The organism is Sphingomonas sp. LHG3443-2, from assembly GCF_049896405.1.
Taxonomy (GTDB): domain Bacteria; phylum Pseudomonadota; class Alphaproteobacteria; order Sphingomonadales; family Sphingomonadaceae; genus Sphingomicrobium.
In genome coordinates this window covers 822501-933477 of sequence record NZ_JAFCUG010000001.1, presented here as the reverse complement: position 1 = coordinate 933477, position 110977 = coordinate 822501, and the positions used below count along the sequence as shown (strand labels likewise).

109 protein-coding genes, 2 tRNA genes, 2 rRNA genes and 3 pseudogenes (2 of these 116 only partly in view) are annotated in these 110977 nt (G+C 66.8%); 50 read left to right on the top strand and 66 right to left on the bottom strand.

The window, feature by feature from the left end:
- Positions 1 to 8: the 3' end of a DUF2585 family protein gene (locus tag ACP69Z_RS04635; protein WP_426266363.1), read on the top strand. 553 nt of this gene lie to the left of the window's left edge; 8 of the gene's 561 nt are visible here — the last part of the coding sequence; its start codon lies off the left edge, out of view; the stop codon is at positions 6 to 8.
- A 22-nt stretch (positions 9 to 30) separates the two neighbouring features.
- Here the strand turns inward: ACP69Z_RS04635 and ACP69Z_RS04630 are convergent, their stop codons facing one another.
- The gene (locus tag ACP69Z_RS04630; RefSeq protein WP_426266362.1) at positions 31 to 531 is read right to left on the bottom strand and encodes a DUF4142 domain-containing protein; all 501 of its coding nucleotides are present in this window, start codon (positions 529 to 531) and stop codon (positions 31 to 33) included.
- 125 nt (positions 532 to 656) lie between these two features.
- On the opposite strand from ACP69Z_RS04630, the gene ACP69Z_RS04625 reads away from it, so the two are divergent.
- Positions 657 to 1166: an acyloxyacyl hydrolase gene (locus ACP69Z_RS04625; protein WP_426266361.1), complete on the top strand. Its 510-nt coding sequence runs from the start codon at positions 657 to 659 to the stop codon at positions 1164 to 1166.
- On the opposite strand, the gene ACP69Z_RS04620 is transcribed toward ACP69Z_RS04625, so the two are convergent.
- Both ACP69Z_RS04620 and ACP69Z_RS04615 read right to left on the bottom strand, forming a co-directional pair.
- Positions 1163 to 1492 carry a fluoride efflux transporter FluC gene (locus tag ACP69Z_RS04620; RefSeq protein ID WP_426268046.1) on the bottom strand — a complete coding sequence of 110 codons (330 nt, stop codon included), beginning with the start codon at positions 1490 to 1492 and terminating at the stop codon, positions 1163 to 1165. The two genes, ACP69Z_RS04625 and ACP69Z_RS04620, sit on opposite strands and share 4 nt — an antisense overlap.
- A gap of 8 nt (positions 1493 to 1500) precedes the next feature.
- Positions 1501 to 2472 (bottom strand): DUF808 domain-containing protein, encoded by a 972-nt coding sequence (locus tag ACP69Z_RS04615; RefSeq protein ID WP_426266360.1) that lies wholly within the window; start codon positions 2470 to 2472, stop codon positions 1501 to 1503.
- A 29-nt stretch (positions 2473 to 2501) separates the two neighbouring features.
- Between ACP69Z_RS04615 and serS the strand changes: the two genes are divergently transcribed.
- Both serS and ACP69Z_RS04605 read left to right on the top strand, forming a co-directional pair.
- Positions 2502 to 3788: a serine--tRNA ligase gene (serS, locus tag ACP69Z_RS04610; RefSeq protein ID WP_426266359.1), complete on the top strand. Its 1287-nt coding sequence runs from the start codon at positions 2502 to 2504 to the stop codon at positions 3786 to 3788.
- Positions 3779 to 4483: an alpha/beta fold hydrolase gene (locus ACP69Z_RS04605; RefSeq protein WP_426266358.1), complete on the top strand. Its 705-nt coding sequence runs from the start codon at positions 3779 to 3781 to the stop codon at positions 4481 to 4483. Before serS ends, ACP69Z_RS04605 begins: the two co-directional genes overlap by 10 nt.
- On the opposite strand, the gene ACP69Z_RS04600 is transcribed toward ACP69Z_RS04605, so the two are convergent.
- Together ACP69Z_RS04600 and ACP69Z_RS04595 are read right to left on the bottom strand one after the other, a co-directional pair.
- Positions 4480 to 4914, bottom strand: a complete 435-nt coding sequence (locus tag ACP69Z_RS04600) for a hotdog fold thioesterase (RefSeq protein ID WP_426266357.1) — start codon at positions 4912 to 4914, stop codon at positions 4480 to 4482. The genes ACP69Z_RS04605 and ACP69Z_RS04600 overlap by 4 nt on opposite strands.
- Before the next feature lie 40 nt (positions 4915 to 4954).
- Positions 4955 to 5713 (bottom strand): phenylalanine 4-monooxygenase, encoded by a 759-nt coding sequence (locus tag ACP69Z_RS04595; RefSeq protein WP_426266356.1) that lies wholly within the window; start codon positions 5711 to 5713, stop codon positions 4955 to 4957.
- A gap of 227 nt (positions 5714 to 5940) precedes the next feature.
- On the opposite strand from ACP69Z_RS04595, the gene ACP69Z_RS04590 reads away from it, so the two are divergent.
- Together ACP69Z_RS04590 and ACP69Z_RS04585 are read left to right on the top strand one after the other, a co-directional pair.
- Positions 5941 to 6270, top strand: a complete 330-nt coding sequence (locus ACP69Z_RS04590) for a DOPA 4,5-dioxygenase family protein (RefSeq protein WP_426266355.1) — start codon at positions 5941 to 5943, stop codon at positions 6268 to 6270.
- 14 nt (positions 6271 to 6284) lie between these two features.
- Positions 6285 to 6437, top strand: coding sequence for a hypothetical protein (locus ACP69Z_RS04585; RefSeq protein ID WP_426266354.1), 153 nt, complete (start codon positions 6285 to 6287; stop codon positions 6435 to 6437).
- On the opposite strand, the gene ACP69Z_RS04580 is transcribed toward ACP69Z_RS04585, so the two are convergent.
- Together ACP69Z_RS04580 and ACP69Z_RS04575 are read right to left on the bottom strand one after the other, a co-directional pair.
- Positions 6431 to 7960 (bottom strand): tryptophan halogenase family protein, encoded by a 1530-nt coding sequence (locus tag ACP69Z_RS04580; protein WP_426266353.1) that lies wholly within the window; start codon positions 7958 to 7960, stop codon positions 6431 to 6433. The two genes, ACP69Z_RS04585 and ACP69Z_RS04580, sit on opposite strands and share 7 nt — an antisense overlap.
- Positions 7957 to 8205: a 4a-hydroxytetrahydrobiopterin dehydratase gene (locus ACP69Z_RS04575; protein ID WP_426266352.1), complete on the bottom strand. Its 249-nt coding sequence runs from the start codon at positions 8203 to 8205 to the stop codon at positions 7957 to 7959. The genes ACP69Z_RS04580 and ACP69Z_RS04575 overlap by 4 nt, the downstream gene beginning before the upstream one ends.
- 66 nt (positions 8206 to 8271) lie before the next feature.
- Here ACP69Z_RS04575 and hppD point away from each other — a divergent pair, with 66 nt between their 5' ends.
- The 3 genes from hppD to paaD are packed head-to-tail and all read left to right on the top strand — an operon-like array spanning position 8272 to position 10987.
- A complete protein-coding gene (gene hppD / locus ACP69Z_RS04570) occupies positions 8272 to 9357 on the top strand; it encodes a 4-hydroxyphenylpyruvate dioxygenase (RefSeq protein WP_426266351.1) in 1086 nt (361 codons plus the stop codon).
- Entirely contained in the window at positions 9354 to 10556 is a 1203-nt protein-coding gene (gene pcaF, locus ACP69Z_RS04565; protein WP_426266350.1) for a 3-oxoadipyl-CoA thiolase, read from the top strand. Before hppD ends, pcaF begins: the two co-directional genes overlap by 4 nt.
- Positions 10556 to 10987, top strand: coding sequence for a 1,2-phenylacetyl-CoA epoxidase subunit PaaD (gene paaD / locus ACP69Z_RS04560; RefSeq protein ID WP_426266349.1), 432 nt, complete (start codon positions 10556 to 10558; stop codon positions 10985 to 10987). The genes pcaF and paaD overlap by 1 nt, the downstream gene beginning before the upstream one ends.
- Positions 10988 to 10990: 3 nt before the next feature.
- Here the strand turns inward: paaD and ACP69Z_RS04555 are convergent, their stop codons facing one another.
- From ACP69Z_RS04555 to trpD, 8 genes are read right to left on the bottom strand one after another with little or no spacing between them, the layout of a single operon-like run.
- The gene (locus tag ACP69Z_RS04555; protein ID WP_426266348.1) at positions 10991 to 11902 is read right to left on the bottom strand and encodes a chorismate synthase; all 912 of its coding nucleotides are present in this window, start codon (positions 11900 to 11902) and stop codon (positions 10991 to 10993) included.
- The gene (gene aroA / locus ACP69Z_RS04550) at positions 11899 to 13182 is read right to left on the bottom strand and encodes a 3-phosphoshikimate 1-carboxyvinyltransferase (protein ID WP_426268045.1); all 1284 of its coding nucleotides are present in this window, start codon (positions 13180 to 13182) and stop codon (positions 11899 to 11901) included. The genes ACP69Z_RS04555 and aroA overlap by 4 nt, the downstream gene beginning before the upstream one ends.
- A gap of 2 nt (positions 13183 to 13184) precedes the next feature.
- Positions 13185 to 14273: a 3-deoxy-7-phosphoheptulonate synthase gene (locus tag ACP69Z_RS04545; RefSeq protein ID WP_426266347.1), complete on the bottom strand. Its 1089-nt coding sequence runs from the start codon at positions 14271 to 14273 to the stop codon at positions 13185 to 13187.
- A gap of 1 nt (position 14274) precedes the next feature.
- Positions 14275 to 15150, bottom strand: a complete 876-nt coding sequence (locus tag ACP69Z_RS04540; RefSeq protein ID WP_426266346.1) for an SDR family NAD(P)-dependent oxidoreductase — start codon at positions 15148 to 15150, stop codon at positions 14275 to 14277.
- Positions 15151 to 15163: 13 nt separating this feature from the next.
- Positions 15164 to 15955 (bottom strand): tryptophan synthase subunit alpha, encoded by a 792-nt coding sequence (gene trpA, locus ACP69Z_RS04535; protein WP_426266345.1) that lies wholly within the window; start codon positions 15953 to 15955, stop codon positions 15164 to 15166.
- Entirely contained in the window at positions 15952 to 17136 is a 1185-nt protein-coding gene (trpB, locus tag ACP69Z_RS04530) for a tryptophan synthase subunit beta (protein WP_426266344.1), read from the bottom strand. The genes trpA and trpB overlap by 4 nt, the downstream gene beginning before the upstream one ends.
- Positions 17126 to 18472, bottom strand: a complete 1347-nt coding sequence (gene trpCF / locus ACP69Z_RS04525; RefSeq protein ID WP_426266343.1) for a bifunctional indole-3-glycerol-phosphate synthase TrpC/phosphoribosylanthranilate isomerase TrpF — start codon at positions 18470 to 18472, stop codon at positions 17126 to 17128. Before trpCF ends, trpB begins: the two co-directional genes overlap by 11 nt.
- Positions 18465 to 19535, bottom strand: a complete 1071-nt coding sequence (gene trpD, locus ACP69Z_RS04520) for an anthranilate phosphoribosyltransferase (RefSeq protein ID WP_426266342.1) — start codon at positions 19533 to 19535, stop codon at positions 18465 to 18467. The genes trpCF and trpD overlap by 8 nt, the downstream gene beginning before the upstream one ends.
- 216 nt (positions 19536 to 19751) lie before the next feature.
- Between trpD and ACP69Z_RS04515 the strand changes: the two genes are divergently transcribed.
- Entirely contained in the window at positions 19752 to 20747 is a 996-nt protein-coding gene (locus ACP69Z_RS04515) for a 2-dehydropantoate 2-reductase (RefSeq protein WP_426266341.1), read from the top strand.
- A 56-nt stretch (positions 20748 to 20803) separates the two neighbouring features.
- A complete protein-coding gene (locus ACP69Z_RS04510; RefSeq protein WP_426266340.1) occupies positions 20804 to 23134 on the top strand; it encodes a putative bifunctional diguanylate cyclase/phosphodiesterase in 2331 nt (776 codons plus the stop codon).
- 102 nt (positions 23135 to 23236) lie between these two features.
- Here ACP69Z_RS04510 and ACP69Z_RS04505 read toward each other — a convergent pair whose 3' ends face one another.
- Genes ACP69Z_RS04505 through ACP69Z_RS04495 form a run of 3 tightly spaced genes read right to left on the bottom strand, consistent with a single transcriptional unit; the run spans position 23237 to position 27625 of the window.
- On the bottom strand, positions 23237 to 25570 hold the full coding sequence (locus ACP69Z_RS04505; protein ID WP_426266339.1) for a PAS domain-containing protein: 2334 nt from the start codon (positions 25568 to 25570) through the stop codon (positions 23237 to 23239).
- 50 nt (positions 25571 to 25620) lie between these two features.
- Positions 25621 to 26427, bottom strand: a complete 807-nt coding sequence (locus ACP69Z_RS04500) for a LytR/AlgR family response regulator transcription factor (protein ID WP_426266338.1) — start codon at positions 26425 to 26427, stop codon at positions 25621 to 25623.
- A 34-nt stretch (positions 26428 to 26461) separates the two neighbouring features.
- Complete coding sequence (locus tag ACP69Z_RS04495; protein ID WP_426266337.1) at positions 26462 to 27625, bottom strand: sensor histidine kinase; 1164 nt, start codon at positions 27623 to 27625, stop codon at positions 26462 to 26464.
- 120 nt (positions 27626 to 27745) lie between these two features.
- On the opposite strand from ACP69Z_RS04495, the gene ACP69Z_RS04490 reads away from it, so the two are divergent.
- A complete protein-coding gene (locus ACP69Z_RS04490; protein WP_426266336.1) occupies positions 27746 to 29635 on the top strand; it encodes a M1 family metallopeptidase in 1890 nt (629 codons plus the stop codon).
- Here the strand turns inward: ACP69Z_RS04490 and ACP69Z_RS04485 are convergent.
- The 5 genes from ACP69Z_RS04485 to ACP69Z_RS04465 all read right to left on the bottom strand — a co-directional run bounded on the left by ACP69Z_RS04485 (position 29632) and on the right by ACP69Z_RS04465 (position 35225).
- Positions 29632 to 31731, bottom strand: a complete 2100-nt coding sequence (locus ACP69Z_RS04485) for a TonB-dependent receptor plug domain-containing protein (RefSeq protein WP_426266335.1) — start codon at positions 31729 to 31731, stop codon at positions 29632 to 29634. The genes ACP69Z_RS04490 and ACP69Z_RS04485 overlap by 4 nt on opposite strands.
- Positions 31732 to 31836: 105 nt before the next feature.
- Positions 31837 to 32694, bottom strand: a complete 858-nt coding sequence (locus tag ACP69Z_RS04480) for a hypothetical protein (protein WP_426266334.1) — start codon at positions 32692 to 32694, stop codon at positions 31837 to 31839.
- A 101-nt stretch (positions 32695 to 32795) separates the two neighbouring features.
- A complete protein-coding gene (locus ACP69Z_RS04475; protein WP_426266333.1) occupies positions 32796 to 34625 on the bottom strand; it encodes a M56 family metallopeptidase in 1830 nt (609 codons plus the stop codon).
- A 4-nt stretch (positions 34626 to 34629) separates the two neighbouring features.
- Positions 34630 to 35007 carry a BlaI/MecI/CopY family transcriptional regulator gene (locus ACP69Z_RS04470; protein WP_426266332.1) on the bottom strand — a complete coding sequence of 126 codons (378 nt, stop codon included), beginning with the start codon at positions 35005 to 35007 and terminating at the stop codon, positions 34630 to 34632.
- 127 nt (positions 35008 to 35134) lie between these two features.
- Positions 35135 to 35225: transfer RNA gene (locus ACP69Z_RS04465), tRNA-Ser, on the bottom strand.
- 98 nt (positions 35226 to 35323) lie between these two features.
- Here ACP69Z_RS04465 and ACP69Z_RS04460 point away from each other — a divergent pair.
- The 3 genes from ACP69Z_RS04460 to ACP69Z_RS04450 are packed head-to-tail and all read left to right on the top strand — an operon-like array spanning position 35324 to position 36914.
- Positions 35324 to 35722: a metallopeptidase family protein gene (locus ACP69Z_RS04460; RefSeq protein ID WP_426266331.1), complete on the top strand. Its 399-nt coding sequence runs from the start codon at positions 35324 to 35326 to the stop codon at positions 35720 to 35722.
- Positions 35719 to 36279 carry a heme ABC exporter ATP-binding protein CcmA gene (gene ccmA, locus ACP69Z_RS04455; RefSeq protein ID WP_426266330.1) on the top strand — a complete coding sequence of 187 codons (561 nt, stop codon included), beginning with the start codon at positions 35719 to 35721 and terminating at the stop codon, positions 36277 to 36279. Before ACP69Z_RS04460 ends, ccmA begins: the two co-directional genes overlap by 4 nt.
- A complete protein-coding gene (locus ACP69Z_RS04450) occupies positions 36276 to 36914 on the top strand; it encodes a heme exporter protein CcmB (RefSeq protein WP_426266329.1) in 639 nt (212 codons plus the stop codon). Before ccmA ends, ACP69Z_RS04450 begins: the two co-directional genes overlap by 4 nt.
- On the opposite strand, the gene ACP69Z_RS04445 is transcribed toward ACP69Z_RS04450, so the two are convergent.
- The 8 genes from ACP69Z_RS04445 to ACP69Z_RS04410 are packed head-to-tail and all read right to left on the bottom strand — an operon-like array spanning position 36911 to position 42389.
- Positions 36911 to 37774, bottom strand: coding sequence for a class I SAM-dependent methyltransferase (locus tag ACP69Z_RS04445; protein WP_426266328.1), 864 nt, complete (start codon positions 37772 to 37774; stop codon positions 36911 to 36913). The genes ACP69Z_RS04450 and ACP69Z_RS04445 overlap by 4 nt on opposite strands.
- Complete coding sequence (locus tag ACP69Z_RS04440; RefSeq protein ID WP_426266327.1) at positions 37771 to 38985, bottom strand: M16 family metallopeptidase; 1215 nt, start codon at positions 38983 to 38985, stop codon at positions 37771 to 37773. The genes ACP69Z_RS04445 and ACP69Z_RS04440 overlap by 4 nt, the downstream gene beginning before the upstream one ends.
- Positions 38982 to 39569, bottom strand: a complete 588-nt coding sequence (locus ACP69Z_RS04435; protein WP_426266326.1) for an SURF1 family protein — start codon at positions 39567 to 39569, stop codon at positions 38982 to 38984. Before ACP69Z_RS04435 ends, ACP69Z_RS04440 begins: the two co-directional genes overlap by 4 nt.
- Positions 39566 to 39922, bottom strand: a complete 357-nt coding sequence (locus ACP69Z_RS04430; protein ID WP_426266325.1) for a DUF983 domain-containing protein — start codon at positions 39920 to 39922, stop codon at positions 39566 to 39568. Before ACP69Z_RS04430 ends, ACP69Z_RS04435 begins: the two co-directional genes overlap by 4 nt.
- Positions 39922 to 40752 carry a cytochrome c oxidase subunit 3 gene (locus ACP69Z_RS04425; RefSeq protein WP_426266324.1) on the bottom strand — a complete coding sequence of 277 codons (831 nt, stop codon included), beginning with the start codon at positions 40750 to 40752 and terminating at the stop codon, positions 39922 to 39924. The genes ACP69Z_RS04430 and ACP69Z_RS04425 overlap by 1 nt, the downstream gene beginning before the upstream one ends.
- A 43-nt stretch (positions 40753 to 40795) precedes the next feature.
- Positions 40796 to 41368 (bottom strand): cytochrome c oxidase assembly protein, encoded by a 573-nt coding sequence (locus ACP69Z_RS04420; protein WP_426266323.1) that lies wholly within the window; start codon positions 41366 to 41368, stop codon positions 40796 to 40798.
- The gene (locus ACP69Z_RS04415) at positions 41365 to 41493 is read right to left on the bottom strand and encodes a hypothetical protein (RefSeq protein ID WP_426266322.1); all 129 of its coding nucleotides are present in this window, start codon (positions 41491 to 41493) and stop codon (positions 41365 to 41367) included. The genes ACP69Z_RS04420 and ACP69Z_RS04415 overlap by 4 nt, the downstream gene beginning before the upstream one ends.
- Positions 41490 to 42389, bottom strand: a complete 900-nt coding sequence (locus ACP69Z_RS04410) for a heme o synthase (RefSeq protein WP_426266321.1) — start codon at positions 42387 to 42389, stop codon at positions 41490 to 41492. Before ACP69Z_RS04410 ends, ACP69Z_RS04415 begins: the two co-directional genes overlap by 4 nt.
- Before the next feature lie 94 nt (positions 42390 to 42483).
- Between ACP69Z_RS04410 and ACP69Z_RS04405 the strand changes: the two genes are divergently transcribed.
- Positions 42484 to 43092, top strand: coding sequence for a peptidylprolyl isomerase (locus ACP69Z_RS04405; RefSeq protein WP_426266320.1), 609 nt, complete (start codon positions 42484 to 42486; stop codon positions 43090 to 43092).
- On the opposite strand, the gene ACP69Z_RS04400 is transcribed toward ACP69Z_RS04405, so the two are convergent.
- Positions 43089 to 43568, bottom strand: a complete 480-nt coding sequence (locus tag ACP69Z_RS04400; protein ID WP_426266319.1) for a J domain-containing protein — start codon at positions 43566 to 43568, stop codon at positions 43089 to 43091. The genes ACP69Z_RS04405 and ACP69Z_RS04400 overlap by 4 nt on opposite strands.
- A 127-nt stretch (positions 43569 to 43695) precedes the next feature.
- Between ACP69Z_RS04400 and ACP69Z_RS04395 the strand changes: the two genes are divergently transcribed.
- On the top strand, positions 43696 to 44160 hold the full coding sequence (locus tag ACP69Z_RS04395; protein ID WP_426266318.1) for a DUF4126 domain-containing protein: 465 nt from the start codon (positions 43696 to 43698) through the stop codon (positions 44158 to 44160).
- 70 nt (positions 44161 to 44230) lie between these two features.
- On the opposite strand, the gene ctaD is transcribed toward ACP69Z_RS04395, so the two are convergent.
- Together ctaD and coxB are read right to left on the bottom strand one after the other, a co-directional pair.
- Positions 44231 to 45913, bottom strand: coding sequence for a cytochrome c oxidase subunit I (gene ctaD, locus ACP69Z_RS04390; protein ID WP_426266317.1), 1683 nt, complete (start codon positions 45911 to 45913; stop codon positions 44231 to 44233).
- Positions 45914 to 45932: 19 nt separating this feature from the next.
- Complete coding sequence (gene coxB / locus ACP69Z_RS04385) at positions 45933 to 47153, bottom strand: cytochrome c oxidase subunit II (RefSeq protein WP_426266316.1); 1221 nt, start codon at positions 47151 to 47153, stop codon at positions 45933 to 45935.
- Positions 47154 to 47319: 166 nt separating this feature from the next.
- On the opposite strand from coxB, the gene pyrE reads away from it, so the two are divergent.
- From pyrE to ACP69Z_RS04360, 5 genes are all read left to right on the top strand, one after another.
- Complete coding sequence (gene pyrE / locus ACP69Z_RS04380; protein WP_426266315.1) at positions 47320 to 47901, top strand: orotate phosphoribosyltransferase; 582 nt, start codon at positions 47320 to 47322, stop codon at positions 47899 to 47901.
- A 151-nt stretch (positions 47902 to 48052) separates the two neighbouring features.
- Positions 48053 to 48781: a pyridoxine 5'-phosphate synthase gene (locus ACP69Z_RS04375; RefSeq protein WP_426266314.1), complete on the top strand. Its 729-nt coding sequence runs from the start codon at positions 48053 to 48055 to the stop codon at positions 48779 to 48781.
- A complete protein-coding gene (gene acpS, locus ACP69Z_RS04370; RefSeq protein WP_426266313.1) occupies positions 48778 to 49188 on the top strand; it encodes a holo-ACP synthase in 411 nt (136 codons plus the stop codon). Before ACP69Z_RS04375 ends, acpS begins: the two co-directional genes overlap by 4 nt.
- Entirely contained in the window at positions 49189 to 50064 is an 876-nt protein-coding gene (lepB, locus tag ACP69Z_RS04365) for a signal peptidase I (RefSeq protein WP_426266312.1), read from the top strand.
- Between the two features lie 4 nt (positions 50065 to 50068).
- Entirely contained in the window at positions 50069 to 51250 is a 1182-nt protein-coding gene (locus tag ACP69Z_RS04360) for an AI-2E family transporter (RefSeq protein ID WP_426266311.1), read from the top strand.
- A 52-nt stretch (positions 51251 to 51302) separates the two neighbouring features.
- On the opposite strand, the pseudogene ACP69Z_RS04355 reads toward ACP69Z_RS04360, so the two are convergent.
- Together ACP69Z_RS04355 and rpsU are read right to left on the bottom strand one after the other, a co-directional pair.
- Positions 51303 to 51557 (bottom strand): annotated as a pseudogene (locus ACP69Z_RS04355) (FKBP-type peptidyl-prolyl cis-trans isomerase); the annotation flags it as partial.
- A gap of 212 nt (positions 51558 to 51769) precedes the next feature.
- Positions 51770 to 51976: a 30S ribosomal protein S21 gene (gene rpsU / locus ACP69Z_RS04350; RefSeq protein WP_029941857.1), complete on the bottom strand. Its 207-nt coding sequence runs from the start codon at positions 51974 to 51976 to the stop codon at positions 51770 to 51772.
- 302 nt (positions 51977 to 52278) lie between these two features.
- Between rpsU and ACP69Z_RS04345 the strand changes: the two genes are divergently transcribed.
- Complete coding sequence (locus ACP69Z_RS04345) at positions 52279 to 52989, top strand: murein L,D-transpeptidase catalytic domain family protein (RefSeq protein ID WP_426266310.1); 711 nt, start codon at positions 52279 to 52281, stop codon at positions 52987 to 52989.
- 86 nt (positions 52990 to 53075) lie between these two features.
- Here the strand turns inward: ACP69Z_RS04345 and ACP69Z_RS04340 are convergent, their stop codons facing one another.
- Positions 53076 to 54428, bottom strand: a complete 1353-nt coding sequence (locus ACP69Z_RS04340) for a L,D-transpeptidase family protein (protein ID WP_426266309.1) — start codon at positions 54426 to 54428, stop codon at positions 53076 to 53078.
- Between the two features lie 233 nt (positions 54429 to 54661).
- On the opposite strand from ACP69Z_RS04340, the gene ACP69Z_RS04335 reads away from it, so the two are divergent.
- The gene (locus tag ACP69Z_RS04335; protein WP_426266308.1) at positions 54662 to 54976 is read left to right on the top strand and encodes a PilZ domain-containing protein; all 315 of its coding nucleotides are present in this window, start codon (positions 54662 to 54664) and stop codon (positions 54974 to 54976) included.
- A 6-nt stretch (positions 54977 to 54982) separates the two neighbouring features.
- Here ACP69Z_RS04335 and ACP69Z_RS04330 read toward each other — a convergent pair whose 3' ends face one another.
- Positions 54983 to 55627 carry an arylesterase gene (locus ACP69Z_RS04330; protein ID WP_426266307.1) on the bottom strand — a complete coding sequence of 215 codons (645 nt, stop codon included), beginning with the start codon at positions 55625 to 55627 and terminating at the stop codon, positions 54983 to 54985.
- A 54-nt stretch (positions 55628 to 55681) separates the two neighbouring features.
- Between ACP69Z_RS04330 and ACP69Z_RS04325 the strand changes: the two genes are divergently transcribed.
- From ACP69Z_RS04325 to ACP69Z_RS04315, 3 genes are all read left to right on the top strand, one after another.
- Positions 55682 to 56353: an ABC transporter ATP-binding protein gene (locus ACP69Z_RS04325; RefSeq protein ID WP_426266306.1), complete on the top strand. Its 672-nt coding sequence runs from the start codon at positions 55682 to 55684 to the stop codon at positions 56351 to 56353.
- Positions 56350 to 58827: an ABC transporter permease gene (locus ACP69Z_RS04320; protein WP_426266305.1), complete on the top strand. Its 2478-nt coding sequence runs from the start codon at positions 56350 to 56352 to the stop codon at positions 58825 to 58827. Before ACP69Z_RS04325 ends, ACP69Z_RS04320 begins: the two co-directional genes overlap by 4 nt.
- 79 nt (positions 58828 to 58906) lie before the next feature.
- Positions 58907 to 59167 (top strand): hypothetical protein, encoded by a 261-nt coding sequence (locus ACP69Z_RS04315; RefSeq protein ID WP_344708799.1) that lies wholly within the window; start codon positions 58907 to 58909, stop codon positions 59165 to 59167.
- Between the two features lie 65 nt (positions 59168 to 59232).
- On the opposite strand, the gene ACP69Z_RS04310 is transcribed toward ACP69Z_RS04315, so the two are convergent.
- Complete coding sequence (locus tag ACP69Z_RS04310; protein WP_426266304.1) at positions 59233 to 60126, bottom strand: peptidylprolyl isomerase; 894 nt, start codon at positions 60124 to 60126, stop codon at positions 59233 to 59235.
- Between the two features lie 47 nt (positions 60127 to 60173).
- Here ACP69Z_RS04310 and purT point away from each other — a divergent pair, with 47 nt between their 5' ends.
- Positions 60174 to 61352, top strand: a complete 1179-nt coding sequence (gene purT, locus ACP69Z_RS04305) for a formate-dependent phosphoribosylglycinamide formyltransferase (RefSeq protein WP_426266303.1) — start codon at positions 60174 to 60176, stop codon at positions 61350 to 61352.
- A gap of 2 nt (positions 61353 to 61354) precedes the next feature.
- Positions 61355 to 61762, top strand: coding sequence for a hypothetical protein (locus ACP69Z_RS04300; RefSeq protein ID WP_426266302.1), 408 nt, complete (start codon positions 61355 to 61357; stop codon positions 61760 to 61762).
- A 15-nt stretch (positions 61763 to 61777) separates the two neighbouring features.
- Here the strand turns inward: ACP69Z_RS04300 and ACP69Z_RS04295 are convergent, their stop codons facing one another.
- From ACP69Z_RS04295 to ACP69Z_RS04250, 10 genes are all read right to left on the bottom strand, one after another.
- Positions 61778 to 62062: a hypothetical protein gene (locus ACP69Z_RS04295; RefSeq protein ID WP_426266301.1), complete on the bottom strand. Its 285-nt coding sequence runs from the start codon at positions 62060 to 62062 to the stop codon at positions 61778 to 61780.
- Between the two features lie 115 nt (positions 62063 to 62177).
- On the bottom strand, positions 62178 to 62303 hold the full coding sequence (gene ykgO, locus ACP69Z_RS04290; protein WP_003046794.1) for a type B 50S ribosomal protein L36: 126 nt from the start codon (positions 62301 to 62303) through the stop codon (positions 62178 to 62180).
- A 106-nt stretch (positions 62304 to 62409) separates the two neighbouring features.
- Positions 62410 to 64038: a M28 family peptidase gene (locus ACP69Z_RS04285; RefSeq protein WP_426266300.1), complete on the bottom strand. Its 1629-nt coding sequence runs from the start codon at positions 64036 to 64038 to the stop codon at positions 62410 to 62412.
- Between the two features lie 11 nt (positions 64039 to 64049).
- Complete coding sequence (gene galE, locus ACP69Z_RS04280; RefSeq protein WP_426266299.1) at positions 64050 to 65039, bottom strand: UDP-glucose 4-epimerase GalE; 990 nt, start codon at positions 65037 to 65039, stop codon at positions 64050 to 64052.
- A gap of 43 nt (positions 65040 to 65082) precedes the next feature.
- Positions 65083 to 65481: a DUF2147 domain-containing protein gene (locus tag ACP69Z_RS04275; protein WP_426266298.1), complete on the bottom strand. Its 399-nt coding sequence runs from the start codon at positions 65479 to 65481 to the stop codon at positions 65083 to 65085.
- A 188-nt stretch (positions 65482 to 65669) separates the two neighbouring features.
- On the bottom strand, positions 65670 to 69053 hold the full coding sequence (locus ACP69Z_RS04270; protein WP_426266297.1) for an error-prone DNA polymerase: 3384 nt from the start codon (positions 69051 to 69053) through the stop codon (positions 65670 to 65672).
- A 15-nt stretch (positions 69054 to 69068) separates the two neighbouring features.
- Positions 69069 to 70601, bottom strand: a complete 1533-nt coding sequence (locus tag ACP69Z_RS04265; protein WP_426266296.1) for a DNA polymerase Y family protein — start codon at positions 70599 to 70601, stop codon at positions 69069 to 69071.
- The gene (locus tag ACP69Z_RS04260; protein ID WP_426266295.1) at positions 70525 to 71241 is read right to left on the bottom strand and encodes an ImuA family protein; all 717 of its coding nucleotides are present in this window, start codon (positions 71239 to 71241) and stop codon (positions 70525 to 70527) included. The genes ACP69Z_RS04265 and ACP69Z_RS04260 overlap by 77 nt, the downstream gene beginning before the upstream one ends.
- Before the next feature lie 88 nt (positions 71242 to 71329).
- On the bottom strand, positions 71330 to 72721 hold the full coding sequence (fumC, locus tag ACP69Z_RS04255) for a class II fumarate hydratase (RefSeq protein ID WP_426266294.1): 1392 nt from the start codon (positions 72719 to 72721) through the stop codon (positions 71330 to 71332).
- A gap of 99 nt (positions 72722 to 72820) precedes the next feature.
- On the bottom strand, positions 72821 to 73306 hold the full coding sequence (locus tag ACP69Z_RS04250; protein WP_426266293.1) for an SspB family protein: 486 nt from the start codon (positions 73304 to 73306) through the stop codon (positions 72821 to 72823).
- 53 nt (positions 73307 to 73359) lie between these two features.
- Here ACP69Z_RS04250 and ACP69Z_RS04245 point away from each other — a divergent pair, with 53 nt between their 5' ends.
- Both ACP69Z_RS04245 and ACP69Z_RS04240 read left to right on the top strand, forming a co-directional pair.
- Positions 73360 to 73737: an HIT domain-containing protein gene (locus ACP69Z_RS04245; RefSeq protein WP_426266292.1), complete on the top strand. Its 378-nt coding sequence runs from the start codon at positions 73360 to 73362 to the stop codon at positions 73735 to 73737.
- Between the two features lie 127 nt (positions 73738 to 73864).
- On the top strand, positions 73865 to 75409 hold the full coding sequence (locus ACP69Z_RS04240; protein ID WP_426266291.1) for an amino acid permease: 1545 nt from the start codon (positions 73865 to 73867) through the stop codon (positions 75407 to 75409).
- Positions 75410 to 75487: 78 nt separating this feature from the next.
- Here the strand turns inward: ACP69Z_RS04240 and ACP69Z_RS04235 are convergent, their stop codons facing one another.
- A complete protein-coding gene (locus tag ACP69Z_RS04235; protein WP_426266290.1) occupies positions 75488 to 76480 on the bottom strand; it encodes an adenosine kinase in 993 nt (330 codons plus the stop codon).
- A gap of 203 nt (positions 76481 to 76683) precedes the next feature.
- On the opposite strand from ACP69Z_RS04235, the gene ACP69Z_RS04230 reads away from it, so the two are divergent.
- The gene (locus ACP69Z_RS04230; protein ID WP_426266289.1) at positions 76684 to 76953 is read left to right on the top strand and encodes a hypothetical protein; all 270 of its coding nucleotides are present in this window, start codon (positions 76684 to 76686) and stop codon (positions 76951 to 76953) included.
- Here ACP69Z_RS04230 and queG read toward each other — a convergent pair.
- Positions 76943 to 77992: a tRNA epoxyqueuosine(34) reductase QueG gene (gene queG, locus ACP69Z_RS04225; protein ID WP_426266288.1), complete on the bottom strand. Its 1050-nt coding sequence runs from the start codon at positions 77990 to 77992 to the stop codon at positions 76943 to 76945. The two genes, ACP69Z_RS04230 and queG, sit on opposite strands and share 11 nt — an antisense overlap.
- A 37-nt stretch (positions 77993 to 78029) precedes the next feature.
- Between queG and ACP69Z_RS04220 the strand changes: the two genes are divergently transcribed.
- Both ACP69Z_RS04220 and ACP69Z_RS04215 read left to right on the top strand, forming a co-directional pair.
- On the top strand, positions 78030 to 78974 hold the full coding sequence (locus tag ACP69Z_RS04220; RefSeq protein ID WP_426268044.1) for an ABC transporter ATP-binding protein: 945 nt from the start codon (positions 78030 to 78032) through the stop codon (positions 78972 to 78974).
- The gene (locus ACP69Z_RS04215) at positions 78971 to 80176 is read left to right on the top strand and encodes an ABC transporter permease (RefSeq protein WP_426266287.1); all 1206 of its coding nucleotides are present in this window, start codon (positions 78971 to 78973) and stop codon (positions 80174 to 80176) included. The genes ACP69Z_RS04220 and ACP69Z_RS04215 overlap by 4 nt, the downstream gene beginning before the upstream one ends.
- Here ACP69Z_RS04215 and ACP69Z_RS04210 read toward each other — a convergent pair.
- Positions 80173 to 80754: a GGDEF domain-containing protein gene (locus tag ACP69Z_RS04210; RefSeq protein ID WP_426266286.1), complete on the bottom strand. Its 582-nt coding sequence runs from the start codon at positions 80752 to 80754 to the stop codon at positions 80173 to 80175. The two genes, ACP69Z_RS04215 and ACP69Z_RS04210, sit on opposite strands and share 4 nt — an antisense overlap.
- 124 nt (positions 80755 to 80878) lie before the next feature.
- Here ACP69Z_RS04210 and purE point away from each other — a divergent pair, with 124 nt between their 5' ends.
- Together purE and ACP69Z_RS04200 are read left to right on the top strand one after the other, a co-directional pair.
- Positions 80879 to 81352, top strand: coding sequence for a 5-(carboxyamino)imidazole ribonucleotide mutase (gene purE, locus ACP69Z_RS04205; RefSeq protein ID WP_426268043.1), 474 nt, complete (start codon positions 80879 to 80881; stop codon positions 81350 to 81352).
- Entirely contained in the window at positions 81349 to 82404 is a 1056-nt protein-coding gene (locus ACP69Z_RS04200; protein ID WP_426266285.1) for a 5-(carboxyamino)imidazole ribonucleotide synthase, read from the top strand. Before purE ends, ACP69Z_RS04200 begins: the two co-directional genes overlap by 4 nt.
- A 61-nt stretch (positions 82405 to 82465) precedes the next feature.
- Here the strand turns inward: ACP69Z_RS04200 and ACP69Z_RS04195 are convergent, their stop codons facing one another.
- On the bottom strand, positions 82466 to 85267 hold the full coding sequence (locus tag ACP69Z_RS04195; protein WP_426266284.1) for a M16 family metallopeptidase: 2802 nt from the start codon (positions 85265 to 85267) through the stop codon (positions 82466 to 82468).
- Positions 85268 to 85471: 204 nt separating this feature from the next.
- Here ACP69Z_RS04195 and lepA point away from each other — a divergent pair, with 204 nt between their 5' ends.
- The 6 genes from lepA to ACP69Z_RS04165 all read left to right on the top strand — a co-directional run bounded on the left by lepA (position 85472) and on the right by ACP69Z_RS04165 (position 92033).
- Entirely contained in the window at positions 85472 to 87295 is a 1824-nt protein-coding gene (lepA, locus tag ACP69Z_RS04190) for a translation elongation factor 4 (protein ID WP_426268042.1), read from the top strand.
- 67 nt (positions 87296 to 87362) lie between these two features.
- The gene (locus tag ACP69Z_RS04185) at positions 87363 to 87938 is read left to right on the top strand and encodes a sigma-70 family RNA polymerase sigma factor (RefSeq protein WP_426266283.1); all 576 of its coding nucleotides are present in this window, start codon (positions 87363 to 87365) and stop codon (positions 87936 to 87938) included.
- A complete protein-coding gene (locus ACP69Z_RS04180; protein WP_426266282.1) occupies positions 87935 to 88633 on the top strand; it encodes an anti-sigma factor in 699 nt (232 codons plus the stop codon). The genes ACP69Z_RS04185 and ACP69Z_RS04180 overlap by 4 nt, the downstream gene beginning before the upstream one ends.
- Before the next feature lie 323 nt (positions 88634 to 88956).
- A complete protein-coding gene (locus ACP69Z_RS04175) occupies positions 88957 to 89901 on the top strand; it encodes a ferritin-like domain-containing protein (RefSeq protein WP_426266281.1) in 945 nt (314 codons plus the stop codon).
- 38 nt (positions 89902 to 89939) lie between these two features.
- Positions 89940 to 90959 (top strand): ferritin-like domain-containing protein, encoded by a 1020-nt coding sequence (locus ACP69Z_RS04170; protein ID WP_426266280.1) that lies wholly within the window; start codon positions 89940 to 89942, stop codon positions 90957 to 90959.
- A 63-nt stretch (positions 90960 to 91022) separates the two neighbouring features.
- Positions 91023 to 92033 carry an outer membrane protein gene (locus tag ACP69Z_RS04165; protein WP_426266279.1) on the top strand — a complete coding sequence of 337 codons (1011 nt, stop codon included), beginning with the start codon at positions 91023 to 91025 and terminating at the stop codon, positions 92031 to 92033.
- A gap of 96 nt (positions 92034 to 92129) precedes the next feature.
- On the opposite strand, the gene gpmA is transcribed toward ACP69Z_RS04165, so the two are convergent.
- From gpmA to hutH, 3 genes are read right to left on the bottom strand one after another with little or no spacing between them, the layout of a single operon-like run.
- Positions 92130 to 92819 (bottom strand): 2,3-diphosphoglycerate-dependent phosphoglycerate mutase, encoded by a 690-nt coding sequence (gpmA, locus tag ACP69Z_RS04160; RefSeq protein ID WP_426266278.1) that lies wholly within the window; start codon positions 92817 to 92819, stop codon positions 92130 to 92132.
- A gap of 4 nt (positions 92820 to 92823) precedes the next feature.
- The gene (locus tag ACP69Z_RS04155) at positions 92824 to 93951 is read right to left on the bottom strand and encodes a M14 family metallopeptidase (protein ID WP_426266277.1); all 1128 of its coding nucleotides are present in this window, start codon (positions 93949 to 93951) and stop codon (positions 92824 to 92826) included.
- A 26-nt stretch (positions 93952 to 93977) separates the two neighbouring features.
- Positions 93978 to 95492, bottom strand: a complete 1515-nt coding sequence (gene hutH, locus ACP69Z_RS04150) for a histidine ammonia-lyase (protein ID WP_426266276.1) — start codon at positions 95490 to 95492, stop codon at positions 93978 to 93980.
- Between the two features lie 189 nt (positions 95493 to 95681).
- On the opposite strand from hutH, the gene ACP69Z_RS04145 reads away from it, so the two are divergent.
- Positions 95682 to 95984 carry a DUF5076 domain-containing protein gene (locus ACP69Z_RS04145; RefSeq protein ID WP_426266275.1) on the top strand — a complete coding sequence of 101 codons (303 nt, stop codon included), beginning with the start codon at positions 95682 to 95684 and terminating at the stop codon, positions 95982 to 95984.
- A gap of 257 nt (positions 95985 to 96241) precedes the next feature.
- Here ACP69Z_RS04145 and hutU read toward each other — a convergent pair whose 3' ends face one another.
- Both hutU and hutI read right to left on the bottom strand, forming a co-directional pair.
- Entirely contained in the window at positions 96242 to 97897 is a 1656-nt protein-coding gene (hutU, locus tag ACP69Z_RS04140; protein WP_426268041.1) for a urocanate hydratase, read from the bottom strand.
- Positions 97897 to 99099: an imidazolonepropionase gene (hutI, locus tag ACP69Z_RS04135; protein WP_426266274.1), complete on the bottom strand. Its 1203-nt coding sequence runs from the start codon at positions 99097 to 99099 to the stop codon at positions 97897 to 97899. Before hutI ends, hutU begins: the two co-directional genes overlap by 1 nt.
- Here hutI and ACP69Z_RS04130 point away from each other — a divergent pair.
- Positions 99098 to 100036, top strand: coding sequence for an arginase family protein (locus ACP69Z_RS04130; RefSeq protein WP_426266273.1), 939 nt, complete (start codon positions 99098 to 99100; stop codon positions 100034 to 100036). The two genes, hutI and ACP69Z_RS04130, sit on opposite strands and share 2 nt — an antisense overlap.
- On the opposite strand, the gene ACP69Z_RS04125 is transcribed toward ACP69Z_RS04130, so the two are convergent.
- From ACP69Z_RS04125 to xth, 3 genes are all read right to left on the bottom strand, one after another.
- Positions 100033 to 101541 (bottom strand): response regulator, encoded by a 1509-nt coding sequence (locus ACP69Z_RS04125; RefSeq protein WP_426266272.1) that lies wholly within the window; start codon positions 101539 to 101541, stop codon positions 100033 to 100035. The two genes, ACP69Z_RS04130 and ACP69Z_RS04125, sit on opposite strands and share 4 nt — an antisense overlap.
- A 136-nt stretch (positions 101542 to 101677) precedes the next feature.
- Positions 101678 to 102694, bottom strand: coding sequence for an ATP-dependent DNA ligase (locus ACP69Z_RS04120; protein WP_426266271.1), 1017 nt, complete (start codon positions 102692 to 102694; stop codon positions 101678 to 101680).
- On the bottom strand, positions 102691 to 103461 hold the full coding sequence (xth, locus tag ACP69Z_RS04115) for an exodeoxyribonuclease III (protein ID WP_426268040.1): 771 nt from the start codon (positions 103459 to 103461) through the stop codon (positions 102691 to 102693). The genes ACP69Z_RS04120 and xth overlap by 4 nt, the downstream gene beginning before the upstream one ends.
- Before the next feature lie 19 nt (positions 103462 to 103480).
- Here xth and ACP69Z_RS04110 point away from each other — a divergent pair.
- The 3 genes and pseudogenes from ACP69Z_RS04110 to ACP69Z_RS04100 form a co-directional block, all read left to right on the top strand.
- Positions 103481 to 103828: pseudogene (locus ACP69Z_RS04110) on the top strand (hypothetical protein); the annotation flags it as partial.
- 52 nt (positions 103829 to 103880) lie between these two features.
- Positions 103881 to 104249 (top strand): hypothetical protein, encoded by a 369-nt coding sequence (locus ACP69Z_RS04105; protein WP_426266270.1) that lies wholly within the window; start codon positions 103881 to 103883, stop codon positions 104247 to 104249.
- A gap of 118 nt (positions 104250 to 104367) precedes the next feature.
- A complete protein-coding gene (locus ACP69Z_RS04100) occupies positions 104368 to 105546 on the top strand; it encodes an SbcC/MukB-like Walker B domain-containing protein (RefSeq protein WP_426266269.1) in 1179 nt (392 codons plus the stop codon).
- A 27-nt stretch (positions 105547 to 105573) separates the two neighbouring features.
- On the opposite strand, the gene ACP69Z_RS04095 is transcribed toward ACP69Z_RS04100, so the two are convergent.
- The gene (locus ACP69Z_RS04095; RefSeq protein ID WP_426266268.1) at positions 105574 to 106461 is read right to left on the bottom strand and encodes a hypothetical protein; all 888 of its coding nucleotides are present in this window, start codon (positions 106459 to 106461) and stop codon (positions 105574 to 105576) included.
- A gap of 256 nt (positions 106462 to 106717) precedes the next feature.
- Here ACP69Z_RS04095 and ACP69Z_RS04090 point away from each other — a divergent pair, with 256 nt between their 5' ends.
- From ACP69Z_RS04090 to ACP69Z_RS04080, 3 genes and pseudogenes are all read left to right on the top strand, one after another.
- Positions 106718 to 106903: a hypothetical protein gene (locus tag ACP69Z_RS04090; protein ID WP_426266267.1), complete on the top strand. Its 186-nt coding sequence runs from the start codon at positions 106718 to 106720 to the stop codon at positions 106901 to 106903.
- A gap of 897 nt (positions 106904 to 107800) precedes the next feature.
- Positions 107801 to 108649, top strand: coding sequence for a recombinase family protein (locus ACP69Z_RS04085; protein ID WP_426266266.1), 849 nt, complete (start codon positions 107801 to 107803; stop codon positions 108647 to 108649).
- Positions 108538 to 108930: pseudogene (locus tag ACP69Z_RS04080) on the top strand (recombinase zinc beta ribbon domain-containing protein); the annotation flags it as partial. The gene ACP69Z_RS04085 and the pseudogene ACP69Z_RS04080, both read left to right, overlap by 112 nt.
- A 21-nt stretch (positions 108931 to 108951) precedes the next feature.
- On the opposite strand, the gene ACP69Z_RS04075 reads toward ACP69Z_RS04080, so the two are convergent.
- From ACP69Z_RS04075 to ACP69Z_RS04060, 4 genes are all read right to left on the bottom strand, one after another.
- Positions 108952 to 109383, bottom strand: coding sequence for a hypothetical protein (locus ACP69Z_RS04075; protein WP_426266265.1), 432 nt, complete (start codon positions 109381 to 109383; stop codon positions 108952 to 108954).
- 118 nt (positions 109384 to 109501) lie between these two features.
- Positions 109502 to 109578 (bottom strand) — tRNA-Met (locus ACP69Z_RS04070).
- A 242-nt stretch (positions 109579 to 109820) separates the two neighbouring features.
- Positions 109821 to 109935, bottom strand: a 5S ribosomal RNA gene (gene rrf, locus ACP69Z_RS04065).
- A 116-nt stretch (positions 109936 to 110051) separates the two neighbouring features.
- A 23S ribosomal RNA gene (locus ACP69Z_RS04060) occupies positions 110052 to 110977 on the bottom strand (it continues 1867 nt past the right edge of the window).

Below are 110977 nucleotides of genomic sequence, written 5' to 3'. Positions count from 1 at the left end.
GAGCCTGACGCCCCCGCCGCCTCGCACGCCTTACATGCGGGTCAGGTGGTCGAGGTGTCCGCGCACCACCGGCACCGCGGCAGCCGCAACTCCGCGAAGCTGCGGCACGTCGCCGTTGCGGGCGTAATTCTCATGCAAGGCCAGGGCCTGGCGATGGCTGGTGAGCTGCTGGGCGCGATAGGTGGCATCGAAGTTGGACGAACGCGACAGCTCGTTCAGCATCTGCGCGTGCATGGGCACCATCTGGGCGGGCACGCCAAGCCCGGCGCTGGTTGCCGCGGCCTTGAGCTGCGCAGTGGTGTTGGTGTGATCGCGAATCATCATCTCCGCATGCATTCGCAGCATCGGCACCTGGGTCCGCTGCAATGCCATCCGGCTGCTTTCGATCTCGTACATGTCCGAGGATGCGGCCATGGCGACGAACGCCGGCGCGGCGCGCGGGCTCATGGCCATGCCGGGCGCGGTGGCGCAGCCGGACAGGCTCAGACCGCCAAGAGAAGCAACAAGAGCAAGGGAAGCAAGGCGACGCATGAGAGCACTCCATGATCGGTTGGGGGTGACAGCAACCCTCAAGCCGCGACCGGCGTTGAAGTTCCGTTCATCGCGCGCTCAAGTGCTTGGCGCCTACGGGCTTTCTAATCTATGTTGGAGCGATAATGAGAATCGCTGTCCTGCTCGCTGCCCTTCTCGCCGTGCCGGGCGTGGCCTCGGCGGCCGAGGTGTTCGCCGGCCTTCACGCGCATGGCGTCAAGACGCCGCTCAGCCTTAATTCGGATCGCGAAGGCGGGGCTGATGTCAGCGTGGGGCTGCGCGGCGTCGGGATCGGCGGCACCCTGTTCCAGCCTTATGTATTCGGCCAGATCAACACGGACGGCGGCACGAACTTCCTTGCCGCCGGGCTGTCGGCCAGGTTCGGCCGCGGCGTCTATGTCCGGCCAGGCGTCGGGCTCGCCATTCATGATGGTTCGGCGTCCAAGGTCGATCTTCCCGACCGCCTCGCGCTCGGCAGCCGCGTGCTGTTCGCGCCCGAGCTTGCCGTGGGCGCGCAGGTCACCGACCGCATCGGGGTGGAAGCGAGCTGGGTCCACTTCAGCCACGCACAGCTGGCGGGCAAGCAGAACCCCGGCATCGACAACGTCGGCGTTCGCCTGAATGTTCGGCTCTAGTGCGCGATCGTCAGGCCAACTGCCAGGCCAGCCACTGATCCGGCGATCGTCAGCCCGGCATAGGTGAGCGCCGTGCCTGGTGCGCGGGTCCACAGCATCACCGTATCCAGCGCAAACGCGCTCATGGTGGTGAAGCCGCCAAGCAGCCCGACGCCGAGCAACAGCCGCGCCTGCTCCGAGCCGCCGCTTCGGCCAAGCCAGCCGGCGAGCAGCCCCATGGCGAGACAGCCGACGATGTTGACCGCAAGGATCCCCCACGGGCTCGTCACCAGCCCGCCAAGGCACCAGCGCAGCAGCGCGCCGCTGCCGCCGCCGACGAAAACCAGCAGCCCGCTCAGGGTGCCCCGGCCTCGGCGCTCGCCGCCTTGCGGCTGGGCAGCAGGTGGAGGACGCCGACGATCACCGCGCCGACGATGATCCCGACGATCGCGCCGAACAGCGCGTTCAGGATCCACGCCCAGGCGGCCTCCCAGAACCCAAGCGCCGCCGCGCCCTTGTTGGCCAGCTCATGCGTGAAGTGCGGCAGCGCCTCGCCGATGTGCAGCACTTCCATGCCGTGGAGCAGGATCTGCCCGCCGACCCACAGCATCGCGGCGGTGCCGATCACCGACAGCGCGGCGAGGAGCTTGGGCACGCCCCGCACCAAGCCGCGCCCGAACGCGGCGATCGCCCCGCCCTTGGAGGCGAGGTGCAGGCCGATGTCATCGAGTTTCACGATCAGCCCGACCGTCCCATAGACCGCCACGGTGATCGCAATCCCGACCACCGCGAGCACCGCGGCTTCGAGCCACAAGGCGGTCAATTCCAGCGCCGCCAGCGCGATGACCATGATCTCGGCCGACAGGATGAAGTCGGTGCGGATCGCACCCGCCACCTGCCGTTGTTCCAGCTCAGCGGGGTCGTCGCAGGCGAGCAGTTCCTCTGTATCGTGATGATCGCCGGCGACCTTTTCCCACAATTTCTCCGCACCTTCGAAGCAGAGATAAGCGCCGCCGCACATCAGCAGCGGAGTGATGAGGTCGAACCCGATCCGCTGCCCCAGCCACGACAGAAACAGCGCGACCGGCAGGATGATCAGCAACTTGTTCTTGAGGCTTCCAAGCGCGATCTTGCCGATGATCGGCAGCTCGCGCTCCGGCGCCAGACCGGTGACATAGCGCGGGGTGACCGCCGTATCGTCGATGACGACACCCGCCGCCTTGGACCCGGCCTTGCCGACCGCCGCTCCGATATCGTCCATGCTCGCCGCGGCAAGCTTGGTGAGGGTGGCGACGTCGTCGAGGAGCGCGATAAGACCTGAAGGCATGGGCGCTCGCTTAGGCGAACTTGCACGCCGTGCGCAATTCGCGCATCCGCGCCGACATGCTGGACCTCGCCTTTCTCCGCCAGAACCGTGATCTCGTCGCCCGCGCGGCAAGCCAGAAGAATGTCGCGCTCGACCTCGACGCCATTCTTGCGCTCGAAAGCGAGGTGCGGGCCAACAAGACCGAGGTCGACCGCCTGCGCGCCGAACGCAATGCCATCTCGGCCGGCTTCAAGACCGCTTCGCCCGAGGAAAGGGCCGAGCTAGGCCGCCGCGCCAAGGAGGCGGGCGCCCGCGCGTCCGAACTCGAAGCCGGTATCGCCGAAAAGGAGACGGAGCTTCGCGACTCGCTCCTCCGCCTCCCGAACATTCCGTGGGACGGCGCCCCGATCGGCCCCGACGAGAACAGCAATGTCGTGATCCGCACCGAAGGCGCGGTGCCCGAGTTCGGCTTCACCCCGCGCGACCATGTCGAATTGTGCGAGATGAACGACTGGGCCGACCTCGGCCGCATCGTCCAGGTCTCGGGCAGCCGCCAATATTGCCTCAAGGGACGCCTTGCCCTGCTTGAGACCGTGCTGATGAGCTGGGCGCTGACCAAGATCGCCGGCGCGGGCTTCACTCCGATCACCGTGCCTGCGCTGGTCCGCGAGGAAGCCTTCGTCCGCCAGGGCCAGTTCCCTGGCCACAAGGAAGAAACCTACCAGCTTCGAAATGACGACCTGTGGCTGGCCGGCACCGCCGAGGTCGCGCTGACTTCGCTCCATTCAGGCGAGATCCTTGATCTCGGCAAGGGCCCCGTCCTCTACGCCGGCTACTCGCCCTGCTTCCGCCGCGAAGCTGGCAGCGCCGGGCGCGACGTCCGCGGCCTGCTGCGCGTGCATCAGTTCGCCAAGGTCGAGCAGTTCGTGATCTGCGAGGCCGATGAAGCCGTCTCGGCGGAATGGCACGCCAAGCTGCTTGGGCTCGCCGAAGAGCTGCTGACCGACCTGGAGATCCCCTATCAGGTGATCGAGACCTCGACCGGCGACATGGGCCTCGGCAAATTCCGGATGAATGACATCGAGAGCTGGGTGCCTTCGCTCGGCAAATATCGCGAGACGCACAGCTGCTCGACCCTGCACGATTGGCAGGCCCGCCGGGCCAACCTTCGCTACCGCGATGCGGACGGCAAGGTGCGTTACGCCCACACCCTCAACAACACCGCGCTGGCGAGCCCCCGCATCCTCGTGCCGCTGCTGGAGAACCATCAGACCGAAGACGGCCGCGTCCGCCTGCCAAAGGCGCTACAGGGACTGATGGGCGGCGAGTGGCTCTGAGCCGCGACGACACCAGGGCCCCGCCGGGCTGTCGCCGCCTCACCGAGGCGCTGAGCCTCGCCCCGCGCGTCCTCAACAGCTTCGGCCACCTTGGACCGCGCGGGCCGGTCGACGGTCCGCCGGCATTGGTCATCCCCGGCTTCGTCGCCACCGACCGAACGACCATGGAGCTTCGCCGCGCCTTTGCCGCCGCGGGCTGGCGCACGCACCCGTGGTCAATGGGCCTCAATCGCGGAGCGCGGGCGGATACGCTGGAGCGGCTCGAACGGCGGCTGCTCGAGATCGGAGGCGGCGCACCTGTGCTGGTGATCGGCTGGAGCCTCGGCGGCCTGTTCGCCCGCGAACTCGCCCGCCACCGTCCAGACCTCGTCTCCGCCGTCGTGACGCTCGGCTCGCCCTTCTCCGGCGACGTGCGCGGCAACAACGTCTGGCGCTTCTACGAATGGGTCGCAGGCCACCCCGTCGATAACCCGCCTGTCCCGCGGATCTCCGACAAACCGCCGGTGCCGACGCTTGCCTTCTGGTCGCGCCGCGACGGCATCGTCGCCCCGGCCTGCGCGCGCGGCGAGCCGAGTGAGAGCGACCAGCAAATCGAACTCACCTGCAATCACATGGCCTTCGGCGTTTCGCGCGCCACCACTCGCGAGGTGGTGCGCCAAACCAGCCGCTTCCTCGCCGAGCGGGGTGTCGCCTAGGCCTGCTGGACCGGGATCACCGCCAGCGTGATCCGCGACAGGCAGACGAGCTTGCCGCGCTCGTCGGTGATCCGGATCGTCCATACCTGCGTGGTACGTCCGATCGCCTCGGCAATGGCGCGCGCGGTGACGATCCCGTCACGCACCGGGCGAATGTGATTGGCGTTGATCTCTAGGCCCACCACCACCTTCTCGGCCGGATCCACCGTCAATGCGCCGGCAACGCTCGCCACCGTCTCGGCCAGCGCCACGCTCGCCCCGCCGTGGAGCCGCCCGAACGGCTGATGCGTCCGCCGGTCGACCGGCATGGTCGCTTCCAGCCAATTGTCGCCCCGCGCCGTGATCCGGATGCCGAGATGCCCCGGCATGCTGTTGTCGCCAAAGCTGGTGGCGGCGTCGAAGTCGATCTCGGGATGGTGCCAGATGCTCATGCGCGGCAGGCTAAGCAGAACCGCCGCCGCCGCGCCAGCCTCACGGCAATGGCCCTTCCAGCGCCGCCACGACCGCATCCATCCCGTCGGCGACGAGGTAGAGCGGCTGCATCGCATCATGCCGGTAAGGCGTCGCGGCCGCCGCCTCCGGGCTGAAGCGCCGCCTCTCGATTGTCGGGTCATCGAGGCTCTTCAGCGCTTCGCCAAAGCTCGACGCCAGCCCAGCGCCAAGGATGCGCACCGCGCCGTCCTCGCGCACCAGCCCGAACTCGATCGTATGCCAGTAGAGACGCGCCACCTTGTCACCCTCACCGACCGCGATCGCCTCCACACCGGTCTCGCCGAAGCGCTGCATGGCATCGGCCACCGCCTGGTCGGCCAGCATCGGCACGTGCCCGAACAAGTCGTGGAAGCAGTCGGGCTCCTCCAGGTAATCGAGTTCGGCCCGCGTCCGGATGAAATTACCGATCGGAAACACCCGCGCCGCCAGCATGGCAAAGAAGGCCTCGTCCGGCACCAGCCCCGCTACCGCCACACATCGCCAGCCCGTCAGCGGATGCAGCTTGGCATTCAAACGCCCAAGCTCCGGAATGCCGCCCTCGCCTAGGCCGACCTGACCAAGCCCCTCCTTGAAGCGGCGCACGATCCGCCCCGTCAGCAGCTTGGTCTGGCGGGCATAGAGGATGTCCCACGTCTCGTGATCCTCCGCGCTGAAGCGACTCCACCCCTGGTCCACCACATAAGCCTGCCAGCCCGGCAGCTGCGGATCGGCTTCGGCATGGTGGAAGGTCTTGAACATGGGTCTGGTCCTTGTGAAACGAACACGAAAAACCCCGCCGGGCAGTGGCCTGGCGGGGTGGCGAGTAACCGGTCTTCAAAAGACGCGCGTCAGCCGATCCCCACCTCGTGGAGGTAATAATAAGCGGCGATGGCGACGTGCGCGGTCATGGCTCCTTCCTATCCGCAAACCCGACTGAATGGAAGCTGGCCCTTTTGCTCGGGCACCAGCATACCCATGTCTCTCGCATGACGACGCCGCGCGACTTTCACGTGCACCTTTACTTCGATGCCGCCGAGGTCGACCTTGCCCGCGCCGTCGTGGCCGACGTGGCGGAGCGGTTCGGCGCGGCGGTCGGCCACTTCCACACTGGCCCGGTCGGCCCCCACCCGCGCGGCTCGGTCCAACTGACGGTCGCGCCCGACCGCTTCGGCGAAGTCGCCTGCTGGCTGCCGCTGCATCGTCGCGACCTTACCGTTTTCGCGCATCCCTCCACGGGCGACGATCGTTCGGACCACACGGAGCACGTGATCTGGTTCGGCCCAAGCGAGCCGCTCGCCACCGCCATGTTCGACTGAAAGGACCCAAGAGAATGACCGACGAAGGCAAGCGCATCGCCAAATATGCTGCCGTGGGCGCCATTATCGCGATCCCGGTGCCGATCGTCGGCCCGATCATCGGCGGCATCGTCGGCGCGGTGCTTGGCGCCAACAAGAACAAGAAGCTCCACGGCCGCCCTTACTGAGGCGTCCCCCTTCTCGCGTCGCAGTTTGCACGGAGAAACTCGCCGTGGGTCGGCATGTGCCCCGCGAAATGCGCGTAACTTCGGTGCATCTGCGCTAGCACATCGTCGACCCAGTCGGCCGGCGGGGTTGCAGCAATCGGCTCGCTCGCCGCTGGCGTGATGCCTTGCCCCAGCAGCACCGCGACCCAGCTCGCCGTCCCGAACAGCTCCCGCCCCCCGCGGAACAGCCGCCCTTTGGCGTTCCATAGCGCGAGCTTGCCCGCGAGGCTGTCCGGCACGGCCATGTCGCGGCAAGACTTCCAGAAATCGGAATCGTCCCGCCGCGACGCCTTGTAGTGGAGGATGATGAAGTCGCGGACGTCCTCGAACACGTCCTGCATCTGGCGGTTGTATTCGTCCCGCTCGACCGGATCGAACCGCCGGTCCGGGAACAGCGCCAGCAGCTTCTGAATGCCGCTCTGAATGAGGTGGATGCTGGTCGATTCCAGCGGTTCCAGGAACCCGCTCGACAGCCCCAGCGCCACCACATTCCCGCTCCACGCCAGCTTGCGCCGTCCGGTCGTGAACGAAAGCTGGCGCGGCTCCGCCAGCGCTTCCCCGTCGAGGTTCGCCAACAGCAGCGCCGCCGCTTCGTCCGCGCTCATGCGCGCCGAGGAATAGACGATCCCGTTGCCGATCCGGTGCTGCAAGGGGATGCGCCACTGCCATCCCGCCCCGCGCGCGGTCGAGCGGGTGAACGGGTCCGGATCGCCCGCCAGCGCGCAGGGAACCGCCACGGCCCGGTCGCACGGCAGCCAGTGCGTCCATTCCTCGTAGCCCGCCTCGAGAACTCCTTCGATCAGCAGCCCGCGAAAGCCGGAGCAATCGAGGAACAGCTCGCCGCCGATCTGCTCGCCGCTTGCCAACGTGACGCTCGACACATGCCCCGTCTCGCCGTCCTGCTCCCAGCCAGTGATCTTGCCTTCGCGCCGCACGACTCCGCGTTTCTCCGCGATGCCGCGCAGGAAACGGGCATAGAGCCCGGCGTCGAAGTGAAAGGCGAAATCGAGCTGGCTGAACGGCAGCCGCGCCGCCGCATCGGGCCGTGCGAAGCGCCCTTGTGCCGCCGCCACCGCGCTCATCGACCATTGTTCGATCGGCGGCATCTCGCGCCGCTTGGCGGCGCTCAGATAAAGCTGGTGAAAATTGACCCCGCGCAGATCCTGCCCATGTGGCCCGAACGGGTGGAAATAGCGCCGCCCTTGTCCGCCCCAATCGACGAACTCGATGCCGAGCTTGAACGTGCCTTGGGTCGCCCGCAGGAACTCGTCTTCGCCGATTCCCACCATTCGGTTGAAGGCCCGGATCGGCGGAATGGTGGCTTCGCCGACACCGACGATCCCGATCTCGTCCGATTCGATCAGCGTGATGCGCGTGCCCTGGGGCAATAGCGTCACCAGCGCGCTCGCCGCCATCCACCCGGCCGTTCCGCCGCCCACCACCACGATCTCGCGGATCGCGTCCGGCGGCAGCGCCTCCGTCACTTGGCCCCGCAAAGGGCGGCGAGCCGGTCGATCACGTCTGCCAAGGCACGATCCCGCTCCGTAACCCCGCCCGCATCATGGCTGGTCAGGCGGAAGTCGACCCGATTCCAGACGCTGGTGAACTCCGGATGATGATCCGCCTTCTCCGCTTCCAGCGCGACCCGCGTCAAAAAGCCGAACGCAGCCGAGAAATCCGCGAACACGAAGCTCCGCCACAGCGCACCGTCCCGTTCTTCCCACGCCATGCCCAGCCTCCAGCTTGAAAAGCGACCATGCCCGGCGCAAGGGACCGCTGACAAGGAGACATTCCCATGGCCACCGCCACGCTCGAAAAGGGGCCGCTCGGCCTCGACAATCCGATGGGCACCGACGGCTTCGAGTTCGTCGAATATGCCGCGCCCGAACCCCAGCTGCTGCGCGACCTGTTCGCCCAATTGGGCTTTCCGGCGGTCGCCAAGCACCGCAGCCAGGACATCACCCTGCACCGCCAGGGCGACATCAACTTCCTCATCAACGCCCATGACGAAAGCCATGCGGCGGACTTCTCCAAGGAGCATGGGCCAAGCGCGGTCGCCATGGCCTTCCGCGTCAAGGACGCCGCCGCGGCCCACGCCCGCGCGCTGGAACTTGGCGCCACCGACGTGACGGCGAAGGGCCTCGGCTGGCCGGCGATCGAGGGCATCGGCGGCTCGCTGCTGTATCTGATCGACCGCTACGGCGACCACGGCGACGCCTACGCCGACCTGTTCGACTACCTACCCGGCCACGAAGAGGCGATGGAGGCGAGCGCAAGCCACCTCACCTATCTCGACCACCTGACCCACAACGTCCGCCGCGGGCGCATGAACCACTGGGCCGAGTTCTACGAGAAGCTCTTCAACTTCCGCGAGATCCGCTACTTCGACATCGAGGGCAAGGTCACCGGCCTGTTCTCCAAGGCGATGACGTCTCCCTGCGGCAAGATCCGCATCCCGCTGAACGAAAGCCAGGACGACAAGAGCCAGATCGAGGAATTCCTTCGCAAGTATAATGGCGAAGGCATCCAGCACATCGCGCTCGGCACCACCGACATCTACGGCTCGGTCGACATCCTGAAGTCGCGCGGCATTCCGTTCCAGGACACGCCGGACACGTACTACGACCTGCTCGACGCCCGCGTGCCGGAGCATGGCGAGCCGATGGAAGAACTGAAGAAGCGCCGCATCCTCCTCGACGGTGCGCCGACCGAAGGCCAAGGCCTGCTGCTGCAGATCTTCACCCAGGAAGTGATCGGTCCGATCTTCTACGAGCTGATCCAGCGAAAGGGGAACGAAGGCTTCGGCGAAGGCAATTTCAAGGCGCTGTTCGAGAGCATCGAGCTTGATCAGATCCGCCGCGGGGTCATCTCGGCGGAATGACCGACGCCTTCATCTGCGATTACGTCCGCACCCCAATCGGCCGCTACGGCGGGGCGCTGAGCTCCGTCCGTGCCGACGACCTTGCTGCCATTCCGGTCCGTGCGCTGAAGGACCGCAATGCAGGGGTCGACTGGGCTGCGCTCGACGACATCATCCTCGGCTGCGCCAACCAGGCGGGCGAGGATAATCGCAACCTCGCGCGCATGGCTGGACTGCTAGCCGGCTTGCCTCACGACAGCGGCGGCGTGACCCTGAACCGCTTGTGCGGCTCGGGCCTTGATGCGGTGGCGATGGCGGCCCGCGCCATCCGCTCGGGCGAAGGCGACCTGCTGATCGCAGGCGGCTCCGAAAGCATGAGCCGCGCGCCGTTCGTCATGGCCAAGGCGACCAGCGCCTTCGACCGCAATGCCGAGATCTACGACACCACTATTGGCTGGCGCTTCGTCAATCCGAAGATGCGCGATGCGTACGGCGACGACACCATGCCGAGCACCGCCGAAAATGTAGCCGACGAGTTTAATGTCGGCCGCGAGGACCAGGACCTGTTCGCGCTGCGGAGCCAGGAAAAGGCCGCCGCTGCGCAAGCGAACGGCCGCTTTGCCGCCGAGATCGTCGGCGTCGACATTCCCGGCCGCAAGGGCGAAGTGACCACCGTCGACAAGGACGAGCACCCCCGTCTCACCCCGCTCGACAAGCTCACCGCGCTCAAGCCGATCGTCCGAAAGGACGGCACCGTCACCGCCGGCAATGCCTCGGGCGTCAACGACGGTGCCGCCGCGCTGCTGATCGCTTCGGAAGAAACCGCGAAGCGGTTCGGCCTCACGCCCAAGGCCCGCGTGCTGGGCTGCGCGGTAGCTGGCGTCCCGCCCCGCATCATGGGTATCGGCCCGGCGCCGGCGACGACCAAGCTGCTCGGCCGCCTCGGCCTTACCCTCGATCAGATGGATGTTATCGAACTCAACGAAGCGTTTGCCGCGCAGGGCCTCGCCGTCCTCCGCCAGCTTGGCCTCCCCGACGACGATGCGCGAGTGAACCCCAATGGCGGCGCCATCGCACTCGGTCACCCACTCGGCATGAGCGGCGCGCGCCTCGCCGGCACCGCGGCGCTGCAGCTCGAGCAGACCGGCGGCCGCTACGGCCTTGCCACCATGTGCATCGGCGTTGGGCAGGGCATCGCCATGGTGATCGAGCGGGTGTGATGCAGGCGATCTGGGACGTCCTCACCGAAGTCCCCGATCCCGAGATCCCGGTCGTCTCGGTGGTCGAACTCGGCATCGTCCGCGAAGTGTCGGCCGAGCGCGTCGTGATCACCCCGACCTACTCCGGCTGCCCCGCGACCCTGTTCATCGAGCAATCGATCCGCGCCGCGCTCGACGCCGCCGGCTATCGCTCCACGCAGATCGAGACGGTGATCAGCCCGCCGTGGACCACCGACTGGATCACCGCCGAAGGCCGCGAGAAGCTGCGGCGCTACGGCATCGCCCCGCCGGAGCGCTCGGGCGAGGTCCACTGCCCGCAATGCGGCTCGGCGGAGGTCGAGGAAGTCAGCCGCTTCGGCTCCACCCCGTGCAAGTCCCAATGGCGCTGCCGCGATTGCCTGGAGCCGTTCGACCGCTTCAAATGCCACTGAGCCTCAGCCGCACTGACCCCGGTGCAGCAATTTGTGGTCAGCCAGCACCAGCGCGACCATTGCCTCCACCACCGGCGCGCCTCGAATTCCGACACAGGGGTCATGGCGCCCGCCGATGCCGATGCTGCTGGTCGGCTTGAACGCCGCACGAAGGCGGATGGGGTGGCTGGTTGAGATGCCACCATCAATACCGCTCGACTGCATGGCAGCCAAGCTCGCCCGCCCGCTCGCCCGCCCGGCGGAAAAGCCTTCGCCGATTTCGACGCCCTTGACCGCATTGATCCCCATCACCGCGGCGGCGAGGTCGGCGTCGAGCTTGGCATAGATCGGCGCTCCCCAGCCGGCCGCCGCGCCTTCCGCGACACATTCGATGATCGCTCCGAGGCTGTCCTGATTGCTACGGGCTTCGTCCAGCAACGCTTCCCAGCGCGCTGGGTCGGCCTCACCCCCGATCTCCGCCACGCGAGCGGTGACCGTCACCTCGGGGATGACCAGCCGCGCTACAGCGCCCGCTGCCACCCGCATCGCCGTTTCGCGCGCACTCGCTCGGCCGCCGCCACGTGGATCGCGAAAACCGTACTTCCCATCATACGCCGCGTCGGCATGACCGGGGCGGGGCGGCAGGCCGGCATAATCCTTCGACCGCTGGTCGACATTCTCGATCAGCATCGCAATCGGCGTGCCTGTCGTGCGCCCCTCGTAGAGACCCGATAGGATCCGCACCCGGTCGGGCTCCTGCCGCGGCGAGACATTCTTGCCCGTTCCCGGTCGGCGCTGGTCGAGAAAGCCCTGCACATGCGCTTCATCGAGGGCGAGCCCCGGCGGGCAGCCGTCGACCACCACGCCGATCGCCGGCCCGTGGCTCTCACCCCAGGTCGTGAAGCGGAACAGGCGGCCGAAGCTGTTCCAGCTCATGCCGCCACCTCGTCGATCTTGGCCCCAATCCCCCGCATCGCCTCGCGGAAGGTCGGGAAGCTGGTGGCGATCATCTCGGCCTCGTCGACCATGATCGGCTGCTCGGCGGCGAGGCCAAGCACGAGATGGCTCATCGCGATCCGGTGATCGCCCTCGGTCCGGACGGTCGCCCCGCCAGCGATTTGCCCACCTTGAACGACCAGCGCATCACCCTCGGACCGTGCATGAATCCCGCACGCGGTCAATCCCTCGACCATCAGCGCCAGCCGGTCGCTTTCCTTGTGACGAAGCTCGTCGAGCCCCTCGATCCGCGTCTCGCCGCGTGCGCCGGCGGCGACCACCGCCAGTATGGGAATCTCGTCGACCATCGAGGGGATCTCCTCAGGCGTGAACTCGGCCCCGAACAGCGGCCCGAAGCGCACCCGCACGTCGCCGATCGTTTCCCCGCCGCGCCCACGGATATTGGCCATCGCCAGGTCCGCGCCCATGCGCTGCAAGGCCATCACAAAGCCGGACCGGTGCGGATTAAGGAGAACGTTCTTCGCCGTCACCTCGGACCCGGGCACGATGGCCGCCGCCCCAAGCGCAAATGCCGCCGACGAGGGATCGCCGCTGACCTCGACCAGACGCGCGTCGAGCGTACGCTTGGTGCCCAGCCGGATGAGTGGCCCGCTGCGCTCTACCTCAACCCCGAACTCGCCGAGCATGATCTCGCTATGGTCGCGGCTTGGCATCGGTTCGGCGATCTCGACCGGCTGGTCGGTGCCGAGCCCTGCCAGCAGCACCGCCGATTTCACTTGCGCGCTTGCCGGCACATTGAGGTGCGCAATCCCGCGCGTCACTGGTCCTTCGACCGTCAGCGGCAACCTGTCGCCGCCTGAGATCCGCACCCCCATCGCCTCGAGCGGCCCGGTCACTCGCCGCATCGGCCGCTTTGACAGCGAAGCATCACCGGCGAAAGTCGCTCGCACGCCCCGGCCGCCCGCCGCGCCCATCAGCAGCCGCACCGCCGTTCCGCTATTACCGCAATCGACCGGCTGTTCGGGACTTCTCCACGGCCCACCGATCACGCGCCACCGCCCCGGCCCAAACCGCTCGACCCTGATCCCGAATGCCCGCAGCGCCTCGGCCGTCGCCAGCACGTCGGCGCTTTCGAGCAGTCCGGCAATCACCGTCTCGCCCTCAGCCAGCGCGCCAAGGATCAGCGCCCGGTGCGACAGCGATTTGTCGCCGGGCACCTCGAAGATGCCGGAAAGCGGCTGGGACGAGGCGGAACGCAGTTTCAGGCGGCGTTCCGCTGGCCAAGGGCGGCAGCGAAGGCAGCCGTGACTGCCGCCGCCTGACGCGGGTTGAGCCGGGGATCGCAGGCGCTGGTCCAGCCTTCGCCTTCCAGACCCCCCGTCACCTCCGCGACGTCGTCGGGCGTCATCTCGAGGTGCAGTCCACCGGCATGAACTCCTTCGCTTCGGGCAATGGCGGTGAATGCCTCGACCTCGCGCACGGCATCGGCCAGCCGCCGGACCTTGCGCGGACCGCCGCGGCTCGTGTTGCCGTGCAGCGGATCGCTGACCCACAGGGGCTGGCGCCCGTCCTGGCGAAGCGCGCGCATTAACGGCGGGAGAAGGCTGTCGATCTCCGCACCCATGCGGACAATCAGCGTCAGGCGCCCAGGCTCCCGCACCGGGTCAATCCGATCGGCCAGAGCCCTAAGCTCATCAGCGCCGACCGCGCCGAGCTTCACTCCCAGAGGGTTCGCCAAGCCCATGGCAAAGGCGACATGCGCGCCGTCCAGCTGCCGCGTGCGCTCGCCGAGCCACAGCATGTGACCCGACCCGCTCCACCAGCGGCCGTTCTCGGCGCGGCGGACCAGCGCCTGTTCGTAGGGAAGCAGCAGCGCCTCGTGGCTGGCATAAAGCCCGGCCGGAAGCCGCCTGACGGTTGCCGCCGCATGCTGATAGGCTTGGGTGAGCCGTGCGGGATCGGGCTCCAGCGCGTCGCGGCTGTTGACGATCTCCCCGCGCCATACCCGGCCCTCGATCGTTCGCGGCTTGGCATATTGCCCGGCGATCCGGGCGACCCGCACCGCCGGCAGCGGCATCACGCCGGCCAGACGATCGAACAAGGCCGCAAGGCCCGCCACGTCCGCCTCGGCAAAGGTCTCCGCACAATCGCCGCCCTGAAGGAGCAAGGCGCTCCCGGCTGCTGCCTCGACCAGCTCAGCCCGGAGAGCCTCGACCGCCTCCAGCGTCACCAATGGCGGCGCCTCCGCCAGCGCCCGTTCGCTTGCGGCCAGCGCGGCGGCATCGGCATAGACCGGCTGCTGCGCCGCAGGCGACAAGCGCCAGAGGGCCGGATGCCAGCCGCCGCTCATGTCAGCCGCCGAGCGCCTTGCCGAGCTCGATCTGGCCCTGCTCCATCCCGCTTGCCGGCACGGTCGCGGTCTTGAGATCGCCGATCTCGCCCAGCTTGTCGAGGATCACCGATCCCGCCTCGAGATCGTCCAGCCCCTTGATCGAAATCCCCTTGGTGAGCGTGATCTGTGCCGCTTCGACCCCTTGTGCTCCGGCCGCGAGGATGGTGCGCGTCGGCGCGTCTTCGGCGACCAGCGCCAGCAGCGCGGGGCTGACATATTCGGGGCCGAGCAGCTCCAGCGCCTGGGGCGGCAGCAGGTTCTCGGTCATTGCCGTGCGCGCCGTCGGCGCCAGGCAATTGACCCGGATATTGTTCTTCGCGCCCTCGATGCTGAGCGTCTGCATGAAGCCGACCAACGCCATCTTCGCCGCGCCATAGTTCGACTGCCCGAAATTGCCGTACAGCCCGCTCGAGCTCGTCGTCATGACGATGCGACCGTAGTTCCGCTCGCGCATGCCGTCCCACACCGCCTTGGTGCAGATGACGCTGCCCATCAGATGCACGTCCATCACCAGCCGGAAGTCGTCCAGCGTCATCTTGGCGAAGCTCTTGTCGCGCAGGATGCCGGCGTTGTTGACGAGAATGTCGACCGCGCCGGCCTTGGCGACCATCTCGGCGACGGCCTCTTCATTGGTCACACTCGCGCCGAACGCCGTCGCCTGACCGCCGGCCGACTTGATCTCCTCCATCACGCTTTCCGCATTGGCGATATTCTGCGGAATGTCGTTGACGATGACCTTGGCACCGGCCCGTGCCAGCAGCAGGGCGTGGGTGCGGCCAAGGCCTCCCCCGGCGCCGGTGACGATGGCGGTGCGACCTGCAAGCGAAACGGCCATGTGCGATCCCTCGTTATGCGTTCGAGAGGGCAGTAGCGCGCTTCAGCGCAGTGACAAGATTGCCGAGTGCTTCGGTGTCCGCGCCGCACTTCACCAGCGCTGAGCCTGCGATCACTCCCGCCGCCCCGCTCGCCAGCGCGTCGCGGACTTGGTCGGGAGTCGAGATGCCGAAGCCGAGCACCGGCGGGGGCGCTCCCGCCTCGGCCAGACCGGCGAACAAGGCATCGTGATCGAGCGCGAGGCTGTCGCTGGTCCCGGTCACGCCGGCCCGCGCCACGCAATAGGTGTAGCCGCCCGACATGGCCGCGATCCGCCCGAGCACAGGCGGCGGCGTGTTGGGCGCCGCGATCATCACCAGCTCCAGCCCCGCCGCCTTGGCCGCCGCGCTGTAGGGTGCTGCCTCAAGACTGGGCACATCGGCGACCAGCACGGAGTCTGCTCCCGCCGTCGCCGCATCGGCCATGAACTGCTCGCGGCCCCGTGCATGAAGGATGTTGGCATAAGTGAGGATGCCGATCGGCACCGCCGGATGCTTGTCGCGGAGGCCCCGGATCAGGTCGAAGCTGTCGTCGACCCGCATACCCGATGCCAACGCACGCTCGGACGCGGCCTGGATCACCGGCCCGTCGGCGACCGGATCGCTGAAGGGAATGCCGACTTCGATCATGTCGGCACCCGCCTCGACCACGGCGTCGAGCAGCGCCGCGCTGGTCTCCTTGTCGGGATCGCCGAGCATCAGGAAGGCGCCAAACGCACCCTCGTTCCGCTGCTTCAGCCGCTCGAACAATTGGCTGTAGCGGCTCACAGCGCGGCCTCCGGCTTCAACAGCTTGACGGCGCTCGCCATATCCTTGTCCCCGCGGCCCGACAGGTTGACCACGATCACGGTGTCCTTCTGGGCTCGCTCAGCCTCGGCCATCGCGAAGGCGATCGCGTGGGCGCTTTCGAAGGCCGGGATGATGCCCTCGGACCTCGCCAGCGCCTGGAAAGCGGTCAGCGCTTCCGCATCGGTCACACCGACATAATCCGCTCGCGCGCTCTCCTTGAGATAGGCATGCTCCGGCCCGACGCCCGGATAATCGAGCCCGGCCGAGACCGACCAGGTATCCGCCACCTGCCCGTCGCGATCTTGCAGCAGCAAGGTCTCGGTGCCGTGAAGAATTCCCGGCGTGCCCTTGAGGATGGTCGCACCATGCTCGTGGCCCGACAGGCCCTTGCCCGCTGCCTCGCAGCCGACCAGCCGCACGCCTTCGTCTCCGACGAAATCTGCGAACATGCCGATCGCGTTGGAGCCACCGCCGACACAGGCGGTGACGACGTCCGGCAAACGGCCTTCCACCTCCAGCACCTGCGCGCGCGCTTCTTTGCCGATCACCCGCTGGAACTGGCGAACCATGGTCGGGAAGGGATGCGGCCCGGCGGCAGTTCCGAGCAGATAATGGGTGTTGGCGAAGCTCGCGGTCCAATCGCGCAGCGCTTCATTAACGGCATCCTTCAATGTCCGCCCGCCAGCGGTGACCGGCACCACCTTGGCGCCCATCAGCTCCATCCGGAACACGTTGAGCTGCTGCCGGGCGACATCGTCAGCGCCCATGTAGATTTCGGTCTCGAGCCCGAACAGAGCCCCGGCGAGCGCGGTCGCCACGCCATGCTGGCCCGCGCCGGTCTCGGCGATCAGCCGCGTCTTGCCCATCCGCTTGGCCAGCAGCGCCTGGCCCAGCACCTGGTTGGTCTTGTGCGCGCCGCCGTGCAGCAGGTCCTCGCGCTTGAGGTAGATGCGCGCGCTGGTCCCGGCGCCAAGGTTTCGGCAGCGGGTCAGCGGCGTCGGCCGCCCGGCGTAGGTGGTGAGCAGCTCCTCGAGCTCGGCCGCAAAGCCCGCATCCTCTTCGGCCTCGAGGAACGCTGCTTCAAGCTGCTCCAGCGCCGGCACCAGGATTTCGGGCACGAAGCAGCCCCCGAAGCGGCCAAAACGTCCGTCATGCTTCATGCGTATTTCTCCGGTCCGGAAGCCGCAGCGCGTCGAACAGCGCTTGCAGCTTTGTGTGATCCTTGATGCCGGCCGCGCTCTCCAGCCGCGAGCTGGCATCGAGGCCGTAAACACCGGTCTTCTGCGCAGCGTGGGCATTGTCGGGGCCGATCCCACCGGCGAGAAAAGCGCGATCTTTCGCCGGGTGCTCCGCAACCGCATTCCAGTCGCAAGTGGTGCCAGTGCCGCCGCCGGGCGAATCGAAAAGGAGCCGGTCGCCGCCGCGCTCTTCAAAGCCCGCCGTCCAGATTTCGCCGGCGAAGGCGCCGCGAATTTTGTCGATGGTCGCCTCCGTCTCGCTCCCGTGAAGCTGCACCGCTGCCAGCTTAAGCTCGGTTGCTAGGCGAGCAACGGCATCCGGCGCCTCGTCTCGGAACACGCCCACCGGCTTCAGTCCCTCCTGCCGCGTCGCTTGCGCCAGCCTGCGAGCCTGCTCGCTGCCCACTGCACGCGATGTTCCCGGCACGAGGATGATCCCCGCGTGGCTCGCACCGGCACAGGCGGCGGCCGCGACATCTTCGTCGCGGGTCAGGCCGCACACCTTGACCCGTCCGAACACCAGCGCCCTTGCCGCCTCGCCCACGTCATCCGCCGCCATCAGCGAGGATCCGACCAGAAAGGCATCGGCATGGCGACCCAGCCGCTCGACATCAGCCCGCGTGGCAACGCCGGATTCGCTGACCAGCGTGACATGATCCGGTACCAGTGTCGCCAGCCGCTCGGTCACTGCCAGATCGGTCGTGAGCGACTTCAGGTCGCGATTGTTGATACCCACCAGTGACGCGCCGAGCCCGAGGGCGCGGGCGAGCTCCGCCTCGTCATGCACCTCTACCAGCACATCCATGCCGAGCCGCTCGGCCTCCGCCATCACGCCGCGCGCTTCATCGTCGCCAAGCACTGACAGCATGCACAGCACTGCGTCCGCACCATGCCGCCGTGCTTCGGCGACCTGGCGCGGATCGACCACGAAATCCTTGGCCAGCACCGGACCGTCGAAGCGCGCCCGCACCGTTTCCAGCGCCGCGAACGAGCCGCCGAAGAAGCGCTCGTCCGTCAGGCAGCTGACCCCGTCCGCAACCCCGGCATAAGCGGCGATGGCCGTTTCGACCGAATGCGGCGAGCGATGGCCTGACGGCGAGGCAAGCTTCACTTCCATCAGAAACCGCGCGCCCGGCCGGCTCAGCGCCGCGCGCAGGCTCCGCTTGGTCGGTGCAATCCCGCTCGAATCGAAGCCGCGCAGCCGATCGGCCACTTCGGCCCGCTTGTTGGCGACGATCTCGCCCAAGACGTCAGCCATGGGTCGCCTCGATGAAAGCGTTCAACCTCCGCCCGGCCGCCCCTGATCGCAGCAGATCCATCGCCCGGCCCGCGCCCTCGGCAAAGCCCGGCGCCAGCCCGGCCGTCCACAGCAAGGCGCCAGCGTTGAGCGCCACCGCCTGCCGCTCGGCCTCGCTCCCACCACCGCCTAGCAGCGCGCGCAGGCGCTCGGCATTGTCGCCGGGCTCGCCACCCTCCAGCGCGCTCAGCGGCATTCGCTCGAATCCGACGTCCTCGGGCTTGAGGATGATCTCCTCCAGCTCACCGCCTGCCAGCCGGATCGCCCGCGTTTCGGCGTGCAGCGCTACTTCGTCGAGGCCGCTACCGTGCACCACCAACGCCTTTTCAACGCCGAGCGCTTCCAACACCTGCGCGATCCGCCGCAGCATCTTCGCATCCGCCACCCCGAGCAACTGCACCGGCGGCCGCGCCGGGTTCACGCACGGGCCGAGCAGGTTCATCACCGTCCGGACGCTGAGCTGCCGCCGCACGATCGCGGCATGCTTCATTCCCGAATGATAGGCCGGCGCGAACAGGAAGGTGAAACCGCTTTCGTCGAGCACGGCTCGCGCCCTCGCCGGGTCGAGCTCGATTCGCGCGCCCAGCGCCTCCAGCACGTCGGCCGACCCGCACTTGCTCGACACCGACCGATTGCCATGCTTGGCGACCTTGAGCCCCCCTGCAGCCGCGACAAAACCCGCCGCGGTCGACACATTGATCGTCCCCGATCCGTCTCCCCCGGTGCCGCAGCAATCGGCGAACAGCCCGTCCGGCCGTTCGAAGGGCGTCGCCGCCGCCAGCAAGGCCTGCGCCGCGCCGATCATCTCCTCGGGCGTCTCACCCTTCATGCGGAGCGCGATCAGCATGCCACCGATCTCGCCCGGCTCCAGCCGCCCCAGCACCAGCCGTTCGAACAGATGCTGGCTGTCTTCGGCGGAGAGATCCTCTCCCGCGAGCAGGCGCGGCAGCGGATTGGGGACGGGGCCGGCGTCGACCGGCGGGGTTGAAGGAATGACAGCAGTGTAATGCGCGGTGGGGGTCATGAAAGCGGCCTCGTCGGAACAACAAAAAACCCGCCGGGTAAGGGCGGGTCGCATCTGGTTTGGTTATGCTGGTGGCAGGTGCAGGTGGCCTACCGCCAGCGCCATCGCGCCGCCGTGTTGTTGTTCCGCCAGTGATGCCAGTTCCGGGTCACGTCCGCGTCTTTCCGGCCAAGCGCCCGCCTTGTCAACCGCTTGAGGCTGGCGCACCGTCGCGTTGTGAGCGGCAGGATCGTCATTGCGGGCGCAGGAAGCATTGGCTGCTTTGTCGGCGGCCTCCTTGCGCTTGGCGGCGAAGAAGTGGTGCTGCTCGCCCGTCCGCGGATCGCGGAGGAGATCGGCACGCACGGCCTTACCCTCACCAGCTTCGAGGGGTGGAGGGAACAGCTCGAACCAACCCGCCTCAAGGTCGAGACGGACCCCGCGGCGGCGCTTGCCGATGCCGCTCTCGTGCTCGTTACGGTAAAAAGCGGCGCCACTGCCGAGATGGCGGCCCTCATCGCCACTCACGCGCCGCCGTCGGCCGCGGTGATCAGTCTCCAGAACGGCCTCGCCAACGCCGCCATCCTCCGCGCCGCGCTGTCCAATCGTGCGGTTTACGCCGGCATGGTCAGCTTCAACGTCCTTCATCAGGGCGAAGGCTGCTTTCATCGCGGCACGTCGGGACCGCTGGTGATCGAAGCCGGCGCTCCGCCGCTGGTCGCCCCGCACCTCGACATTATCGCGCACGGCGACATGGCGGCGGTGCTGGCGGGCAAGCTCGTCTACAATCTCAACAATGCGCTGAACGCCCTGTCGGGCCTCACCCTGCGCCAACAGCTCGCCGACCGACGCTGGCGCCTGATCCTTGCCGCCGCACAGGACGAGGCGCTCGCCGTCTTTCAGGCCGAGGGTATCCAGCCCTGGAGCCTGGGCAAAGTGCCGGTGACCCGCTTCCCGCGCATCCTGCGCCTGCCGAATGTCCTATTCCGCCTGGTCAGCCGCCGCGGCGTCCGGATCGACGCCTCTGCCCGCTCGTCGATGTGGGATGACCTCGAGCGCCGCCGTCCGACCGAGATCGACGAACTGCAAGGCGCCGTCATCGCCAAGGCCGCCGCGCTCGGCCTCGCGGCTCCCGTTAATCACCGTATCGCCGAAGCGATCCGCGCTGCCGAAGCTGCCGCTGCCGGCAGTCCACGGCTCGATCCAGCCGCTCTGCTTCGCCGGCGTTCTTAACTCCGTCTCAACCCCGACGCTCTACCTCCCGTTTGTTCAGGAGTGTCAGCGAGCCGATGTACGAAGCCCCAGACCGCTACAAGCGCATGATTGCTGCGCGGCTGCCCGATGGCGAATCAGCCGGGATCGCGCGTGACAGCGATCCCGCCTCGCCGCTCAAGGATGTGCAGCTGATCGCCCGCGGCCAGCTCGCGCCATTTTTCGCCCTCACCAACATCGCCGCCGCCGTGCTGTTCGCCGCCGCCCTGTGGGGCTCAGTGGAAGCCAGCCTCTTGCTGGGTTGGGCCGGTATCGTCGGGCTGGTGAACTTCCTTGCCATGCGCTGGAGCCAGAGCCAGGCGGTCACCTGTGTCGGTCGTGCCGGCCACTCGGTGCCGCTGTGGATGATGATCGGCGACGTCGTTGCGCGCGCCCTCGTGTGGCTCAGCCTCCCGGTCTACCTGTTCCCGGCGCTGTCGACCAGCGGGCAGATCATCGCCGGCACCCTGATCGCCGGAGTCGGCATCGCCGGGCTTGGCCTGGTGGTGGTGTTCGCCTGCGCCGTCGCCTGGATGAGCGCCTTCACCGTCGGCATGTTCATCGCGCTCGTGTTCATGCAGTCCACCGTCGCCTTCCAGCAGCTCCTTGCCATGCTGTTCGTGCTCGGCGTCTCGATCATCGGCATCCTCACCGTCGCGCGCTGGGCTTCCGGGCAGCTCAAGACCAATGCCGACATGGGCTCGCAGTCCGAAAGCGCTTCCCTGCTGCTGCAGGAATATGAGCAGCGCGGTGTGGGCTGGCTGTGGCAGGTCGATGCGGAAAACCGCGTCGGCTACATCTCCAGCCGTATGGGCGCCTTGATCGGCAAGCCCTCGACCCAGATCCTCGGCCATTCGCTGCCAAGCCTGCTCGGCGCCCACACCGACCTTGGCCGGGTGCTCCTCGACAAGCAGCCCTTTACCAACCTCGAAATGGAGCTGCGCACTGCGCGCGGCAATCGCTGGATCTCGCTGTCGGGCGATCCGATCATCGATACCGCCGGCCGGTTCGAAGGCTTCCGCGGCGTCGGTCTCGACATCACCGACGTCCGCCACACGCAGGAACGGCTGACCCACCTCGCCAATGTCGACGTGCTGTCGGGCCTGCCCAATCGCGGCCGCGTCCGCCAGCTGCTCGGCGAAGCGCTACGCGGTGCCACCGCCGGCAATGTGCCCTGTGCCATCATGTTCCTCGACCTCGACGGGTTCAAGCCGGTCAACGACACTTTCGGCCACCCCAAAGGCGATGCCGTCCTTCAAGCGGTGGCCAAGCGACTGTGCGACGAGGTTTCCACCGACGGCCACGTCGGGCGCCTCGGCGGTGACGAATTCGCCATCGTCGTCCCGGACGCGCAAAGCCGCCGCAAGGTCGAACAGCTCGCCGAGCGCATCATCGTCGCCATCGCCGAGCCTTACTCGATCGACGGCGTCGAGATCCGCATCGGCGTCTCAGTCGGCTGCGCCTTCGGCCCGATCGACGGCGCCACCGTCGACGATCTCATCCTCAAGGCCGATCTTGCGCTCTACCAGGCCAAGGACGCCGGCCGCGGCGTGGTTCGCTACTTCAGCTCCGAACTGCAGAGCGAGCAGGAAGACCGGGTTCGCCTCGAAGCCGACATGCGCGCCGCGCTGGAAAGCCGGCAATTCTACCTTGCCTTCCAGCCGCTGGTCAGCGCCAAGAACCAGAAGCTGGTCGGGTTCGAGGCATTGGTCCGCTGGAACCACCCGCGCCGCGGCTTCGTGCCCCCCAATGTCTTCATCCCGGTGGCCGAGGAATGCGGCCTGATGGGCCCGCTTGGCGAACTCATCATCGAGGAAGCCTGCCGCGCCGCCGCGAGCTGGCCCGAGCCGATCACCGTCGCGCTCAATGTCAGCCCCAAGCAGATCATCCTGCCCAACCTGCCCAACGTGGTCAGCCAGGCCCTGTCGCGCCACAAGCTACCGGGCAATCGAATCGAGCTTGAGGTCACCGAAGGCGTGTTCCTCGACAGCTCGAGCCGGAGCCTCGACATCCTCGGCCGCCTCCGCTCGCTCGGCGTCGGCATTGCGCTGGACGACTTCGGCACCGGCTATTCTTCGATCGGCTATTTGAACAAGGCCGTGTTCCACAAGCTCAAGATCGACGGCAGCTTCGTGCGCGATGCGGGCACCCGCCCGGGCAACGTTGCGATCATCAAGTCGATCGTCCAGCTCGCCAAGGATTTCCGCATGTCGGTCACCGCCGAAGGCGTCGAAACCGCCGAGGATTTCGAGCGCATGCGCCAGCTCGGCTGCGACACGATCCAGGGTTATCTGTTCGGCAAGCCCTTGTCCTACGAGCGCGCCAACCAGCTCGTCCTCGGCCTCGACGCCCGCAAGCTCGCCAGCTGAGTGGGGCAGGGACAAAGCTGGTCGTCACCACAGCATCACCTTGCTGCGGGGCCTCGCGATGACTGACTGTCTGGCGCGCCGGACCTGAGGCCCGAGCAGCCGTCAGCTTTCGCTCAGCACCTTGCGAACAGATGCCGCGAGCGCTTCGGAGCGGAAGGGCTTCGACAGCAAGGCCGCTCCGGGCGCCGCGGCGCGGATCGCGTCGGTTTCGCTATAGCCTGAGACAAACAGGATCGGCTGCGCCGGCCGTGCGCCGCGCATTTCGCGCGCGACATCGGCGCCCGACATACCGGGCATCAGATAGTCGAGCACGACGAGGTCAGGCACCTCGCGCCGAAATGCGGCCAATGCAGCCTCGCCGTCCGACGCTTCGGCCACCTCATAGCCAAGGTCCTCGAGGCTGGAGACGACAAAGCCGCGAACGTCCGGATCATCGTCGACCACCAGCACGCGGGCGGCCTGCTCCGGCGCCTCGGCAGGACGCTCAGCCGCTGCCGCATCGGCGCCGCCGCTGATCTCGGCGCCTTTTGCGCACCGGAAATAAAGCCGCACGGTCGTACCCTCGCCGGTCCGGCTCTCGATCCGCGCGGTGCCGCCTGACTGCCGCGCGACGCCGTAGACCATGGAGAGGCCGAGGCCGGTGCCCTTGCCGATCTCCTTGGTGGTGAAGAACGGCTCGAACGCACGAGCGACGACGTCCTCGGGCATACCCGTTCCGGTGTCGCCGATGCTGACTTCGACATAATCACCGTCGTCCATTTCCGGGTCGCCGCTGATCGGCACCAAGCGGGTCGCGATCGACAGCAGCCCGCCGCCCGGCATTGCGTCGCGGGCGTTGATGGCAAGGTTCAGCACCGCCAGCTCAAGCTGCGTCGGATCGGCCAGCACCGGCACCGCCGCCGTATCGAGCTCGATCTTCTTCTCGATCCCCGGCCCAAGCACATTGCGAAGCAGTGGCCGCATGTTGGTGATCAGCGGCGCCACCAGGGTCGGCCGCACCTCGAGCCGCTGGACCCGGCTGAATGCCAGCAGTTGCGCCGTCAGCCGCGCGCCCCGCTCCGCCGCTTCCAGGGCGTTCTTCGCATAGCGCTCGAGCTTCGGGTCCTCGGCCCGGCGGACGATGAGGTCGAGACCGCCGACCACCACCGTCAGCAGATTGTTGAAATCGTGCGCGATGCCGCCCGTCAGCTGGCCGAGCGCCTCCATCTTCTGGCTCTGCCGCAACTGCTCCTGCGCCGCCCTGAGCTCGGTGACATCGCGCGCTTCGAACAGGATATACATGACCGAGCCGTCCGGGGCCGTCACCGGGCGGAAGGATACATCGAGATAGGCGGTATGAACGCCGGGCTTCTCGAGAATGATGTCGCGGGTGACAGGCACGCCGGTGGCTGCAAGAGCGATGGCCCCGCTGACGGCTTCCTTATGCTCGGGATAAGCCGCCAGCGTCGGCGCATCCCACAACTTCTTGCCGATCGCCTCGTCCGCCCGCTTGTCGCGCCAGCTGGCGGTGGTCCGGTTGAGCTGCAACACCGTGCCGTCGGGCTCGAGCAGAACGACCACTTCGCGCACGCTGTCGAAAATGGCGCGAAGGCGCGTTTCGCTTTCGCGCACTTCCGCGGTCCGGGCATCGACCTGCTGGCGAAGCTCGCGCTCGGCCTCCTTGGCCACCGTGACGTCGAACGCCGCGCCGATGAAGCCGATCAGCTCGCCATCGGGTCCGAACCGCGGGCTCGATACCGAACGCAGCCAGCGATAGACGCCGTCCGCTCGCTTGTAGCGGGCTTCCAGGCTGAAGGGACGGCGGCTCTCTTCTCCGGCCATGCTCTCCACCACCACCCGTTCGAAATCGTCCGGATGGATGAAGTCGCGCCATTCGTGCGCGTTGACCTGGTCGCGGGCGATGCCGACGAAGTTGAGATAAGCGTCGTTGACGAACTCGCGGTGCCGGTCGAGCCGGGTCACCCACATGATCGCCGGCGCATTGTTGGCGATGCGCCGGAAGCGCGCCTCGGATTCGCGCAGGGCGCGCTCGGCCACGCGTTGCTCGGTCACATCGGTGACGAGGATCACGATACCGGACACCGCGCCATCCGCTTCGACCTGCGGAAGATATTGGGTCTGGATTGCCACCGTTCCGCGGCTCGGATGGCTGTATTCGGCCGCGAACCACTGACGCTCCCCCGTCATCGCGGCGGCGATCAGCGGCTTGCGGATCTTGTACGCGTCATCGCCAATGACTTCGCCGATCGGTCGCCCCAAGATGGTGCCGCGGGGCCGTTCGAGGAAATCTGCCAACGCCTGGTTGCAGAACAGATAGCACTCGTTGCGGTCGATCAGCGCAAGCGGCATGGGCAGCGCATCGGCGATGCCCAGGATGCGCTTGAAGTCGAACCCGCCCATGGCTTCTGTCAGAATATCGACGCCCCTGCTCGTCATTGCCGCAGTCTAGCGCACATGAACGCCGCAGCAACGGCCCTCGTGCCTCCTCAGTGGACGAATCTAGCCACCACGTCGCGATAGCTGCGGCTGACCTTCACCTGCGCGCCCGAATTCAGCACCAGGAAGCATTCGCCGTTGGTGTGCGGCTTCACCTGCCGGACCAGGTCGAGGTTGACGATGGTCGAGCGGTGGACCCGCTGGAATCGCCGCGGATCAAGGCGCTTCTCGAGATCCTTCATCGTCTCGCGCAGGATCAGCGTATTGTCGCCGGTCTGGATGCACATGTAGTCACCCGCCGCATCGATCCGTTCGATCGTGTCGACATCGACCCGGAAGATCTGCCCCTGGTCCTTGATGTTGATCATCTTCTCGAACCGCCCGGACTCGGGCGCCGCGGCAGGAGCGCTTTCGCCAATCTCTTCGGCGGCTTCCGGAGCATGCTCGGCAAGCGCTTCGGCCAGTCGCTCGGCATGCTGCTGCGCGCCCTTTTCGGCAAGGCGCTGGCGGACCCGCTCCATGGTCGTTGCCAATCGGTCCTCGAGCACCGGCTTTTCGAGATAATCCACCGCCTGCACCTCGAACGCGCGCAGCGCATGTTCGGAATAGGCGGTCACGAACACGAACAAGGGTGGATCGACGTCCATCAGGCCCTGGATCACCGAAAAGCCGTCGAAGCCCGGCATCTGGATGTCGAGAAACACGAGGTCGGGCTTGTGGGTCTTGATCGCGCGGATCGCTTCGCGGCCGTTGTTGGCGGTGGCGATCACCTCGACATCGTCATGCGCCTGGAGCCGGAGCATCAGCCCCTGGGTGGCCAGCGGCTCGTCGTCGACGAGGATGGTGCGAATGGTCATTGAGGTCCTTTTTGGTTCTGATCCGCGCTTCGCGTCAGCCGAGCGGCCGCGCGTCGAGCGGAATTTCCACGATAACGCTAAAGCCCCCTTGTTCGTTCTTGCGTGTCGCGAAACGGTGGCGCTCGCCATAGGCTTGCGCCAGACGGTCGCGGGTATTCGCCAGACCGACACCGGTTGATTGCGTGGCGACCAACGCATCCTGCCCGCCGGCCCCATTGTCGGCCACTTCGATCCGCACGCTGTCGCCTTCGGGCGTGGCGGTGACCCAGATATCGGCCCCGCTTTCGCTCGGCGTTACCGCATATTTGATCGCATTTTCGATCAACGGCTGCAGCAGCAGGCTCGGCAGCCGGGCGCCGATGGTCTGCGCCTCGATCCGGAAATGCGGCCGCAAACGATCCTCGAAACGCATCTTCTCGATCTCGAGATAGAGCTTCAGCGTCTCCACTTCCTGCGCCAGCGTGACCTGCGCGGTGGGCTCGTTGGCCAGCGTGTAGCGAAGGAAGCTGCTCAATCGCGCCAGCATCGCATTGGCACGTTCGGTCTGCTTCAGCAGCACCAGCGTCGATATGCTGTTCAGCGTATTGAACAGGAAATGCGGATTGAGCTGGTAGCGCAGCATCGCCAACTGCGCGCTCGACGCCTGGCTTTCCAGCCGGGTGCGCTGGTCGATCTCTTCTTCCAGCAGCAGGTAATAGTTGATGCCATAGTAGAGCGCCGACCAGGCCGCGAGCAGGGCGAAGTTGAGCAGGATCGCACCGAACAGTTGCACCCCGACCGGGTTCGCCCCCGGCCGGACAAAGGTCGCGTGGCTCCACGTCTCGATGATCGAAAAGGCGCCCGAGGCGAGGCCCACGGCGGCAAGGCTCAGGATCACCGTGTAGATCGCCCGCATGGTGATCAGGCGGCGATAGAGGCTGGCGAGCAGCAGGGTCAGCGAATAGCCGGTCGCGGTCAGCAGCAGGGTGTGGACCACGAACATCGCCGGCACTTCGTTGGCGATGCCGCCCAGCGTGCGCAGCATGAAATAACCGACCCACCCGGCCGATTGCAGCACCCAGAAGGCGCGGTTCTTGTCCGCGAAAAAAGGCGCGTCGAGCCCGACGGTGCGCGCGATCGGCCCCTTGCGCGGCGCCAGCGCCCGCGCGCGCCGGCGGGCCGGCGGCTGGTCAGACAGAAGGGCGCTGTCGGTGGCCATGCACCGACATATAGCCGCACCCCTTAGCTATTGCGAGCAACCGGGTGCACGAGGCTGCCGGACGGGCGCTTTCCCCGTCGTTCAGCGGCAGTTACAGGGCTGGCAACCAAAGGAATTGCCATGACCCGCCTTGCCCTCCTTCTTGCTTCCGCCCTCGCCCTCTCGGCCTGCCAGACGCTTTCCCCAGGCACTGCGGCCGCTCCCGCGACCTCGCCCGTGCTCGCCACGGCGGACGCGGTCGATCCGCACAGCTATGCCCGGCCGCTCGAAGCGCGGGTGACCCACGTCGACCTCGACCTCCGCTTCGACTTTGCCGCCAAGGCGGTGAGCGGCACCGCGACGCTCGACATTGACCGCCAGCCCACCGCGCGCGAGATCGTGCTCGACAGTGACGGCTATCAGGTGAGCGCGGTGACCGACGCCGCCACCGGTGCTCCGCTTGCCTTTGCCTATGGGGCCGAGGATCAGGCGCTCGGCCGTCCGCTTACCGTCCAGCTCGGCGCCGCGACGCGCAAGATCCGTATCGCCTACACGGCGCGCGACGCCGAAGCGCTGCAATGGCTGACCCCTGAGCAGACCGCCGGCAAGCGCCAGCCGTTCCTGTTCAGCCAGGGGCAGGCGATCCTCAACCGCAGCTGGATCCCGACCCAGGACAGCCCCGGCATCCGCCAGACCTGGTCGGCGAAGATCACGGTGCCGATCGGCCTCACCGCGGTCATGAGCGGTCTCAAGTCCGACGAGATCATCGCCGGCACCGGCGGCACGCAGACCTTCAAGTTCCACATGGACAAGCCGGTTGCGCCCTATCTTATCGCCGTCGCCATCGGTGACCTTAAGTTCCAGCCGCTTGGGCCTCGCACCGGCGTCTGGGCCGAGCCCGCGACCCTGCCCGCCGCCGCGCGTGAACTCGATGACACCGAAAAGATGGTCGAAACCGCGGAACGGCTGTTCGGCCCCTATCGCTGGGGCCGCTACGACATGATCGTGCTGCCGCCCTCCTTCCCGTTCGGCGGGATGGAGAATCCGACCCTCACCTTCCTCACCCCGACCTTCATTGCCGGGGACAAGAGCTTGGTCAGCCTGATCGCCCACGAATTGGCGCATAGCTGGTCGGGCAATCTCGCCACCAACGCGACCTGGGCGGACTTCTGGCTCAACGAAGGCACCACCACCTACGCCACCTATCGCATCGTCGAAGAGATTTACGGCAAGCGCGTTGCCGACCAGCAAATCGCGCTCGGCCTCGACAGCCTCGCGGGCGAGCTCAAGAACCAGGCCGCGGCCGACACCCGGCTGGCGATCGACCTCAAGGGCCGCAGCCCCGACGACGGCATGACCGACATCGCCTATGAAAAGGGCGCGGCCTTCCTGCGCACCATCGAGACGGCGGTCGGGCGCGAGCGGTTCACCGCTTTCCTGCGCAAGTGGTTTGACGACCATGCGTTCCAGCCGGTGACCAGCGCGCAATTCCTGGCCGCGGTCCGCCGCGACCTCGTCCGCGGCGATGCGGCGCTGGAGCAGAAGCTGCAACTCGATCGCTGGGTTTACGAAACCGGCCTCCCCTCCAACAACGTGCCCGCCAATGCTCAGGCCTTTGCCGAAGTGGATGCAGCGGTCGCGGCGCACGCATCCGGCACCCTGCCGACGGCGGCGTGGGCGCGCTGGACGACCGACGAGCGCCTGCGCTTTCTCAACCGCCTGCCGCGCCAGCAGAGCCGCGCCAGCCTCGACGCGCTGGAACGGGTGTTCCGCCTTAACGAGATCGGCAACAACGAGGTGAAGTTCGCCTGGGCGAGCCTCGCCGTCGCCAATCGCTACGACCCGGCCGTCCCGGCAATCGAAGCGTTCCTGCAGGCCAACGGCCGCCGCAAGTTCGTTCGACCCCTATATCTCGCGCTCGACAAGGACACGAGCTGGGGTCGGCCGATCGCCCGCCGGGTCTACCCGCTGGCCCGCCCGCTCTACCATCCGCTGGTGACGGGCGAGCTCGACAAGCTGTTCGGACGCTAAAAGGTCCCCTTGACGCTGAGCGCGAAGATCGGACCGATCAGGCGATTGCGGTTCTCGATGTAATCGATCGGCGCGCTGTTGCGGCGGCCGGTATAAACGATGCGGTCCCACCGGCTGCGGGCGTTGAGCAGGTTGCCGGCGGACGCCCGCACGGTCAGCCCGAACACGTCCTTGTTCTCGACAAACGCGCCGAGCCACACCGGTCCTTCCCACTGCCGTCCGACCTCGTTCAGGCGAAAGGCGCGGGTGACGTGGCTGTAACTGCCGTTCACGCCATACGCCCAGTCGCTGCCCGGAATGTCGTGGCGGAAGTCGGCTTCGATCAACCGGTCGGTGAAGCTCGACAGCTGGCGCTTCTCGCCGGTCAGCGGATCGCGGATGCTGCTGAACTGCACCAGGCCGCGCAGGTTGATCCGCGCGCCCTTGATCCCCAGCGGGTCGAGCTGGAAGGTGCTGTTCCAGTCGATCGCATAAGCCCGCGCCTTGTCGATATTGCCGGGCGATTCCCCCGTCAGCCCGATCGGGATGATGTCGACATAGTCCTCGAACAAGGCGGCAACGAGATTGACCCTGGTCTTGCCATAGCGGCCGAGATCCTTCGCCAGCTCCAGCTCGAAGCGCCATTGCTGGCTTGGTACGAGGTCCGGATTACCGGCATTCTGATTGTCGTTGTCGAGGAACACGCGGGCGAGGAACTGCCCGAAATCGAGCTGGCCGACGCGGCGGATGATCTTGAAATTGGCGTTGAAGGTCGGCGTCACCTGCGCCGCGAAATTGAGCGAACCCTTGGGCCGGAAGAAGCTGCGCGACTTACCGCCCGCGCCTTCCTGCACGATGGTCGACCACTCGCCGCCCGCGACCAGCTGCACTGACAGCTTGCTCGACAGCGGCCGACCGACCGTCACCAGCGCTTCGTAGCGATCCTCGCTGACCTTGCCGGTGCCAGAGGGGAACAGCTCCTCGGCATAGCTGCCGTCTGGCTGCAGCGCGTAGAGCTTGGAGACGAGATCAAGGCTGTTGAACGCCGCTTCGCCCGATAGCTGGATGTCGGTCTTGCCCCACTTCCAGCGATATTCGCTGCGCCCGATCAGTTCCTTCGACTTCCCGTCCTGGACATAGCGGCTGCCGATCCGTGGGCTGAGGTCGTTGTAGGTCAGCAGCGCCGACTGAACGAACGGCTCGTCGGAGGAGCGGGCGAGGCCGATCAGCTTCAGCCGCCCGCCGACCAGCGCAAATTCGTAATCGGCGCCGGCTTCGTAATTATAGCCCTTCTCGTCCTGGCTGAGCTCCCGCTCGAGATCGGGTCCGACAGCCCGGTCGCGGCGGCTGATCTCGTCGAACCGGTAGTTGAAGCGCCGCGCAAGGAGGTTGAGGTTGCCAAGTGAGGAGCCGGGGCCATCCAGCTTGAACTGGCCGCTGATCTGCGGCTGGTCGAAGTTGCCGGTCCAGCTGTCCTCGCGGGTCTCGAACAGGCTGCCGTCGCCCCGCGTGATGATCGTCGGCCCGCCAGCCGAACTGCGGCTGGCGTCATTCTTGAGGCTGACGGTATATTCAAGCGGGCCGGTGGTGCCGCTGACCGACACATCGCCGCGGGTGTAGAGCGGGTCGGCATAATGGGCCCGAAACTCGGGCCGATAGGTGAACTGGCCGCCGACCTTCTTCTTGGCTTCGTACACGACATTGGCAACCTGACCGGTGAGGCCCGGCACGTCGACTTCGGCCGCATCGACGATCTCGATCCGGGTGACGTTGCCGGCGGGAATGGCCTGCAGCGCCGTCACCGGATCGGTCGACTTGCCGCTGATCCGCTCGCCGTTCAGCAGCACATTGCCCGACGCCTGGCCAAGCCCGCGCGAACTGGTGTCTTCGCCGCGGATGGAGAAACCGGGCACCTGGTTCAGCATGTCGAGCGCGGTGCGCGGCGCGAAGCGGGTGAAGTCGGCGGGCGTGAACACCCGCTTGCTCCCGGCCGGGGCCGACACCGGCGGCGGCGCGTCGCCGGTGGCGGGAGCCGCCTCCTGCGCAAGGGCGGGAGCGCTCAGCGCCGCCAGCGACGCAAACCCGAGCAACCCCGCCTTGTGAAAACGGCTACGCATGACTTTTCCCCTGTTGCTTGTGAGTTGGCCGCATTCCCGCGTCCGCCGACAGGCGGCAGCCATCAGCAGCCGTGCAAATTCGATGATTGGACGAGCGGCAGCCGCTCAGGGCAGGAGCGCGCTCATGATCACCGGCGCCACTTCGCTGGTCATCGCGATTGGCCGGCCCGATCCGCTGCGCCCGATCTCCTCGGGCCGGATCCCAAGCGCCTTGAGCTGCACCAGCCGCGAGACCGACAAATTGCGATAACCGCGCCGCTGATAGCTGGCGATGAAGTCGGCGGTGACACCCAGGGCCTTGAGCTGGATCAACTCCTCGACGGGTACACGGTCGTAGCCGACCCGCTTCAGCGAGGCGATGTAGGCGGGCGACACATCAAGCGCCTTCAGTGTGATGAAGTCCTCGGTCCGGCGCGGCCGATAGCCCGATGCGGCCATGGTGCGGATATAGTCGGGCGTGACGTTCAGCGCGGTGAGGCCGGCGAGTCCGCTCGGGCTCGGCATGGCGTAGCGGCCCTGGCGCAGCGCTTCGACCAGCGAGCGCTTGGCGCCGACCATCGTCAGGTCGATCGTCTCGCTTTCGGTCGGGCGGCGCATGCCGGCGGCGACCAGGAAGTTGGCGAACGCCGGATCGGCGGTGAAGCGGCAATTGCCCCGTGCCCGGCGGTCGTCGCTCCGGCCCGAGCAATCGAGCCGCCCAGGCTCCCGCACCAGGGCGAAGCGGACCGGGGTGCCATCCTTCCTCAGAGCCGCGCGGTCGAAGCCGGCAAGCTCACGCACTTCGAACGACGAGCCGGACGAACGATTGGGCGCGGTGTTGCGGCGAAGCGCGAGCTGGAGCCGCTCCTTGCCCGAATCCGAGACTTCGAAACGAAGGATGTCGGCGTCGGCGGCAAAGCCGGTGGTCGCAATGCTGACCGTGGCGAGGATCAGGGCGAAGAATAGGGCGAACGAGCGGTGCATGATGATGCTCCTTTCAGCGTACTTCTGGTGGCAAGCCGGTCCCGTTCGCCCCGGGTGGGGCGTTCAAGGGTGGCAGCAATCGGTCGGATCAGGTGGCGGTGTTACTCGCCGTCGTCGGGATCGGGCGCCTCGGGCGGCTCGGGCGCTTCCGGCGGCTCGGGCGACGCAACGGACCGGGCTCGTCGCGGCACGTTGGGCGGCCAGTTGTGCGGCGGCAGGCTGGCGCCGGTCGCGAATTCCTTGATGCGCACGGCGCGCAGTTCGATGATCCGCTCCGGCGTCAGGCCGGTGTAGCCCGCGTCGCGCAGCTTCTTCACCGAATGACCGGTGATACCGAGCGCTCGCATCGCGGTAAGATCGCCTAGCGAGATATTGCGAAGGCCGGCCGCCTGCAGCTCGGCGACATAGGCTGGGCTGACCCCCACTGCGCGGGCACCGGTGAGATCGCCGATGTCGCTGGTGCGATAACCGGCGGCGGCCATGGCCCGAACCCAATCGGGGGTAGCGCCAACCGCGCGCAGGCCCATGAGGTCGCCCTCGTCGAGCCGCATCCCGCTCAGCGCCGAGCGGATGGACGCGGCCCACTCCGGCGTGATGCCAAGCGCCTTGGTGGCGATCGCGCGGTCGATCTGCTCGTCGACGCTGCGAACGCGAACCGGGGGCAGAGGGGCGGCTGGCGGCTGCGGCGCAGGATGCGGGTGAACCATCGCCAGGCGGGTCGCTCCGCGCGCTTCGGCGGCGGCGGCCTGCGCTTCGGCGCGGATCGCGTCGGCATCACGCCGGGCGGCCTCAGCGTCGGCGGCGGCCTGCTTGCCGGTCACCGCGATGCTGACCGCTTCGGTGGTCACGACGGTCGCCTTGGCCACGGATTGCGCGACCAGCGACGGCAGCGAATCGGCCGGGCTGGCGGCCACCACGGACAGGCCGGTGGAGGCCGGTTCGTCGGCGGCGACGCGCGGGGCGAAGGTGATGGCGGCAAGCGGCGTCGCGGCGCCGACCACGCCCAGGAACAGTCCTGCAGCGAAGCCCTTGCCCATCGGCGTGCGCGGCAGGCTCTTGTCGAGCACGCGCTGCACACGGCGGGTCAGGCTGCCCTTGCCCGGCGCGACGCCGTGGCTGGCGAGCAGCAGGCCCTTGCAGTCGTGGCGGGCGACACCGACCAGCAGCTGGGCATAGTCGACGCCTTCGACGTTGGCGGCGAGCACCGCATCGTCGGCCGTCTCTTCGCGGAGCTGATGGGCTTCGCGGGCGAGGATCCAGACGAGGGGATTGAACCAGAACAAGGCGGTGGCGATGCGGCCGAGCAGCAGCTTGGCCCAATCGAGCCCGCGGACATGGGCCAGCTCATGGGCGATGATCGCCTCCGCTTCGGCTTTGGCTTCGAGCGCTTCCTCGTTGAGCAGGATCACCGGGCGGAACAGGCCCCAGCTGATCGGCGACTTGAGCTCGGTGCTGGTGAGCAAGGCGGTGCCATTCTTGAAGTCCATCCGGCGCTGCGCATGGGCAAGCGCAGACAGCCACGACGGCTCCACCAGCACCGACGCCTTGGTCCGGAGCGCGAGCAGGCGCAGCACGGCCAGCAGCGTCACCGCCAGCAGCAGCGCGACAGGAATGCCGTAGAGAAGCGGCCACCAGGGCTCTGGCGCAGCGGTGGCCTGAAATGCCTCGGCCGGCGGCAGCGCCGGGGTGTCGGTGATCGGCTGGGCAGCGATCTGCGCCGGCTCTGTCGGGAGCGGCTCGAGGATCGGCGCGGTCACAACCAGTTGCGGCAGGAACATCGCACCAAGCGGAAACAGCACCAGCGCCAGCAGGCCGAGATGCGCGACCATGCCGCGCTCGGCTGCCGAGCGGCCGCGCAGCAAGCGCAGGAGGAGAAGGGTGGTGCCGGCGATCAGCACCGATTTCAGGGCAAAGGTGACCAGCAGTTCCATCGTCTCAGCTCCCCTTGGCCTTGCGCGCTTCCGCGATCATCTTTTCCAGCGCGTCGAGCTCGCTCGTCTCGATCTTGTCCGACATGCCGAGCAGCGCGCTTGCGGCGCTGGTGGGCGAACCGTTGAAGAACACCCGCACGACATCCGACAGCGCCGACTTGCGCGCGGTCTGGTCCGACACTGCCGGGCTGTAGAGAAAGCCGCGCTCATGATCCTCGCGGCGGACGAACCCCTTGTCCTCCAACCGCTTCAGCATCGTCCGAACCGCCGAGCCGCTCGGGCTCCCGGGCAAACGATCGGTCACTTCCGACGCGGTCAGCGCGCCCTGCTGATAGAGCAGGTCGACGATCTGGCGTTCCTTGGGTGGCAGGCGATTGAGCACAACGAGACTCCGAAGCTACATTTGTAGCATGTGCTACATTTGTAGCGACGACGCAAGCCGGCGATCGGTCGTTTGTCGAAAGACAAGCGTCGACCAATGGCGGGGGGTCGCAGATGTCGGGAGGAAATGGCGGAGCGGGAGGGATTCGAACCCTCGATACGGTTTTGCCGTATACTCACTTTCCAGGCGAGCGCCTTCGACCACTCGGCCACCGCTCCGCACTTTGTTTGTGCCTGGACTGCGCGGGCTCTTAGGGGCTCGAACGCAAAGGAACAACCCGCTTGGCAGCCCGCGCCCACGCGCTACACGCATAACCATGCGCGCCTTCGGTCCTCCTCCCAGTCTTGCCGAAATCGAAGCGCTTGCTCGCGCCGCGCTCGACCGCCTGCCCGAGCCGTTCGCCGCCACCGCGCGCGAGGTGGTGCTGCGGGTCGAGGAATTCGCCGACGAGGAGGTGCTCGGCGAGATGGGGATGGAAGATCCTTATGACCTGACCGGCCTATATGTCGGCCGTCCGCTGACTGAGCGCAGCGTCGATGAAAGCGGCCGCTTTCCCGACCAGGTGTTCCTGTATCGCGCCCCGATCCTGCTGGAGTGGAGCGAAGGGGAGGAAACGCTCGAGCATCTCGTAAAGCATGTTCTGATCCACGAGATCGGTCACCATTTCGGCCTCAGCGACGACGACATGCACGCGCTCGAGGACGCCGCGGGTTGAGTCTGCTCGCGCTGCGCGATGTGGCTTGCTGGCGCGGCGGAAGGCTTCTGTTCGAAGGCCTCGACCTGACGTTGGCGCCCGGCGAAGCGATGCTGGTCACCGGCCCCAACGGAACCGGCAAGTCGAGCCTGCTGCGCCTCGCCGCCGGCCTGCTGCGGCCACTTAGCGGGACGGTCGAGGCAGCACCCTGCGCGCTGGCGGACGAGCGCCCGGCGCTGGACCCTGAGCTTCCGCTTGGCCGAGCGCTGGCCTTCTGGACACCGCGTGGCAGAGATGTGGCCGCAGCGCTCGAAGCAACTGGCTTGGCCGCTCTCGCCGACGTGCCCGTGCGCCTGTTCTCGACCGGGCAGCTACGCCGCGCCAGCCTGGCGCGCGTCGAGCTGAGCGGGGCACCTCTGTGGCTGCTCGACGAACCTGCCAATGGCCTCGACACCGCCTCGCTTGACCTCCTCGCAGCGATGATCACCCGCCAGCTGGCAAATGGCGGCGCCGTGCTGGCTGCTTCGCACCAGCCGCTGAGCGGCGCCGCGTGGCGGACGCTGGAGCTGGCCCGATGATCGGCCGCCTCTTGCGCCGCGACCTGCGCCGGACCTTTGCCGGCAACGCGCTGCTGCCGATTATCTTCTTCCTGCTGGTCGCCGCCTTGATGCCGTTTGCCGTCGGCCCTGACGGCAAGCTCCTCGCGCGCGTCGGCCCCGGGCTGCTGTGGGTCGCCGCGCTGACCGCCGCCCTGCTGCCGACCGAGCGGTTGATTGAGCCTGACCGTGCGTCCGGCCACCTCGATCAGCTCGCGCTTTCGGGCCTGCGCATGGAAGAAGTCGCGGCGGTGCGGATGCTGGCCCACTGGCTCGGCTTCGGACCGCCGCTGATGATCGCCGCGATCCCCGCAGCAGCGCTGCTCGGCATGTCGGGCGAGGCGCTCGCCCGCACCCTGCTGACACTGGCGATCGGCACCCCCGGCCTCGCCGCGCTCGCCGTCGCCACCGCCAGCCTCACTGCGGGCCTCCGCCAAGCCTCGGCGCTTGGCGCCTTGCTGCTGCTACCGCTCGCCATTCCCCTGCTGATCTTCGCCGCCTCGGCCGCCGGCGACCCGCGTGCAGGCGCGCTTCAGCTCGAAGCCGCGGTCAGTCTGTTCCTGGTCGCTGGCGCGCCGTTCGTATCGGGCGCCGCGCTCAGGGCAGCGCGGACCTAGTCGCGCACCCAGCGCGCGAACAACGCCGTCGGCAACAGCAGCCCGCGCGCTTCCTCGCGCACTGCCATTTCCCCGATCTCGACCTGCCCGCCGAGATGCGCCAGCTTCTGCCGCAGCAGTTCGCCAAGGCTGATCGCGCTCATCCGCACCGCATAGACCGTCAACACGAGGAACCGGCTGTTGTCATCCAGCAGCCGCCCGCAATCCTCGATCAGGCCGGGCAGATGCTCTTCCAGCCGCCACACTTCGCCGGTCGGCCCGCGCCCGAATTTGGGCGGATCGAGCAGGATACCATCATAACGCCGCCCCCGCCGCACCTCGCGCGCGGTGAACTTGGCGGCATCGTCGATCATCCAGCGGATCGGCCGCTCCTCGAGCTCGGACAGATGCGCATTGTTCTTGCCCTGCTCGACGCTCTTCTTGGACGCATCGACATGGGTCAGCTTCGCGCCCGCCTCGCTCAGCAGCAAAGTGCCGACCCCGGTATAGCCGAACAGGTTCATCACCTCGGCGCGCTCGGCCCGCTCACGCATCCAATCCCATTGCGGGGCCATGTCGGGGAAGAAGGCGAGATGGCGGAAGGGCGTCAGCGCGGCTTCGAACCGCACCCCGTCGCGGCGCAGCGGCCAGCTGCGCGGTACGGGCCGTTGCTGGACCCAGCGTCCGCCCCCTTCCTCGTCGCTGCCGGGCATGAAAGTCGCGTCCGGGTCCCAATCGTCCTTTGCCGGCGACCACATCGCCTGCGGCTCCGGGCGCACCACCGTGATGTGACCGTAGCGCTCATATTTGAGGCCGTTGCCGCTATCGAGCAGGCCCCAGTCGGCCCACGGCTCGGCGACGATGGTCTGAAGCTCGCTCATGCCGCCACTCCAAAGGTCGCCCGCGCCGGAGCGCCGCTCAGCATCCGCGCGCCCGCCGCGCGCACGTCGTCGACGCTCAGCGCAGCGAGCTTGGCAGCCAGCTCCTCGCGCCCGATCAGCCGCCCGTGCACCAGCCACTGACGCGCCGCCTGCGCCGCCTGCCCCCACGGCGTTTCCAGCGCCATCGCCTGCCCCGCCCTGACCTGGATCCGGGCCCGATCCAGCTCGCGCTGCTCAAGCCCTGCGGCGGTTGCGTGCAGCACCTCGTCGATCAGCGCCTGCGCCGCCTTGCCTTCCTTGCGGGCAGTCGCGGCATGAACGTGCAGCAGCCCCAATTCGTCATGCCCGTGCAACCCGGCGCTCACCGTATAGGCGAGCCCGCGCTCCTCGCGCACCGCCTGGAACAGCCGCGAGGACGCTCCGCCCCCGGCGATATCCGCGAACAAACGCGCGGCGAGATAATCGTCTGCCTTCTGCCCCGGCGCCGCATGCGCCAGCGTGATCTGCGCCTGGTCGGCCTTGGCGCGGTCATGACGCGCCTCGGCGGTGAAGCGCGCCAGGTCAGCCTCGGGCGCCTTGCCGGCACCAAGCGCGCCGAGATGCCGCTCGGCGAGCGCGACCACCGCCTCATGCTCCACCGCGCCCGCCGCGCTCAGCACCATCGATCCGCCGCGATAATGACGGTCACGCCAGGCGGAGAGATCGTCCTGCCGGATCGCCCGCACGCTTTCCTCGCTGCCGAGGATCGAGCGGCCGAGCGCCTGGCCCGAGAAGGCCTGGCTCCACAGATGGTCGAAGATGATGTCCGACGGCGTATCCTCCGCCTCGGCCAGCTCCTGCAGCACGATCTCGGCCTCACGCTCCAGCTCGGCAGCGTCAAAGGCCGGGCGGCAAACGAGATCGCCCAGCAGCTCCACCGCCAAGCCGACATGATCGCTCAACACCGCGGCGGTGAAGCTGGTCTGGTCGCGCTCGGTACAGGCGTTGAGCTCGCCGCCGACATCCTCGATCGCTTCGCTGATCTGCCGCGCCGACCGGCCGCCCGCGCCCTTGAATACCATATGCTCGAACAGGTGCGCGAGGCCGTTGACGCGCTCCTCCTCGTGCCGCGAGCCGACGTCGGCGAACAGCGCGATGCTGGCGGTTTCCAGGCCCGGCATCGGCCGGGTGATAACCGTAAGGCCATTGGGAAGGGCGCTGATGCTGCTCATGCCCGCGCCTTGCCCCGCCCTTTCAGCGCCAGCGCGTAGATGACCAGCGCCGATAGCGCGAAGGCAAACCACTGAAAGGCATAGCTGCGATGATTGTTGGGAATGTCGGCGACATTGGGCGGCGCGCTCGGCTCGAGCCCGGACAGGCCCTCGGCCGAGATCAGCCGCATTCCCCTCTCGGTATCGGGCGCAATGATCCCGCGCACCGTCCCGCCGCGCCAGCCGATCTGCTGCGGTCGGTCCGACCAGCCGATGTCGATCCGCAGCCCGGGCCCCTCGGCCCCGGTGGTCCGGCAATCGACCCAATGGGCATAGCCCGAGCGGCCGTCACGGTTGCGGCCCGCCACTGTTTTCACGTCGACCGGCTCGAGGCAGGTTGCGCGGCTCTGCCGGAACAGCGGCATCTTCTCGCGCGCCATCGTGCCGACGGGGAAGTCGGTCGGCGGCAGCCCGGTCGCAGCCTCGTAACGCGCCAGCAGCGCTTCCTTTTCGTGCGCGCGGCCAAGCTGCCAGATGCCAAGTCCGAACATGGTCGCTACCGCCGCCAGCACCACGATCGTCGCGATAATCGGAACCCGCTTCACTTGACCAGCCGCCCTTCGTGCGCGGCGTTGCGATATTCGGCGCCGAGCAGCCACGCCTTGGCCAGCCGCAGCCCGCCGAACGTCAACCCGGCGCCGATCGGCAGCCAGACGAGATGCACCCACCAGGCCGGCTCATGGGCTGCGTCGACCACCAGCGCACCGATCACCAGGATCGCGCCGACGATCAGGATCAGGAATGCCGCCGGCCCGTCGCCGACATTGAACTGCTGGAAATCGAGGCCGCATTCCTCGCACGTGTCGCGCAAACGAACAGGGCCGGCGAACAGCCGGCCCTTCTCGCATCTTGGGCAGAGGCCGGCGAGCCACTGGCCCGCCGGTCCGCTCCGCTTCATCAGCCGTGCCACTCGGCGCCCCAGCCGCCCCACAGATAAATGGCCACGAACAGGAACAGCCACACCACGTCGACGAAGTGCCAGTACCACGCCGCCGCTTCGAACCCGAAATGCTTCTCGGGCGTGAAGTCGCCCTTCGCCGCGCGGATGTAGCAGACGATCAGGAAGATGGTCCCGATCAGCACGTGCGCGCCGTGGAAACCGGTCGCCATCATGAAGGTCGACCCATAGACGTTGCCGCCGCTGGCGCTGACGAAACCGAACGGCGCGTGGGCATATTCGTACGCCTGGATCGCGCTGAAGATCACGCCAAGCGCAATGGTTGCCAGCAGGCCTTTCTTCAGCCCTTCGCGGTCACCGTTGATCAGGCTGTGGTGGGCCCAGGTCACCGTGGTGCCCGAGCAGAGCAGGATCATGGTGTTGAGGAGCGGAAAGCCGAGCGGATTGATGACCGGCATATCCTTGGGCGGCCAGACACCGCCGACGCTTTCCACCGCGCTCGGGAACAGGGCGTTGTCGAAGAAGGCCCAGAACCAGGCAAGGAAGAACATCACTTCGGAAGCGATGAACAGGATCATCCCGTAGCGCAGGTGAAGCTGCACGATCGGCGTGTGATCGCCGGCATGACTTTCATGCACCACATCGCGCCACCAGCTGAACATGGTGAGGAGGACGCCGGACAGGCCCGCCAGAAGCACGAACTTGCCGTACGGATTGTCGTGCATCCACAGCACGCCGCCGGCGGTCAGCGCGAGCGCCGAAAAGCTTCCGATCAGCGGCCAGAGGCTGGGCGGAAGAATGTGATACGGATGGTTGCGGGTCGCGGCCATGAGTCCTCGGAAGCTTGCAGCTTAACTGATGATGGACCGCGCTCTAGCGGGCCTCGGCGCTCTTTTCCACCGGGTAAAAGGTGTAGGAGAGCGTGATCTCCTCGATGTGGCTCGTCGCGGGATCGGTGCGGATCTTGGGATCGACGAAAAACACCACCGGCATTTCGACCTTCTGGCCGCCGGTCAGCGTCTGCTCGGTGAAGCAGAAGCATTCGAGCTTGCTGAAATACTGGCCGGCGATCGCAGGCGTGACGTTGAAGCTGGCGGTGCCGGTGGTCGACCGCGCGGTCATGTTCTTGGCGGTGAAATAGGTCACGATCCGCTCGCCCGGCACCACCCGCGTCTTGTTGGTTTCGGGCTTGAATTCCCACGGCAGCGCGGCGTTGACGTTGGCATCGAACCGCACCCCGACCGGCGCCAGCGCGGCCTGCGCGCCCGGCGCTGCATCCGCCCGCATCGGGGTCCCGCCAAAGCCCGTCACCTGGCAGAAGATCCGGTACAGCGGCACCGAGGCATAAGCGAGGCCGACCATGAACAGCACGAACAGCACCGCCCGGCCCGCGACCTTGCGGTTCTTGGCGGCCAGCTCGCTGCGGTCGATCGACGTCGCCGTCACTGGTTCACCGTCATCTTGGCGATGGTCACCGCGAAGGTCAGCGCGATGAAAGCGAACAGCAGGATCGCGGTCACCCGCGCCGCCTTGCGCTGCCGCGCGCGCACCACTTCATCTTCGGGGCTCATAGGAAACGATCCACGACCAGGGCTCCGAACAGCGCGAAGAGATACAGGATGGAGAATTTGAACAAGGTCTTTTCCGGTCCCATCGCGGCGGGATCGGTTGCCTTGTTGGCCAGCACCCGCAGGCTCAGCACCATGAACACCGCGCTCAGCACACTCGCCACCACGCCATAGATGGCGCCGGTCAGCCCGAGCGGCCACGGCGCGACCGCCACCGCCACCATCGGCACGGTGTAGAGCGCAATTTGGCGGCGGGTATTCACCACTCCGTGCGTCACCGGCAGCATCGGCACACCGGCATTGGCATAATCGCTCTTCACGAACAGCGAGAGCGCCCAGAAATGCGGCGGGGTCCACAGAAAGATAAGGCTGAACAGCAGCACCGGGAGAACCTCGACCCTGCCGGTCGCCGCGACCCAGCCGATCAAGGGCGGAAACGCGCCCGCAGCGCCGCCGATCACGATGTTCTGCGGCGTCCGCCGCTTCAGCCAGGCGGTGTAGATCACCGCATAAAAGAAGATGCTGAACGCCAGGATCGCGGCAGCGAGGTGGTTGGCTGCAAGATCCATCAGCACCACGCTGCCAAGGCACAGCCCGACCGCGAACTGGAACGCCGTTTCCGGCTTCAGCCGCCCACCCGGAAGCGGCCGCCCCGCGGTGCGCTTCATCTTGGCGTCGAGGTCCGCCTCGTACCACATGTTGAGCGCGCCGGCGCCGCCAGCGCCGACCGCGATGCACAGCACGGCCGTGAACGCCAGCACGGGATGCATCGGCACCGGTGCCGCAAGCAGGCCGCACAGCCCGGTGAACACCACCAACGTCATGACACGCGGCTTGGTCAGCGCGAACAGGTCGCGCCAATCGGCCGGAAGGTCGTGGGTGGAAACGATGCTGCTCATGATTCAACTGCGCCTATAGGACTGTTTGCCCGGTCGCGAAAGCCGCGTGCGGCAAGCCACTGGACCCCTGCGCCGGCGCGCCTACATTCCGCTCATGCAGAACCGAATCGCCCTTGCTTTCAGCGCCTTGGCGTTGGCCGCCCTGCCCCTGCCGGTCCTCGCCGCCCAGCCTGTTCCGGCAGCGCCGACAGTCCCCGCTGCCGCCGATCTCGTGCAGGTCCGGCTGGAGACCGAAAAGGGTCCGATCCTCCTTGAACTCGACCGCGGCCGCGCGCCGGTGACGGTCGCCAATTTCCTCCGCTATGTCGCAGCCAAGCGCTACGACGGCGTCGGCTTCTACCGCGCCATGCCCTACGGCGAGGGCAATGGCCTGATCCAGGCCGGCATCACCAAGGACGTCCGTTTGCTCTACCCGCCGATCGCGCACGAGCCGGCGAGCAAGACGGGCCTGAAGCACGAGGCCGGAACCATCCTCCTCGCCAACACGGGCCCCGGTACCGGGCGCAGCGACTTCTTCATCACGCTCGGCCCCATTCCCTTCGGCGACGACTTCGCCCCCTTCGGCCGGGTGGTCGAAGGAATGGACGTGGTAAAGGCGATCTTCGCGTCGCCGGTTGATCCAGACAAGGGCGTCGGACCGATGAAGGGTCAAATGCTGTCGCCGACGATCACGATCCGCACCGCGCGGCCGGTCGCGCCCTAACCCGCCCCGCCCCCCGGCATTCCCTTCGTATCGACCGTCACAGTCGGCGGGGTCACTGGCTCGATCGGAGGAATCGCCGAGGTGGCGGCGAAGATCACAAAGGTGACGATCAGCGCCAGGATCAGGATGCTTGCCCTGATCTTGTGCGGCGGCGGTTCGATCTCGATGACCGTTGCCGTGGGCCGCGGCGGCTGCCAGCCGGGACCGCGCGGGGGCGACCATTGGCCCGCGGTGAAGTTCGGCTTGGCCCGCAGGCGGGGTGCCGCCCGCTGCCGGTCGTAGGCCGCGCGCTCGTCCGGATCCTTGAGACAGGCATAAGCCTCGTTGATGGACTGCGCCTGCTCGGCCGCCTCATCGGCGCGGTTCACGTCGGGATGATAAAGCCGCATGAGCTTGCGGTAAGCAAGGCGGATGGCCGCATCGTCGGCGCTGCTGTCGATCCCAAGGATCGCATAATAGTCGGCGCTTGCTGCCATTATTCAGACAGATAGCGCCGGTCGCTCGTCGCTCCAATACCCCCTCGCGGCGGTGCATCTGTCCCGGCCCGGGAGCCGAACCACCCCGCCATCCGTTGAGGCTCGCGAACATCATCAGGAGACAGCCGTGCTACCCTCCATTCTTATCGGCGCCCTCTCGGGCCAACGTGCGCTCACTCCGATTGCCGCGGTGGCGATCACCGCGGCGCAAGACCGCTTGCCCGAAGGAAGCGAACCGGTGCCGCTCCTCGACAACAAGCTGGTTGCGGGCGGGCTGCTTGCCGTCGCGGTGGCGGAAATGGTTGGCGACAAATGGCCGGAGGCACCCAATCGCACAGTGCTGTCGGGTAGCACCGCGCGCTTCCTCACTGCGGCAGCGGCTGGAGCCTCGCTCGCCCCGCGCGAGCAGCGGGTCGCGGGCGGTCTCCTTGCCGCGCTCACCGCTGTTACCACCGCCCATCTCGGCCTTGCCGCTCGGCTGGCGGCGATGAAGCGCTGGGGGCAGGCCCGCACCGGCTTCGTCGAGGACGCGCTGCTGCTCGCCGGCACCGCTTTCCTCATCCACAGCGTCGCCAAGCCCGCCGAAGCCTGATCCTCCAACGAGAAAGGCCCGCCCTGCCGGAGCAGGACGGGCCTTTTCGTTTCGCGCTCTGCGCTGAAGATCAGTCGATCTTCGGCAGCACGTCGAACTGGTGATACGGCGGCGGGCTCGACAGCGTCCACTCGAGGGTGGTCGCCCCGTCGCCCCACGGATTGTCGCCGGCCTTCTTGCCGCTCAGCAGCGACAGGAAGACGTTGACGAAGAACACGCCCATCGCGGCGACCGTGATCATGTAACCGACGGTCGAGACGTAGTTCCAGTAGGCGAAAGCGTCCGGATAATCCGGGTAGCGCCGCGGCATGCCGTCCAGGCCGAGGAAGTGCTGCGGGAAGAAGATCAGGTTCACGCCTGCAAACATCACGAAGAAGTGAACCTTACCGAGGAGCTCGTTGTAGAGCTTCCCGGTCATCTTCGGGAACCAGTAGTAGAAGCCCGCGAACAGGCCGAACACGGCGCCCAGCGACAGCACGTAGTGGAAGTGCGCCACCACGTAATAGGTGTCGTGCATGTAGGTGTCGACGCCGCCATTGGCGAGCACGACGCCGGTGACACCGCCGACGGTGAACAGGAAGATGAACCCGATCGCGAACAGCATCGGCGTCGGGAAGGTGATCGACCCGCCCCACATGGTCGCGATCCAGCTGAAGATCTTCACGCCGGTCGGGACCGCGATGATCATGGTCGCGGCGGTGAAGTACATCTTCACGTTCACGTCGAGGCCGACGGTGAACATGTGGTGCGCCCACACGACGAACCCGACCACGCCGATCGCGACCATGGCATAGGCCATGCCGAGATAGCCGAACACCGGCTTGCGACTGAAGGTGGCGATGATCTGGCTGACGATGCCGAACGCCGGCAGGATCATGATGTAGACTTCGGGGTGACCGAAGAACCAGAACAGGTGCTGGTACAGCAGCGGATCGCCGCCGCCCGACGCGTCGAAGAACGCCGTGCCGAAGTTACGGTCGGTCAGCAGCATGGTGATCGCACCCGCCAGCACCGGCAGCGCCAGCAGCAGCAGGAAGGCGGTGACCAGGATCGACCACACGAACAGCGGCATCTTGTGCAGGGTCATCCCCGGCGCGCGCATATTGAAGATGGTGGTGATGAAGTTGATCGCACCGAGGATCGAGCCGGCGCCCGCAAGGTGAAGCGCGAAAATGGCGAAATCGACCGCTGGACCTGCCGAACCGCTGGTCGACAGCGGCGCGTAGACGGTCCAGCCGGTGCCGGCGCCAAGGCCGGTGCCGCCGCTGGTCACCGCCGACAGCAGCAGCGAACAGAAGCCCGCCACCGTCAGCCAGAAGCTGACGTTGTTCATCCGCGGGAACGCCATGTCTGGCGCGCCGATCATGATCGGCACGAACCAGTTGGCGAAGCCGCCGATCAGCGCCGGCATGACCATGAAGAAGACCATGATCAGGCCGTGGGCGGTGATCAGCGCGTTCCAGTGGTGATAGGCTTCGTCGATATTGGCGCTGCCCGATCCGATCGGCCAGGCGCCGGTCAGATACTGAATGCCCGGCTCCATCAGCTCGGCACGCATGATGCCCGAGATGCCGCCGCCGATGATCCCCGCGATGATCGCAAAGATCAGGTAAAGGGTGCCGATATCCTTGTGGTTGGTCGACATGAACCAGCGGGCGAAGAAACCCGGCTTGTGATCATGATCGTCGTGCGCGTGGGTCTCACCGCCGGCGTGGGCGGGCTCGAGCTTCAGCGTGTCAGCGGTGGTGGCCATGGATTGGTCCGTTCAATTCTTAATTGGTGCCGTCGGTCGCGCGATTGGCGACGTTCGCTTGCGTATTGCCGGGGGCGGCGGGCTGCGGCGCGGTGGGCGCCGCTGCAGCAGGAGCAGCGCCGCCGACGGGTGCCGGCGCGGTGACTGCGGCCGGGCTGACCTGCGTCGCCGCCGTGCTGTCCGCTGCAGCCGGAGTCGCGCCCGGCATGGTGCCGCCCTTGGCCGCGACCCACTGCCGGAAGCGGTCGGGCGTCACCACCTCGATCGCGATCGGCATGAAGGCGTGGCGTGCGCCGCACAGTTCGGAGCACTGGCCGAAGTAGACGCCCGGCTTGTCGACCTTGACCCAGGTTTCGTTGAGGATGCCCGGGTTAGCGTCGGTCTTGGTCCAGAACGCCGGCATGGCGAAGCTGTGGATCACGTCGTTGGACGTGACGATGAACTTCACCACCGCGCCGGCCGGGATCACCAGCCGCTCGTCCACCGCCAGGAGGCGCGGACCATCCGCATCGGTGCGGAACCGGGTGCCGGCAGCAACCTCGCCGCGTTCCTTGAGCATGTTCGAGACGATCTCGAACCCGCCGTTGTCCGGATACTGGTAGCTCCAGTACCACTGGTTGCCGATCACCTTGACCGTGAGGTCGGCGGGCGGCGGGCTGTACTGGTGGCGGATCAGGCGGATCGACGGCACCGCAATGGCGACCAGCACCAGCACCGGGACCAATGTCCAGATCACTTCCACCAGCGTGTTGTGGCTGGTCCGCGACGGCGTCGGGTTCGCGCTGCGGCGATACCTGACCATGGTCCACAGCAGCAGCACGAGGACCAACAGGCTCATCGCGGCGCACAGGGCCAGCAGCCAATTGTCATGAAAGGCCGAGGCTTCGCGGCCGACCGGCGTGAACTGGTCCTGCAGGCCGAGGCGGCCATCGGGCATGCCGATGCCCGGGGTCGGCGCGGCGTGATCGAAGGCCGGAGCAGCGGGCGTGGCGCCCGGAGCAACTGCGCTCGCGCCCGTCGCGTCGGCGCCGGCCGCCGGAGTCGCGCTGGGGTTGGTCGCGGCAGCGCTGGGGCCAGCCGGCGTCGCGGCGCTCGATCCGACGCCCGACGGTGCAGCCGGACCGGTCGCAGCCGAAGCGGCCTGTTCCTGCGCGCTCGGATTCGCCGGCGTTTGCCCTTGCGCCGCAAGCGGGGTCAGCCCCACCGCCGCAAGCATGATCAGCCCAGTTTTCAACTTCATCACGACCCCGGTCACAGATTCCAAGTCACAGGAACGCCCGGCCGGGCTGCCTGAAAGTGGCGGCCTTATAGGCAGCGGTTCCCGCCTTCTCAAGCGCTTGTCTCTGCCGTTCTTACCCGGCAAGGGAAAGCTCGTCCAAAGGCGGTGAGGGAAGGAGCGGCAAGCGATGACCGAACAGGAGATTCTGGCCGAGTTCCGCGCCGCCGAAGCGCTGCTCGAAGGCCATTTCATCCTCTCCTCCGGCCTCCGATCTTCACGCTATCTCCAATGTGCCCGCGTGCTGATGGATCCGGCGCGCGCCGAACGCCTTGCCCGCGCGCTGGCAGCACGGATCGATCCGTCACTGCGCGACCAGCTTCAGGCGGTGGTCTCCCCGGCCATGGGCGGCGTCATTATCGGCCATGAAATGGGCCGCGCGCTCCGCCTTCCCGCGATGTTCGTCGAGCGCCCGACCGGCACGTTCGAGCTTCGACGCGGCTTCCGCCTTGACCCCGGCACCCGCGTGCTGATGGTCGAGGACGTGGTCACTACGGGCCTTTCCAGTCGCGAGGCGATCCGCGCCATTGCCGAAGCGGGAGGCGAGGTCATTGCCGCTGCCGCGCTGGTTGATCGCTCCAATGGTGCCGCAGACCTTGGCGTTCCGTTCACCCCGCTGATCCGCCTCGACGTGCCTACCTACACGGCCGACGCCCTGCCGCCCGAACTCGCCGCCGTTCCCGCGATCAAGCCCGGCAGCCGCGCGGCCTGAACCGCGGGCGCCCGTTGATTGAACAATAGGATTGGAGATGCCATGTCCCGGTCATGGGGCTGAGTGCATCCGGACGGCTGAGGCGAGTGCAGGAGGGGCATCTTCTCCGCCGACCCGCCGCCCTATGTGAACTTCGAGAACTTCGCCGCTGATGGCCGTCCCGCTCCGTCTCGGCGTCAACATCGATCACGTCGCCACCATCCGCAACGCGCGCGGCGGTGACTTTCCCGATCCCGTCCGCGCCGCGCATGCCGCCGAAGCCGCGGGCGCGCAGGGCATCACCGCCCATCTTCGCGAAGACCGCCGCCACATCCGCGACGACGATCTCGTCCGCCTCAAGAACGAGATTGCGCTTCCCCTCAATCTGGAAATGGCCGCGACCGAGGAGATGCTGCGCATCGCGCTCGCCACCCGGCCGCACGCCGCCTGCATCGTTCCCGAAAAGCGCGAGGAACGCACGACTGAAGGCGGGCTCGACGCCGCTGGTCAGTTCGACCACCTCCGCCGCTTCGTGGATGAACTCGGCGCCGCCGGAATCCGCGTCTCGCTCTTCATCGAACCGGACGCCGCCCAGATCGACGCCGCCGTGCGCTTGCGTGCCCCCGTGGTCGAGCTGCACACCGGCCGCTACGCGCACCTCCCCGAAGACGGCCGCGAGGCCGAGCTGAAGCGCCTCGCCGACGCCGCCGCGCTCGCCGCCAAGAACGGGATCGAGCCGCACGCAGGCCACGGCCTCACCTTCGCCAATGTCGTCCCGATCGCCGCCGTGCCCCAATTCGCCGAGCTCAACATCGGCCATTTCCTCGTCGGCGAAGCGATCTTTGTCGGCCTCGAAGCGAGCATCCGCCGCATGCGCGACCTGATGGACAGCGCGCGTTGATCGTCGGCTTGGGCTCCGACCTCTGCAACATCGAGCGGATCCAGAACTCGCTCGACCGCTTCGGCGACCGCTTCTTGCAGCGCGTATTCACCGACCAGGAACAGGCCAAGGCCACGCGCCGCCCCTTCACCATCGCCGGCACGCTGGCCAAGCGGTTCGCCGCCAAAGAAGCGTTCTCCAAGGCGGTCGGCACCGGGTTCAAGCGCGGCGTTTTCATGAAGGATATCGGCGTCGTCAATCTGCCAAGCGGCGCCCCTACTCTACAACTGACGGGCGGGGCGGCCGAGCGGCTTGACGCGCTCACCCCTGCGGGCCACGCCATGCGGGTCCATCTGACGATGACCGACGACCACCCCTGGGCGCAGGCGTTCGTCATCCTCGAAGCCGTGCCGATTGCGGAGAAGTAAGTGAGCGATACCGTCCTCAACCAGAAGGCGCCCGGCGCCCCGGCTGCGCCGCCTGCCGAGGGCAAGAAGGACAGCGCTCTGTGGCGCGAGATCAAGGGCATCTTCTGGGTGCTGGTCGCCGTGCTGCTGTTCCACAGCTTCGTCGCCAAGCCCTTCTACATTCCCTCGGAATCGATGATGCCCGCGCTCTTGAAGGGCGACCGGCTGGTGGTCAGCAAATATGCCTATGGCTATTCCTGGGTGTCCCCGAGCTTCCACGTCTGGCCCGAGCAGAAGGGCCGACTGTTCGGCAAGCTGCCCAAGGCGGGCGACGTGGTCATCGTCACCCCGCCGGGCCTCAAGGAAGATTATATCAAGCGCGTCATCGGCCTTCCCGGTGACACGGTGGAGGTCCGCGGCGGTCGCCTGATCCTGAACGGCATCCCGGTTCGGCAGCAGAAGCTGCCTGACCGCCTGATCCCGACCGATGCCAATGCGCCCTGCGGGGTCGAGCAATTCGCTGGCCGCCTGGTCCAGAACCCGGCCGGGGGCTTCGCCTGCTCGCTGCCGATCGTTCGCGAAACCCTCCCCAATGGCGCGACCTACGACACGGTCGACCTTGGGCAGAGCATCGGCGACGATTACCCGCCGGTGAAGGTGCCGGCCGACCACGTCTTCCTGATGGGCGACAATCGCGATCGCAGCGCCGACAGCCGCTTTGCGCTGGGCCCGGTCGAGAACGGCCTCGGCGGGCCGGTGCCGTGGGAGAATATCGGCGGGCGGGCCGAGTTCATCACCTTCAGCCTCGACGGCAACGCGAGCTGGTGGAACCCGATCAGCTGGCTGACCTCCATGCGCGGCGGCAGAGCGGGCACGAGCCTGCGGACCGGGATCTAGGTTCATGGCGGGGGACGGCAGCAAGCCCCACGTCGAGCAGCCCGGTCCCGCCGAATTCCACGATCCCCTGATCAGGCGCGAGTTCCAGCGAGCCTGGGTGTGGATCGGTTCGCTGCTGCTGGTGGCGGCGGTGATCCTGCTGTCGCAGCCGCTCTTGCTGATCGTCGGCGGCCTGGTCTTCGCAGTGCTGCTCGACGGCGGCACCCGGCTGCTCGGCCGCTACCTCCCCTTGCCACGAGGTGTGCGGCTGGCGATCGTCACCCTCGCGGGGTTCGGCTTCCTCGGCTGGGTGCTGTGGTACGCCGGCACCACCTTCGCCGCCCAGTTCGAAGCGCTCCGCCTGACCGTCGAAGCGCAGGTCATGCGCCTTTACGCCTGGGCCGCCAGCCACGGCCTTGTTCCCGAGGGCAGCTCCGACACGGTGGTGCAGCAGCTTCTCGGCTCGCTAGGCCGCGTGACCAGCGTGGTCGGCTCCGCGATCGGCGCGTTCACCAGCGCCTTCCTGATCCTGATCATCGGCATCTTCTTCGCGGTCGAACCCAAGGTCTACGACCGCGGCGTCGCCTGGATGCTGCCGATGCGCCACCGGGGCGATTATTACGCCATCCTCTCCGCGGTCGGGTGCACCCTCCGCCGCCTGCTCTTCGGGCGGCTGGTTGGAATGGTGGTCGAAGGGCTGTTCACCTTCGGAATGCTGTGGGCTGGCGGCGTGCCGATGGCGGCGCTGCTCGGCCTGCTCACCGGCATCCTCGCCTTCATCCCCAACCTTGGCGCGATTACCTCGGGTGTCCTCATGGTAGCGGTCGGCTTCTCGGCCGGACCCGATCAGGGGCTATGGGCGATCTTCACCTATTTCGCGGTGCAGAACATCGATGGCTACCTGATCCTGCCCTACATCGCGCGCAAGACGGTGGATCTGGCGCCCGCCGTGGTGTTGGCGGCGCAGCTCATCTTCGGCGCGCTGTTCGGCTTTCTCGGCCTGCTGCTCGCCGACACCATCATGGCGGCGCTGAAGGTGACGCTCGAGCAGCTTGCCGAGCGTCGCTCCCCAGACTGTCTTACTGACCCCGCTCAGGCGCCGGACCCGGCGGCGGCGGGGCAGGCACCTCGGCGCTTGGCGGAAGCTGCTGCGCGCCCTGCGCCTGCACCTGGGCCGCCGCATTCTGGACCACCCGCTTCACCGTAATCTCGAAGTCGAGCGGGCTGTTCGGCGGGATGGGCGAGCCCGGCGGCGGCGTCGCGCCGTAAGCCAGCTCACCCGGAATCCGGACCTTGTAACGGCCGTTCGGCTGCATGTTCTGGAGCGCTTCGGCAAAGCCCGGCACGACCTGCTGCACCAGCAGCGGCGCGTCCTGCGCCTCGTCGAACTTGGTGCCGTCCGGCAGCGTCCCGACATAATCGATGATGACGCCGTCCTGCGGCCCGATCAGCGCGCCCTCACCCGCCTTGACCGTGCGGATCTCAACTCCGTTTGCGGTGGTCTTCGGACCCATTTGGCCAGCACCGGCAAAAGCCAGCGCAGCGCCGGCGATCACCAGCAGGATCAGCCCAAAGGCAAGCCGCAGCCGGGTGGCCCTGGCGACGGGACGGAACGGAACCTGGGTGGCGCTCATCGGGGGATCATCCTGTGGCAGGGAGCACAAACGCAAAGGCCGCCCGGTAAGGGGCGGCCTCCTTGATGGTCAAGTGAAAGCGTCAGGACGCCTTACCGGGCACCTTCGCGCTCGGCGCGCTTGCGCTCGAGCTTGCGGGCGCGGCGGATGGCGGCGGCGCGCTCACGCGCACGCTTTTCCGACGGCTTTTCGTAGTGACGGCGAAGCTTCATCTCGCGGTACACGCCTTCACGCTGCAGCTTCTTCTTGAGCGCGCGCAGCGCCTGGTCGACGTTATTGTCGCGAACGATGATTTGCATAAAAGTCCGTCACTCCATTGTCTCAAAGGTTGCGCCCACGCCGCCCTTCACTGGACGGCTAGGCATCGCTTACCCTCACCCGGAGGTGCGTCAGGCAAGCGACCAAAGCGGCTGTCCGGGCGGCCAACGGTCGTCCGGCAAGGGGAAGCCCCTAACAGCGCGGGGATGATTCGACAACCCGCAGGCTCAGCCTGCGACAGAACGGTGGCGCCGCGCGCCCGGAGCAGTCCTTGGTTATCGCCTGTTAACCTGTTGTCATGTATAAGCTTTCCTTGTTCCCGTATTGAACAGGAGGGCTGTGGGTGACCATCAATCGCCGCGATATGCTGCGCCATCTGGGTCTGGGTGGCGGCGCCGCGCTGCTTTCCGGAGCGGCGCTGGCGGCTGACCTGCCGTCCCTGCTTGGCGGTCAGAAGCCGTTCGCCGGCGAGCCGCTGGTGCCTGTCGCGCCTGCCCCGATTGCCCCTGCAACGCCGGTGGCGACCCCGGTTGCGCCGCTCGGCGTCAATCCGCAGCTGTTCGCCCGCGCAAAGGCGGCGCTTGAGCGCCACCGTCCTTCGCTGCGCCACACCGATCGGATCGGTATTGTCGATTTCTCGGCGGCTAGCCGTGATCCGCGCTTCCACGTGGTCGATGTTGCGACCGGTCAAGTGACCAGCCACCGGGTCGCGCACGGCCGCGGCTCGGACCGCGGGCACACCGGTTTTCTCGAGAACTTCTCCAACGACTTTGGCAGCAATGCGACCTCGAACGGCGCGTACTCGACGGCCGATTTCTACCACGGCAAATACGGCCTCTCGATGCGCCTCAATGGCCTCGATTGGACCAACAACAATGCGCTGGGCCGCGCGATTGTCGCGCACCAGGCCTGGTATGCCGAGCCGGAGATGATCGGCATTCACGGAAAGCTCGGCCGTTCGGAAGGCTGCTTCGCCTTTGGCCGCGACAGCCATTTCGAAGTGATGCGAATGCTGGGCGAAGGCCGGATGATCTACGCCGACAAGCTCGCCTGAAGATAAAAGGAGCGGACGTCTCCGCCCGCTCTTTCCGACCACAGTAACTAGAGAGCCCCGGCCACCCGTGCCGGGGCTCTTTTTCGTTAGCGTGCCGCTGCTCGCACCGCCGGCTTGGCACCGCCGTCACGGTCGTTCAGCGCAGCCATTACCGGCGCATCGCGCTTGTAGAGGTCGGTGTACTTGACGATCGACCCGTCGTTCAGCGCGGCCAGCGAGAAATAGACGATGTAGACCGGCACCGGCTTCACAAAGGTGGCCGACGTGGTCTTCTTCGATTCCAGCACCGCATCGATCTTCTCGCGAGTCCATTCGCCACCATCGTCCGAGAGCAGCTCGGCCGCGAGGTCGAGGATATGCTCGGTGCGGATGCAGCCGTGGCTGAGGAAGCGCGAGCGCGCATCGAACAGCCCGCGGTTGTTGGTGTCGTGCAGATAGATGTTCTGCGGATTGTACATGGTGAACTTGATCTTGCCGAGCGCGTTCGCCGGTCCCGGCGGCTGGCGCCAGCGCTGGACCTTGCCGTCCTTGCCCTTGACCGCGACATAGCCGCCCTTGCGCGCCACTTCGGCCGACAGGCTCGGCGGCACTTCCCACCACGGGTTCAGCACCACGCCGGTCGCCTGCACTGCAAGCTGCGGCGTCGGGGTCTTGGTCGCGCCGGCGATGGCGCGGCGCTTCCAGCGGGTGACGCTGTTTTCGACCAGGGTGGCGTGCTCACCCGGCACGTTGACGATGATGTAGCGGCTGCCAAGATCGCGCGGCAGCCAGCGCCAGCGATCCATGTTGAGGCGGATCGCGCCCACCGTGGCGCTGTCCGCCTTGTTGGCTTTGGCAAGCGCGTTCTTGAGCGAGCCATATTGCGGATGGTTGGGCAGCAGGCCGTCCAGCGTCGCGGCAACGCCGCGCCCAGCCAGCGCCGCGTCGAGCAGCTCGCGGCTGCGGCCTTCGGGAAGGTCGGGATCCTTGACGAACCACTGGACGCGCGCCGCGCCGCGGACATGGCCGAGCGCGAGGTCGCGGGTGATCAGCGGCCAGACGGTGTTGGCAGCGGAAGAGATCGCGACCGGATCGCCGCTCTTCAACGCCGTCTCGAGCAGCGCCGGATTATAGTCGCGCGGATCGAGCCCTTCGTGGCCCACCGCCTTTACGTAAGCGAGCAGTTCGGAGGCGGCTGACGCGTTCCAGACGGCTGGCGGTAGTTCGACCACGGGCGCCGGCGTCAGCGGATCGGTGCCCGCCGGCTGCGTCGCGGTCACCTGCGCCGGGGCTGGAGCAGTGGTGGCCGCGCGGGGGGCAAGCGGGTCGATCGCTGCGGGCTGACCAGCGGCTGCTGTCGTTGCAGGCTTGACGACGGGAGCCGTTGCCGGGCGGGTCTGCGCCCACGCCGTGCCGGCACTCACCATCAGCATCACCGAAATCGCCGCTCGCCCGCGCATCACCACCCACCCTTGTTCACATCGAGAAAGGGCCTTCTGCCCCGCGCCCTTGTTACCGAAGATGAATACATTTCTCCAGTGTCTGCAGGGCAACATTCTGCGCCCATGCGCGTCGCTTTGTCCAATAACCCCCACGGCTTAGCCCGGTCTGGCGTTTCCCGTTCGGATGCGCCATAGCCGCCTGCCGCGCGGTCGGTACAAGCCGCCGGTTGCCCCTCCAGGAGTATGTTGTTTTGCCCATCGATGCCCGCATCGCAAAGGACCCGGCCGGCAGCGAGCGCCGCGGCCAGCCGCGCGCTGCGGTCGAGATCGACGCGCATGTGCGGGAAATGGGTACCACCGGGACCGAAGCCCGCGTGCTCAATATCTCGCCGGAAGGCTTCATGGCCGAAACCACCACCGAGCATGAGGTCGGCGCGAGGATCTGGCTGATCCTTCCCGGGCGTGAGCGGGCGAGTGCGATCGTGCGCTGGACGGCAGCGGGCAAGCTCGGCGCTCAATTTGCCGAGCCGCTGAGCGAAGATGCGCTGGCGCAGATCGGCGGCTGAGCAGCGCTAGGGCTTGGCCTTGGCCAGCGCCTTCTGCACCGTCGGCAGGATGCCGGTCACCATCCGCTTGATGCCCTCGAAGTTTGGATGCACCCCGTCGCCGAGCAGCAGGGTGCGGTTACCGACCACGCCCTGAAGGAAGAAGGGGTAGAGGTCGGCGTCATATTTTTTCGCCAGCGCCGGGAAGATCGCTTCGTAGCGCCGGCGATAATCGGGCCCGAGGTTCGGCGCAGCCAGCATGCCCGCGACCAGCACCGGAATGCCCTGCTTGTCGAGTTCGGCGAGGATCGCGTCGAGATTGGCTTCGGTCACCTTCGGGTCCACACCGCGCAGCATGTCGTTGGCGCCGAGCTCCACGATGGCAAGGTCTGGCTTCGCGCCCATCCGCTGCAGCGTCCAACTCAGCCGCGCGCGCCCACCCGCGGTGGTGTCGCCCGATACGCCGGCATCATGGACCCGCGCCTTGATCCCGTTCCGCCGCAGCGCATCCTGCAATTGCGGCGCGAAGCCGAGCCCGCGACCAAGGCCATAACCCGCTGTCAGACTGTCCCCGAACGCGAGGATCAGCGGGCCCTCGCCATTCGACAAAGGAACCTGAGCGCTCGCCGGAACGGCGGCAAACATGGCGGGAAGCAGGAACCAGCGAAGCATCCTGACCATCTAGGCCATTGTCGCCACCCTTCAAGCTTCCTAGCTGGCAGTGGAATGACCCAGCCCCTGATCCAGCTCGACGACGTCCGCCTCACTCTTGGTCAAGGCGCCGCCCGCACCGAGATCCTGCGGGGCATCAGCCTCCGCATCGAGGAAGGGGAGACGGTGGCGGTGCTGGGGGCGTCGGGCTCGGGCAAGAGCTCGTTGATGAGCGTCATCGCGGGGCTCGAGCGCGCGACGTCGGGCAGCGCCCGCGTGCTCGGCGAGGACATGGGAGCGCTCGGCGAGGACCAATTGGCGAAACTTCGAGGACGGTCCATCGGCGTGGTGCTTCAGGCCTTTCACCTGCTCCCGACCATGACCGCCTTGCAGAACGTCATGGTGCCGATGGAGCTGGCCGGCGCCGCTGACCCGCGGGCCCGTGCCAGCGCCGAGCTGGCCGCCGTTGGCCTCTCGGCACGGGAGGATCATTATCCGGCGCAGCTATCGGGGGGCGAGCAGCAACGCGTTGCCATCGCCCGGGCCACCGCCCCGGCGCCCAAGCTGCTGCTGGCGGATGAGCCGACCGGCAATCTCGATGCCGCCACCGGCGCAAAGATCATCGACCTCCTGTTCGACCGCGTCGCGGCGGCTGGCGCGGGCCTGCTGGTCATCACCCATGACCCGGCCGTTGCCGAGCGCGCTGGGCGTGTCCTGCGCATCGCCGACGGACTGCTCGCCGCGTGAGCGCGGGACTGACGCTCGGGCGACGCGACCTCGCGCAAGGGATCGGCGGGCTCTGGCTGCTGCTTGCCTGTTTGACCATCGCGGTTGCCGGCCTCGCTGCCGTCACCAGTCTGTCGAGCGCCATTTCCTCGACCATCGACGGGCAGGCTCGCGAGCTGCTCGGCGGCGACCTTTCGCTCAGCGTCGCGCAGCGGAGCGCCTCGCAGGAAGAACGCGCCGCCATCGCCCGCCTCGGCACCGTGCGCGAGAGCATCACATTGCGCAGCACCGCGCAGATCGCGGGCCAGACAGCGTTGGTCGATCTCTCGGGCGTGGATGAAAGCTGGCCTGCTGCAGGCAGCGTAACGCTCGTAGCCGGCCGGATGCCCCGCACGGCCGGCGAAGCTGCGATCGGCCGTGAACTGGCGGAGCGTTTCTCGCTTGGCGTCGGAAGTCCGCTCCGCATGGGTTTCGCCGACTTTCGGGTCAGCGGGATCATCGACAAGTTGCCCGCGCCGTCCGGCTTTGCCCTGGCCCCGCCGGTGCTGGTCAGCCGCCTCGGACTCGAGGCAACGCGGCTAGTGCAGCCGGGCAGTCTTTATACCAGCAGCTATCGCATCGCCTTCGCGCCCGGCGTTGCTTCGGAAGGGGTTGGCGAGGCCTTCCAGAAGCGCTTTCCAGAAGGCGGTTGGCGGGTGACCGACAAGGGTGAAGCCGCCGCCGGCACGCGCCGGTTTACCGAGCGGACCGGGCAGATGCTGCTGTTGATCGCGCTTGGGGCGCTCGGCATCGGGAGCATCGGCATTGCCTCTGCCGCCAGCGCCTTTGCCGCGTCACGGCGGTCGACCATTGCCATCCTCAAGGTCCATGGCGCCCGCACCCGCGACCTAGCACTGATGCTCGGCACCAGCGTCTTGCTGCTGGCCTTGGTGGCGATCGCGCTCGGCGTGGCGGTGGGGGCGACCGTACCCGCGATTGTCGGCCGAGCGGCCGCCGACCTCCTTCCCATCGCGCCGGACCCGAGTCCTCAATGGGGCGCGCTCGCCCAATCCGCTCTGTTCGGACTATTGGTCACGCTGGCCGCAGCGTGGGTGCCGCTCGCCCGCGCTGCTCGCGCCCGCCCGGCCGCCGTGCTGCGCGGTGACATGGACGAAGGCCGCACGAACCGCCGCGACCTCCTCGTGCCGCTGGTAGCCGGGGTCGCCGTGGCGGGGCTCGCGATCCTGAGTTCGGGCAATGCGCTGGTCACCGCCGCCACTCTTGCCGGCGGCCTCGCGCTGGCCTTTGTTTTCGCCGGCGCGGGCAAGCTCCTCGCCCTCGCCGCCCGCCGTGCTGGAGGCCGGGGTGGCCCGATCACCCGGCTCGGCCTTGCCGCGCTTCACCGCTCGGGCGCCGCCACCGTGCGCCTCAGCGTCGCTCTGGGGCTTGGTCTTGCTCTCCTGGTCGCACTGGCCGGGATCGGCGGCAGCGTTCGGGCCGAGCTTGGCGGGTCGATCCCGGCCAAGGCGCCGGCGTTGTTCATGCTCGACATCCCGGCGGCCGAGGAAGCACGCTTCCGGGCACTTGCCGCCCGTGACCTGCCGCAGGCCGAGCTTCGCCTCGTTCCCTCCTTACGCGGCCCTGTAACAGCACTGAACGGCAAGCCCGTGTCGGCGCTCAAGGCCATTCCCGAGGGCGCCTGGATCCTGCGAGGCGACCGCGGCCTGACCTTGGCTCGCACCCTGCCAGAAGGAAACGAGGTCGTCGCCGGCAAGTGGTGGCCGGCCAACTATGCCGGGCCGCCGCTCGTCAGCCTGGACATCGAGGCGGCCCGCGCGCTCAACCTCAAGATCGGTGACACGATCACCATCGCGGTGCTGGGATCGCCCATCGAGGCGCGGATCGCCAGCTTTCGGACCATCGACTGGCGCAGCCTTGGCTTCAACTTCGCCATCATCTTTGCGCCGGGCACGCTGGAAAAGGCACCCTACACGCTGATGGCCACCGCCTCCTCGACAAGCGGCACTTCGACCCTCGCGTTCGAACGCGCGCTTGCGGCGGACCTGCCGATGGTCAGTACCATCCGGGTCAGCGATGTGGTGGCGCAGGTTACCACCATCCTCGAAGGCCTCGACAATGCCATCCGCTTGGCGACCCTCGTGGCGATCCTGATCGGTGTGACGGTGCTCGCCGGCGCTGTCGCCGCGACGCGGCAAACCCGGATGCGCGAGAGCGTTCTGTTGAAGCTGGTCGGAGCCACCCGCGGGCAGGTGCTGGCGGCTCAGGGAATCGAGTTCGCGGCCATGGCCAGCGGTATCGTGACTCTGGCATTCGTGACGGGGACGGCGGCCGCTTACGGGGTGGTCACCTGGCTATTCGAGCTGCCGTTCAGGCCCGATTGGCCCTCCCTTCTCGCCCTTCCGGTCGGCGGCATGCTGGTTGCGATTCTTACTGCAATGGCAGCAGCTTGGCCTGCCTTGCGAGCGCGTCCCGCAACGGCACTGCGGGCCGTCTGACCAACCTTTATCAGCGCGATGGCAACGGAACCATCGCCCTTTCCGCTCCGTTGTGCCGGGCTGAAAGGATTGCCCAATCATGACCAATTTCCCGACGCTGGGCGAGCTGGGCCTGAAGCACGATCCAAAGGGGCGTGGCTATCACGCCGTGTATCGCGAGCATGAAGTGAATCATTGTCCCGGATGCGGCCGGACCCATTGGCTGATCGGCCGGATGAGCGCGGAATGCGCCTTTTGCGCCACCGCGCTTCCGCTCGCCGAAGCCAGCACCCGCCACCACAACGGACCCGCGGTCATTCAGCACCGCAATCGCAATCAAGGACACGCCTGGGCGGCGTAACGAGACGTCCCCTCGGCGTTACGAAGGGCTGCGGTAGTGATCGCTTGCCTGTCGAACGGGGACGACTAACGCGAGGAAGATGGCGCCGGTGTCCGTCTGACGGGCACCGGCGCATTGCAAAGGTCCACCCCGCCCGACGGAATGTTGAAGAACGCGTCCTTGCGATTGGCCCGCGCCCGGACGTAGCTCGAAAAGGTCGTGCTGGCGGTATTCATCGCCTGGAAGCGCGGCCGCTCCGCCGCCGGCATGGCCGAGGCCAGCCGCACCGACGCGATCATCCGCGCCACGGTGCCCGTTTTGTAGATGCCCAGCGCCTCGGTCCCGCGCGGGAGCGCCGACATATTCTCGATGCCTTCCACTACACGGCCGACCAGCGCGATATTGCGGTCGAGGTGCCGCGGGGCATGGCCGATCACCGCATAAAGCTCGCCCCCCATGCCAGTATCCGGCGCCATGTCGCGGCCGACGCCGACCATGCCATAGCAATGCGTCAGGTTGGCGCGGCCGGTCGCGGGGTTCCAGGCCACCGGCCAGCCAAGCGCGTGGCCGACCCGCGGGGCATAGGCATCGGGATAGCCGAGCGGCCGGGGCGTCAGCCCCTTCAACGGGCGGTCATATTCGGCTGGCGGCTTCTTCACCACGTTGGCAGGCACCGCCGGGCCGCCCTCGTTGACGCCCCATTGCGTCACGTAATTGTCCTGCACCCGGTAGATGCTCGCGCCGTTCCAGTAACCCGCGCCCGCCAGCACGCGGATGTTGCCGACGTGCACCGGCGCGAAGGCGGGCGCGAGCTCGATGATGGTCCGCCCGCCGCCCTGATAGTCGATGACCAGCAGATCCTCCGGCCGCACCTCCCGCCAGGCGGTGGCCGGCGCTTGGGCAACGATCTCCGACGGAGTAAGCGGCTTGGGCGCGGCGGGTGCGGCCTGGGCGGCGGCGAGGGCAAGGAGAAGGCTCATGGACGCAGCCTATCGCGGTCCGCGCGCTTGCGGTAGGCGTTTGTCCCATGTTCCTTGCCAAGCTCATGCTGCTGGGGTCGGGCGAACTCGGCCGTGAGGTGGCGATTGCCGCCAAACGCCTCGGCTGCGAAGTCGTCGCCTGCGACCGCTATCCCAATGCGCCGGCCATGCAGGTGGCCGATGCGGCAGAAGTCTTCTCCATGCTCGACGGCGCGGCGCTGCGCGCGGCGGTCGAGAAGCACCGCCCGGACTACATTGTGCCCGAGATCGAGGCGATCGACACGGCGACGTTGGCGGCGCTCGAAAGCGAAGGCTGGCACGTCGTGCCGACCGCCCGGGCCGCGCAGCTGACCATGAACCGTGACGGCATCCGCCGCTTCGCCGCCGAGGAGCTCGGCCTCACCACCAGCCGCTACCGCTTCGCCCAGACCAAGGAAGAAGCGATCGCCGCCGCCGCTCACGTCGGCCTGCCCTGCGTCATCAAGCCGGTCATGTCCTCGTCGGGCAAGGGCCAGAGCACCGCGACGACCAAGGCCGAAGTCCGCACCGCCTTTGCCTACGCCATCGAAAAGATGCGCGGCGACCGGCCGATGGCGATCGTCGAGGAGTTTATCCGCTTCGACAGCGAGATCACCCTGCTGACGGTGGCGGCGGCCGACGGCATCCACTTCTGCGCGCCCATCGGGCACCGGCAGGAAGCGGGCGACTATCGCGAAAGCTGGCAGCCTGCGGCACTTGCGCCCGAGGTGCTGGAGGACGCGCAGCAACAGGCCGCCACCATCGTTCGCGCGCTCGGCGGACGCGGCCTGTTCGGGGTGGAATTCTTTATCGCCGGCGGGCGTGCGATCTTTTCCGAACTGAGCCCGCGCCCGCACGACACCGGCATGGTCACCCTGATCAGCCAGGAGCCGAACGAATTCGAGCTGCACCTGCGCGCCATCCTCGGCCTGCCGCTCGGCCCCATTGTCCAGCGTGGCCCGAGCGCCTCGGCGGTGATCCTGGCCGACCAACCCGCCACCCGCTTCCGCTTTGAAGGCGTCGGCGACGCGCTGGCGCGAGGCACGGCGGAAACCCCGATCGACCTTCGACTGTTCGGCAAACCGGAGACCCTGGTCGGTCGGCGCATGGGCGTCGCGCTGGCCCGGGCGGCGAGCATCGACGCGGCGGTGGACGCAGCCAAGGCTGCCGCTGCCGCCGTGAGGATCGTTACGGACGAGGAGAGTTGAGAATGCGCGTGGTTCTTGTCGCCCTTTCGGCCCTCGCTCTTGCCGCTTGCGGAAGTGGCGGAGACCAGCCTGCGCCCAAGCAGAAGGAAATCGCCGTCCGCAGCGAGGAGCAGAATGCGCTTCACCAGCTCGACGACATGAACCGCGACATCGCCTTGAAGCGCGCGATCCTCGCCAGCGGCCTGCGCTGCAAGCGGGTGGTTCGCTCCGGCTACGTCACCGAATACAACAAGCTGTCGATGTGGCAGGCCGACTGCGACGACAATCGTAGCTGGGGGATCTTTGTTGGTCCGGACGGCAGCGCGCAGGTGCGACCCTGCAGCGACAATGCGCGCTTCAAGCTACCCGAATGCAAGATTGCCGCGGACCCGAGCGGGCGCACCGAGCGGGGGATCGCCAAGGCCGGCTAGACCGGCCCCGGTCCCTTAGTCGCAGCGACGACTTTCCTTGAACTCGCCGGTCGCGGTCTTTTCGCGCACGACGATGCAATTGCCCTGCTTCGATTCCTCGCGCCAGCCGCCATTGGCGGTCGCGACGCGGTTCCCGGGCTTCGGCACGCGCTGGCCGTTGCAGATCATGTAGTTCATGCCGGGCGGCGACACGCAGCCCTGACCGTTCGACTGCGCAGAGACCGAAGCAGGCAGCGCAGCAAACCCAAGCCCAGCCGCGACCAGCGCGGTGGCAAAGGTGGTGCGGACAAACATGCTCATCGAATCGGCTCCCATAGTGGAAGCTGATATAGTGCGCGTCAGATGAACCGCCACTGACGACGGAACGCTTTATTTCAGGGACGAAGCGAGCGGGCTTGTTTCAGCCCGGTTCAGCTTAGCCCTGGCGCGCCTTGAAGCGACGGTTCGTCTTGTTGATGACGTAGGTCCGGCCACGACGACGGATCACGCGGTTGTCCCGGTGGCGATCCTTGAGGCTCTTGAGCGAATTGCGAATCTTCATGGCGGGTGGACCCGTCTTTCTAGTCTGGTTGTCAGCTGACGCCCTCTACGGGCTTCGGCCAGCGCCCCTATGGGAGGGGCGCCGCTGAGTCAAGGTTGGCGGTGCTTCAGCGCGTCAGCTTGGGCTGGCCGCCGCCGAAGGTCCGGCCGAAATAGCTGTCGGCATACCAGCGCGGGCGGTCAGGCGCGTCGGCGAGCTGCCGGGCGATGCGATAATTGAGCTCGCCGAAGCGCGCCGCCGCATCCCAGTCGATCCCCTGGTCGATCTGATCGCACGGATGATGGTAGCAGCCGCCGAGGAACTTCTTCCACTGCGCTTCGCCGCCATTGGCATAACCGGTCATCAGGAACACGCTCGGCACACCGCGGGTGACGAAGCGATAATGATCTGAGCGGGTGAACAGACCCTGCTCGGGCATCGGGTCGGGGGTGGAGGTGACCTGCATTGCCGCGCCGGCCGCGTCCACGGCCTTGACCATGTTGCTGTGCTCGGCCCCGAACGCGATGACGTCGCGGAACGGGTAGAGCAACAGCGGCATGTCGAGGTTCACCAGCGCGGCGACCTGGGACAAGGGAACAGTCGGCTTGGTCGCGAAATAATCGGCGCCGGTCAGCCCGATCTCCTCGCCAGTCACCGCGAGGAACAGCAGGCTGCGCTTGGGTGCCTGGCCCGACGCGACGAACGAGCGCGCGGTCTCCAGCATGGTCGAAACGCCGCTGGCATTGTCGAGCGCGCCATTGTTGATCGCGTCCTCGCCCGGCTTCACGTCCTTGCGCACGCCGATGTGATCGAGGTGACCCATGAGGGCGACATATTCTCGGTCCAGCTTGGGATCGCTGCCGGGCAGAACCGCGACCACGTTCGGGCTGGTGAAGTCCTCCCACTTGCTGCTCGCCTCGACCCGCAGCGTGCCGCTCAGCGGGAAGCCCTTGGGCTGCCGCCCCGCCGCCGCCTCGGCCTGAACCGCAGCAAGGGTCTGGCGCGCACCGGCGAAGAAGCGCTCGGCGGTCGCCTTGCTCAAGCTCATCCGCAGCAGCGGTGCGGCGCGGCCCTGGCCCGAGCCGCCCTTGCCATCCGCCCAATTGGTGACCGGGCGCCCGGCCCCCGTCGCCAGCGAGCCCCAGTTGCCGGCCGGATTGGCGGTGATTTCGACATAGCCGACGGCGCCGCGCGCCGCTGCATTCTGCGCCTTCACCTGATTGAGATGGGCAGCAATGTCGCTGGGCACGCCCTTGGGGGTGCCGCTGAACGCAACCACGATCTTGCCGCGGGCATTGACGCCCCGGTAGTTGTCGATGCCGAGCACCGGGTCGGCGATGCCGTAGCCGACGAACACCAGTCCGGCGTTCACCTTTACCGTCTTGTCGACGAGGTTCGGCCGCACCGACAGGTCGGTGCCCTGCGTCAACGGCGTGGTGCTGCCCCGGGCGGTGAAGCTTGCGGTCGGCACGCCATCCAGTGTCGCTCGCCGATAGGGCACCTGCTGATACCAGCTGCCCTTGTCCCCGCCCGGCTTCAGACCCAGTGCCTGAAGCTGGCTCACCACATAGCTGGCGGCGATCTCATGCCCGCGGCTGCCGGTGTCGCGCCCTTCGAGGAGGTCGCTGGACAGGAAGGTGACGTGCGCCTTGACCCGGTCGGCGGCGCTAGTCTGCGGAAGGGTAGTGGGTGCAAGCTGGGCCGCGCCGATCAGCGCAAAGGCAAGCGGCACGACGGCGAACGGAAAAGGGCGCAACGACAAGATCCTCAGCTGGCGAGGCGGCGCTCCCATTCGAGCGCGCTTCGAATGATCGTCGCGGTATCGGCGTATCGCGGTTCCCAGCCGAGGCGTTCGACCAACCGGCGGTTGGAGGCGACCAGTTGCGGCGGGTCGCCGGCGCGGCGCTCGCCCATGACGCGCTTGACCGGCGTTCCGTTCACCTGGTCAAGCACGTCGAGCATCTCCAGCACCGAGGTGCCGCGGCCATAGCCGATGTTGAGGGTGAAGCTTTCGGACGGGCTCGCCATCAAGGCTTCCAGCGCCAGCACATGGGCGCTGGCGAGGTCGGAGACGTGGATATAGTCGCGGATGCAGGTGCCATCGGGGGTCGGGTAATCGGTCCCGAACACGTCGACGTGGGTGCGCTTGCCAACCGCGGCTTCGCAGGCGACCTTGAGCAGGTGAGTCGCGCCCTTGCTGGCCTGGCCCGAGCGGCCTTGCGGGTCGGCGCCGGCGACGTTGAAATAGCGTAGCGCGCCATAGTTGAACGCGCCGGTGGCGGCGATGTCGCGGAGCATCTGCTCGGTCATCAGCTTGGACCAGCCGTACGGGTTGATCGGCTTGGTCGGGCTGTCTTCATCCAGCGGCACCGTCTCGGGCGCGCCATAGGTGGCGGCGGTCGAGGAGAAGAGGATGTGGCGGACGCCTGCCTTTATCGCAGTGCCGATCAGGCTGTGGCTGGCGACGGTGTTGTTGCGGTAGTAACCATGCGGATCGCTGACGCTTTCGGGGACCACGATCGAGCCAGCAAAGTGCATGATCGCGGCGATCGGGTGGGCGGCGAAGAGAGCGGCCATCGCCTCCGCGTCGCCGACATCGACCTCGACCAGCGGAACGCCCTCGGGCACGGCCTCGCGGCGGCCGTTGGAGAGGTTGTCGGCGACCACCACCGTCCAGCCGGCATCGTGGAGGGCGAGAACGGCGTGGCTGCCGATGTAACCGGCGCCGCCGGTGACGAGGATGGTGGGCTTGCTCATGCGCCGGGGCTAGCGGCGCCAAGCCCTCAAGAAAAGCCCGAGCCTAGCTGACGCGGGTCCAGAGCTGGGTCTTGCAGATGATCCCGGCAAAGCAGCCCGACACCTTCATCTGGTTGCGCGAGGCGATGGTCACCGTGCTGCCGACCTTGCGGCCGAGCTTGGGGACAAAGACCTGCCCCTTCCAGCGGCCCGCCCCGGCGGGGCGGAGGCCAGTCAGCATCTGCTCGCCCTCGAGCTCGTCCATGCCGTACTTGGCAGCCTTGGCCTCCTCGCGCGCGGTGGCGCTGACGACCTTGCCGCACCACGCGTTGCCGCAGGGTGCGATCCGAACCACCACCGAGCGCTTCGGGTTGGTCCACAGTCCCTCGAGCGGGCTGGCCGAAGCCGCAGCCGGGAGGGCCAGCATGACACTGGCGGCAAGGGAGAGAATCAATCTACGCATAAGCTGCTGTTTAACCGATGGAGTCTTGCCCGGAGCTTGCTCAACAATGGCGGGATTGTGGCGATCCTTCCCTGCGAAGTTCTCGAAGTTCACATAGGGCGGGCCTTTTCCGCCGACCCCATCGTCTCCTGCACGGCGCCTTGCCGCAGGCCGAACTGAACCAGCCCCCATCCTACTTTGCAAGCGCCCTAGTAGGTCGGGCAGTTAATCACCCGCGCCTTGGGGATCACCTCCGCTTCGCGCGGATGGCGGGCCATCGGCGGGCGGCTCGGCCCCGCCCCGTCGCCGCGGCCGACCCTGGGGTCGAGCGTCTGGCCATCGTTCAGGTCACGCAAGCGCAGGCTGTCGTCCTCCAGCCGGCTGGCGATGAGATGGCACACCGCTTCGTCATGCTGAACGAGGCCATGGACCACCATCAGCCGCGCCCCCATCACGATCCGGCGTTGCGCCGCAAAGGCATCGGGCCAGACGACGAGATTGGCAGTCCCGGTTTCGTCCTCCAGCGTGATGAAGCACACCCCCTTGGCGCTGCCCGGCCGCTGGCGGATCAGCACCAGGCCGGCGAGGCTGACGCGTTTGCCGTAGGACATGTCGCGCAGGTCGCAGGCCCGGACGAACCCGCGCGCCGCATAATGGTCGCGCAGGAACTGCATCGGGTGCGCCTTCAGGCTGAGGCGGGTGGTCTGGTAGTCGCTGACCACATGCTCGGCGAGCGGCATGGCGGGGAGCGTCGCCTTGTCCGTTTCCTCGCCTTCCTCGCGCGTGCGGGCGGCGGCGAACAACGGGAGTTCGGGCACGGCGCGAAGCGCGCGGGCGTCCCATAGCGCCTGCCGCCGATCGAGGCCCATCGAGCGGAAGCAGTCGGCCTCGGCTAGCTTGATGATGGCATGGGGCGGGACGCCGCCGCGGCGGTGCAGTTCCTCGACGGTCTTGTAGGGCGCACCGGCCACGACCCGGGCCGCGTCCATCGCCCGCAGGCCCTCGACCTGGCGGAGGCCGAGGCGGAGCGCGGTGTCTCCTCCCCTTCCCCGGGCACCCGGCCGCGCTTCCAGGCTGCAATCCCAGCCGCTTTCATTGACGTCGATCGCCAGCACCGGAACGCCGTGCGCCTGCGCGTCCTTCACGATCTGCGCGGGCGCGTAGAAGCCCATCGGCTGGCTGTTCAGAAGCGCGCAGGCGAAGGCCGCGGGGTAGCGCCAGCGCAGCCAGCTTGAGACGTAGACCAGGTGGGCGAAGCTCGCCGCATGGCTTTCGGGAAAGCCATATTCGCCAAAGCCGCGGATCTGGTGGAAGCAGCGTTCGGCGAATTCGCGCTCGTAGCCGCGGCCGACCATCCGCTCGACCATCTTGTCCTGCAGGAGGTCGATGGTGCCGCGGCTGCGGAAGGTGGCCATCGCCTTGCGCAGCTGGTTGGCCTCGGCGCTGCTGAACTTGGCTGCATCGAGCGCGATCTTCATCGCCTGTTCCTGGAACACCGGCACGCCCAAGGTCCGCTTGAGGATGCGTTCGAGCTCGTCCGAGGGGCCATGCTCGGGCGAGGGGCGCGGATAGTCGACCGGCTCCTTACCCTGGCGGCGCTTCAGGAACGGGTGGACCATGTCGCCCTGGATCGGGCCGGGGCGGACGATCGCGACTTCGATCACCAGATCGTAGAAGCAGCGCGGCTTGAGCCGGGGCAACATGTTCATCTGCGCCCGGCTTTCGATCTGGAACACGCCGAGCGAATCGCCGGTGCACAGCATGTCGTAGACCCGTGGCTCCTCACGGGGCACGGTAGCGAGGTCGAGCGGCCGCCCATGCACCGTGTCGATCAGGCCGAAGCATTTGCGGATGCAGGTCAGCATGCCGAGCGCGAGCACGTCGATCTTGAGGATGCCGAGTTCCTCGATGTCGTCCTTGTCCCATTCGATAAAGGTGCGGTCGGGCATGGCGCCGTTGCCGACCGGCACGGTCTCGATCAGCGGCCGCTCGGTCAGGATAAAGCCGCCGACGTGCTGCGACAGGTGGCGGGGCATGCCGATCAGTTGCTCGGCCAAGCGGATGGTGCGGGCGAGGTGGGGATCGGAAAGGTCGAGCCCGGCTTCCTTGACGTGAGTCTCCGTGACGTCCTCGCCCCAGCCCCAGATGGTCCCGGCGATGGAAGCGCAAATGTCTTCGGAAAGGCCCATCACCTTACCGACCTCGCGGATCGCGGAGCGCGGGCGATAGTGGATCACGGTGGCGCACAGGCCAGCGCGGTCGCGGCCGTATTTTTCGTAGATGTGCTGGATCACCTCTTCGCGCCGCTCATGCTCGAAATCGACGTCGATGTCGGGCGGCTCTTTGCGCTCTTCGGAGATGAAGCGTTCGAACAGGAGGTCGGTGTCGGCGGGATCGACCGCGGTGATTTGAAGGCAATAACAGACCGCGCTGTTGGCGGCCGAACCGCGGCCCTGGCAGAGGATCGGAGGTTCGCACGATCGGGCAAAGGCGACGATCGAGTGGACCGTCAGGAAGTAGCGGGCGAAGTTCAGCTTTTCGATGAGCTGGAGTTCGTGGCGGAGTTGGGCCGCGACCTTGTCGGGGACGCCTTGGGGGTAGCGCTCGTCGGCGCCGTCCCAGGTCAGCACTTCCAAGTGCGCCTGGGGGCTGAGGTTATCGGGGACGCTCTCGCGCGGATATTCGTATTTGAGTTCGTCGAGGCTGAAATGGAGCGCGTCGGCGAAGTCGCGGGTGGCGGCGAGCGCGAGCGGCCAGCGTTCGAACAGGCGGGCCATTTCCTCCGGGCCCTTGAGGTGCCGCTCGGCATTGGCGTGAAGGCGGAAGCCGGCTTCGGTGAGCGTGGTCTTCTCGCGAATGCAGGTGAGCACGTCCTGCAACGGGCGCTTGGCGGGCGTGTGATAGTGGACGTCGTTGGAGGCGAGGATGGTGCCGCCGAACGACTTGGCCAGGCGGTCGAGCCGCTCGATCCGGGCGAGGTCGTCGCCGCGGTAGAGGTGGGTGGCGGCAATGTGGCGAAGCGTGGGGACCGCGGCGCGGACAGCGGGGAGCTGGGCTTCGAAGCGGTCCAGGTCCTCGCCGGGCCAGGCGATGAAGGCGATGCCTTCGGCATGGGCGGCGACGTCGGCGAGGGAGAGGTCGCATTCCCCCTTGATCGCGCGGCCCTGGCCGAGGCTGAGCAGGCGCGACAGGCGGGCATAGCCTTCGCGATTCCGGGGGTAGGCGAGGAGTTCGATCTCGGCCGAGGGCGGGGTATCGGCCGGCGCTTCGGCGCGGAGTGGAACCACGGTGCGGGGCGCTGGCAAAGGCGCGGCGACCACCAGCCGGCAGCCGATCAGCGGCTTGAGGCCCGCGGTCTTGGCATTGCTGTGGATGCGAACGGCGCCAGCCAGCGTGTTGCGGTCGGCGACCCCGATCGCGTCCATGCCGAGGTTCATCGCCTGCGGGATCAGCTCCAGCGCGTCGGACGCGCCGCGCAGGAACGAGAAGGGCGTGGTGATGCCCAGCTCGACAAACACGGCCTTCGGGATCGGCGGGAGCGGGCCGTCGCGCCATTCGAGACGGCGGCGGGCATAGCCTTCCTGTTCAGGCATGGCGGCGGGTGCCCATCATGCGAACAGGCCGTGGACGAACCAGAGGGGGGCGCCGCCGCGGCCGTCGCCGACCACCCCTTCGCGGAAGATCCAGAAGCGCTGCCCGCCTATGTCCTCGACCTTGTAATAATCGCGCAGGCGGGCGGTGGAGCGTTCGCGCCACCATTCGGGCGAGACGCGGCGCGGGCCCTGCGCGCGGGCGATGTCGTGGACCTTGCGGCGCCACATGAAGCGACGCGGCAGGCCTTCGGGGGTCGCGTAGACGACGGTGATCTCTTCGGGCGTGTCGAGCAGGCGGGTGGGGTCGTCGGTGTGGGGCCCAGGGTCGGCGGGAGCGGGCGGCGCGGCAATGCCTTCGACCCAGCCAGCGGCGCGTTCGGGAAGGTGGCTCTCGCGCGGGGCCGGGCGGCGCACCTTGGCGGGGCCCAGGCGGACGCTCAGCCGGTCGATCAGCGCCGCGACCGCGAGTTCGCCCGACGCGTCGCCGAGAAGTGCGTCCTGCGCGGAATGGAGCCGCTCCCACCAGCGCACCTCCAGCGCGAAGGCGTCGATGCCGAACCCGGGGTCGATCCCCTGCCGCTCGAGAATACCCGACAGCAGGCGGTGGAGATGCGCCGGTTCGCGGGAAGGAATCGAGGTCGCGACCTCCACCTCGCCAAGGCTGCCGTCGACGCGGAAGGCGGTGAGCGCAAGGTGGCGGGCGCCGAGCTGGCGATGCTCGAGTTCCGCGGCGAGGCGGGGAACGAGCTCCGCCAGCGCTTCGGCGGAGGATTGCTCGTGCACCACCGGTTCCTTCAAGGGCAGCAGCGCGCGGGGCGGAGGGTCGTCGGGGAGCGGGGTCAGCGGTTCAGGCTTGCGGCCGAGTGCGCGGTCGAGGGCGTCGAGCGGGTGCTCGTCCTTGGGGAAGCGCCGGGCGAGCGATTTGCGCGGCACCCCGGCGAGGTCGCCGATCTGCTTGAGGCCGAGGCGGACCAGCATGTGCGTCGCCATCGGCGAGAGCCGCAAGGCGGCGACCGGCAGGGGCGCGAGGATGCGGGGGAGCACGTCGGGCTCGGCCAGGCGGGCGCCGCGGCCGTAGCGGGCAAGCGCCCAGGCGGCGCCGGCGGTGGGGGCGATGGCGGCGGCGGTGCTGACCCCCATGGCGGCAAAGCGCGAGCCCATGTCGGCGAGCAAGGCCGCTTCACCGCCGAACAGGTGGGCGACCCCGGTGACGTCGAGCCGGAGCGCATCGGCGCCGTCGACTTCGACCAGGGGCGACCAGCGGCTGGCCCAGCGCGCGGCAGCGCGGAGCCAGGCGGCTTCGCCGGCGAGATCGGCGGGTTCGGCTTCCAGTGCTGGGTCGAGCGCGCGGGCGTCGGCAAGGCGGGCGCCGGGCCAAGCGCCGCGTTCCGCCGCGGCAGGGGTGACGGCGTGGACCAGTTGGCCGTGGCGGCCCTCGACGGTGAGGACCAGCGGCCGGGCCAGCGCTTCGTCAGGCGCGGCGTTGCCAGCCGCCCACCGCTCGATCGGGAGGTTCGGCAGCCACAGGGAGCAGATCCGCCGGCTCATCTCCGACCACCCAGCTGCCAGGATGCCGGCGGCGCGAGCGGAACAGGTCGGCGGTCCAGCGGGGCGCGCCGGGGGCCTTGTGGTCGAAGGGATGCGGCGCACTGGGCGCGCTCGCCAGCCGCCAGCGTTCGCGCGCGCCGCTGAGATTGGCCGCGCCAGCCAACCGGATCAGCCAGCAGGCGACCCCGAACCGCTCGGCCGCGACTGCCAGCCGCCGGGTCGCGGTGAAGTCGAGCGCTTGCGGATCGCCCCACAACTCGCCGATCACCCCGCCTAGGCCAGCGCATCGGAGCCCCTCCTCCATCGCCCACAAGGCGGCCTTGGCGTCGCGGGCTTCGACATGGATGAGCTGGGCGCCGAGGGGCCCCAGCCCCCCGGCATGGACCCGCCCGCCCTCAAGGATCGCCATCCGCTCCTGCACCCACAGCACGGGCTTTGGCGCGGCGAGGTGGCGGAGGACGAAGCCGGTCCAGCCGGCATCGCGGGGCGAGGCGGGAAAGAGTTCGGACAGGGTCGCGCCCGCCGGCTGGGGCATGGCCGAGGCCGGAGCACGCGCTTCCGCACGCCCTTCGCTAGCCGCGCGGGAACCCCCGCCGGCGACGAGATGAAGACCTCGTTCCACACGACTCGCAACGCTCATGTTCTACTTTTGTTCTTATTCGCGCGAGTCCGCGAACAGAGTCAATCGGGCGACTCGACGAGCCGCCCTGAGCGTTGCGAGCTAAGTCTTAGCGCCCAATCATCGCTTCCGGCCGAACCACGCGGTCGAAGGTCTCGGCGTCGACAAGGCCGAGCTCCATCCCGGCTTCCTTCAGCGTCTGGCGGTTCTTGTGCGCATGCTTGGCAATGGTCGCGGCATTGTCGTAGCCGATCTCAGGCGCGAGGGCGGTGACGAGCATCAACGACCGGCCGACCAGCTCGGCGATGTGATCCTCGTTGGCGGTCATCCCTTCGACGCAGCGTTCGGCGAAGCTGACCATCGCGATCGACAGCAGTTCGACCGAGCGCAGGACGTTGCTGCCGATCAGCGGCATGAACACATTCAATTCGAAATGGCCCTGCATCCCGCCGACGGTCACCGCCTGGCCGTTGCCGATCACCTGGGCGCAGACCATCGTCAGGCTTTCGACCTGGGTCGGGTTGACCTTGCCCGGCATGATCGAGCTGCCCGGCTCGTTCTCGGGCAGGCTGAGTTCGCCGAGGCCCGAGCGCGGGCCGGAGCCGAGGAAGCGGATGTCGTTGCCGATCTTGGTCAGCGCCACAGCCAGCGTCGCCAGCGCGCCGTGGAAGAAGACCAGGCCGTCGCGCGCGGCCATCTCGGCGAACTTGTTCGGAGCGGGCTCGAACCGGCTGCCGGCGATGTCGCTGATGGCCGCGCACATGTCGTCGGACCAGCCGTCGGGGGCGTTGAGGCCGGTGCCGACCGCAGTGCCGCCGATCGCGAGCTTGCGCAGGTTCCCTTCGAGCGCGCCTTCGATCCGGGCACGGCAGCTCTTGAGCTGGGCGGCGTACCCTGAGAATTCCTGTCCCAGCGTCAGCGGGGTGGCGTCCTGGGTGTGGGTGCGGCCGATCTTGACGATGCCGTCCCACTCCGTCGCCTTGGCGTCGAGCGCGGCGGTCAGGCGCTCGAGCGCAGGATAAAGCTGCTGCTCGGCCGCCAGCACCGCCGCGACGTGCAGCGCGGTGGGGAAGCTGTCGTTCGAGCTTTGGCTCTTGTTGACGTGGTCGTTGGGGTGGACCGGGCTCTTGCCGCCCTTGCCTGACCCAAGCGCCTCGTTGGCGATGCCGGCGATCACCTCGTTGACGTTCATGTTGGTCTGGGTGCCGCTGCCGGTCTGCCAGATAGTGAGCGGGAACTGGTCGTCGTGCCGGCCCGCGATGATCGCCGAGGCGGCGCTTTCCATTGCGTCGGCGAGCTTGCCGTCGAGACCGTGCTTGCGGTTCACCCGCGCCGCCGCCTGCTTCACGATCGCTTGGGCGTGGACCAGCCGGATCGGCATCCGCTCCCGCTCTCCGAATGGGAAGTTGCCGAGGCTGCGCTGGGTCTGCGCGCCCCAATAGCAGTCGGCCGGGACCTCGATCGGGCCGAAGCTGTCGGTTTCGGTGCGGGTGTTGGTCATGCGTTCTCCGTCGCGCCCGGTCGACCAGGCTGCCTGTTAACTGTCGGAGTGCGCTAAAGAGGATGGCGGGGGCCGGATCAAGCCTGGCGGCTTCCGGCCTTACTTCTTGCGGGTAAAGTCGACCGAGACGACGTTGGAGCCGTCTTCCACCGGAACGACGGTGGGGGCGTCATTCTCTGGCTCGTCATGCTCTTCGTGGCCATCGTTCTCGGCGCCGTTGGCCTGGAACTTGAGGCTGAAGTCCACCGCCGGATCGACGAAATCGGTCACCGCCGCGAAGGGCACGCGAAGCGTCGCGGGAACGCCGCCGAAGCTCAGCCCCACCGTGAAGAAGTCGGGGGCGACGTGGAGATCCCAATAGCGGTGCTGGATAACGATGGTCATCTCGTCCGGGAAGCGCTGGGCGAGGTGCTTGGGTATTTCGACCCCGGCCATGCGGGTCCGGAAGGTGATGTAGAAATGGTGGCCGCCGGGCAGCGAACCACCCTTTTCGACCGAGGACAGCACTCTCCCGACCACATCGCGCAGCGCTTCCTGCACGATCTCGTCATAGGGAATCAGGCTTTCTGGACTCTCGTCGGCCATGGCCCGAACTGGTAGCGAGGTGCCCAACAGGGTCAACCGGGAAACGTGTCGCCATGCCGATCGATCACAAGCAAGCCTATGACGAGAGCAACATCTTCGCCCGCATCCTGCGCGGCGAACTGCCGGCCAAGACGGTACTGGAGACGGAGCATGCGCTGGCCTTCCACGACATCAACCCGGCCGCTGCGGTCCACGTGCTGGTGATCCCCAAGGGCGCTTACGTCAGCTGGGACGATTTTTCGGCCAATGCGTCGGAAGCGGAGATCGCCGGCTTTGTTCGCGCGATCGGCGAGACGGCGCGGATGGTGGGGGCGGAGCCGGGGGGCTATCGGCTGCTCGCCAACACCGGCAAGCGGGCCGGGCAGGAAGTGCCGCACCTTCACGTGCACCTGTTCGGCGGCCAGCCCTTGGGACCGATGCTGGCGCGCTGAGGAGTCTCTGTGTGACAGAGGGATTGCACAGGCGGAACTAGCCGCTAGGCTCCCGGCCGATTTCTATCCAGTTCTCGGGGGAGCCTTGATGGCTAGTGCCGCGCCAAACAAATCAGTGATCGGGCGAATGTTCGCCCGCAAGTCGATCGCCCAGGTCCAGCAGGAGTCCGCGTCGAGCGAGCTCAAGCGGACGCTGGGCAAGTGGAACCTGCTGTTGCTGGGCGTCGGCTGCATCATCGGCGCGGGCATCTTCGTCCGTACCGGCAGCGCCGCCGCGCTTCACGCGGGCCCGGCGGTGCTGCTGAGCTTCGTGGTCGCGGGCATCGTCTGCGCGTTCGCCGGCCTCTGCTACGCCGAGCTGTCCTCGACCTTGCCGGTGTCCGGCTCGGCCTACACCTACGGCTACACTACGCTCGGCGAATTCGTCGCCTGGATCATGGGCGCGCTGCTGCTGCTCGAATATGGGCTTGCGGCGTCGGTCGTGGCGGTCGGCTGGGGCGGCTATGTGGTCAGTCTCTTGGCCGACTTCGGGATCGTGATCCCGCCGCAACTTACCGGTCCCGCCGGCTACACGCTGATGCGTGAAGGCGTGCCGGTGCTGGTCAACGGCGCCGAGGTCACCACTTTGTTCAACCTGCCGGCTTTCCTGATCTGCATCGCGCTGTCGGTCCTGCTGGTGGTCGGCGTGTCGGAATCGGCCAAGGTCAACAACGCCATCGTCGCGATCAAGGTCAGCGTGCTGGTCGCCTTTATCGTCGTCGGCGGCCTGATCGTCCTATCCAATCTGCCGCAGCTGGTGGCGACCAACTGGACCCCGTTCATTCCGGAAAACACCGGGGACGGGCAGTTCGGCGTCGACGGCATCATGCGCGCGGCGTCCATCGTCTTCTTCGCTTATATCGGCTTCGAAGCGGTCTCGACCGCGGGGCAGGAAGCCAAGGATCCGAAGCGCGACATGCCGTTCGGCATCATCGGCAGCCTGATCGTCTGCACCGTCATCTATATGCTCGTCGCTGCGATCATGACCCTGCTGGTGCCTTATGCCCAGCTCAACGTGCCGGATCCCGTTGCCGTCGTGGTCGACAATTTCGGCCCGACCTGGAGCTGGCTCGCCAAGATCATCAAGATCGGCGCGATCATCGGCCTGACCTCGGTCGTGCTGGTGCTGATGTATGCCCAGACCCGCATCTTCTACACCATGGCCCGCGACGGCCTGCTGCCGAAGGTGTTCGCGACAGTGCATCCGCGGTTCAAGACGCCGCACATCAACACCATCCTGGTCGGCATCATCACGGCCATCGCGGCCGGCTTCTTCGACATCAACGTGCTGGGCGATGCGACCTCGGTCGGCACGCTGGCGGCGTTTGCCATCGTTTGCCTGTCGGTGATCTACCTCCGCCGCTCGGCGCCCGAGCTGCCGCGCGGGTTCAAGGTGCCGCTCTATCCGGTGCTGCCGGTGCTCGGCATCCTGTCGTGCCTGTACCTGATCACCACCGTGCCGCTGCACATCCTGATGTACTTCGGCATCTATATGGTGGTCATGACCCTGCTCTACTTCGTCTATGGCATGAGCCATTCGGAGCTGGGCAGGGGCCATACGGTCACCGCCGATGGCGAGATGCCTTACTATCCGGAAGACAATCCGGAAGGCGGCACCGTTACCCGCGACTGATCGGGGGGCAGCCCACAAACAAGAAGGGCCGGTGCAGCGATGCACCGGCCCTTTGTTTTTGCGCTTGTGAGTGGCGGCTTAGAGGAGGTCGCCCGCCAGCGCCTTGAGGTCCGCTTCCGGGCGGGCGCCATAATGCTGGATCACTTCGGCCGCGGCGATGGCGCCGAGGCGGAGCGAGGCTTCGAGACCGAGGCCGCGGGCTTGGCCGGCGAGGAAGCCCGCGGCGAACAGGTCGCCCGCGCCGGTGGTGTCGACCAGACGCTCGATCGGTTCGGCCGGGACCGAGGCGCGTTCGGTACGCGACACCGCGACCGCGCCTTGCTCGCTACGGGTAACGGCCAGCACCGGGACCTTCGCCGACAATGCGGCGAGACCCGCTTCGAAGTCGCTTTCGCCCGTCATCGCCGCCAGTTCGGCCTCGTTGGCGAACAGGATGTCGACCTTTCTCTCGTCGAGCAGGCGGTGGAAGCCGTCGCGGTGGCGGTCGACGCAGAAGGTGTCGCTGAGCGTAAAGGCGACCTTGCGGCCGGCCTCGCGCGCGGCGGCGATCGCGGCTTCCATCGCGGCACGCGGCACTTCGGGGTCCCACAGATAGCCTTCGAGGTAGAGGATGCCCGCATCGCGCACGGCATCGAGGTCGATCGCGTCCGGCGACAGCATCTGCGCCGCGCCAAGGAAGGTGTTCATGGTCCGCTGCGCGTCAGAGGTGACCAGGATCAGGCAGCGCGCGGTGGCGCCAACGTCTCCGCGCGCGGGCGTGTCGAACGCGACGCCGAGGCTGCGGATGTCATGGGCGAAGATGCCGCCCAGCTGGTCGTCGGCGACCTGGCCGATGAAGGCGGTCTTGATGCCCAGCGCTGCGAGGCCCGCGGCGGTGTTGCCGGCCGACCCGCCGCTCGCTTCGCGGCCCGGGCCCATCAGGCCGTAGAGCCGCTCTGCCTCCGCTTCGTCGATCAGCCGCATGCTGGCCTTGTCGAGACCCTGCGCCTCGAGGAAAGCATCGTCGGCGTCGGAGATCACGTCGACGATGGCATTGCCGATCGCGAGCACGTCATAGCGGGGAGCGGTCATGGGGCGTCCTGAATGAGGGAAAGTGGCGCGCGCCCTACCCGCATCCGCCCGTTCAGGGAAGGTCAGGGCGGCCGGGCCCACGGTTGCCTCCCCCACTCGAGGATGACAAAGCCGCCCCCATGCGTCGTCTATTTCCGCTTGCCGCCCTCTTGGTGGCCGCCTGCTCCACTGCTCCCACGCCAGCCCCTGTTCCCACCCCTGGCGTGCCTTCGCCGCCCACGGTGCGGACCAACCTCAGCGGGCTGACCGAGGCGGAGCTGCTGGCGCGCTTCGGCCCGGCCCCGTTCCGGGTGCGCGAGGGGAGCGGGCTCAAGCTGCAATGGCAGAACGCGAGCTGCGTGCTCGACACCTACCTCTACCCGCCAGTTAGCGGATCGGGTGCGGCGACCGTGCTCCACGCCGATGCGCGGCGGCCCGGCAGCGGCGAGACCGTGCCGATCGAGGGCTGCGTCGCGAGCCTTGCTACGCGCTGAGGCGCGCGGCCGCCCACTCCGCGGCTTCGGCGACGACCGGGTCTTCGTCACCACGTAGCGCTTCGACCTGACCGGCCAGCGCAAGGTCGCCGCTATTGCCGGCCGCGATCAGGCAGTTGCGGAGAAAGCGCTTCACGCCGATCCGCTTGATCGGGCTGCCGGAAAACAGTTCGCGGAAGCTGGTGTCATCGAGCCTCAAAAGGTCGGCCAAGGCCGGCGCTGCCAGTTCGGCGCGCGGCAGGAAGGCGCGGTGGGCGTGTGCTTGGCTTGCGAAGCGGTTCCACGGACAGGCGGCGAGGCAGTCGTCGCAACCGTAGATGCGGTTGCCCATCGCGTCCCGAAACTCGAGCGGGATCGGCCCGCTATGCTCGATGGTCAGGTAGGAGATGCACTTGCGCGCATCCAGCCGCCGCGGGCCGTCGATGGCGCCGGTCGGGCAGGCGACCATGCAGGCGCTGCAACTGCCGCAGTGATCGCGGCCTGGAGGATCGGGTTCCAGCTCCAGCTCGGTGAAGACGATGCCGAGGAACAGCCAGTTGCCGTGGCTGCGCGACAGGAGGTTGGTGTGCTTGCCCTGCCAGCCGATCCCCGCCGCCGCGGATAACGGCTTCTCCATGACGGGCGCGGTGTCGACGAACACCTTGAGCTCGCTCGGGACCGTGTCGACGATGAAGCGGGCGAGCGCTTTCAGCGCCTTCTTCACCGTCTTGTGATAGTCGGACCCTTGCGCATAGACGCTGATCCGGCCGCGATCGGGCGCGTTTTCGAGCGCCCGCGGGTCGCTGCCCGGCGCATAGCTCATTGCCAGTGCGATCACGCTCTTGGCCTCGGGCCACAGCCCTTGCGGATGGGCGCGCTGGCCGGCGCGTTCTTCCATCCAGCCCATCGCCCCGTGGCGCCCCTCGGCCAGCCATTCACGTAAGCGCTCGCCCGCTTCCGGCACCGCATCGGCGCGCGCGAAGCCGCAGGCGACGAAGCCGAGCCGCTCCGCTTCGCCTCGTATCTGTTCCTTAAGGCTTGCCGCTCCAAGCACTTGCACCCACTACAGGCGCCAAGAGCCGGAGACCAGACGAGTGCTGCAACAGAAGATCGGCGGCGAGGCGGCAGTGGAAGCCCGCGCGCTGGTGAAGACATTCGGAACCAAGCGCGCGGTCGACGGGGTCAGCCTGACGGTGCCGGCCGGCAGCATCTTCGGCCTGCTTGGTCCCAATGGCGCGGGCAAGACCACCACCTTGCGCATGCTGCTCGGCATCATCGACCCCGACAGCGGCACTCGTTCCTTGCTCGGCCAGTCGGAGCCGCTGAACGCGTCGAACGAGGTCGGCTACCTTCCCGAGGAGCGCGGGCTCTATCCCGCCATGAATGCGCGCGAGGCGATCGCCTTCATGGGTGCGCTGCGCGGCCTGCCGCTGGCCGAAGGGCGGCGCCGTGCCACCACCCTGCTCGCCGAGCGCGGGCTGTCGGAATGGGAGAAAAAGCCGATCCGCACCCTGTCCAAGGGCATGGCGCAGACGGTTCAGCTGCTCGGCACCCTTGTTCACAAGCCCCGGCTGATCGTGCTCGACGAGCCTTTCTCCGGGCTGGACGCGATCAACCAGGAGAAGCTGGAAGCGCTGATCCGGGCCGAAGCGGCGGGCGGCGCAACCGTGATCTTCTCGACCCACGTCATCGCTCATGCCGAGCGCCTGTGCGAGCGGATCGCGATCATCGCGGGCGGCAAGGTCGCTTTTGCCGGGGCGGTGGATGACGCGCGTGACCGGCTGCGTCCCGTGGTCCGACTGCAAACCCGCGCCGAAGGTGGCGCGTGGCGCGCCGCCTTGCCCGCGGGCGCCCGGCAGGTCGGGCGCGAATGGCGCTTCGAGCTTCCTGACGGCGGCCCGGAGCCCCTGCTTCGCGCCCTGATCGACGGCGGTGCGGGGATTGAGACATTGTCAATCGAGCGGCCTGGCCTTCACGACGCCTTTGTCGCCATTGCCGGCGCTTCGGCCGCTGCGGAAATGGGCAAGGGAGTGCCGGCATGACCCGCCGCCTCAACAAGCTGCAGGCAGCCTTCGTGATTGCACGGCGCGACTACACCGCGACGGTGCTTAGCCGGTCCTTCCTGTTCTTCCTGCTCGGGCCCTTGTTCCCGATCCTTCTCGGCGTGCTGTTCGGCGGCATCGGCGCCAAGGTCGCGAGCGATTCGGAGCGGACGCGCGTGGCGGTGATTGCCGCCCCGGCCGATTACGCCCGGCTGTCCGCCGCCGCCTCCGACCTGAACGCGCTTCCGGGATCGCCGCAGCTTCCGGACTTACGCCCAGCGCTGCCCGGCGCCGCGCCCGCGGACCTGCTGCGTGCATCGGACAAGCCGGTCACGGCGGTACTCTCCGACCCGTTCGGACAGCCCAGTCTGAGCGGCAAGATCGGGAGCGGCGATCCGCTGGTGGGCCAGATGCGGCTCCTGCTCGACCGCGCGCGGAGCGGCTCGGCACCGATCGCCCAGATCCAGGTCGAGGAAGTACGGCAGACCGCCGGCGCCACCCGCAACGCCCGCGAGGTCACCGCCCGCGCCGGGCAGGCCTTGCTGTTCCTGCTGACCCTGCTGCTGTCCGGCATGTTGCTGAGCCAGCTTATCGAAGAGAAATCGAACAAGGTGATCGAGGTGCTGGCTGCCGCGGTGCCGGTGGAGAGCATCTTCATCGGCAAGCTGTTCGCCATGCTGGCGATGAGCCTGACCGGCATCGCGGTATGGTTGAGCGTCGCGATGGGCTTTCTGGTGCTGTTTGCGCCCAGCCTGTTCTCGGTGCTTCCGGTTCCGGCGGTCGGCTGGCCCGTCTTCCTTGCGCTTGGCGCGCTTTATTATGCGATGAGCTATCTGCTGATCGGCGCCGCGTTCCTCGGCATCGGCGCGCAGGCGAGTACCGCGCGCGAGGTGCAGATCCTGTCGATGCCGATCACCATGGCGCAGGTCGGGCTGCTGTTGCTCGCCAATTTCGCCATCAGCGATCCCCATGGTTCGCTGGGCGTCGCCGCGGCCGCCTTCCCGTTGTCCTCGCCCTTTGCGATGATCTCACGGGCGGCGCTTGCCGACGCGGTGCTGCCGCACCTTGCGGCATTGCTGTGGCAGGGGCTGTGGGTGGCGTTGATCCTGAAGCTCGCGGCCGCCTGGTTCCGCCGCTCGGTGCTCAACAGTGGAGGTCCGCGCGGGCGCTGGTGGAAGCGAAAGGTGGCCGCAGCCGCCTAAGCGGCAGCCTTCTGCTCGTACATTGCGCGGTCGGCGCGGGCGAGCACGGCTTCAGGCGTGTCCCCGGCGCGAATCTCGGCAATGCCGATCGCCGCCGACAGGGGAATCGCCGTGCCGTCATAGCTGAAGCTGGTGCCGGCGATCCGGTCGGTCAGCCGCGCCGCGGTTTCGGTCGCCTGGTCGAGGTCGACCCGTTCCAGCAGGATCGCAAATTCGTCGCCGCCGAACCGCGCCACCGTGTCGCTTTGCCGGACGCCGCCGATCAGCAGTTCGGCGACATGGATCAGCGCGGCGTCGCCCGCATCATGGCCGAAACTGTCGTTGACGATCTTTAACCCGTCGACGTCGATGAACAGCAAGGCGCTCGCGTCGCCGTAGCGCTCCAGCCGGGCGATCAGTCCGGCGAGCTGCCGTTCGAATCCGCGGCGATTCGGCAGGGGGACGAGCGGATCGTGGTGGGCCAGCCGATCAAGTTCACCGACCTGCCGCTCGAGCCGCGCAACCGTGGCACGAAGGCGCGCAATCTCGCCCCACAATGCGGTGGGATCCTGGCTCAGGACCTCGTTGCCGTCGTTCATGCCTTACAAACCCCCAAAGGCGGCAAAGCCAGTCATAACGCAGATCAAGGCACTTTGGGAGCGGGTGACAGAAAGCGCCTGCGCTCCTAGGAGAAAGGCCGGTGACACGGGGAGCGATGAACGGATGGATGTCGGGATCATCATGGGCAGCCAGTCCGATTGGGAAACGATGCGTCACGCCGCATCGATCCTTGAGGAGCTTGGCATTTCTCATGAAGCAAAAGTGGTCTCGGCGCACCGTACTCCCCAGCGACTGTACGATTATGCGACAGGAGCCAAGGCGCGCGGATTGAAGCTGATCATCGCTGGCGCGGGCGGCGCGGCGCATCTGCCGGGCATGGCTGCGTCGATGACGCCGCTGCCGGTGCTTGGCGTGCCGGTCGAGAGCAAGGCGTTGTCGGGGCTCGATAGCCTGCTCTCCATTGCGCAGATGCCGGGCGGAGTGCCGGTGGGCACGCTGGCGATCGGCAAGGCGGGGGCAATCAACGCCGGCCTGCTCGCCGCGTCGATCCTGGCCTTGTCCGACGAGGCGCTGGCCGGACGATTGGACGCATGGCGGGCGGCGCAAACCGAATCGGTTGGCGAGCGCCCGGAGTGATCGCGCCGGGCGCCACGATCGGGATCATCGGCGGCGGTCAGCTCGGCCGGATGCTGGCGCTGGCCGCGGCGCCGCTCGGCTTCAAGGTCCATGTGTTCGATCCGCACGCGAGCCCGTGTGCAGCGGATGTGGCGGCAAGCTTTACCCGCGCCGCGTTCGACGATGTGGTGGCGCTGGAGCGCTTCGCGTCCGCTTGCGACGTCGTCACCTACGAGTTCGAGAACCTTCCCGTCGGACCGCTAGCCAACATCGCTGACAAGCTGCGGCCCGGCACTGCCAGCCTTGCCATCGCGCAGGACCGCTGCGCTGAGAAAAGCTTTGTCGAGGAAGCAGGCGGCCGGCCCGCGTCCTGGCGCAAGGTGGATGGCCCGGCCGACATCGCCGCAGCGGTGGAGGCGCTTGGGCTCCCGCTGGTGCTGAAGACCCGGCGCGACGGCTATGACGGCAAGGGCCAGGCCTGGCTTCGTTCGGCAGATGACGTGGAGCGCGTCTGGCAAGAGCTTGGCGGGCGCCCGCTGGTTGCGGAAAAGGCGATCGATTTCGAGGCCGAGTTCTCGGTCGTGCTGGCTCGGGGCGAGGACGGTGCCCTCGCCTTCTTCGAGTCAACGCGCAACATCCACGAGGACGGCATCCTCCGCCGATCGGAGCTTCCGGCCGGCGCGCTGATCGAGGCTCAAGTCGCCGAAGCGCGGCGGCAGGCGGGCGCCATCGCCGAGCGGCTTTGCCATATCGGGGTGCTGACGGTGGAGTTCTTCGCCTGCGCCGATGGGCCGCTGGTCAACGAAATCGCGCCGCGGGTGCACAATAGCGGCCATTGGACGATCGAGGGCGCAGCCACCTCGCAGTTTGCGCAGCATATCCGCGCCATCACGGGCCTGCCGCTCGGCAGTACCGCGCTGCGTGCCACGCGGGTGACGATGGACAATCTCATCGGCGACGAGATCGATCGCTGGCCCGAGCTCGCCGCCGACTTAGACGCCGCGCTTCACCTTTATGGCAAGGGCGCGGCGCGGCCCGGCCGCAAGATGGGCCACGTCACCCGGCTCGGCTGAGGCCCAACAAAAAAGGCCCGGAGCATCGCTGCCCCGGGCCTTCTTGGTTCAGGCTGACGCCTTACTTCGCTTCGATCACCTGCACCGGGTAGCCGAGCTTGTCGAGCTGCGGCTTGACCTTGGCAGCATCGCCCACGACCAGCCAGGTGAAGCCCTTGGGATCGATCGCGCCGCGCAGCGCGGTGTCGATGCCGCCCTGGTTGAGCGCGCGATAACGGGCTGCGAGCTGCTCCTGATAGTCGTCAGGACGGCCGAGCAGGCTGTTCGACATCATCGCCGCCAGCACCGCCTGCGAGGTCTCGAACCGGCCCGGCAGCGTGTTGACGTTGTTGCTGACGAGACGCTCCAGTTCGTCGGTGGTGACGCCCTTGCCGCCGAGGAGGTCGGTGACCTGGCTGTTCAGCGCGGCGATGGAATCGCCGGTGCGGTCGGCTTGGACGGGCGCGGTGATCGCATAGCCGACCCCGCCCTGCGCAACGTCGAAGCTGCTGCGGACGCCGTAGCTCCAGCCCTTGGTTTCGCGAAGGTCGGTGTTGATGCGCGACAGGAAGTTACCGCCCAGCACCTCGTTGCCGGCCTGCGTGGCGATGATGTCGCCGCGCGGATCGACGCCGGTGACCTGGCCGGCGACGATCACCGACTGCGGTGCGCTCGGCACGTTGACGAGGTAGATGGTCGGCGTGGTCGGACGCGCCGGGGCGGCCGCGAACTGCTTGGTGCCCTTGGCGACGCCGGCCGGCGCGGTCCAGGTGCCGAAGCGACGTTCGAGCTGCGGGGTCAGCTGCGACAGCGGCAGGTTGGAGACCACGAAGATCTCCGCATTGTCCGGACGCAGCCACTTCTGCTGGAAGCCAACGATGTCGTTGCGGGTGAACGCCTTCACCGCATCGGCCGACCCGTTGCCGACGATCGCATAGGGATGGTTGGCACCCCAGACGAGGCTCGGGATGATCCGCGCGGCGATGCCGTTCGGATCACGCTGCTGGGCGGCGATGCCGGTCAGCGCCTGCGCCCGCACCCGCTCCAGCTCCGCCGGGGCGAAGGTCGGCTGTTCGACCACCGTCTCGAGGAGATCCAGGCTCGGAGCAAGATTGGCGGACAGGGCCGACAGGGTCACCGTGCTGCGATCGAGCGACGAGCTGGTGCTGATGCTGGCGCCCAGTTCTTCCTGCCGCTCGGCGATCTGCTGGCTGGTGAGGTTGCCCGCACCTTCCTCGATCAGGCCGAGGGTCAGGCCCTGGAGACCGCGCTGGTTGGCGGCGTCGGCCGCAAGGCCGGCGTCGAAGGTCAGCGCCATGGTGGTCACCGGCACGGCGGTGCGCTGCGCGTAATTGACCCGCATGCCGTTCGACAGGGTGGCCCGCTGAATGGTCGGGAAGTCGAGCGCGGCGAAGTTGCCGACCGGCGGCACGTCGCGCTTGGTCGGCGGCGGCGGCGTGCCAACGCCCTTCTGCGCGGTCGGGCCCTTGGGCTCGACGGGAGCCGGACGCTCGCCCGGCTCGAGCCGGATCTTGAGCGGGGCAGCGGTCAGATACTGGCGGAATGCGGCCTGCACCTGCGCCGGGGTGACCCGGGCATATTCATCAAGCTGCTTGCGGAACCAGTTCGGGTCATTGGCATAAAGCTGTCCCTGCGCCAGCGCGACGGCCTTGCCGCCGAACCCGCCGACCTGCTCCAGGCCCTTGATCGTGCCGGCGACCTCGGTGGTCGCGGCGCGGCTCAGTTCCTCGCGGGTCGGGCCCTTGGCGATGAAGTCAGCCATGATCTCGTCGAGGCGCTTCTCGACCTGTGCCGGATCAACGCCCGGACGAACGGTCGCCTGGACCTGGAACAGCCCGACGCGATGCTGCGGGTTGGCGCTGGCCGAAACCGACACCGCCAGCTTTTCATTGCGGACCAGCGTATTGTCGAGGCGCGAGCTGGCGAGGCCGCCGAGCACCGAGCCACCAAGTTCGAGCGCCGCGGTCTGCTTGTCGAGCATGCCCGGGATCGCCCAGGTACGGCTGAGGGTGACGGCGGGAACGCGGTCCTTCATCACGATGGTCTTGCCGGTGGCGGCAGGCACCGACGCCATCGCCGGGGTGTTCACGGGCCCACGCTTGATCGCGCCGAAATACTTCTGGACCAGAGGACGGGCTTCGGCGGTGTTGATGTCGCCCGCCAGCACCAGCACCGCATTGTTGGGGCCGTAATTGTCGATGAACCACTTCTGGACGTCGGCGAGGCTGGCGGCGTCGAGATCGGCCATCGAGCCGATCGGGGTGTGGTGATAGGGGTGGCCGGCCGGGAACAGGTTGCTGAACAGTTCATACTGGACGAGGCCGCCCGGACGATTGTCGCCCTGCCGCTTTTCGTTCTGGACGACGCCGCGCTGGTTATCCAGCTTCTCCTGCGTCACCGCACCGAGCAGATAGCCCATGCGGTCCGATTCCATGAACAGCGCCTTTTCCAGCGCGGCCTTGGGCACCGTCTGGAAATAGTTGGTGCGGTCGAAGCTGGTGGTGCCGTTGAGATCGGTCGCGCCGATCTGCGTGGTGTACTTGAAGTAATCGTCCGGCAGGTTCTCCGACCCGTTGAACATCAGATGCTCGAACAGGTGGGCGAAACCGGTCTTGCCCTGCGGCTCATCCTTGGAGCCGACATTATACCACACGCTGACCGCGACCACAGGCGCCTTGCGGTCTTCGTGGACGACCACGGTTAGGCCGTTCTGGAGCTTGAAGGTCTGGTTGGGGATCTTCACGTCCTTGACCAGGCTCGGCAGCGGCGCCGCCCCTCCCTGAGCCGACGCTGCTGCCGGAAGGGCAAGCGTTCCGAGCGAGGCTCCGGCAAGCAACAACGAAAGTCGAACGGAATGACGCATGAGATTGAGGCTCCAAGAGAATCTTGATTTTGCTGGGTGGGGATTTTCCGCTGCCTGAACGCTCGTTCATCGACGAACGGCCAGTAAGTTTCGATATACGGCGGCCCGGACGGTGGAACCCTACGTCTTTTGCACGGGCGGATCATAGCGCCATCTGCGGTCCAGATGACAGGAGGCGCCGCCCCTGCTAGCGGCTCCGCCGACATGACCGACCGTTCCAAGATCCGCAATTTCTCGATCATTGCCCATATCGACCATGGCAAATCGACCCTCGCCGACCGGCTGATCCTCCGCACCGGGGGCCTCACCGAGCGCGAGATGACGCACGGCCAGGTGCTCGACAACATGGAGATCGAGCAGGAGCGCGGGATCACCATCAAGGCGCAGACCGTCCGCCTCGATTACAAGGCCAAGGACGGAGAGACCTACACCCTCAACCTGATGGACACGCCGGGCCACGTCGACTTCGCCTATGAAGTCAGCCGCAGCCTTGCCGCCTGCGAAGGCGCGCTGCTGGTCGTCGACGCGGCGCAGGGCGTCGAAGCGCAGACGCTGGCCAACGTCTACCAGTCGATCGAGCATGACCACGAGATCGTGCCGGTGATCAACAAGATCGATCTTCCCGCCGCCGAGCCCGACAAGGTCAAGGCAGAGATCGAGGAAGTGATCGGGCTCGACGCCAGCGACGCCGTCCTGACCAGCGCCAAGAGCGGGATCGGGATCGAGGAAGTGCTCGAAGCCATCGTCACCCGCATCCCGCCGCCGAAGGGCGACCCCGACGCGCCGCTGAAAGCCATGCTGGTCGACTCATGGTACGACCCCTACCTCGGCGTCGTTATCCTGATCCGCGTCATCGACGGCTACATCCGCAAGGGCCAGGAAATCGTCTTCATGGCGGCCGGCACCAAGCATCTCGTCGACCGCGTCGGCGCGATGAACCCCAAGCTTCAGATGCTGCCGGAATTGGGGCCGGGCGAAATCGGGATCATCACCGCACAGATCAAGGAAGTAGCGCAGACCCGCGTCGGCGACACCATCACCGACGCCAAGAAGCGTGCGGCCGAGCCCCTGCCGGGCTTCAAGGAAGTCCAGCCCGTCGTCTTCTGCGGCCTGTTCCCGGTCGACGCCGCCGACTTCGAGAAACTGCGCGAAAGCATCAGCAAGCTGCGTTTGAACGACGCCAGCTTCTCCTTCGAGACCGAAAGCAGCGCGGCACTGGGCTTCGGCTTCCGCTGCGGCTTCCTCGGGCTCCTGCACCTCGAGATCATTCAGGAGCGGCTGACCCGCGAATATGACCTCGACCTCATCACCACGGCGCCGAGCGTCGTCTACACGCTGCACCTGTCGAAATCGAAGACCGAGGACGCGCAGACGATCGAACTGCACAACCCGGCCGACATGCCCGACATCAATCGGATCGCGTCGATCGAAGAGCCGTGGATCGAGGCGACCATCTACGTCCCCGACGAATATCTCGGGCCGATCCTGAAGCTGTGCCAGGACCGCCGCGGCATCCAGAAGAACCTGACCTACGTCGGCGGCCGCGCGCAGCTGACTTACGAGCTGCCCTTGAACGAAGTGGTGTTCGATTTCTACGACCGGCTGAAGAGCATGTCGAAGGGTTATGCGAGCTTCGACTATCACCAGATCGGGACGCGCGAGGGCGACCTCGTCAAGATGAACATCCTGGTCAACGAGGAGCCGGTCGACGCGCTGTCGATGATCGTCCATCGCGGCACCGCCGAACGACGCGGCCGCGGCATGGTCGAGCGGCTGAAGGAATTGATCCCCCGCCACATGTTCAAGATCCCGATCCAGGCCGCAATCGGCGGCAAGGTCATCGCCCGCGAGACCATCGGCGCGCTGCGCAAGGACGTGACGGCCAAGTGCTACGGCGGCGACGCGACGCGTAAGCGCAAGCTGTTGGAGAAGCAGAAGAAGGGCAAGGCGCGGATGCGGGAATATGGCAACGTCAGCATCCCGCAAGAGGCGTTCATCGCCGCGCTTCGCATGGGCGACGAGAACTAGGCCTACGCCCCGCCGGGCCGGCGAGGAACCGCTTTGCATCCGTGCCGGGCCGTGCAAGACCTGTGGCGTGAGCATCGGCCCGGAACAGCAAGCGAGTGCGCCGCAAGCATATCTGATCGCCGCGCTGCACGATGCTGGCGAGGGAGACCGGGCCGCTCTGCACCAGGTTTATGAACGGACCTCCGCGAAGCTGATGGGCATCTGCCTTCGTATCCTTCGTGACAGGAACGAGGCCGAAGAGGTGTTGCAGGAGGTGTTCATCAGCGTCTGGAACCGAGCGGGCACCTTTGATCCCAGCCGCTCGAGCCCCCTGACGTGGTTGTGCACAATCGCCCGCAACAAGGCGGTCGATCGGCTGCGGTCGCGCCGCGCCCACCGTGCGGACGCGCCGTTCGCGGAAGCGCTTGAGCTTGCCGACGATGCTCCCGATGGCTTCGCTGCCGCCGCTTCACGGCAGGAAGGCGAGCGCATCCTTTATTGCTTGTCGACTTTGGAAAAGCGCTCGCAGGAGGTCATCCGCACCGCCTTCTTTGACGGGCTGAGCTATTCGGAGCTGGCGGCGGCCGCCGGCGTTCCGCTGGGCACGATGAAAAGCTGGATCCGCCGCGGGTTGCAGCGCCTCAAGGCCTGCCTCGAAGGATGAGCGAGGAAGTGCCCCTCGCCGCGGAATATGTGCTTCGCCTGCTCGAAGGGGCGGACTTGCTCGAGGCGCAAAGGCGGGTCGCGACCGATCCGGCGTTCGCGGCCGAGGTGAGCTGGTGGGAAGAGCGCCTCGCGCCGTTGTTCGATGAATTCGCCGACGCGCCGCCCTCGCCCGAGCTGTGGGCGACAATCCTCCGCCGCCTGGACGAGCCCGGCGCCAAGGTCGTGGTGCTCAAACGGCAGCTTGCGCGCTGGCGGGCGGCTGCCGCCGTTGCGGCGGTTGCGGCAATTGTCCTTCTCGGACTTCAGCTCCGGCCGGAGCCGCCACTGCCGGCGCCTGTTCCGCAAGTACGGCCTGCCCCGTTGCTGGTCGCCTCGCTGGTCGGCGAGGAAGCGCCCGAGGCACTGACCGTGGCTTATCGTCCGGACGCGCGCGAACTGGTCATCACGCCGGCCCGGGTCCGTGCGCCTGCCGGCCGCTCCCGCCAGCTGTGGCTGATCCCCGAAGGCGCGCAACCGATCTCGCTCGGCCTGGTCGCCAGCGAAGGATTGCAGCGCCGCGTCCTCACCGCGGCGGTTGCAAACCGCTTCGCAAGCGGGGCGACCATTGCCCTCTCGGACGAGCCAAGCGGCGGCTCACCCACTGGTCAGCCGACGGGCGCCGTACTCGCGTCAGGTGGTCTCAGCAGCATATAAGCGAAGCAATGCGCCCCTGCTTGATCATCCGACGCCCCGCGAGATCGCCGGAACTTTCCCGTTAAGCTGCCGTTTAACTAACCAACATAGGTTTGTCTCGTGAAGGGTTGCTGTGTTGCGTTCAACTCTTCCAACAACCTCGCGAATGACGTTCAGGCGGTCTGATCCGCTCGCAACCACTTCGCCCTCCTCCGGTACTGGCGCGACAATCTTCACGTCTGCGCATCCGATCCAACCGCAAATCCGTAGCTGCTAAGCTGGCGTGAGCCCTGCTCTCGCCTGCCGGCCGCATTGTCTGGTCAACCAGGGTGAGAGGAAGTGGGATGTTTGAAAATGGTGGCGTGGATGCGCTTGAGAGGATCGAGCAGCGGCGCAAAGGTCGACGAGACTTCTTCCGGATTGCTGCCACAGCAGCGGTAACCGCGCCCCTGGCGCTCACCCTTGGCGGCCAGCCGGTCACCGCGCAGACCGCGGTCACCGATGCCGACATCCTGAACTTCGCGCTCAACCTCGAATATCTTGAAGCGCAATTCTACCTGTACGCAGTCACCGGCACGGGGCTTCCGACCGGCCTTACAACCGGCACCGGCACGCAAGGCGCCGTGACCGGCGGGCGCAAGGTCAATTTCACCGACCCGCTGGTTGCCCAATATGCCAACGAGATCGCCTCGGACGAGCAGGCCCACGTCGCGTTTCTCCGCAACGCGCTTGGCGCTTCCGCGGTGGCACAACCGGCGATCGACATCGGCACCGATCCCAATGGCGCCTTCTCCACCGCGGCGCGTGCCGCCGGGCTGGTCGGCGCGGGGCAGAGCTTCGACCCTTATTCGAGCGACGAGAATTTCCTGCTCGGTGCCTTCATCTTCGAGGACGTCGGGGTCACCGCCTACAAGGGCGCCTCGCCCTTGATCACCAACAAGACCTTCCTTGAGGCCGCCGCCGGCATCCTCGCGGTGGAAGCCTATCATGCGGCGCTGGTCCGCACGACGCTGTACCGCAAGGGCATCCAGACCCCCGCGCTGGTCCAGGCGACGGAGGCCATCTCCAACGCTCGCGACAGCCTCGACGGGCCGAGCGACAAGGACCAGGGCATCGCGCCGCGCGACAATGCGTCCAACATCGCGCCGCTCGACGGCAATGGCCTCGCCTACAGCCGCTCGGCGGGCGAGGTGCTGAACATCGTCTACCTGACGCAGCTGGCGCGCACCCAGGGCGGGTTCTTCCCCGCCGGCGTGAACGGCAACATCCGCACCAGCCAGGCCAACTGAGCCGATTTATCAGCCCCTTGGCGGGCCGGAGACGAACCATGATCGAACAGGATACCATGAACGAAGTGCTCGCCGCTTGCGACAAGCGACGCGATGCACGCCGGGCTTTCCTTCGCGCCAGCAGCACGGCTGCGGTGCTGGTCGGGGCCGGCGCGCTTGCCGGCTGCGGCGGCGGTGGCGGCGGCGGCAATGACGAGCCGCTGATCCAGGTGCCGGGAACACCGGGCACGCCGCCCCCGACCGGAACCCCGGCGCCGGGCACCATCTCGGACCCCGACATCCTCAACTTCGCGCTGAACCTCGAATATCTCGAAGCGCAATTCTATTCCTTTGCCGCGTTCGGGACCGGCCTTGCCGCAAACCTCCTGACCGGCACGGGCACCCAGGGCGCGGTGACGGGCGGCCGGCAGGTTACCTTCACCGACCCGCTGGTCGCCCAATATGCCCGCGAAATCGCGGTCGACGAACGCCAGCATGTCGCCTTTCTGCGCTCCGCCCTTGGCAGTGCGGCGGTGGCCCAGCCGGCCATCGACATCAGCGCCACGGCCAACAGCGCCTTCTCCGCGGCGGCGCGCGCGGCCGGGCTGATCGGCGCTGGCCAGGCGTTCGACCCTTATGTCAATGACGAGAACTTCCTCCTTGGCGCGTTCATCTTCGAGGATGTCGGGGTCACCGCCTACAAGGGCGCCTCGCCGCTCATCACCAACAAGACCTTCCTTGAAGCGGCGGCAGGCATCCTTGCTGCCGAAGCCTACCATGCGGGACTGGTCCGCACGGTGCTCTACGCCAAGGGGCTGCAGACCCCTTCGCTTCGCACCGCGACCGAGCAGATCTCGGACGCCCGCGACACGCTCGACAACCCGGCCGACGTCGATCAGGGCGTCGCGCAGCGCGGGGCGGCGTCCAACATCGTGCCGGCAGACAACAATGCCATCGCCTACAGCCGGACGCCGGGCGATGTGCTCAACATCGTCTACCTGACCGCGGCAGCGGCCCAGCAGGGCGGCTTCTTCCCGGCCGGCGTCAACGGCAACGTCCGCGTCAGCACCGCTGGTTGATCATCAGGGGAGTTCGGGCGTCTCGCCCGGCTCCCCCTTTGTCCAGACACACAGGGGATCCACATGAAAAGACTGTTCCTCGCCAGCGTCGCCCTGCTCGGGCTCGCGGCACCTGCAGCGGCGCAAAATAGCGGCGCTTATTTCGGGATCGAAGGCGGCATCCTGTCGCCCAAGACCAATCGCGCCGACGTGAATGCCGATTTCACCAGCGTGCAGACGCCGACCACCCCGGCCGGCCCGGCCACCGTGGCCGACACGCTGCTGCCCGGCGCCATCCGTATCGATTACAAGCGCGGCTACGACGTGGATGCGATCGCCGGTTACGATTTCGGCTTCCTCCGCACCGAGGTCGAACTTGGCTACAAGCGCGCCAAGCTCAATGAATATCGCTTCAGCGATGCGTCGCTGGCGACACTCAGCACCGCGCTCAACCGCCCGTCGGCCGCACCCGATCCGTTTGCGCCGGGCTTTCCCGCCCTCACCACCGCCGATGTCGATGGCCGCATGACCATCTATTCGGCGATGGCCAACGCGCTGCTCGATCTCGGCAACGATCGCTTCTCGGTCTATGCCGGCGGCGGCTTTGGCCGTGCGCGGGCGAAGCTGCTTGGCAACCGCGACGATGCCTGGGCCCACCAGCTGATCGCAGGCGCCCGTTTCGCGCTGTCGGACAACATCGATTTCGGCCTCAAGTATCGCTACTTCCGCACCAACCGGCTGGAGCTTGGCGACAGCGAGACGACGGTGGTGCAGGGCAATCCCGACCTCCTCAACCTCGGCACTACGTCGTCGCCGGTGTTCGTGGAGCGGCGGACCAGCGTGGCGCTCGACACGCAGTTCAACGAGCGCTTCCGCTCCCACAGCCTGCTTGCCAGCCTGATCTTCAACTTTGGCGCCAGGGAAGCCGCGGCACCGCCACCGCCCCCGCCGCCCCCTCCGCCGCCCGTAGCCGAAGTGGCGCCGCCACCGCCGTCGCAGACCTGTCCCGATGGAAGCGTGATCCTCGCCACCGACGCTTGCCCGGTGCCCCCGCCCCCGCCGCCTCCGCCGGAGGTCGCGCCGGTCCGCGGCTGATTGTTGCGCGCGGAGCCGGCGGACAGGGTCAAGCCTTGTTCGCCGGCTCCGGCGTAATCGCTACAATGTTGAGTAAGCCGCCCGGGATGCGAAACCTCAGCGCTCGCTGAGGTAGTACCTGTCCTGCCGCTGGAGATGATCGTCCAGCTCGTAGACGATCGGCTGTCCGGTCGGGATCTCCAGGCCAGTGATGTCGGCGTCCGAGATGCCGGACAGATGCTTCTCCAGCGCACGCAGGCTGTTGCCATGCGCCGCGATCAGCACCCGTTCGCCGCGGCGGAGGCACGGGGCGATCTCGGCTTCCCAATAAGGCAGCACGCGAGCGATGGTGTCCTTGAGGCTCTCGGTCGCGGGAACGTCGATACCGGCGTAGCGGCGGTCCTCCTGAAGCGAGGCGTAGGGGCTATCGCCTTCCAGCGGCGGCGGGGGCACGTCGAAGCTGCGGCGCCAGATCTTGACCTGTTCTTCGCCGACCTTGGCCACCGTCTCGGCCTTGTTGAGCCCGGTCAGCCCACCGTAATGGCGCTCGTTCAGCCGCCAGTCCTTGGTCATCGGCAGCCAGATCCGATCCATCGCGTCGAGGGCGAGATTGGCGGTGCGGATTGCGCGCTTCTGCACGCTGGTGAACACGCGATCGAGATCGATACCCTTGTCGCGCATCAATGCGCCCGCTGCTCGCGCTTCGGCCTCGCCATGTTCGGTCACGTCAACGTCCCACCAGCCGGTGAAACGATTTTCGAGGTTCCACTGGCTCTGGCCGTGGCGAAGGAGGACGAGGGTCGGCATCGGCTTACTTCGTCTCCAGCTCGGGCAGGATCTGGTGCAAGGCATCGAGGCAGGAGTGCGCGAGCTTCTTGCTCCGCTCCGGGCTCCAGCCGTGAATCGGATCGGCCAGCGGATCGTGATCCTTGAACGGCATTTCCAGCGTCATCGACACGCAGCCATAGCGTTCGGCGAGCTGGGTGGTGCTCATCGACAGGTTGGCTTCGCCCGGACGCGACAGTTCATAGCCCTGCTGCGTCTGGAAGTCGGGGCAGATGCGCTCCAGCGTGTTGGCGAAGAGGTGATAGAGCTCCTCCTGCCGGGGCTTGAGACTGGGGATTCCTTCGAAGCCCGCAAGGAAGTTGGCGGCGATCGCCTCGTCGCCGTGGATGTCCATCGCGAACACCGGCTTCTGCTCGTCCATCGCATTGCGGACGCAGAGTACTTCGGGGCTGCGCTCGGCCGACGGAGCGTGCCATTCGCGGTTGAGATTCACGCCCGCGGCGTTGGTGCGCAGATGCCCGCGCGCCGACCCGTCCGGATTCATGTTGGGCACGCAATGGAAGGTGCAACGTGCACGCAGCGCGCGGCCAACCGGATCGTCATAATCGACCAGCTTTTCGAGCGCGCCTTCCATCCACCATTCGGCCATGCTCTCGCCCGGATGCTGGCGGGCATAGAGCCAGACGGTGAGCGGCCCCTCACCGATGGTCAGGCAGTCGATCGGCTGCCCGTCGAGGCTTGTGCCGAGCGTCCGGTAGCGGACCCCGTCGATCTCGGCGATGGCGGAGACGAGATCGTGGTGCCGCTCCATCGAGTAAGGCGCGAAATAAGCCACCCACAGGAGGTCGCTGTCGACCTCTACGTCGATGGTGAGCACGCCATTGTCGTAGCTCGTCTCGGCCTGAACCCAGGTCTCGCGGTCGGTCGACACGCGCGCCTGATAGCCCGGCCATCCCATCGGGTAGGCAGCGTTGGCGCAGTTGGTGAGGCGCAGGGTCAGCGCCTGGTTGCGCACGCCCGACAAGCGGAAGTGGAACCACTGATAGAAGTCGGAATGGGCGTCCTGATTGATCTCCAGATCGAGGACGCTGCCTTCGGCCTTGGTGAGCTTGATGTTGCCGCTGTCGAAGGCGCTGCTGACGATGATGGACATGGGGCCGCGCCTTAGTGGCTCAGCGCTCAGTGGCCAAGAAGAAAGCCACCGCTCATTGCGCCGTGCAGCACCGCCGCCTGCAGTGACGCCATCTCGTCCGCCCAATAGCGATCGGCTTCGAGGTGCGGACTGATCGCGCGGACCTTGGCGTGCAGCGCACCGAGCGGCGCCGAGGTCGCGAGCGGCGCGTGGTAATCCACCCCTTGCGCGGCGGTGATCAGCTCCACCGCGATGACGCCGGCCGCATTGCGGGCGACGGTAGCCGCCTTGCGCCCGCTGATCGGGGCCATCGAGACATGATCCTCTTGGCCTGCCGAGGTCGGGATTGAATCGACCGACGCAGGGAAGGCGAGGCTGCGGTTCTCCGCCACCAGCGCGGCGGCGGTGACCTGCGGGATCATCAAGCCGCTGTTGACCCCGCCATCGTCGGTCAGGAACGCTGGAAGGCCGCTCATCTTGGGATCGACCAGCACGGAAATGCGACGTTCCGAGAGGCTCGCGACTTCACATAGCGCCATGGTGATGGTGTCGGCGGCGAAGGCCACGGGCTGGGCGTGGAAGTTGCCGCCGGAGATGGCGTGATCACCCTCCTCGCCGCTGAACAGGATCGGGTTGTCGGTCACGGCAGCAGCCTCGATCGTCAGCGTGCGCGCGGCATTCTCAAGCAGGTCGAGCGCGGCGCCCATGACCTGCGGCTGGCAGCGGAAGCTGTAAGGATCCTGCACCCGGCCGCAGCGATGGTGCGAGGAGACGATGGCCGAGCCGTCGAGCAGGCGGCTGAGCTCGCCCGCAACACGGATCTGTCCCGGCTGCCCCCGAAGTGCCGAGATGCGCGGGTCGAATGGCTTGACGCTGCCTTTCAGCGCATCGACCGCCAGCGCGCCGGCGTGCAGCGCGGCGCCGAACACGCGCTCCGCCGCGAACAAGGCGTCGAGCGCCACCGCGGTGCTGAACTGCGTTCCGTTGATGAGCGCGAGGCCTTCCTTTGGCCCAAGCTCCAGCGGCGTGCGCCCCATACGTTCCAGCGCCGCGGCGGCGGGCAGGCGCTCACCAGCGAGATCGATCCAGCCATGCCCCATCAGCGCGGCGGTCATGTGGGCCAGCGGCGCCAGGTCGCCCGAGGCGCCGACCGACCCCTGTGACGGGATCACCGGCATCGCATCCGCGTCGAGCAGCGCCTGCAACGCGTCCACCACCGCCCGCCGCACTCCCGAATGCCCGCGCCCGAGGCCGAGCAGCTTCAGCACGATCATCAGCCGCGTCACATGCCGCGGCGTCGCTTCGCCGAGGCCGCAGCTGTGCGACAGGATGAGGTTGCGCTGCAGCTCGGCCAGCCGATCGTGCGGAATGCGTTCCTGCGCAAGGAGGCCGAAGCCGGTGTTGATGCCGTACACCGTCTCCCCGCCGGCGACGATGCGCGCCACTGCCGCGGCGGATGCATCGATGCGGCCAAGTGCGGCGTCGTCGAGGCGGGCAGGCGACCCGCTCCACAGCTTGCGAAGGGTGGCGAGGGTGATGGCTTCTGGGTCGAGGCTAAGCATGCCCCCGCTTAGTGCGGAACCGCTTGCGGGGGGAGAGGCGATGAAGAAGCTATGTGAGCATCCCTGATGGTACTTTGCTTGGATGGGCGAACGTCTGCTAACGACCCAAAGCGGACACCCAGTTAGACGGTTGCAGCCAGTTACCTTGGTCTGCCACACGCGACCGTTGAGGAAACTGGATGGGCTGCCGTGACTGAGCTTGGAATACCGCCTGCCGCTACGCGAGACCCACGAGCATTTGAGATGATGCGTGTGTGGATTGCAGAACATCGACTGCACTGCGCGATGAATATCGGCGTCTACGAAGCGCAAGGCATCGCTGAAGAAAGAGCATGGGGCATTATCTTGGCGGATGCAGCGCAGCATCTTGCTGACGCTCTCTCGTCCGAAGGGCTGCGCGAAAGAAAAGATGTTCTCAGGGACATTCGGACTCATTTCCAAGCAGAACTCGATGACCCCACCTCAAGAACATGCGGCTCATTTCGCGATTAGCCGATGTCCGCTTTCCACCCAAAGCAGACGTTCGGCCTGCGCCTTGCACAATAGGAATTCGGTCGCTCTACTAACCTGGGCGGTTCGCCGCGAGGCTCCTTCTCATCTTTTGTTATCCATCAGCGGCCAGGTCACGGCGTGAGACCTTCGTGACCTTCCCGAAGTAGCGGAAAACGAACGCTGCTAACGCAAAGGTCACCGCGCCGAGACCCCCCGCAACCGGTGACCTTTTTGACCTTTGCCAAAGGTAGCGTGGCTTAAGCGAGGCTCGGCAGGTCCAGACCCTGTTCGCGGGCGCAATCAACCGCTTCCTCATACCCCGCGTCGGCGTGGCGCATGACCCCGGTCGCGGGGTCGTTCCACAGCACGCGCTCCAGTCGCCGCGCCGCTTCATCGGTGCCATCGGCGACGATCACCATCCCGGCATGCTGGCTGTAGCCCATGCCAACCCCGCCGCCGTGGTGGAGCGAGACCCAGGTCGCGCCGCTGGCGGTGTTGAGGAGGGCGTTGAGTAAAGGCCAGTCGCTGACCGCGTCGCTGCCGTCTTTCATCGCTTCGGTCTCGCGGTTGGGCGAGGCGACCGAGCCGCTGTCGAGATGGTCGCGGCCGATGACGATCGGGGCGCTGACTTCCCCTTTGCGGACCATTTCGTTGAAGGCGAGGCCGAGGCGGTGGCGCTGGCCGAGGCCGACCCAGCAGATGCGCGCCGGAAGGCCCTGAAAGGCGATCCGCTCGCGGGCCATGTCAAGCCAGCGGTGAAGGTGGGGATCGTCGGGGATCAGCTCCTTCACCCGCTGGTCGGTGCGGTAGATATCCTCGGGATCGCCCGACAGCGCGACCCAGCGGAACGGCCCGACGCCACGGCAGAACAGGGGACGGATGTAGGCCGGCACGAAGCCGGGGAAGTCGAAGGCATGTTCGACCCCGGCATCGAGCGCTTCCTGGCGGATGTTGTTGCCATAGTCGAAGACGGGAATGCCCTCGGCCTTGAAGCTCAAGAGCGCTTCGACATGCCGGGCCATGGAAATGCGCGCAGCGGCGGCGGTGCCTTCGGGATCGCGCTCGCGGCGCTCAATCCATTCGGCGACGGTCCAGCCCATCGGCAGATAGCCGTTGACTGGGTCGTGGGCGCTGGTCTGGTCGGTGATGGCATCGGGCCGGATACCGCGGGCAAGCATTTCGGGCACGATCTCGGCGGCGTTGCCGAGCAGGCCGACGCTGGTCGGCTCGGTCGCCGCGGCGATGATCTTCAGCGCCTCGTCAATGGTGGCGGCACGGCGGTCGAGGTAGCGAGTCTCGAGCCGCTTCTCGATCCGGCTTTCCTGGCATTCGATAGCGATACAGTGCGCGCCGGCCATCACCGCCGCCAGCGGCTGCGCGCCGCCCATACCGCCTAGCCCGGCGGTCAGGATCCACTTGCCCGAAAGATCGCCGCCGAAATGCTGGCGCCCCATTTCGGCAAAGGTCTCGTAGGTGCCTTGAACGATCCCCTGCGTGCCGATGTAGATCCAGCTGCCGGCGGTCATCTGGCCGTACATCATCAGCCCGGCGCGATCGAGCTTGTGGAAATGCTCCCAGGTCGCCCATTTGGGGACGAGATTGCTGTTCGCCAGCAGCACGCGCGGGGCGTCAGGGTGGGTGCGGAAGACGCCAACCGGCCTGCCCGACTGGACCAGCAGGGTCTCGTCGGCTTCCAACCGCTCAAGCGTCTCGACGATCCGGTCAAAGCTCGCCCAGTCACGCGCGGCGCGGCCGATCCCGCCGTAGACGACGAGGCTTTGCGGGGCCTCGGCGACCTCGGCGTCGAGGTTGTTCATGAGCATCCGCACCGCGGCTTCGGTCTGCCAGCTCTTGGCGACCAGCTCAGGTCCGCGGCGGGCCCGGATGAGGCGCTGATTGTCGCGGCGGTCGATCACTGTTCCTGTCCCCCGAAGATACGTCGTTCCGGCATGAGGCCCAGCCAGTAGCCGAGCTCGGCGGCTTCCGCGATCCGCCACACGGCAAGGTCGGCGGCCTTGCCCGGCTCGATCGACCCGATCTCGCTGACGAGGCCGAGCGCTCGGGCGGCGTTGATGGTCATGCCCGCGATCGCTTCTTCCGGCGTCAGGCCAAAAAGGTTGCAGGCCATGTTCATCGCAAGCTGCGGGACCAGGCTGGGCGAGGTGCCGGGATTGCAGTCGGACGCAACGGCCATTGCCACGCCATGCTTGCGGAGTAGATCGACCGGCGGCTGCTTGGTCTCTCGCAAGGTGTAGAAGGCGCCGGGCAGCAGAACCGCGACCGTTCCTGCCGCCGCCATCGCCGCTGCGCCCGCTTCGTCGAGATGCTCGAGATGGTCCGCCGACAGCGCCTGGTAGCGGGCGGCGAGCGCAGCGCCGTTCTGGTTGGACAGCTGCTCGGCATGGAGGCGCACCGGCAGGCCGTGCGCGGCGGCGGCTTCGAACAGGCGCTCGGTCTCTGCCGGCGTGAACGAGATGCCTTCGCAAAACGCATCGACAGAGGTCGCCAGCCCGAGCCTCGCCACCGTCGGCACCAGTTCGCTGATCACTTGCTCGACATAAAGCTCGCGGTCCGCGCCGGCTGGCAGGGCATGGAGGGCGAGCAGGGTCGGCACCACCCGCACCGCTTCCGAGCGGCCGAGCGTGCGGACAACGTTGAGGAGGCGAAGCTCCGACGCGGGGTCGAGGCCGTAGCCGGATTTGATCTCCACCGTCGTCACGCCGCCGCGCATCAAGGCGTGCAGGCGGATGCGGCTTTGCTCGAGCAATTCGGTGACGCTGGCGGCGGCAGTGGCGCGGACGGTGGAGGCGATGCCGCCGCCCGCCCGCGCAATCTCTTCATAGCTGGCGCCGGCGCGGCGCTGGGCATGCTCGGCTGCACGGGTGCCGCCGAATACGAGGTGGGTGTGACAGTCGACCAGCCCCGGTGTCACGAACGCGCCGCCAAGCGGCACCACCTCGGCAGCACGGGTGCCGGCGAGCTCCGTGCGGCGGCCGACGCGGACGATCCGGCCGCCGTGAATCCCGATCGCCGCATTGTGGATCAGGCCGAGCGGATTGCCCGGTGCGGGAACCATCGTCAGGGCATGGCAGTCGGTCAGCAGGCGGTCCCACATGGGACAAGGCCTTAGGCTGCTGCTAGAGCACAAGGCAATGACCAGCGCCTGGCCCAACCTGTTCGACCTTCTCCTCCCCGCCCATGCCGAGGCACCCGTCGGGCTGATTGGCGCACCGCTCGGCACCGGATCGGTGACGCCCGGCCGCTGCGACCTCGCTCCGGCTGCGCTCCGCGGGGTGTTGCGGCGGATCGGCACCTACGACCTCGATAGCCGGCGGGAGATTGCGTCGACCATCGCCGATCATGGCGATGTCGCGCTCGACGGCCTCGACATCGAAGCGGCGACCAGCCCGATCCGCGCGGCGGTGCAGGCGTCGGTCGAGCGGCATGCGCTGACCCTGCTGATCGGCGGGAACAATGCGGTGACGCGGCCGGGGTTGCTCGGGATGGCGGATGCTCTCGGGGTTGGCATTGAGGAAGTGGGCCTGATCACGCTTGACGCGCATTTCGACATGCGCGGGCTTGAGCAGGGGCTCAGCAATGGCAATCCGGTCCGCGCGCTTCGTCAGGACGGCCTGCCGGGCGCCAACGTCGTGCAGATCGGCCTCGCCCCGTTCGCCAACTCGCGCGCGATGCATGAGGATGCGCTGGCGGGCGGGCATCTCGTGGTGACCCTGCAGGACACGCTGCTCGAGGACGGCGGCGAGACGGTCGAGGCTGCGCTCGCGCATTTGGCGGGCTGCAAGGCGATCTTCCTCGACTGCGACATCGATGTGATCGAGCGGAGCCAGTTTCCCGCCGCACCCGGCGCGCGGCCGGGCGGCATGATCGATGTCGAGTTCTTCGCCTTCGTCCGCCGGCTTGCCGCCGAACCCAAGGTGCGCGCGATCGACCTCACCGAATGGGATCCGCCACTCGACCCGTCCGATCTCAGCGCCCTCGTCGCCGCGCGGTGGCTGGCGGAGGTTCTCGCCGGCTTCGAGGCTCGACCCTAAGCCATCAGTTCCTCAATGGCGGCAGCGAGCGCTGCGGCGCTGACGGGCTTCTTCAGGATCCTCGCCCGGCCATCCACCGCCGCGTCGATCGCCTCGCTGTCGGCGAAGCCGGTCAGGAACAGGAGCTTCAGGTCCGGCATGCGGTCGAGCACGTTGGCCGCAAGCTGCGCGCCGTTCATGCCCGGCATGGCATAATCGAGCATCATCAGATCCGGGCTCATCCGCTCCAGCAGCAGCAAGGCCTGCGGACCATTCTCGGCTTCGGTCACCCGGTGCCCGCTGCCGCGCAACATGTCGGCGACGGCCTGCCGCACTTCGGGATCGTCGTCGACCAGCAGCACATCGGCGGAACGGGTCGGCGCTGAGCGGGTCGTGCCCATACCCGGCGCATGGCTCGCGACCTCCGTCTCCGCAGCGCGCGGCAGGTACATGGTGACGGTCGTGCCCTCGCCCGGCGTGCTGTCGATGCGGAGATCGCCGCCGGCCGCGCGGGCGACGCCGTAAGCCATCGACAGCCCTAGTCCGGTACCGTGCCCCGGCCCTTTGGTAGTGAAGAAGGGCTCCAGCGCACGCTCGACGATCTCGCGGGTCATGCCGACGCCGTGATCGACGATGCGGATCGCCACCCGGTCGCTCTCCGCCTCGGCCTGGATCAGCAGGCGGCCGCCCGAGGGCATGGCATCGCGCCCGTTGATCGCGAGATTGAGGATGGCGAGTTCGAGTTGGGTCGGATCCGAGCGGACCACGCCGAGGTCAGGTCCAACGTTGAGCTGCAGGTCGGCCGTAGGACCGACCGAGTTCCGCAGGAGCTCCGACATGCCGCGCAGGAGATTGCCGACATCGATTGCGGTCGCTTCCAGCCGCTGTCGCCGGGAAAAGGTCAGCAGCTGCCCGGTCAGCCTGGTTCCCCGTTCGGTGGCCTGCGCCGCATTGGCGGCCCAGCGCAGCACCTTGTCCTTGTTGTCGGGCAGCATCTGAATCAGCTCGAGATTGCCGGAAATCGCTTGCAGCAGATTGTTGAAATCGTGCGCGATGCCTCCGGTCAGTTGGCCGACCGCTTCCATCTTGTTGGCCTGCACCAACGCCGCCTCGATCCGCTCGCGCTGCTGCACTTCGGCGCGAAGCTGCGCCAGCACGGCATCGCGCTCAGCCAGGGCGGCGGCCAGTTCGTCATTCTTTCGCTGCAGCATGGAAGGACTTGGGATCGCCAGCGCCTGCGGGAGCAGCGTCCACAGCAGGATGGCGGTCGGCACACTGGCAGCGGCCGTGATCGCCTTGATCACGGCTTCGGCCGCATAATCGCCATGCCACAGGTTCCAGATTCCCATGAGGTGGGTCAGTCCGCACGACAGGATGAACAAGGCGAACAGCCAGAACATCTTGCCGAACTCGACGTCCGGCCGTTTGCGGAGAAAGGTGATCAGCGCGATCGGAATCGAAAAGTAGGCCGCCGCGATCAGGGCGTCGGACACTACGTGGGTCCAGATCAGCTCGGGCTGCCACAACAGGCAATAGCCGTGCGGCGCATAGTCCCCGGCAAAAAAGCGTTCACACTGTCCAGCATCAAGGCCCCGTGCAGCGCGGGAGGAAAGGCCGCGCGGGCAAAACCTACGTCTGCCGTCGCAGCATGCCAATCAGCGATCAGAAACGGGTCAGCAGCTCGGCAAGCTCGACCGGGGTCAGCGGGTGGCGAAGCTGTTCGCAGCGGCACTGGTTGGGCCGCTTGTCCGGCCGCCGCCGGAGTAATCGCGTGCCGTGCCGAAAGCGCCCGGCGGTCACCTGGTCGTAGAGCACCTCGACCACGAGGCTCGGCTTCAGCGGCGTCCATTGCACCGTCCGCTCACTCGACCAGCGGCTCGCCTTGTCCGGGCGGTTGCCGGTGAAGCCCTCGCCGCCTTCGAGCGGCTTCAGCTCCTCGGCCCAAGCCCGGCGCTCGGCCGCCTTGAAGCTGGAGCAGAAGCCGACGTGATGGAGCAATCCATCGTCGGCGTAGAGGCCGAGCAGGAGGGAGGCGACGCCATTGCCCTTGGTTTCGGTACGATAGCCACCAACCACGCAATCAGCGCTGCGGTGGCGCTTGATCTTGAGCATCGCGCGTTCACCGGCGCGATACGGTTCGTCTGCGCGCTTCGCCACAACCCCGTCGAGCGCGCCGCCGCTGCGCTCGAGCCAGTCTTTGGCCTGGGCAATCTCGCCGGTTTGCGGGGAAAGCAGCAGCCCTTGGGCTTTTGCCTTGCCGACGAGCTTCTCCAGGCGCACGCGCCGTTTCGCGAGTGGGAGGGCGGAGAGATCATCCTTGCCTTCGCTGAGGAGATCAAAGGCCATGAACAGCGCCGGGGTCTCGGCCGCCAGCTTGCGGATGCGGCTCTCGGCAGGGTGGAGGCGCTGAGACAGGGCATCGAAGCTGAGCCCGTCCGGGGTCTCGATGATCAGTTCGCCGTCCAGCGTCAGGTCGCCGCCCGGCAGGCCGGCGATCAGCGCCTCGACCTCCGGAAAGTAGCGCGCCAGCGGTTTGCCCGACCGCGACCACAGGGCGACCTCACCGCCGCTGCGGACCGCGAAACAGCGGAAGCCGTCCCACTTGGGTTCGAAGCGCCACTCCTCGCCGATTGGCAGCTCCTCGACCAGCAAGGCTTCCATGGTGGTTGGCGCAGTCATGCGAGCTCAATCCACACGGGCGCATGATCGCTGGTCTTCGGAAGCGCCCTGGCCGAGCGGTCGACACCGGCGGTCCGGAGGCGCTTGGCGGCTGCCGCGTTCAACAGGTGGTGGTCGATGCGGAGCCCGGCATCGCGTGCGAACGCATTCCGGAAATAGTCCCAGAAGGTGAAGATCGTCTCGTCCGGGTGGAGGGTGCGAAGAGCGTCGGTCCAGCCGGCATCGGTCAGCCTGGCGAACGCCTCGCGAACGTCCGAGACGAACAAGGCGTCCTCGGTCCACCGTTCCGGCTTGTAGACGTCACGCTCGGTCGGGATGATGTTGTAGTCGCCGGCCAGCAACACCGGCTGGTCTAGCGGCAGGAGCTCGGCGGCCAGCGCTTCGAACGCGGCCAGCCACTTCAGCTTGTAATCGAACTTGGGGCCGGGGCGGGGGTTGCCGTTGGGCAGGTACAAGCACCCGATCAGAATGCCGTTCACCGCCGCTTCGATATAGCGGCTCTGCGAGGCATCGGGATCGTCCGGCAGGCCGCGGCGGGTCTCCACCGGCGTGCAGCCGCGGGCGAGGATGGCGACGCCGTTCCAGCTCTTCTGCCCGTGCCAGATCGCGCCGTAGCCGGCTTCTTCCAGCGGTCCTTGCGGGAACTTCTCGTCCGGGGCCTTCAGTTCCTGCAGGCACACGACGTCAGGGCTGGTCGCAGCAAGCCATTCCAGCAGCACGGGCAAGCGGCCGTTGACGCCGTTCACATTATAGGACGCGATCCGCACAGGCATGTGAACATCTCGCATGGCGCGAAGCTCCCGAGCCGCCCTAGCTTCCTCCCACAAAATCTGGGGTACCGGGGGCATGCGGGGCGACAGCGGGGATGTGGCATGGGTGCTGGTCGCAACGGCGCTTGTCTGGATGATGCTGATGCCCGGACTGGCGCTTTTCTATGGCGGCCTGGTACGTGCCAAGAACCTGCTCAGCGTGCTGGCGCAGGTGCTTGGCATCGGCGCAGTTACGGTTCTGGTGTGGGTAGGGTGGGGATATAGCCTTGCTTTTGCAGATGGATCGGCGCTGATTGGCGGGCTCGGCAAGGTCGGCATGGTGGGTATTGGTCCGACGGCGGCCTGGCCGCTAGCAACGGCCGGGAAGGCGATCCCAGAGCTGCTGTTCGCATGCTTCCAGATGACCTTCGCCGCAGTTGCTACCTCTCGTCATCGGTGCGCTGGTCGAGCGGGTGCGGTTCAGCGCCATTCTCGCTTTCGCGGTCCTGTTCCTGACCTTCGTCTATGCGCCGCTGGCCCACATGGTGTGGTCGTCCGACGGGCTGCTGTTTGGGATCGGAGCGATCGACTTCGCCGGTGGCACGGTGGTGCACATCAACGCCGGAATTGCGGGGCTGGTCGGCATGGCAATGGCAGGGCCGCGGATCGGTCACCTCAAGGAAGCCATGCCGCCGCACAGCCTGGCTCTGGTGATGATCGGCGCAGGCCTCCTGTGGGTCGGCTGGATCGGAAGCGCTTCAGAAACTACCTGCTCCGGAAGCGATCACCGCGGAGCTTTCGGGTGATGTTTCTACGCTTGAAGGAAGCCTCCGCGACCTGGGTCCTGAGGTCGACGTTGCGCAACTCGACGAGCAGGTTCGCACTACACAAGCCGCCCTTACTGCGGCGAGCACGACCGTCGATGTGGCCAGGGACGAAGAACAGAAGGCCAGCAGAGCCGTTGCTCTCTCGGCGCAGGAACTGAAGCTTGCGCTTGGGGAAATTCCCGATTGGCTCCAATCGACGATAGCGCTCACCCGTGAGCAAGAACGGCTAGATTCAGAAATTGCGAAGCGCGTTTCAGCACTAGAAGCCGCCCAAGAAGGCCATGCGACTTGTCAAACCGCATCGGCAACCGCGAATGCCAACCTCGCTAACGCTCAGAAGCGGCTCGCGGAGGAGCGGGCGCGAGCGCAGCGGCTCTCGGAGCAGCTGGATACCAGGCTTTCGGAGCAAGGTTTGTCAGCCGGGGAGTATGGACAGCTAAAGCGAGAGCTCAGCCTAATCGAGAAACTTTCAGCTCGTTGTGATGAGCACGACCGCAACCTCAACTCGGCAAGAGGCCGGCTGGAGCAAGCCAAAGCCGCCATTGCCGCAGTGGATCGGCCCAACTTATTTGCGCTCGAGCAAGCACAATCGGAGGCGGAGAGCGCCGCCAAGGCCGCTCATAACGCGTCAGCAGATGCGTCAGCAGGCCTAAAGACGCTTCAGATGCTGGCAGATGACCTCAAGAGTGAATTCGAACGCTTGGAACGTATAGAAGCGGAAAGCGGTCCGTTGCGGGCGCTCGCGGCGGCCTTCAGGGGAGAGAACCAGGCACGGATACCGCTCGAGACCTACGCGATCGGGGCGCTCTTCGATCACGTCCTCGCATCCGCCAACCTGCGCTTCGGACCCATGAGCGGCGGACGATATCGCCTGGAGCGCAACGTTGAGGCAGCGGGAGGCCGCGCAAAGCGCGGGCTCGACCTCCGCGTTCATGACGTGCACACCGGCCGCGCTCGGGAGATCTGCACACTCTCGGGCGGTGAGACCTTCATTGCGGCCCTTTCTCTTGCCCTTGGTCTCTCGGACGTGGTCGAGACCAGCCATGGCAAGATTCGGCTCGATACGATCTTTATCGACGAAGGCTTTGGTAGCCTCGACGCCGAAGACGAGAGCGGGACACTCGACCAGGTTCTCCAGGTCCTTCAGAACATTGTGGGCCGGAACCGCGCCGTCGGTGTCATCTCACACGTGTCTCTTGTTCAGCAGGCAATCCCGAACGGCTTCACAATTCGCAAAGAGCTATGTGGGAGCTCCGTCGACAAACGGGCGGCGTAGCCTCCCGTAGAATTGAATACGGCACAGCTACGGCACTAAAATCCTCCAGCGATTGGCGCGCTTGTAGCGTTCGAGCTCTCCGCGCCGCGACATGGCATCTAGCCAACGTTCCAGCGGATACGTGCCGTTCGAGAAGCCTGTCTGGCGAATGAACCTGTCAAGAAATTCGGCTTGAGCCAACTCTCCCGCGCTTGAATGCGACCGCACGTATCTTGAGAAGTCCTCGTAGCTGCTGATCGTCTCGACGGAGCGTTCAACCTCTTCTCGGACAGGCACCTGCAAACCGAGATTGTCACTCAGAACCACACTGCTGAAGCTGGTGAGCGCCTCTCGATCCCCCGTCTCGGCAAGGGCGCGGGCTACCTGTCCGACAAGATACCAGTTGAAGTCGCCTGACCAGCGGTAGTCATCCAGGAAGAGCAAACTATCCTCTTGGTCCAGCTGATCGTCGGTCGCCGACGCAATCCACTCCTCACGATCACCGACCACCTCGATCCCGGCCTCCGCCGCTTCGGTTCGCAGCCACGTAATCGCATCGTGACGCAGGCGAATGGCCTCAGTCAGCAATGCTATTGCCTTTGCTAACGCCTGTGGGTCATCAAGGTCGTCGAGCGTGCTCGCTCGCTTGTTGAGCCGGTTGAGAGCTTTAACGGCCGTGTGATCTTCGAATTTCTGGGCGAGGCTCCAGATATCCACCTCGTCTAGTGCGTTCTCGTCAGGCGCGAAGTCTCCAGCATCATCAATCCTGCCCACCGCCTCCCCCGAGAGCATCTGGCCAGCGGCCTGCTGAAAGAGCTCTCCAACCTCATCCTCGGAGTAGCCGGTCAGCAGCAGAATTTTGGCTGCAGAGCCGAGAACCTCTTGCGCCACGGCTTCGCGGTTCACCCCTCCGACACTGAAGCTGTAAGTCACCATAGAACCTCCGGGAGGGGGCGTCGGCCGCCTTTGCATATAGCACTCCCATCTTTGAACCGCTTTATCCAGCCAACTCTGATCCGATCCAGAACGCTGTCGCCGCCTCCGAGCCGTTCCTAGAGGCGCTAGCTCTCGCTGCCTCGCTACGCGTCGCTCCCGCCTTGCCTCCGGCGATCATGCCGCCCACCGCGCCGCCGCAAACAAGGGCGCCAGGGTTCTGATCAGCGTCAGCGGGCGCGTCTCACTCGGGGCGAGCGTGTTCCGGCAGATCCGCTCGGAGACGGCGCTCGGCGGAACTAACGCCTGGGATCAGGCGCTCGCCGCCAGCATCGATACGCTGCGGCGGCTCATCGAGCGGACGCGCCAGCGCGCGGCCGCCGCCGCGTCGACCAGCCTGGCCCTCGTGAAGCTGCAGCGGCAGGAATTTAGCGGCCGCGCCTAGCTAGATGCGGCCTGCAGCGAGAGGCGGAGCCCGTCCTTCGTCTGCTTACGTGCGTGTCCTGACCAGTAGCGGAACGACTGTCTTGAGCTCGCCCGAGTAACGCTGCCCCGTGTCTCTCAAGCAGCGCCGGCCACTTTTGGACATGAGCGAACGGCGCTTTTGGGTAGCTAGTCACGGCCTCAATGCCTGCCTTGGACGTCTAAGCAGACGCTACTACAATCTCGAGCCGCGGCATGTCGTGGCGGTCAGTTCCGACCGGAGGGCGCGACGTCATGAAGTTGTGCGAGACGACTTTGCGGCGGCAAGGATGTCCTTCTTCGGAGCGTACGCAAATGCAGCAGGCGGTCCTCTCGTTCAATTAGCCGTAGACAGCAGCCGAGCCGGTAACTAATTTGTTCACACTGCATTGAGTAGGAAGACTGCGGCTCTCTGCATTAGGATTTGTCGCTGCGTGCTTCAGGCGCGGCACTCGTAGATCGACAGGGGCGCACCCTCCCCTCTCTTTTCGACCCTGGCGCGGTTGGACCAGGACCCAAGCCTCCCCTCTCGGGGATTATGTCGATGCTGACGCCATCGACACGACGGCTGAAGGTCCGAGAGCGTGCGTCACGAGAAGATATTTCCTTCACGCGCTGGTGATGCCAGCCATCCGGGCGCCTGCTCACTGCCTGCAATCGTGGGTGTCGACGCGATGGACTCGTCCATCTCCCCGGTCGGTGATGTTACGCTCTGGCCAACTTTGGACCCCCGCCCGGTCCCTGAGTGGCAGTCTCCTCGACAATCCTGCTCTGAACTCAGCACTCTGCGGGAAAGCATGCTGGATGCGGTCTTGTCGCTACTGGTGCGCCGACTTTTGGCCGAGCACATCGCGACTGCAGGCTTAGAGAAGGACTAAAGATGACCGGCAAGCCACGAGCGATAGGTTACGGTCGGTTTAGCGATGAGAAGCAAAGTCCCACCTCAACGGCGGACCAAGGGCGAAACATAGCCGCTTATGCCAGCGAGAAGGGGATGGAACTGATAGCCTATCTCTCTGACGACGCGATTACCGGAGCCACAATGGCACGCCCGGGACTTCAGGCAATGATCCGGGCCGTGGACGCCGGCGAAGTCGACGTCGTGATCATTGAGGATGTGGATCGCCTTGGACGTGATGAGGAATATCTTCAGTTTCTGAAGAAGCTCTATGCTCGCCGAGATGTAGTGCTGCATACCTTGGTCGGTGGCGGGCCCATCGATGACCTGCTGTTTAGCTTTAAGGGCATCATCAGCGAGGCACACCGCAAGAAGATTGCGTACTGGTCCCGTCGCGGGCTGGTAGGCAAGGCGGAGCGTGGCGGCTTCACTGGGGGCCGCACTCTTGGATATGAGCGTGAGGTCTCTTCGACGCTGCCGAACGGCGTAGTGGAAGATAGGATCATCATCGATCCTGAAGGTGCGGACCTCGTTCGCACAATCTTTCAAATGTATGCGGACGGCCTATCGCTGAAACAAATCTGCGTTCATCTTGACGGGCTTGGCGTTCCTTCACCTGGAGCTGCGATGAAGCGGAAGAAGTCCAGCATTGGCTGGAATCCCTCCACGCTGTCTGGCAACATCGAACGAGGTGAAGGATCCTCAACAACCGCCTCTACATCGGCGAGCGCATCTTCAACCGCCGCCGTTATGTTGAGGAGCCGGACGGCAAAGGAGGCATCAAACGCCGCCCGCGAGACAACGACCGCAGTCTCTGGAGGGTCTCTATGATGCCGGAACTGCGGATTATCTCAGAGGATCTCTGGAGCGCCGTCAAAGCACGCCAAGCGCTCGAGCGCACGCGGCGAGATCAAAAGTTCGGGCTCAGCAAGAACCCGCTAGCAGGCGCCAAGAGGCCGACCTATCTTCTAACGGAGTTGGTCATCTGTGGAGGCTGCGGCGCCCAGTACGTCGCTTCTGGCGGAGGCCGCTGGCGTTGCCGGCTCAATCTTCGGAAGGGTGCCTGCACAAACAATCGTTCAATCACTACTGTTGAGTTGGAAGGCCGAGTGCTCGCCGGTGTGAAGCGCAAGCTACTCACCCCGGAGCTGATCGCTCGCTTTGTGCGGATGATGCAAAAAGAAATTGCGCACGCGAACCGGGAACGGGAGCAGGGCAGAACGTTTGCCGACCACAAGCTCCACGATCTTCAGGCTCGCATCGGCAAGATCGTTCGCCAGATCGAGGAGGACGACGATTTTCCTAAGGCGCTCATGCAGCGCCTCAAGGAGCTCGAACGTGAGGAGGAGCAGCTTCGCGAAGAGCTCGACGCCACTCCGATCCCAGAGCCTATCGTCATTCCGGAAAACTACGCCAAAACATACGAGAAGGCAGTGGCAGGGATCGAGCAGCACCTGACCGGCGATGATGCAGTGCAGGCCCGTGAAACAATCCGCTCTTTGATCGAGAAGGTCGTCATCCAGCCTTCTTCCGCACGGCAGGAGCCACTCGAGCTTGAGCTGCACGGAGACCTATGGCGAATGATTGATTTCGCTCAGACAGCGTCTCAGCCCCTAGGTAAAGGAAGGCAGGCCAAAAACGGCAACGGCCCCCAGCTTGTGGCTGGGGGCCGTATGACACCGTTGGTTGCGGGGGTAGGATTTGAACCTACGACCTTCAGGTTATGAGCCTGACGAGCTACCGGGCTGCTCCACCCCGCGTCACCAGTTCGAGCCATCATTCGACAGCCCAGAAGCTCCTTGTTGCTTCGATCCGACAAGCGGATCAAAGCGCGGGCTGCTCCACCCCGCGTCACCAGTTCGGTCCCCCTCGCGGCGGACCTGCGCCTCACGACGATCGCAAGCAATCGTCCGGAGACAAGAACGCCGCCGCTACCCGAAAGGGCAAGCGGCGGCGTACTTCAACATGTGAATGGGATTCTCTTGTGCCCGCCGGCTGCAAAGCCTGGCGACGACCTACTCTTCCGCAGCTTAAGCTGAAGTACCATCGGCGCAGTCTGGTTTCACGGCCGAGTTCGGGATGGGATCGGGTGGGTCACAGACGCTATGGTCACCAAGCTATGAAGCCGGCGGGACAAGAGGTTTCTAGAAATCGATGGGAGACCAAATCTTGGCGTCATCTAGCTGAGTGACACACCTTTTCGATCAGCAGAACTGTCGATGATGGTGGGACTCTCAAGCGCGAACAGAGCAATTAGGACCGGTTAGCTCCATGCATTACTGCACTTCCACACCCGGCCTATCAACGTGGTGGTCTTCCACGGCTCGATGATACCTTATCTTGAGGGAGGCTTCCCGCTTAGATGCTTTCAGCGGTTATCCCGTCCATGCATAGCTACCCAGCTGCGCCGTTGGCACGACGACTGGTGCACCAGAGGCATGTTCACCCCGGTCCTCTCGTACTAGGGGCAACTCCTCTCAAGTATCGACGCCCACGGCAGATAGGGACCAAACTGTCTCGCGACGTTCTGAACCCAGCTCACGTACCACTTTAATTGGCGAACAGCCAAACCCTTGGGACCTGCTCCAGCCCCAGGATGTGATGAGCCGACATCGAGGTGCCAAACAACCCCGTCGATATGAGCTCTTGGGGGTTATCAGCCTGTTATCCCCGGCGTACCTTTTATCCGTTGAGCGATGGCCCTTCCACGAGGGACCACCGGATCACTATGACCGACTTTCGTCTCTGCTCGACTTGTCAGTCTCGCAGTCAGGCAGGCTTATGCCATTGCACTCTAACAGACGGTTTCCAACCGTCCTGAGCCTACCATCGCGCGCCTCCGTTACTCTTTAGGAGGCGACCGCCCCAGTCAAACTACCCGCCACAGAGGGTCCCTGCACCGGATAACGGTGCGAGGTTAGACTGTAGAAAACAACAGGGTGGTATTTCACATTGTGGCTCCACACGAGCTGGCGCCCATGCTTCAAAGCCTCCCACCTATTCTACACAATTGTTTCCCACAGCCACTCTGAAGCTGCAGTAAAGGTGCACGGGGTCTTTCCGTCTAACCGCGGGTACTCCGCATCTTCACGGAGAATTCAATTTCGCTGAGCATCTCCTGGAGACAGTGGGGAAGTCGTTACGCCATTCGTGCAGGTC

Bases quoted from the DNA above. Each gene is read 5' to 3' on its own strand.
- ACP69Z_RS04630 (WP_426266362.1), bottom strand. From the start codon at position 531: ATGCGTCGCCTTGCTTCCCTTGCTCTTGTTGCTTCTCTTGGCGGTCTG.
- ACP69Z_RS04625 (WP_426266361.1), top strand. From the start codon at position 657: ATGAGAATCGCTGTCCTGCTCGCTGCCCTTCTCGCCGTGCCGGGCGTG.
- ACP69Z_RS04615 (WP_426266360.1), bottom strand. From the start codon at position 2,472: ATGCCTTCAGGTCTTATCGCGCTCCTCGACGACGTCGCCACCCTCACC.
- ACP69Z_RS04600 (WP_426266357.1), bottom strand. From the start codon at position 4,914: ATGAGCATCTGGCACCATCCCGAGATCGACTTCGACGCCGCCACCAGC.
- ACP69Z_RS04595 (WP_426266356.1), bottom strand. From the start codon at position 5,713: ATGTTCAAGACCTTCCACCATGCCGAAGCCGATCCGCAGCTGCCGGGC.
- ACP69Z_RS04590 (WP_426266355.1), top strand. From the start codon at position 5,941: ATGACGACGCCGCGCGACTTTCACGTGCACCTTTACTTCGATGCCGCC.
- ACP69Z_RS04585 (WP_426266354.1), top strand. From the start codon at position 6,285: ATGACCGACGAAGGCAAGCGCATCGCCAAATATGCTGCCGTGGGCGCC.
- ACP69Z_RS04575 (WP_426266352.1), bottom strand. From the start codon at position 8,205: ATGGCGTGGGAAGAACGGGACGGTGCGCTGTGGCGGAGCTTCGTGTTC.
- hppD (WP_426266351.1), top strand. From the start codon at position 8,272: ATGGCCACCGCCACGCTCGAAAAGGGGCCGCTCGGCCTCGACAATCCG.
- pcaF (WP_426266350.1), top strand. From the start codon at position 9,354: ATGACCGACGCCTTCATCTGCGATTACGTCCGCACCCCAATCGGCCGC.
- paaD (WP_426266349.1), top strand. From the start codon at position 10,556: ATGCAGGCGATCTGGGACGTCCTCACCGAAGTCCCCGATCCCGAGATC.
- ACP69Z_RS04555 (WP_426266348.1), bottom strand. From the start codon at position 11,902: ATGAGCTGGAACAGCTTCGGCCGCCTGTTCCGCTTCACGACCTGGGGT.
- ACP69Z_RS04545 (WP_426266347.1), bottom strand. From the start codon at position 14,273: ATGAGCGGCGGCTGGCATCCGGCCCTCTGGCGCTTGTCGCCTGCGGCG.
- ACP69Z_RS04540 (WP_426266346.1), bottom strand. From the start codon at position 15,150: ATGGCCGTTTCGCTTGCAGGTCGCACCGCCATCGTCACCGGCGCCGGG.
- trpB (WP_426266344.1), bottom strand. From the start codon at position 17,136: ATGAAGCATGACGGACGTTTTGGCCGCTTCGGGGGCTGCTTCGTGCCC.
- trpCF (WP_426266343.1), bottom strand. From the start codon at position 18,472: ATGGCTGACGTCTTGGGCGAGATCGTCGCCAACAAGCGGGCCGAAGTG.
- trpD (WP_426266342.1), bottom strand. From the start codon at position 19,535: ATGACCCCCACCGCGCATTACACTGCTGTCATTCCTTCAACCCCGCCG.
- ACP69Z_RS04510 (WP_426266340.1), top strand. From the start codon at position 20,804: ATGTACGAAGCCCCAGACCGCTACAAGCGCATGATTGCTGCGCGGCTG.
- ACP69Z_RS04505 (WP_426266339.1), bottom strand. From the start codon at position 25,570: ATGACGAGCAGGGGCGTCGATATTCTGACAGAAGCCATGGGCGGGTTC.
- ACP69Z_RS04500 (WP_426266338.1), bottom strand. From the start codon at position 26,427: ATGACCATTCGCACCATCCTCGTCGACGACGAGCCGCTGGCCACCCAG.
- ACP69Z_RS04495 (WP_426266337.1), bottom strand. From the start codon at position 27,625: ATGGCCACCGACAGCGCCCTTCTGTCTGACCAGCCGCCGGCCCGCCGG.
- ACP69Z_RS04490 (WP_426266336.1), top strand. From the start codon at position 27,746: ATGACCCGCCTTGCCCTCCTTCTTGCTTCCGCCCTCGCCCTCTCGGCC.
- ACP69Z_RS04485 (WP_426266335.1), bottom strand. From the start codon at position 31,731: ATGCGTAGCCGTTTTCACAAGGCGGGGTTGCTCGGGTTTGCGTCGCTG.
- ACP69Z_RS04480 (WP_426266334.1), bottom strand. From the start codon at position 32,694: ATGCACCGCTCGTTCGCCCTATTCTTCGCCCTGATCCTCGCCACGGTC.
- ACP69Z_RS04475 (WP_426266333.1), bottom strand. From the start codon at position 34,625: ATGGAACTGCTGGTCACCTTTGCCCTGAAATCGGTGCTGATCGCCGGC.
- ACP69Z_RS04460 (WP_426266331.1), top strand. From the start codon at position 35,324: ATGCGCGCCTTCGGTCCTCCTCCCAGTCTTGCCGAAATCGAAGCGCTT.
- ACP69Z_RS04450 (WP_426266329.1), top strand. From the start codon at position 36,276: ATGATCGGCCGCCTCTTGCGCCGCGACCTGCGCCGGACCTTTGCCGGC.
- ACP69Z_RS04445 (WP_426266328.1), bottom strand. From the start codon at position 37,774: ATGAGCGAGCTTCAGACCATCGTCGCCGAGCCGTGGGCCGACTGGGGC.
- ACP69Z_RS04440 (WP_426266327.1), bottom strand. From the start codon at position 38,985: ATGAGCAGCATCAGCGCCCTTCCCAATGGCCTTACGGTTATCACCCGG.
- ACP69Z_RS04430 (WP_426266325.1), bottom strand. From the start codon at position 39,922: ATGAAGCGGAGCGGACCGGCGGGCCAGTGGCTCGCCGGCCTCTGCCCA.
- ACP69Z_RS04425 (WP_426266324.1), bottom strand. From the start codon at position 40,752: ATGGCCGCGACCCGCAACCATCCGTATCACATTCTTCCGCCCAGCCTC.
- ACP69Z_RS04415 (WP_426266322.1), bottom strand. From the start codon at position 41,493: ATGAGCCCCGAAGATGAAGTGGTGCGCGCGCGGCAGCGCAAGGCGGCG.
- ACP69Z_RS04410 (WP_426266321.1), bottom strand. From the start codon at position 42,389: ATGAGCAGCATCGTTTCCACCCACGACCTTCCGGCCGATTGGCGCGAC.
- ACP69Z_RS04405 (WP_426266320.1), top strand. From the start codon at position 42,484: ATGCAGAACCGAATCGCCCTTGCTTTCAGCGCCTTGGCGTTGGCCGCC.
- ACP69Z_RS04400 (WP_426266319.1), bottom strand. From the start codon at position 43,568: ATGGCAGCAAGCGCCGACTATTATGCGATCCTTGGGATCGACAGCAGC.
- ctaD (WP_426266317.1), bottom strand. From the start codon at position 45,913: ATGGCCACCACCGCTGACACGCTGAAGCTCGAGCCCGCCCACGCCGGC.
- coxB (WP_426266316.1), bottom strand. From the start codon at position 47,153: ATGAAGTTGAAAACTGGGCTGATCATGCTTGCGGCGGTGGGGCTGACC.
- pyrE (WP_426266315.1), top strand. From the start codon at position 47,320: ATGACCGAACAGGAGATTCTGGCCGAGTTCCGCGCCGCCGAAGCGCTG.
- ACP69Z_RS04375 (WP_426266314.1), top strand. From the start codon at position 48,053: ATGGCCGTCCCGCTCCGTCTCGGCGTCAACATCGATCACGTCGCCACC.
- ACP69Z_RS04360 (WP_426266311.1), top strand. From the start codon at position 50,069: ATGGCGGGGGACGGCAGCAAGCCCCACGTCGAGCAGCCCGGTCCCGCC.
- rpsU (WP_029941857.1), bottom strand. From the start codon at position 51,976: ATGCAAATCATCGTTCGCGACAATAACGTCGACCAGGCGCTGCGCGCG.
- ACP69Z_RS04340 (WP_426266309.1), bottom strand. From the start codon at position 54,428: ATGCGCGGGCGAGCGGCGATTTCGGTGATGCTGATGGTGAGTGCCGGC.
- ACP69Z_RS04330 (WP_426266307.1), bottom strand. From the start codon at position 55,627: ATGCTTCGCTGGTTCCTGCTTCCCGCCATGTTTGCCGCCGTTCCGGCG.
- ACP69Z_RS04325 (WP_426266306.1), top strand. From the start codon at position 55,682: ATGACCCAGCCCCTGATCCAGCTCGACGACGTCCGCCTCACTCTTGGT.
- ACP69Z_RS04315 (WP_344708799.1), top strand. From the start codon at position 58,907: ATGACCAATTTCCCGACGCTGGGCGAGCTGGGCCTGAAGCACGATCCA.
- ACP69Z_RS04310 (WP_426266304.1), bottom strand. From the start codon at position 60,126: ATGAGCCTTCTCCTTGCCCTCGCCGCCGCCCAGGCCGCACCCGCCGCG.
- purT (WP_426266303.1), top strand. From the start codon at position 60,174: ATGTTCCTTGCCAAGCTCATGCTGCTGGGGTCGGGCGAACTCGGCCGT.
- ACP69Z_RS04300 (WP_426266302.1), top strand. From the start codon at position 61,355: ATGCGCGTGGTTCTTGTCGCCCTTTCGGCCCTCGCTCTTGCCGCTTGC.
- ACP69Z_RS04295 (WP_426266301.1), bottom strand. From the start codon at position 62,062: ATGAGCATGTTTGTCCGCACCACCTTTGCCACCGCGCTGGTCGCGGCT.
- ykgO (WP_003046794.1), bottom strand. From the start codon at position 62,303: ATGAAGATTCGCAATTCGCTCAAGAGCCTCAAGGATCGCCACCGGGAC.
- galE (WP_426266299.1), bottom strand. From the start codon at position 65,039: ATGAGCAAGCCCACCATCCTCGTCACCGGCGGCGCCGGTTACATCGGC.
- ACP69Z_RS04275 (WP_426266298.1), bottom strand. From the start codon at position 65,481: ATGCGTAGATTGATTCTCTCCCTTGCCGCCAGTGTCATGCTGGCCCTC.
- ACP69Z_RS04270 (WP_426266297.1), bottom strand. From the start codon at position 69,053: ATGCCTGAACAGGAAGGCTATGCCCGCCGCCGTCTCGAATGGCGCGAC.
- ACP69Z_RS04265 (WP_426266296.1), bottom strand. From the start codon at position 70,601: ATGAGCCGGCGGATCTGCTCCCTGTGGCTGCCGAACCTCCCGATCGAG.
- ACP69Z_RS04260 (WP_426266295.1), bottom strand. From the start codon at position 71,241: ATGAGCGTTGCGAGTCGTGTGGAACGAGGTCTTCATCTCGTCGCCGGC.
- fumC (WP_426266294.1), bottom strand. From the start codon at position 72,721: ATGACCAACACCCGCACCGAAACCGACAGCTTCGGCCCGATCGAGGTC.
- ACP69Z_RS04250 (WP_426266293.1), bottom strand. From the start codon at position 73,306: ATGGCCGACGAGAGTCCAGAAAGCCTGATTCCCTATGACGAGATCGTG.
- ACP69Z_RS04245 (WP_426266292.1), top strand. From the start codon at position 73,360: ATGCCGATCGATCACAAGCAAGCCTATGACGAGAGCAACATCTTCGCC.
- ACP69Z_RS04240 (WP_426266291.1), top strand. From the start codon at position 73,865: ATGTTCGCCCGCAAGTCGATCGCCCAGGTCCAGCAGGAGTCCGCGTCG.
- ACP69Z_RS04235 (WP_426266290.1), bottom strand. From the start codon at position 76,480: ATGACCGCTCCCCGCTATGACGTGCTCGCGATCGGCAATGCCATCGTC.
- ACP69Z_RS04215 (WP_426266287.1), top strand. From the start codon at position 78,971: ATGACCCGCCGCCTCAACAAGCTGCAGGCAGCCTTCGTGATTGCACGG.
- ACP69Z_RS04210 (WP_426266286.1), bottom strand. From the start codon at position 80,754: ATGAACGACGGCAACGAGGTCCTGAGCCAGGATCCCACCGCATTGTGG.
- purE (WP_426268043.1), top strand. From the start codon at position 80,879: ATGGATGTCGGGATCATCATGGGCAGCCAGTCCGATTGGGAAACGATG.
- ACP69Z_RS04195 (WP_426266284.1), bottom strand. From the start codon at position 85,267: ATGCGTCATTCCGTTCGACTTTCGTTGTTGCTTGCCGGAGCCTCGCTC.
- lepA (WP_426268042.1), top strand. From the start codon at position 85,472: ATGACCGACCGTTCCAAGATCCGCAATTTCTCGATCATTGCCCATATC.
- ACP69Z_RS04180 (WP_426266282.1), top strand. From the start codon at position 87,935: ATGAGCGAGGAAGTGCCCCTCGCCGCGGAATATGTGCTTCGCCTGCTC.
- ACP69Z_RS04175 (WP_426266281.1), top strand. From the start codon at position 88,957: ATGTTTGAAAATGGTGGCGTGGATGCGCTTGAGAGGATCGAGCAGCGG.
- ACP69Z_RS04170 (WP_426266280.1), top strand. From the start codon at position 89,940: ATGATCGAACAGGATACCATGAACGAAGTGCTCGCCGCTTGCGACAAG.
- ACP69Z_RS04165 (WP_426266279.1), top strand. From the start codon at position 91,023: ATGAAAAGACTGTTCCTCGCCAGCGTCGCCCTGCTCGGGCTCGCGGCA.
- gpmA (WP_426266278.1), bottom strand. From the start codon at position 92,819: ATGCCGACCCTCGTCCTCCTTCGCCACGGCCAGAGCCAGTGGAACCTC.
- ACP69Z_RS04155 (WP_426266277.1), bottom strand. From the start codon at position 93,951: ATGTCCATCATCGTCAGCAGCGCCTTCGACAGCGGCAACATCAAGCTC.
- hutH (WP_426266276.1), bottom strand. From the start codon at position 95,492: ATGCTTAGCCTCGACCCAGAAGCCATCACCCTCGCCACCCTTCGCAAG.
- ACP69Z_RS04130 (WP_426266273.1), top strand. From the start codon at position 99,098: ATGGGACAAGGCCTTAGGCTGCTGCTAGAGCACAAGGCAATGACCAGC.
- hutI (WP_426266274.1), bottom strand. From the start codon at position 99,099: ATGTGGGACCGCCTGCTGACCGACTGCCATGCCCTGACGATGGTTCCC.
- ACP69Z_RS04120 (WP_426266271.1), bottom strand. From the start codon at position 102,694: ATGACTGCGCCAACCACCATGGAAGCCTTGCTGGTCGAGGAGCTGCCA.
- ACP69Z_RS04095 (WP_426266268.1), bottom strand. From the start codon at position 106,461: ATGGTGACTTACAGCTTCAGTGTCGGAGGGGTGAACCGCGAAGCCGTG.
- ACP69Z_RS04085 (WP_426266266.1), top strand. From the start codon at position 107,801: ATGACCGGCAAGCCACGAGCGATAGGTTACGGTCGGTTTAGCGATGAG.